106 protein-coding genes and 1 pseudogene (1 of these 107 only partly in view) are annotated in these 110,916 nt (G+C 69.6%); 50 read left to right on the top strand and 57 right to left on the bottom strand.

Annotation, left to right across the window (positions count from 1 at the left end):
* Window positions 1-58 precede the first annotated feature (58 nt).
* The 3 genes from plsY to E3U26_RS09575 are packed head-to-tail and all read right to left on the bottom strand — an operon-like array spanning window position 59 to window position 2,867.
* Window positions 59-643, bottom strand: a complete 585-nt coding sequence (gene plsY, locus E3U26_RS09585) for a glycerol-3-phosphate 1-O-acyltransferase PlsY (RefSeq protein ID WP_036760315.1) — start codon at window positions 641-643, stop codon at window positions 59-61.
* Window positions 640-1,911, bottom strand: a complete 1,272-nt coding sequence (pyrC, locus tag E3U26_RS09580) for an amidohydrolase family protein (RefSeq protein ID WP_499104762.1) — start codon at window positions 1,909-1,911, stop codon at window positions 640-642. Before pyrC ends, plsY begins: the two co-directional genes overlap by 4 nt.
* Window positions 1,908-2,867 carry an aspartate carbamoyltransferase catalytic subunit gene (locus E3U26_RS09575; RefSeq protein ID WP_116223289.1) on the bottom strand — a complete coding sequence of 320 codons (960 nt, stop codon included), beginning with the start codon at window positions 2,865-2,867 and terminating at the stop codon, window positions 1,908-1,910. The genes pyrC and E3U26_RS09575 overlap by 4 nt, the downstream gene beginning before the upstream one ends.
* Before the next feature lie 102 nt (window positions 2,868-2,969).
* On the opposite strand from E3U26_RS09575, the gene cobA reads away from it, so the two are divergent.
* From cobA to E3U26_RS09545, 6 genes are all read left to right on the top strand, one after another.
* Entirely contained in the window at window positions 2,970-3,704 is a 735-nt protein-coding gene (gene cobA / locus E3U26_RS09570) for a uroporphyrinogen-III C-methyltransferase (RefSeq protein WP_072461159.1), read from the top strand.
* Window positions 3,705-3,784: 80 nt separating this feature from the next.
* The gene (locus E3U26_RS09565; RefSeq protein ID WP_036760312.1) at window positions 3,785-4,300 is read left to right on the top strand and encodes a DUF2478 domain-containing protein; all 516 of its coding nucleotides are present in this window, start codon (window positions 3,785-3,787) and stop codon (window positions 4,298-4,300) included.
* Window positions 4,297-4,545 (top strand): sulfurtransferase TusA family protein, encoded by a 249-nt coding sequence (locus tag E3U26_RS09560; protein ID WP_072461131.1) that lies wholly within the window; start codon window positions 4,297-4,299, stop codon window positions 4,543-4,545. Before E3U26_RS09565 ends, E3U26_RS09560 begins: the two co-directional genes overlap by 4 nt.
* Window positions 4,545-5,477: an AEC family transporter gene (locus E3U26_RS09555; RefSeq protein WP_114535906.1), complete on the top strand. Its 933-nt coding sequence runs from the start codon at window positions 4,545-4,547 to the stop codon at window positions 5,475-5,477. The genes E3U26_RS09560 and E3U26_RS09555 overlap by 1 nt, the downstream gene beginning before the upstream one ends.
* 3 nt (window positions 5,478-5,480) lie before the next feature.
* Window positions 5,481-6,278, top strand: a complete 798-nt coding sequence (locus tag E3U26_RS09550; protein ID WP_072461133.1) for a crotonase/enoyl-CoA hydratase family protein — start codon at window positions 5,481-5,483, stop codon at window positions 6,276-6,278.
* Between the two features lie 99 nt (window positions 6,279-6,377).
* Window positions 6,378-7,316, top strand: a complete 939-nt coding sequence (locus tag E3U26_RS09545) for a DMT family transporter (protein WP_276242716.1) — start codon at window positions 6,378-6,380, stop codon at window positions 7,314-7,316.
* 11 nt (window positions 7,317-7,327) lie between these two features.
* Here E3U26_RS09545 and E3U26_RS09540 read toward each other — a convergent pair whose 3' ends face one another.
* Window positions 7,328-8,695: an SLC13 family permease gene (locus E3U26_RS09540; protein WP_036760308.1), complete on the bottom strand. Its 1,368-nt coding sequence runs from the start codon at window positions 8,693-8,695 to the stop codon at window positions 7,328-7,330.
* A 67-nt stretch (window positions 8,696-8,762) separates the two neighbouring features.
* On the opposite strand from E3U26_RS09540, the gene E3U26_RS09535 reads away from it, so the two are divergent.
* Entirely contained in the window at window positions 8,763-9,602 is an 840-nt protein-coding gene (locus tag E3U26_RS09535) for an AraC family transcriptional regulator (protein WP_214273363.1), read from the top strand.
* A 24-nt stretch (window positions 9,603-9,626) separates the two neighbouring features.
* Here the strand turns inward: E3U26_RS09535 and E3U26_RS09530 are convergent, their stop codons facing one another.
* Together E3U26_RS09530 and E3U26_RS09525 are read right to left on the bottom strand one after the other, a co-directional pair.
* On the bottom strand, window positions 9,627-9,959 hold the full coding sequence (locus tag E3U26_RS09530) for a DUF2794 domain-containing protein (protein WP_036760319.1): 333 nt from the start codon (window positions 9,957-9,959) through the stop codon (window positions 9,627-9,629).
* Window positions 9,960-10,212: 253 nt separating this feature from the next.
* Window positions 10,213-10,761: a cytochrome b gene (locus E3U26_RS09525; protein ID WP_240540283.1), complete on the bottom strand. Its 549-nt coding sequence runs from the start codon at window positions 10,759-10,761 to the stop codon at window positions 10,213-10,215.
* Between the two features lie 173 nt (window positions 10,762-10,934).
* Between E3U26_RS09525 and E3U26_RS09520 the strand changes: the two genes are divergently transcribed.
* Window positions 10,935-14,792: a non-ribosomal peptide synthetase gene (locus E3U26_RS09520; protein ID WP_276242711.1), complete on the top strand. Its 3,858-nt coding sequence runs from the start codon at window positions 10,935-10,937 to the stop codon at window positions 14,790-14,792.
* Here E3U26_RS09520 and E3U26_RS09515 read toward each other — a convergent pair.
* Both E3U26_RS09515 and E3U26_RS09510 read right to left on the bottom strand, forming a co-directional pair.
* Window positions 14,678-15,067 (bottom strand): hypothetical protein, encoded by a 390-nt coding sequence (locus E3U26_RS09515; RefSeq protein WP_243784784.1) that lies wholly within the window; start codon window positions 15,065-15,067, stop codon window positions 14,678-14,680. The two genes, E3U26_RS09520 and E3U26_RS09515, sit on opposite strands and share 115 nt — an antisense overlap.
* A gap of 54 nt (window positions 15,068-15,121) precedes the next feature.
* Window positions 15,122-15,955 carry an alpha/beta hydrolase gene (locus E3U26_RS09510; RefSeq protein WP_243784783.1) on the bottom strand — a complete coding sequence of 278 codons (834 nt, stop codon included), beginning with the start codon at window positions 15,953-15,955 and terminating at the stop codon, window positions 15,122-15,124.
* 151 nt (window positions 15,956-16,106) lie between these two features.
* On the opposite strand from E3U26_RS09510, the gene E3U26_RS09505 reads away from it, so the two are divergent.
* The 4 genes from E3U26_RS09505 to E3U26_RS09490 all read left to right on the top strand — a co-directional run bounded on the left by E3U26_RS09505 (window position 16,107) and on the right by E3U26_RS09490 (window position 20,483).
* A complete protein-coding gene (locus E3U26_RS09505) occupies window positions 16,107-17,513 on the top strand; it encodes a Vgb family protein (RefSeq protein ID WP_243784782.1) in 1,407 nt (468 codons plus the stop codon).
* A 65-nt stretch (window positions 17,514-17,578) separates the two neighbouring features.
* Entirely contained in the window at window positions 17,579-18,676 is a 1,098-nt protein-coding gene (locus E3U26_RS09500) for an ABC transporter substrate-binding protein (protein ID WP_243784781.1), read from the top strand.
* Window positions 18,673-19,707: a FecCD family ABC transporter permease gene (locus E3U26_RS09495; RefSeq protein ID WP_036758161.1), complete on the top strand. Its 1,035-nt coding sequence runs from the start codon at window positions 18,673-18,675 to the stop codon at window positions 19,705-19,707. The genes E3U26_RS09500 and E3U26_RS09495 overlap by 4 nt, the downstream gene beginning before the upstream one ends.
* Window positions 19,707-20,483, top strand: a complete 777-nt coding sequence (locus tag E3U26_RS09490) for an ABC transporter ATP-binding protein (protein ID WP_243784780.1) — start codon at window positions 19,707-19,709, stop codon at window positions 20,481-20,483. Before E3U26_RS09495 ends, E3U26_RS09490 begins: the two co-directional genes overlap by 1 nt.
* A gap of 3 nt (window positions 20,484-20,486) precedes the next feature.
* On the opposite strand, the gene E3U26_RS09485 is transcribed toward E3U26_RS09490, so the two are convergent.
* Genes E3U26_RS09485 through rpe form a run of 3 tightly spaced genes read right to left on the bottom strand, consistent with a single transcriptional unit; the run spans window position 20,487 to window position 22,835 of the window.
* Entirely contained in the window at window positions 20,487-20,906 is a 420-nt protein-coding gene (locus tag E3U26_RS09485) for a DUF1178 family protein (RefSeq protein WP_243784779.1), read from the bottom strand.
* Window positions 20,907-20,946: 40 nt separating this feature from the next.
* On the bottom strand, window positions 20,947-22,146 hold the full coding sequence (locus E3U26_RS09480; RefSeq protein WP_243784778.1) for a 3-deoxy-D-manno-octulosonic acid transferase: 1,200 nt from the start codon (window positions 22,144-22,146) through the stop codon (window positions 20,947-20,949).
* A complete protein-coding gene (rpe, locus tag E3U26_RS09475) occupies window positions 22,143-22,835 on the bottom strand; it encodes a ribulose-phosphate 3-epimerase (protein ID WP_072461142.1) in 693 nt (230 codons plus the stop codon). The genes E3U26_RS09480 and rpe overlap by 4 nt, the downstream gene beginning before the upstream one ends.
* Before the next feature lie 222 nt (window positions 22,836-23,057).
* On the opposite strand from rpe, the gene hslO reads away from it, so the two are divergent.
* The 7 genes from hslO to E3U26_RS09440 all read left to right on the top strand — a co-directional run bounded on the left by hslO (window position 23,058) and on the right by E3U26_RS09440 (window position 30,045).
* Window positions 23,058-24,080, top strand: coding sequence for an Hsp33 family molecular chaperone HslO (gene hslO, locus E3U26_RS09470; RefSeq protein WP_243784777.1), 1,023 nt, complete (start codon window positions 23,058-23,060; stop codon window positions 24,078-24,080).
* Window positions 24,080-24,664: an NUDIX hydrolase gene (locus E3U26_RS09465; protein WP_036758173.1), complete on the top strand. Its 585-nt coding sequence runs from the start codon at window positions 24,080-24,082 to the stop codon at window positions 24,662-24,664. Before hslO ends, E3U26_RS09465 begins: the two co-directional genes overlap by 1 nt.
* Window positions 24,661-25,827 (top strand): CCA tRNA nucleotidyltransferase, encoded by a 1,167-nt coding sequence (locus tag E3U26_RS09460; RefSeq protein ID WP_243784776.1) that lies wholly within the window; start codon window positions 24,661-24,663, stop codon window positions 25,825-25,827. Before E3U26_RS09465 ends, E3U26_RS09460 begins: the two co-directional genes overlap by 4 nt.
* Entirely contained in the window at window positions 25,827-27,677 is a 1,851-nt protein-coding gene (locus tag E3U26_RS09455; RefSeq protein WP_243784775.1) for an ABC transporter ATP-binding protein, read from the top strand. Before E3U26_RS09460 ends, E3U26_RS09455 begins: the two co-directional genes overlap by 1 nt.
* Complete coding sequence (locus tag E3U26_RS09450; RefSeq protein WP_499104760.1) at window positions 27,674-28,894, top strand: class I SAM-dependent RNA methyltransferase; 1,221 nt, start codon at window positions 27,674-27,676, stop codon at window positions 28,892-28,894. The genes E3U26_RS09455 and E3U26_RS09450 overlap by 4 nt, the downstream gene beginning before the upstream one ends.
* A gap of 65 nt (window positions 28,895-28,959) precedes the next feature.
* Window positions 28,960-29,475: a L,D-transpeptidase family protein gene (locus E3U26_RS09445; protein ID WP_036758180.1), complete on the top strand. Its 516-nt coding sequence runs from the start codon at window positions 28,960-28,962 to the stop codon at window positions 29,473-29,475.
* A 297-nt stretch (window positions 29,476-29,772) separates the two neighbouring features.
* Window positions 29,773-30,045, top strand: coding sequence for a hypothetical protein (locus E3U26_RS09440; protein WP_243784773.1), 273 nt, complete (start codon window positions 29,773-29,775; stop codon window positions 30,043-30,045).
* 629 nt (window positions 30,046-30,674) lie between these two features.
* On the opposite strand, the gene dalA is transcribed toward E3U26_RS09440, so the two are convergent.
* Entirely contained in the window at window positions 30,675-31,238 is a 564-nt protein-coding gene (dalA, locus tag E3U26_RS09435; RefSeq protein WP_036758184.1) for a divisome-associated lipoprotein DalA, read from the bottom strand.
* 229 nt (window positions 31,239-31,467) lie between these two features.
* Between dalA and E3U26_RS09430 the strand changes: the two genes are divergently transcribed.
* Window positions 31,468-32,121, top strand: a complete 654-nt coding sequence (locus tag E3U26_RS09430; protein WP_499104759.1) for a L,D-transpeptidase — start codon at window positions 31,468-31,470, stop codon at window positions 32,119-32,121.
* A 488-nt stretch (window positions 32,122-32,609) separates the two neighbouring features.
* Here E3U26_RS09430 and E3U26_RS09425 read toward each other — a convergent pair whose 3' ends face one another.
* The 4 genes from E3U26_RS09425 to E3U26_RS09410 all read right to left on the bottom strand — a co-directional run bounded on the left by E3U26_RS09425 (window position 32,610) and on the right by E3U26_RS09410 (window position 35,522).
* Window positions 32,610-33,110 (bottom strand): GNAT family N-acetyltransferase, encoded by a 501-nt coding sequence (locus E3U26_RS09425; RefSeq protein ID WP_243784772.1) that lies wholly within the window; start codon window positions 33,108-33,110, stop codon window positions 32,610-32,612.
* 1 nt (window position 33,111) lies between these two features.
* Window positions 33,112-33,375, bottom strand: a complete 264-nt coding sequence (locus E3U26_RS09420; RefSeq protein ID WP_036758189.1) for a YjhX family toxin — start codon at window positions 33,373-33,375, stop codon at window positions 33,112-33,114.
* 279 nt (window positions 33,376-33,654) lie between these two features.
* Window positions 33,655-34,686 (bottom strand): ferrochelatase, encoded by a 1,032-nt coding sequence (gene hemH, locus E3U26_RS09415; RefSeq protein WP_243784771.1) that lies wholly within the window; start codon window positions 34,684-34,686, stop codon window positions 33,655-33,657.
* Window positions 34,683-35,522, bottom strand: coding sequence for a methyltransferase domain-containing protein (locus E3U26_RS09410; protein ID WP_243784770.1), 840 nt, complete (start codon window positions 35,520-35,522; stop codon window positions 34,683-34,685). The genes hemH and E3U26_RS09410 overlap by 4 nt, the downstream gene beginning before the upstream one ends.
* Before the next feature lie 31 nt (window positions 35,523-35,553).
* Here E3U26_RS09410 and E3U26_RS09405 point away from each other — a divergent pair, with 31 nt between their 5' ends.
* From E3U26_RS09405 to E3U26_RS09390, 4 genes are read left to right on the top strand one after another with little or no spacing between them, the layout of a single operon-like run.
* Window positions 35,554-36,291 carry a double zinc ribbon domain-containing protein gene (locus E3U26_RS09405; RefSeq protein ID WP_499104758.1) on the top strand — a complete coding sequence of 246 codons (738 nt, stop codon included), beginning with the start codon at window positions 35,554-35,556 and terminating at the stop codon, window positions 36,289-36,291.
* Between the two features lie 33 nt (window positions 36,292-36,324).
* Window positions 36,325-36,588, top strand: a complete 264-nt coding sequence (grxC, locus tag E3U26_RS09400; protein WP_036758195.1) for a glutaredoxin 3 — start codon at window positions 36,325-36,327, stop codon at window positions 36,586-36,588.
* A complete protein-coding gene (locus E3U26_RS09395; RefSeq protein ID WP_243784767.1) occupies window positions 36,585-37,436 on the top strand; it encodes a carbon-nitrogen hydrolase family protein in 852 nt (283 codons plus the stop codon). Before grxC ends, E3U26_RS09395 begins: the two co-directional genes overlap by 4 nt.
* Window positions 37,433-37,936 (top strand): MarR family winged helix-turn-helix transcriptional regulator, encoded by a 504-nt coding sequence (locus tag E3U26_RS09390; RefSeq protein ID WP_052096129.1) that lies wholly within the window; start codon window positions 37,433-37,435, stop codon window positions 37,934-37,936. Before E3U26_RS09395 ends, E3U26_RS09390 begins: the two co-directional genes overlap by 4 nt.
* Window positions 37,937-38,044: 108 nt before the next feature.
* Here the strand turns inward: E3U26_RS09390 and ubiG are convergent, their stop codons facing one another.
* Window positions 38,045-38,812, bottom strand: coding sequence for a bifunctional 2-polyprenyl-6-hydroxyphenol methylase/3-demethylubiquinol 3-O-methyltransferase UbiG (gene ubiG, locus E3U26_RS09385; RefSeq protein ID WP_243784766.1), 768 nt, complete (start codon window positions 38,810-38,812; stop codon window positions 38,045-38,047).
* A gap of 51 nt (window positions 38,813-38,863) precedes the next feature.
* On the opposite strand from ubiG, the gene pip reads away from it, so the two are divergent.
* The 5 genes from pip to infB all read left to right on the top strand — a co-directional run bounded on the left by pip (window position 38,864) and on the right by infB (window position 45,533).
* Window positions 38,864-39,850 (top strand): alpha/beta hydrolase family protein, encoded by a 987-nt coding sequence (gene pip, locus E3U26_RS09380; RefSeq protein WP_499104756.1) that lies wholly within the window; start codon window positions 38,864-38,866, stop codon window positions 39,848-39,850.
* A gap of 195 nt (window positions 39,851-40,045) precedes the next feature.
* Entirely contained in the window at window positions 40,046-40,666 is a 621-nt protein-coding gene (gene rimP, locus E3U26_RS09375; protein WP_243784764.1) for a ribosome maturation factor RimP, read from the top strand.
* 3 nt (window positions 40,667-40,669) lie between these two features.
* Window positions 40,670-42,349: a transcription termination factor NusA gene (gene nusA / locus E3U26_RS09370; RefSeq protein ID WP_036758199.1), complete on the top strand. Its 1,680-nt coding sequence runs from the start codon at window positions 40,670-40,672 to the stop codon at window positions 42,347-42,349.
* Between the two features lie 15 nt (window positions 42,350-42,364).
* Entirely contained in the window at window positions 42,365-42,982 is a 618-nt protein-coding gene (locus tag E3U26_RS09365; protein ID WP_243784763.1) for an RNA-binding protein, read from the top strand.
* 7 nt (window positions 42,983-42,989) lie between these two features.
* Window positions 42,990-45,533, top strand: coding sequence for a translation initiation factor IF-2 (gene infB, locus E3U26_RS09360; protein ID WP_072463859.1), 2,544 nt, complete (start codon window positions 42,990-42,992; stop codon window positions 45,531-45,533).
* A gap of 235 nt (window positions 45,534-45,768) precedes the next feature.
* Here the strand turns inward: infB and E3U26_RS09355 are convergent, their stop codons facing one another.
* From E3U26_RS09355 to E3U26_RS09340, 4 genes are all read right to left on the bottom strand, one after another.
* Entirely contained in the window at window positions 45,769-45,897 is a 129-nt protein-coding gene (locus E3U26_RS09355; RefSeq protein ID WP_036758202.1) for a hypothetical protein, read from the bottom strand.
* A gap of 119 nt (window positions 45,898-46,016) precedes the next feature.
* On the bottom strand, window positions 46,017-46,415 hold the full coding sequence (locus E3U26_RS09350; RefSeq protein ID WP_036758203.1) for a (deoxy)nucleoside triphosphate pyrophosphohydrolase: 399 nt from the start codon (window positions 46,413-46,415) through the stop codon (window positions 46,017-46,019).
* Window positions 46,412-47,809: a bifunctional glutamate N-acetyltransferase/amino-acid acetyltransferase ArgJ gene (argJ, locus tag E3U26_RS09345; protein WP_214273379.1), complete on the bottom strand. Its 1,398-nt coding sequence runs from the start codon at window positions 47,807-47,809 to the stop codon at window positions 46,412-46,414. Before argJ ends, E3U26_RS09350 begins: the two co-directional genes overlap by 4 nt.
* Window positions 47,810-47,813: 4 nt before the next feature.
* Complete coding sequence (locus tag E3U26_RS09340; protein ID WP_116223121.1) at window positions 47,814-48,653, bottom strand: peptidylprolyl isomerase; 840 nt, start codon at window positions 48,651-48,653, stop codon at window positions 47,814-47,816.
* A gap of 208 nt (window positions 48,654-48,861) precedes the next feature.
* Here E3U26_RS09340 and secA point away from each other — a divergent pair, with 208 nt between their 5' ends.
* Entirely contained in the window at window positions 48,862-51,567 is a 2,706-nt protein-coding gene (gene secA / locus E3U26_RS09335; RefSeq protein WP_072463857.1) for a preprotein translocase subunit SecA, read from the top strand.
* A gap of 150 nt (window positions 51,568-51,717) precedes the next feature.
* Here secA and E3U26_RS09330 read toward each other — a convergent pair whose 3' ends face one another.
* A complete protein-coding gene (locus tag E3U26_RS09330; RefSeq protein ID WP_499104755.1) occupies window positions 51,718-52,449 on the bottom strand; it encodes a response regulator transcription factor family protein in 732 nt (243 codons plus the stop codon).
* Window positions 52,446-52,964: a MarR family winged helix-turn-helix transcriptional regulator gene (locus E3U26_RS09325; RefSeq protein WP_036758206.1), complete on the bottom strand. Its 519-nt coding sequence runs from the start codon at window positions 52,962-52,964 to the stop codon at window positions 52,446-52,448. Before E3U26_RS09325 ends, E3U26_RS09330 begins: the two co-directional genes overlap by 4 nt.
* A 152-nt stretch (window positions 52,965-53,116) precedes the next feature.
* Between E3U26_RS09325 and E3U26_RS09320 the strand changes: the two genes are divergently transcribed.
* Entirely contained in the window at window positions 53,117-53,986 is an 870-nt protein-coding gene (locus E3U26_RS09320) for a branched-chain amino acid aminotransferase (RefSeq protein ID WP_036758207.1), read from the top strand.
* Window positions 53,987-54,064: 78 nt separating this feature from the next.
* On the opposite strand, the gene E3U26_RS09315 is transcribed toward E3U26_RS09320, so the two are convergent.
* The 8 genes from E3U26_RS09315 to E3U26_RS09280 all read right to left on the bottom strand — a co-directional run bounded on the left by E3U26_RS09315 (window position 54,065) and on the right by E3U26_RS09280 (window position 59,056).
* Window positions 54,065-54,259 (bottom strand): hypothetical protein, encoded by a 195-nt coding sequence (locus E3U26_RS09315; RefSeq protein WP_036758208.1) that lies wholly within the window; start codon window positions 54,257-54,259, stop codon window positions 54,065-54,067.
* Window positions 54,260-54,333: 74 nt separating this feature from the next.
* The gene (locus E3U26_RS09310; protein WP_011748883.1) at window positions 54,334-54,798 is read right to left on the bottom strand and encodes a PTS sugar transporter subunit IIA; all 465 of its coding nucleotides are present in this window, start codon (window positions 54,796-54,798) and stop codon (window positions 54,334-54,336) included.
* 83 nt (window positions 54,799-54,881) lie between these two features.
* Window positions 54,882-55,460 (bottom strand): ribosome hibernation-promoting factor, HPF/YfiA family, encoded by a 579-nt coding sequence (hpf, locus tag E3U26_RS09305; protein WP_036758230.1) that lies wholly within the window; start codon window positions 55,458-55,460, stop codon window positions 54,882-54,884.
* A 162-nt stretch (window positions 55,461-55,622) separates the two neighbouring features.
* Window positions 55,623-56,357 (bottom strand): LPS export ABC transporter ATP-binding protein, encoded by a 735-nt coding sequence (lptB, locus tag E3U26_RS09300; protein WP_036758209.1) that lies wholly within the window; start codon window positions 56,355-56,357, stop codon window positions 55,623-55,625.
* Between the two features lie 4 nt (window positions 56,358-56,361).
* Entirely contained in the window at window positions 56,362-56,847 is a 486-nt protein-coding gene (gene lptA, locus E3U26_RS09295) for an LptA/OstA family protein (RefSeq protein WP_499104754.1), read from the bottom strand.
* Between the two features lie 52 nt (window positions 56,848-56,899).
* Complete coding sequence (locus E3U26_RS09290; RefSeq protein ID WP_036758211.1) at window positions 56,900-57,481, bottom strand: hypothetical protein; 582 nt, start codon at window positions 57,479-57,481, stop codon at window positions 56,900-56,902.
* A 2-nt stretch (window positions 57,482-57,483) separates the two neighbouring features.
* Window positions 57,484-58,431 carry a KpsF/GutQ family sugar-phosphate isomerase gene (locus E3U26_RS09285; RefSeq protein WP_243784760.1) on the bottom strand — a complete coding sequence of 316 codons (948 nt, stop codon included), beginning with the start codon at window positions 58,429-58,431 and terminating at the stop codon, window positions 57,484-57,486.
* A 10-nt stretch (window positions 58,432-58,441) separates the two neighbouring features.
* On the bottom strand, window positions 58,442-59,056 hold the full coding sequence (locus E3U26_RS09280; protein WP_036758213.1) for a ribonuclease D: 615 nt from the start codon (window positions 59,054-59,056) through the stop codon (window positions 58,442-58,444).
* A 238-nt stretch (window positions 59,057-59,294) separates the two neighbouring features.
* Here E3U26_RS09280 and E3U26_RS09275 point away from each other — a divergent pair, with 238 nt between their 5' ends.
* From E3U26_RS09275 to E3U26_RS09265, 3 genes are all read left to right on the top strand, one after another.
* Window positions 59,295-61,310: a TonB-dependent receptor domain-containing protein gene (locus E3U26_RS09275; RefSeq protein WP_499104753.1), complete on the top strand. Its 2,016-nt coding sequence runs from the start codon at window positions 59,295-59,297 to the stop codon at window positions 61,308-61,310.
* A gap of 141 nt (window positions 61,311-61,451) precedes the next feature.
* On the top strand, window positions 61,452-61,709 hold the full coding sequence (locus tag E3U26_RS09270) for a helix-turn-helix domain-containing protein (RefSeq protein WP_072463851.1): 258 nt from the start codon (window positions 61,452-61,454) through the stop codon (window positions 61,707-61,709).
* Window positions 61,710-61,775: 66 nt separating this feature from the next.
* Complete coding sequence (locus E3U26_RS09265) at window positions 61,776-63,443, top strand: SulP family inorganic anion transporter (RefSeq protein WP_114535928.1); 1,668 nt, start codon at window positions 61,776-61,778, stop codon at window positions 63,441-63,443.
* Between the two features lie 101 nt (window positions 63,444-63,544).
* Here the strand turns inward: E3U26_RS09265 and purU are convergent, their stop codons facing one another.
* The 5 genes from purU to glpK all read right to left on the bottom strand — a co-directional run bounded on the left by purU (window position 63,545) and on the right by glpK (window position 71,255).
* Entirely contained in the window at window positions 63,545-64,429 is an 885-nt protein-coding gene (gene purU, locus E3U26_RS09260; protein ID WP_499104688.1) for a formyltetrahydrofolate deformylase, read from the bottom strand.
* A gap of 106 nt (window positions 64,430-64,535) precedes the next feature.
* Window positions 64,536-65,441, bottom strand: coding sequence for a bifunctional methylenetetrahydrofolate dehydrogenase/methenyltetrahydrofolate cyclohydrolase FolD (gene folD / locus E3U26_RS09255; RefSeq protein WP_275600358.1), 906 nt, complete (start codon window positions 65,439-65,441; stop codon window positions 64,536-64,538).
* Between the two features lie 230 nt (window positions 65,442-65,671).
* On the bottom strand, window positions 65,672-68,452 hold the full coding sequence (locus tag E3U26_RS09250) for a patatin-like protein (protein WP_243786307.1): 2,781 nt from the start codon (window positions 68,450-68,452) through the stop codon (window positions 65,672-65,674).
* A 188-nt stretch (window positions 68,453-68,640) separates the two neighbouring features.
* Entirely contained in the window at window positions 68,641-69,774 is a 1,134-nt protein-coding gene (locus E3U26_RS09245; RefSeq protein WP_276243198.1) for an iron-containing alcohol dehydrogenase, read from the bottom strand.
* Window positions 69,771-71,255 (bottom strand): glycerol kinase GlpK, encoded by a 1,485-nt coding sequence (glpK, locus tag E3U26_RS09240; RefSeq protein WP_275600383.1) that lies wholly within the window; start codon window positions 71,253-71,255, stop codon window positions 69,771-69,773. Before glpK ends, E3U26_RS09245 begins: the two co-directional genes overlap by 4 nt.
* A gap of 186 nt (window positions 71,256-71,441) precedes the next feature.
* Here glpK and E3U26_RS09235 point away from each other — a divergent pair, with 186 nt between their 5' ends.
* Complete coding sequence (locus E3U26_RS09235; protein ID WP_072461456.1) at window positions 71,442-72,227, top strand: DeoR/GlpR family DNA-binding transcription regulator; 786 nt, start codon at window positions 71,442-71,444, stop codon at window positions 72,225-72,227.
* Window positions 72,228-72,503: 276 nt separating this feature from the next.
* Here E3U26_RS09235 and E3U26_RS09230 read toward each other — a convergent pair whose 3' ends face one another.
* Genes E3U26_RS09230 through E3U26_RS09220 form a run of 3 tightly spaced genes read right to left on the bottom strand, consistent with a single transcriptional unit; the run spans window position 72,504 to window position 75,348 of the window.
* Window positions 72,504-73,244 (bottom strand): hypothetical protein, encoded by a 741-nt coding sequence (locus tag E3U26_RS09230; protein ID WP_116223131.1) that lies wholly within the window; start codon window positions 73,242-73,244, stop codon window positions 72,504-72,506.
* A gap of 30 nt (window positions 73,245-73,274) precedes the next feature.
* Window positions 73,275-74,672, bottom strand: a complete 1,398-nt coding sequence (locus tag E3U26_RS09225) for a TolC family outer membrane protein (RefSeq protein WP_116223132.1) — start codon at window positions 74,670-74,672, stop codon at window positions 73,275-73,277.
* Window positions 74,673-74,694: 22 nt separating this feature from the next.
* A complete protein-coding gene (locus tag E3U26_RS09220; protein WP_072461349.1) occupies window positions 74,695-75,348 on the bottom strand; it encodes a protein-L-isoaspartate O-methyltransferase family protein in 654 nt (217 codons plus the stop codon).
* 113 nt (window positions 75,349-75,461) lie between these two features.
* Here E3U26_RS09220 and E3U26_RS09215 point away from each other — a divergent pair, with 113 nt between their 5' ends.
* The gene (locus E3U26_RS09215) at window positions 75,462-76,157 is read left to right on the top strand and encodes a fumarylacetoacetate hydrolase family protein (RefSeq protein WP_243786206.1); all 696 of its coding nucleotides are present in this window, start codon (window positions 75,462-75,464) and stop codon (window positions 76,155-76,157) included.
* 1 nt (window position 76,158) lies between these two features.
* Here E3U26_RS09215 and E3U26_RS09210 read toward each other — a convergent pair whose 3' ends face one another.
* From E3U26_RS09210 to E3U26_RS09185, 6 genes are all read right to left on the bottom strand, one after another.
* Window positions 76,159-76,578, bottom strand: coding sequence for a PaaI family thioesterase (locus tag E3U26_RS09210; protein WP_214273390.1), 420 nt, complete (start codon window positions 76,576-76,578; stop codon window positions 76,159-76,161).
* 64 nt (window positions 76,579-76,642) lie between these two features.
* Entirely contained in the window at window positions 76,643-76,996 is a 354-nt protein-coding gene (locus E3U26_RS09205; protein WP_214273391.1) for a hypothetical protein, read from the bottom strand.
* Window positions 76,997-77,091: 95 nt separating this feature from the next.
* Complete coding sequence (gene selD / locus E3U26_RS09200) at window positions 77,092-78,135, bottom strand: selenide, water dikinase SelD (RefSeq protein WP_243786205.1); 1,044 nt, start codon at window positions 78,133-78,135, stop codon at window positions 77,092-77,094.
* Window positions 78,132-81,230: an efflux RND transporter permease subunit gene (locus E3U26_RS09195; protein ID WP_243786204.1), complete on the bottom strand. Its 3,099-nt coding sequence runs from the start codon at window positions 81,228-81,230 to the stop codon at window positions 78,132-78,134. Before E3U26_RS09195 ends, selD begins: the two co-directional genes overlap by 4 nt.
* Before the next feature lie 3 nt (window positions 81,231-81,233).
* Window positions 81,234-82,403, bottom strand: coding sequence for an efflux RND transporter periplasmic adaptor subunit (locus E3U26_RS09190; protein WP_036751456.1), 1,170 nt, complete (start codon window positions 82,401-82,403; stop codon window positions 81,234-81,236).
* A 160-nt stretch (window positions 82,404-82,563) separates the two neighbouring features.
* Window positions 82,564-82,782 (bottom strand): DUF1674 domain-containing protein, encoded by a 219-nt coding sequence (locus E3U26_RS09185; RefSeq protein WP_243786203.1) that lies wholly within the window; start codon window positions 82,780-82,782, stop codon window positions 82,564-82,566.
* Window positions 82,783-82,836: 54 nt separating this feature from the next.
* Between E3U26_RS09185 and E3U26_RS09180 the strand changes: the two genes are divergently transcribed.
* The 9 genes from E3U26_RS09180 to E3U26_RS09140 all read left to right on the top strand — a co-directional run bounded on the left by E3U26_RS09180 (window position 82,837) and on the right by E3U26_RS09140 (window position 93,968).
* Window positions 82,837-84,108, top strand: a complete 1,272-nt coding sequence (locus E3U26_RS09180) for an RsmB/NOP family class I SAM-dependent RNA methyltransferase (protein ID WP_276242983.1) — start codon at window positions 82,837-82,839, stop codon at window positions 84,106-84,108.
* A 30-nt stretch (window positions 84,109-84,138) separates the two neighbouring features.
* Window positions 84,139-85,788, top strand: a complete 1,650-nt coding sequence (locus E3U26_RS09175) for a heparinase II/III family protein (protein ID WP_276242984.1) — start codon at window positions 84,139-84,141, stop codon at window positions 85,786-85,788.
* Window positions 85,789-85,828: 40 nt separating this feature from the next.
* Window positions 85,829-87,418: a bifunctional phosphoribosylaminoimidazolecarboxamide formyltransferase/IMP cyclohydrolase gene (purH, locus tag E3U26_RS09170; protein WP_036751464.1), complete on the top strand. Its 1,590-nt coding sequence runs from the start codon at window positions 85,829-85,831 to the stop codon at window positions 87,416-87,418.
* Window positions 87,418-88,110 (top strand): signal peptidase II, encoded by a 693-nt coding sequence (gene lspA, locus E3U26_RS09165; RefSeq protein WP_072461359.1) that lies wholly within the window; start codon window positions 87,418-87,420, stop codon window positions 88,108-88,110. The genes purH and lspA overlap by 1 nt, the downstream gene beginning before the upstream one ends.
* A gap of 31 nt (window positions 88,111-88,141) precedes the next feature.
* On the top strand, window positions 88,142-88,714 hold the full coding sequence (locus E3U26_RS09160) for a DUF3035 domain-containing protein (RefSeq protein WP_036751466.1): 573 nt from the start codon (window positions 88,142-88,144) through the stop codon (window positions 88,712-88,714).
* 95 nt (window positions 88,715-88,809) lie between these two features.
* A complete protein-coding gene (locus E3U26_RS09155; protein WP_243785931.1) occupies window positions 88,810-90,192 on the top strand; it encodes a M16 family metallopeptidase in 1,383 nt (460 codons plus the stop codon).
* Window positions 90,189-91,502 carry a M16 family metallopeptidase gene (locus E3U26_RS09150; protein WP_114536266.1) on the top strand — a complete coding sequence of 438 codons (1,314 nt, stop codon included), beginning with the start codon at window positions 90,189-90,191 and terminating at the stop codon, window positions 91,500-91,502. The genes E3U26_RS09155 and E3U26_RS09150 overlap by 4 nt, the downstream gene beginning before the upstream one ends.
* Window positions 91,503-91,545: 43 nt before the next feature.
* Complete coding sequence (gene mutL / locus E3U26_RS09145) at window positions 91,546-93,363, top strand: DNA mismatch repair endonuclease MutL (RefSeq protein ID WP_243785932.1); 1,818 nt, start codon at window positions 91,546-91,548, stop codon at window positions 93,361-93,363.
* A 233-nt stretch (window positions 93,364-93,596) separates the two neighbouring features.
* Complete coding sequence (locus E3U26_RS09140) at window positions 93,597-93,968, top strand: DUF3775 domain-containing protein (protein ID WP_036751474.1); 372 nt, start codon at window positions 93,597-93,599, stop codon at window positions 93,966-93,968.
* Between the two features lie 200 nt (window positions 93,969-94,168).
* Here the strand turns inward: E3U26_RS09140 and E3U26_RS09135 are convergent, their stop codons facing one another.
* The 5 genes from E3U26_RS09135 to E3U26_RS09115 all read right to left on the bottom strand — a co-directional run bounded on the left by E3U26_RS09135 (window position 94,169) and on the right by E3U26_RS09115 (window position 99,198).
* Complete coding sequence (locus E3U26_RS09135; protein WP_243785933.1) at window positions 94,169-95,356, bottom strand: PQQ-dependent sugar dehydrogenase; 1,188 nt, start codon at window positions 95,354-95,356, stop codon at window positions 94,169-94,171.
* A 67-nt stretch (window positions 95,357-95,423) separates the two neighbouring features.
* The gene (locus E3U26_RS09130) at window positions 95,424-96,479 is read right to left on the bottom strand and encodes a saccharopine dehydrogenase (protein ID WP_499104752.1); all 1,056 of its coding nucleotides are present in this window, start codon (window positions 96,477-96,479) and stop codon (window positions 95,424-95,426) included.
* Window positions 96,480-96,502: 23 nt separating this feature from the next.
* The gene (locus tag E3U26_RS09125) at window positions 96,503-97,354 is read right to left on the bottom strand and encodes a C40 family peptidase (RefSeq protein ID WP_243785935.1); all 852 of its coding nucleotides are present in this window, start codon (window positions 97,352-97,354) and stop codon (window positions 96,503-96,505) included.
* A complete protein-coding gene (locus tag E3U26_RS09120) occupies window positions 97,351-98,748 on the bottom strand; it encodes a leucyl aminopeptidase family protein (protein ID WP_243785936.1) in 1,398 nt (465 codons plus the stop codon). Before E3U26_RS09120 ends, E3U26_RS09125 begins: the two co-directional genes overlap by 4 nt.
* 72 nt (window positions 98,749-98,820) lie before the next feature.
* Complete coding sequence (locus E3U26_RS09115; RefSeq protein ID WP_181820476.1) at window positions 98,821-99,198, bottom strand: hypothetical protein; 378 nt, start codon at window positions 99,196-99,198, stop codon at window positions 98,821-98,823.
* A gap of 145 nt (window positions 99,199-99,343) precedes the next feature.
* Here E3U26_RS09115 and E3U26_RS09110 point away from each other — a divergent pair, with 145 nt between their 5' ends.
* Complete coding sequence (locus E3U26_RS09110; RefSeq protein WP_036751485.1) at window positions 99,344-99,994, top strand: carbonic anhydrase; 651 nt, start codon at window positions 99,344-99,346, stop codon at window positions 99,992-99,994.
* A 99-nt stretch (window positions 99,995-100,093) separates the two neighbouring features.
* Here the strand turns inward: E3U26_RS09110 and E3U26_RS09105 are convergent.
* The 5 genes and pseudogenes from E3U26_RS09105 to E3U26_RS09085 all read right to left on the bottom strand — a co-directional run bounded on the left by E3U26_RS09105 (window position 100,094) and on the right by E3U26_RS09085 (window position 105,946).
* A pseudogene (locus tag E3U26_RS09105) lies at window positions 100,094-101,195 on the bottom strand (flagellar basal body P-ring protein FlgI).
* Window positions 101,192-102,211 carry a flagellin family protein gene (locus E3U26_RS09100; protein WP_499104750.1) on the bottom strand — a complete coding sequence of 340 codons (1,020 nt, stop codon included), beginning with the start codon at window positions 102,209-102,211 and terminating at the stop codon, window positions 101,192-101,194. Before E3U26_RS09100 ends, E3U26_RS09105 begins: the two are co-directional and overlap by 4 nt.
* Entirely contained in the window at window positions 102,208-103,665 is a 1,458-nt protein-coding gene (flgK, locus tag E3U26_RS09095) for a flagellar hook-associated protein FlgK (protein WP_499104749.1), read from the bottom strand. Before flgK ends, E3U26_RS09100 begins: the two co-directional genes overlap by 4 nt.
* A 53-nt stretch (window positions 103,666-103,718) precedes the next feature.
* Window positions 103,719-105,059 carry a flagellar hook protein FlgE gene (locus tag E3U26_RS09090; protein ID WP_140846487.1) on the bottom strand — a complete coding sequence of 447 codons (1,341 nt, stop codon included), beginning with the start codon at window positions 105,057-105,059 and terminating at the stop codon, window positions 103,719-103,721.
* A gap of 86 nt (window positions 105,060-105,145) precedes the next feature.
* Window positions 105,146-105,946, bottom strand: a complete 801-nt coding sequence (locus tag E3U26_RS09085; RefSeq protein ID WP_036751495.1) for a flagellar motor protein MotB — start codon at window positions 105,944-105,946, stop codon at window positions 105,146-105,148.
* Window positions 105,947-106,157: 211 nt separating this feature from the next.
* On the opposite strand from E3U26_RS09085, the gene E3U26_RS09080 reads away from it, so the two are divergent.
* From E3U26_RS09080 to E3U26_RS09065, 4 genes are read left to right on the top strand one after another with little or no spacing between them, the layout of a single operon-like run.
* A complete protein-coding gene (locus tag E3U26_RS09080; protein ID WP_036751497.1) occupies window positions 106,158-106,838 on the top strand; it encodes a paraquat-inducible protein A in 681 nt (226 codons plus the stop codon).
* A complete protein-coding gene (locus E3U26_RS09075; RefSeq protein ID WP_243784715.1) occupies window positions 106,835-107,494 on the top strand; it encodes a paraquat-inducible protein A in 660 nt (219 codons plus the stop codon). The genes E3U26_RS09080 and E3U26_RS09075 overlap by 4 nt, the downstream gene beginning before the upstream one ends.
* Entirely contained in the window at window positions 107,491-109,557 is a 2,067-nt protein-coding gene (locus E3U26_RS09070) for a PqiB family protein (RefSeq protein WP_243784714.1), read from the top strand. Before E3U26_RS09075 ends, E3U26_RS09070 begins: the two co-directional genes overlap by 4 nt.
* Window position 109,558: 1 nt before the next feature.
* Complete coding sequence (locus E3U26_RS09065) at window positions 109,559-110,209, top strand: PqiC family protein (RefSeq protein ID WP_036751501.1); 651 nt, start codon at window positions 109,559-109,561, stop codon at window positions 110,207-110,209.
* Window positions 110,210-110,298: 89 nt separating this feature from the next.
* On the opposite strand, the gene ferA is transcribed toward E3U26_RS09065, so the two are convergent.
* Together ferA and E3U26_RS09055 are read right to left on the bottom strand one after the other, a co-directional pair.
* Window positions 110,299-110,847, bottom strand: a complete 549-nt coding sequence (gene ferA / locus E3U26_RS09060) for a flavin reductase FerA (RefSeq protein WP_036751503.1) — start codon at window positions 110,845-110,847, stop codon at window positions 110,299-110,301.
* Window positions 110,848-110,904: 57 nt separating this feature from the next.
* A protein-coding gene (locus E3U26_RS09055) for a 3'(2'),5'-bisphosphate nucleotidase CysQ (RefSeq protein WP_072461376.1) crosses the window boundary here: on the bottom strand, window positions 110,905-110,916 show its 3' portion. Its footprint extends 810 nt past the window's final position; the window shows 12 of its 822 coding nt (coding positions 811-822); its start codon lies beyond the right edge, outside the window; the stop codon is at window positions 110,905-110,907.

Below are 110,916 nucleotides of genomic sequence, written 5' to 3'. Positions count from 1 at the left end.
GCGCCCCTTGATGGGGCGCATGAGGCGTTCCCCCAGGATATTTCCACACGGAAGAAATTCAGGGTTTCCGGCCGATCCTGGGCTCGGTTCCGGCAAGGATGCGGGCGATGTTGGCATGGTGGCGGATGAAGATCAGCACCGCCATGAAAGCCGTCACCGCCGCCATGCGCGTCCCGTCCAGCCCCAGGGCAACGAAGGGCGTCAGCGCCGCCGCGACCAGCGCCGAGAGCGACGAGATCCGGCCGGCCAGCGCCGTCAGCAGCCAGATGCCGCAGGCCGCGAGGCCCAGCCGCCAGTCCAGCGCCAGCAGCGTGCCGAGGAAGGTGGCGACGCCCTTGCCGCCGCGAAAGCCCAGCCAGACCGGGAACAGATGGCCCAGGAAGGCCGCAGCACCCGCGACCAGCGCCGCGTCGGGACCGGCCAGCCAGCGCGCCAGCAGCACGGCGATCGCGCCCTTGCCGCTGTCCAGGAGCAGCGTGGCCAGCGCCGCCGGCTTGTTGCCGGTGCGCAGCACATTGGTCGCGCCGATATTGCCCGAGCCGATCCGGCGCAGGTCGCCCAGCCCCAGCGCGCGGGTGATGACGATGCCGAAGGGCACCGAGCCCAGCAGGTAGCCGATGACGGCCCAGAGGATCAGGCTCATGCGTCCTCTCCGAAGACGCGGCGGCCGGCGACCCAGGTGCCCAGCACCCTGCCCTCCATCCGCGCCCCGTCGAAGGGGGTGTTCTTCGACTTGGACAGCAGCGTGAAGCGGTCCAGAACGAAGGGCGCGTCCGGGTCGAACAGCACCAGGTCGGCCGGCGCGCCCGCCGCGAGCCGCCCGCCCGGCAGGCCCAGCCGCCGCGCCGGATTGAGCGACATCGCCCGCCACAGCTGCGGCAGGCTCAGCCCGCCCTGGTGGTAGAGCCGCATCGCCGCCGGCAGCAGCGTCTGCAGCCCCACCGCGCCGGGCGCCGCCTCGGCAAAGGGCAGGCGCTTGCTTTCCTCGTCCTGCGGCGTGTGGAAGCTGGCGATTACGTCGATCAGCCCCTCGGCCACCGCCTCGACCATGGCCAGCCGGTCGTCCTCGGCACGCAGGGGCGGGGTGAAGCGAAAGAAGGTGCGGTAGCCGCCCACGTCGTATTCGTTGAGCGTCAGGTGGTGGATCGAGATGCCGGCACTGACGTCCAGCCCGCCTTCGCGCGCGCGCCGCAGCGCCGGCAGGCTGGCCGCGACGGTGATCTGGTCGGCGTGATAGCGGGCGCCGGTCATCGCCACCAGCGCCAGGTCGCGGTCCAGCCCCATCACCTCGGCCATGGGCGAGACCGCGGGCAGGCCGTAGAGCGAGGCGAACTTGCCGCCGGTCGCCGCGGCGCCTTTCGACAGGCCCGGATCCTGCGGATGGCCGACGATCAGCGCGCCGAGGCCGCGGGCATAGGTCATGCAGCGCGACAGGAGCCGGGTGTCCGCGACCACCCGCACCCCGTCGGTGAAGGCGACGGCGCCCGCATCCTGCAGAAAGCCCATCTCGACCATCTCGCGCCCCTCGCGGGCGCGGGTCAGCGCCGCCATGTGGCGGATGTTCACTGGCGCGTCGGCGGCGCGGCGGGTGGCGAATTCCAGCGATTCCGGCGCGTCGATCGGCGGCAGCGTGTCGGGGCGGGCGATCACCGTGGTCACGCCGCCCGCCGCCGCCGCCCGGCCGGCGCTGCGGAAGCTTTCCTTGTGCCGCTCGCCCGGCTCGCCGATCTTGACGCCCCAGTCGATCAAGCCGGGGGCAAGGCACCTGCCGCCGCAGTCGATCAGCTCGGCGCCCTGCGGGGCATCGGCGCCCAGAGCCTCGATCCGGCCGTCGCGAACGGTCAGCGAGCCCTCGCCGACCGATTGCGCCTCGGGGTCGACCAGGCGGGCATTGTGGAAGTGCAGGATCATGCCATCATCTCCGCCGCCTTGGCGCCGCGCTCGGCGCGCAGGTTGCGCGCCAGAAGGTCCATCGCCGCCATGCGCACCGCGACGCCCATCTCGACCTGGTCCTGGATCACCGAGCGGTTGATGTCGTCGGCGATGGTGCCGTCGATCTCGACCCCGCGGTTCATCGGGCCGGGATGCATGACGATGGCATCGGGCGCCGCCAAGGCCAGCTTTTCGGCATCCAGGCCCCAGCGGTGGTAATATTCCCGTTCCGAAGGGATGAAGCCGCCGTCCATCCGCTCTTTTTGCAGGCGCAGCATCATCACCACATCGGCGCCCTTCAGCCCCTCGCGCATGTCCTCGTGGACCTCGCAGCCCCAGTCCCGCGCGCCCGAGGGCATCAGCGTCTCCGGGCCGACCAGCCGCAGCCGGTTCTCCATCTTGCCCAGCAGGATCAGGTTCGAGCGCGCCACCCGGCTATGGGCGATGTCGCCGCAGATCGCCACGGTCAGCCGGTGCAGCCGGCCCTTGGCGCGGCGGATGGTCAGCGCGTCCAGCAGCGCCTGGGTCGGATGCTCGTGCCGCCCGTCGCCGGCGTTCAGCACCGCGCAATTCACCTTCTGCGCCAGCAGGTCCACCGCGCCCGATTGCGGATGGCGCACCACCAGCAGGTCGGGATGCATGGCGTTCAGCGTCAGCGCGGTGTCGATCAGCGTCTCGCCCTTCTTCACGCTGGACAAGGCCACCGCCATGTTCATCACGTCGGCGCCCAGCCGCTTGCCGGCCAGCTCGAAGCTGGATTGCGTGCGGGTCGAGGCCTCGAAGAACATGTTGATCTGCGTCATCCCCGCCAGCGCATCGGAATGCTTCACCGTGCGGCGGTTCAGGTCGACATAGGTCTCGGCAAGGTCGAGAAGCGTGGTGATCTCGGGGGGGGCGAGCGGCTCGATCCCCAGAAGGTGGCGGGCACGGAACATGGCTTGGTCCCCAAGGTCGCGGTCGCGCCTTCTATGGCAAATGGCGGGCCGGGCGGCAAGCAGCCCCTTGCCTTGGCGCGGATTTTGCCGCATCGCGAAAACATGCGTGAACAGATCGGCCTTGTCAGCTTCGTCTCCTCGGGTCCGGGCGACCCCGAACTCCTGACCCTGCGCGCCGCGCGGCTGCTGGCCCAGGCGGACGTGGTGCTTTACGACGACCTCGCCTCGGGGCCGGTGCTGGAGCAGGCCGGCCCGCAGGCCGAGCGCATCCCGGTCGGCAAGCGCGCCGGCCGCCCCTCGGCCAAGCAGGAACATGTCAACGCCCTGCTGGTCGAACATGCGCAGGCGGGCAAGCATGTGGTGCGGCTGAAATCCGGCGATTCGGGCATCTTCGGCCGGCTGGAAGAGGAGCTGGCGGCGCTGCGCAGCCACGGCATCCCGTTCCAGATCGTGCCGGGCGTGCCCTCGGCCATGGCCGCGGCCGCCGTGGCCGGCCTGCCGCTGACCCGCCGCCAGACCGCGCGCCGGCTGCAATTCGTCACCGGCGCCGACGTGACCGGCGGCCTGCCCGAGAACCAGAACTGGGCCGCCCTGGCCGATCCGCGCGCCACCACCGTCGTCTTCATGGGCCAGCGCACCTTCCCGAAGATGGCGGCGCTGCTGGTCGAAAACGGCCTGCCCGCGGACACCCCGGCCCTGCTGGCCGAGGCGGTGGGCCATCCGCACCAGCGCCTGGTTCGCACGACCGTGGCGGCCCTTGCCGAGCAACTGGCAACCGAAGGCCCCAGCCCGCATCCGGCGCTGATCCTCTACGGCCCCTTGGCCGAGGGGAACTAAGGCCCTTCTCCGTTGCCCAAATACCCAATATTGCACCCGCGCCGCCAAGAGCTATTCTGGCCGCTGAAAGAGGGGCCGCCATGCTGGGTTTCGTCACCATCCAGGACCAGACGCCGGGCGCCGGCGACCGGCTGCTGACCGCCACGGCCGAACGGCTGGCCGCGGCCGGGATGCGGCTGGCCGGCGCGGTGCAGATCAATACCGAAATCAGCCCCGGCTGCGATTGCGACATGGACCTGCGCATCCTGGGCGACGACGGCCCGCTGGTGCGCATCACCCAGTCGCTGGGCATGGGCTCGCAGGCCTGCCGGCTGGATAGCGGGGCGCTGGCCCAGGCCGTCGCCCGCACCGAATCGGTGCTGGACCGCGGGGCCGAGCTGATGATCGTCAACAAGTTCGGCAAGCAGGAATGCTTCGGCCGCGGCTTTCGCGACACCATCGCCCGCGCCTTGGCCGCGGGCATCCCGGTGCTGGTGCATGTGCCCGACGAACAGCTGCCGGGCTTTCGCGACTTCGCCGGCGACCTGGCCGAAGAGTTGCGGCCGGACCAGATCGACGACTGGTGCCGCGCCCGGCTGGCGGATTCCGCCGCATGACCGTGCAGATCGACGCGCGCGGCCTTCTGTGCCCGCTGCCGGTGCTGCGGCTGCGCAAGCGGCTGATGGCGCTGCCCAGGGGCACGCGGGTCACGCTGCTGGCCACCGATCCCGCCGCGGTGATCGACGTGCCGCATTTCTGCGCCGAATCCGGCCACCGGCTGATCGCCCGGCGTGAACTCGCCCCCGGCGAGACCGAATATATCGTCGAGCGCGGCCCCGCCTGCGCCATCGCCGCGGACTGATGCTGGCGATCTTCCTGAAGACCCTGCCGTTCTTTCTGGTCATCGGCACGGGCTGGCTGGCCGGGCGCACCCGCTTCTTCCCGGCCGAGGCCACCGGCTGGCTGACGAAATTCGTCTTCTACTTCGCGCTGTCGGCCATGCTGTTCCGCTTTGCCGCGACGCTGGACGTGGCGAGCCTCTTCGACCCGGCCTTCGTGCTGGCCTATCTTTGCGGCTCGGCCGCGCTTTGGGCGCTGGGGTTTGCCGTGGCGCGCTGGCGGCGCCAGCCGCTCGTCGCCGCGGCGATGGAGGCGCATACGGCGATGACCGGCAACACCGGCTTTCTGGGCGTGCCGATGCTGGTCGTGCTGCTGGGCGAGCGCGCCATCGGCCCGGTGCTGATGGTGCTGACCATCGACATGGTGGTGTTCTCGACGCTGATCACCCTGATCGTCACGGCGGCAAGGCAGGGGCGGGTGCGGCTTTCGACGCTGTGGCCCTTGCTGCGCGGCATCGTCTCGAACCCGATGATCGTCTCGATGCTGGCGGGGCTGGCCTGGGCCGGGCTGCACCTGCCGATGCCGGGGCCGCTGGACGAGTTCCTGGCGCTCTTGGGCGCCTCGGCCACGCCGGGGGCGCTTTTCGCCATCGGCGCCAGCCTGGCCGGCCGCGGTGCGGCCGAGCGCATGGGCCCGGCGGCCTGGCTCAGCTTCGCCAAGCTGGTGCTGCATCCCCTGGCGGTGGGCATCGCCGCGCTGGCGGTCTTCGGGGTCGAGCCCTATGCGGCGGGGGTGATGATCGCCGCCGCGGCGCTGCCGGTGGCGGGCAACGTCTATATCCTCGCGCAATATTTCGGCACCGCGGTCCAGCGCGTCTCGGCCGCCATCCTGATCTCGACCGCGGCCAGCATCGCCACGGTTCCCGTCGTCATTCACTGGATCACGAAAGGCTAGACCATGCAGGATCTGCGGCTGAACAACCTGCTTTGCGCCATGGACGGGGACGGCATCGCCACCGTCACCCTGAACCGCGCCGCCAAGCGCAACGCGCTGAACGCCGAGACCATCGAGGAACTGGTCGCGGTGTTTTCCGCCCTGCCCGCCTGGGGCGCCCGCGCGGTGGTGCTGCGCGCCGAGGGGCCGCATTTCTGCGCCGGGCTGGACCTGGTCGAACATGGGCGCGAAGACCGCAGCCCCGCCGAGTTCATGCGCATCTGCCTGCGCTGGCACGAGGCCTTCAACAAGATCGAATATGGCGGCGTGCCGGTCATCGCCGCGCTCAGGGGCGCGGTGGTCGGCGGCGGGCTGGAGCTGGCCTCCTCGGTCCATATCCGGGTGATGGACGAGACCACCTATTTCGGCCTGCCCGAGGGGCAGCGCGGGTTGTTCACCGGCGGCGGCGCCACCATCCGCGTGCCGCGGCTGATCGGGCAGGCGCGCATGGTGGACATGATGCTGACTGGCCGGCTCTATTCCGGGGACGAGGCGGTGCAGGTCGGGCTGGCGCAATACCGCGTGGCAGACAGCGAGGCCATGGCCTACGACCTCGCCCGCCGGGTGGCGCAGAACACGCCCTTGTCGAATTTCGCCGCCTGCTCGGCCATCTCGCACATGCAGAACATGTCGGGGCTGGACGCCGCCTATGCCGAGGCCATGGTCGCCGGCATCGTCAACACCCAGGACGCGGCGCGCGGCCGGCTGGACAGCTTTGCCCAGGGCACGGCGCAAAAGATCAAGCCGGGCGAGGAAGGCTGATCCCGCGGGGTTTCGGCCGCAAGAAACGGATCGCGGCCGGGCGGTGACGGCGCCATGGCTTTCCGAAACCGGCCGAAGGGGCCGGAAGGAAGGAAACCCATGCCCGCACCGCCCGCCGCCAACCGCCCGATGACGCCCGTGGAATGGGGCCTGCTGCTGGCCCTGGCCGCGGTCTGGGGCGGGTCGTTCTTTTTCAACGCCGTCGCAGTGCGGGAATTGCCGGTGCTGACCGTGGTCGCCGCACGGGTGGCGCTGGCCGCGCTGATCCTGCTGGCCGTCCTGCGCCTGCGGGGCGAGCGGATGCCGCGCGGCCGCGCAGCCTGGACGGCCTTCCTGGGCATGGGGCTGCTGAACAACGCCATTCCGTTTTTGCTGATCGTCTGGGGGCAGCAGCACGTCGCCTCGGGCGTGGCCTCGATCCTGAACGCCGCGACGCCGCTTTTCACCGTGATCCTCGCCCATGTCCTGACCCGCGACGAACGCATGAGCGGCGGCAAGCTGGCCGGGGTGCTGGTCGGCTTTGCCGGCGTGGCGGCGCTGATCGGCGCCGATGCCCTGCACGCCTTCGGCACGCAGGTCGCGGCGCAGCTTGCCTGCCTGGCCGGGGCGCTGTCCTATGCCCTGGCCGGCATCCATGGGCGCAGGTTCCGCGCGATGGGCATTGCCCCGATGACCGCCGCCGCCGGGCAGGTGATCGCGTCCAGCCTGGTCCTGCTGCCGCTGGCGGCGGCCGTCGACCGGCCATGGACGCTGGCGGCGCCCAGCCCGGCGGCCGCCCTGGCGCTGCTGGGCGTGGCGGCGATTTCGACGGCCCTGGCCTATGTGCTGTATTTCCGCATCCTCGCCACGGCGGGGGCGACCAACCTGCTGCTGGTGACGTTCCTGATCCCGGTCAGCGCCATCCTGCTGGGCACGCTGTTTCTGGGCGAAGCCCTGCAAGCGCGCCATTTCGCCGGCATGGCGCTGATCGGCCTGGGGCTGGCGGCGATCGACGGGCGGCCGTGGCGGGCCGCTGCCCGGCGCAGGCGGGCCGGCTGAACCCGCCCCGATTACAGCCAGCCCAGCAGGCGCCACCACAGCCAGTCCAGCGGCATCAGCACCAGGAAGGTCAGCACCGCCAGCGGCACGGTGATACGCAGCACATGGCCCAGCTTCTCGCCCGAAAGCTGCATGGCCAGCACCAGCGGCCCGACCTGATAGGGAAAGATCACCGTGGCAAAGCCGACCACCTGGGTCATCAGCACCGCCTTGAGCGACAGCCCCGTCGCGGCGGCCAGGTCCGGTGCCATGGGCGTCAGCACGGTGGGCACGCCGGGATTGGTCGTGACCAGCCCCATCAGCCCCGACATCGAGGTCAGCGACAGGAAGTTGACGAAGCTCGCGCCCTGGTGCAGCGGCAGCCAGTCCTGCAAGACCCCGCCCAGCACGCTGCCCAGCCCCGAGGCATTGACCACCGCCCCCAAGGCCAGCGCCCCGGCGACGAACAGCACCATGCCGAAATCGACCGAGGCGTTGAACTGCTTGGGCGGCACCGCGCCCAGCCCCGGCATCAAGAGCAGCGCCGCCGTGGCGATCCCGATCCAGGCCGGGCCGACGCCGTGCAGCCGGTCCGTCATCCACAGGGCCAGCGTGGCGGCCAGGATCAGCGCCACCCTCCGCTCCTGCGGCGAAAGCGGGGCCCGCGGGGTGGCCTCGGCGCTGCCGGCCTCGATCCGGTCGGGGAACAGCGCGACGATCAGCGCCACGGTCAGCGCCGATTTCGCGATCCCCAGCACCGGGTAATGCAGCAGCAGATAGGACATGTAGCCGAAGGTGACGCCGTGCTGCCCCTCGGCCGCGCCGGCCAGGATCATGTTGGGAATGTTCGAGGGCAGGATGGCAAAGCTGGGCATGTTGCAGGCCAGGGTCAGCGCCACCGCCAGGCCGATGCGCCCGTTCGAGCCCTTGTGCAGCCCCAGCCGTTCCGCCAGCGCCATGCCGACCGGCACCAGCACCACCGCCCGCCCGACCGACGAGGGCATGACGAAACCCAGCGCCATCGCCGCCAGCGTCATCACCGCCACCAGCCGCAGGTAGCTGCCGCCCGCCAGCGGCGCCAGCACCCCGGCGATCCGCCCGCCCAGCCCCGAGCCGGTGATCGCCGCCCCGATCACGAATCCCGACACGATCAGCCAGACCGCGGCCGAGCCGAAGCCGGCAAAGACCAGCTCGGGCGGCGCAAGGCCGGGGATCAGCACCGCGGCAAAGAAGATCAGCGAGGTCAGGAAGGGCGGCACCAGCCCGGTGCTCCACAAGGCCAGCGTGACCAGCACCACGGCGGCATTGCGGCCCAGCGGCTGCGGCACCGGCCCGACGGCCAGCAGGACGGCCAGGACCAGGCTGGCAAGAAAGACAAGGGGACGGGTGGAAAGCTTCATGGCGGCGCCTGAACAGGGGAACGGCGCAGCCTAGACAGAAGCGGGCCCCCTGCGTAAGTTCGCCATCATGACAAAAGATGTCGATGATCCGCCAATCCTGCGCTTCGACCCCAGCGGCACCGCCTTTGTCCTCGATCCCGCGCGCCCGGTGCTGGCGCATGGGCGCGACCTTGCGGCGGGCGCGCATGTCGCCCCCCATGCCCATCCGCGCGGCCAGCTTTTGTGGGCGGCCGAGGGGCTGTTGCGGCTTGGCGCCGAGGACGGGGTCTGGCTGGTGCCGCCCGGCTTCGGCATCTGGATCCCCGGCGGCACCCGGCATGAGATGCGCGTGGTCTCGCGTCCCGGCACCGGGGCGCGGACGCGCAACCTTTACGTCGATCCCTCCTGCCCGGTGCGGCCCGAGGGGCGGGGCTGTGAAGTGCTGCCGATCTCGGCCCTGCTGCGCGAGGTGATCCTGCGCATGGCGGCCGAAGGGGACGCCGGTCGCCTGGCCCGGCTGGGCGCGGTGGCGCTGGACGAGATCGCGGCGGCGGCGCCCGCGCCGCTCGACCTGCCGGGCGGGCAGGATCCGCGGCTACGGCGGCTGACGGCGCATCTGGGGCGCCATCCCTCGGACCCGCGGCCGCTGCCGCTGCTGGCGGCCGAGGCCGGGGCCAGCCCCCGCACCCTGGAACGACTGTTCCGGGCCGAGACGGGCCTGTCCTTTCGCGACTGGCGCAGCCGGGTGCGGCTGCTGGCTGCCGTAGGCCGGCTGGAGCGCGGCGAAAGCAGCACCACCATCGCCCATTCGCTGGGCTATCGCAGCGCCAGCGCCTTCGTCGCGGCCTTTCGCAGCCATTTCGGCGTCCCGCCGCAAAGCTACCTGCGCAACCGCGCTAGCCGCCCGCCGGAGGGCGCGCAGGCCTGACTGCCCGCCCAGCGGCCGCGCCGGTCAGTCCACCGGGCGGATCAGCTTTCGTTCCAGCACGCGCAGCACGGTGGGCAGGTCATGCCCGCGCTTGAGGATGCGCCCGTCCATGCCGATCACCGCATATTGTCCCTGCGCCTGGCGCAGCCGGGGGCGCTTTTCGATGCGATAGAGCGGATGCTCGGCCGCGCGGCGAAAGATCGAAAAGACCGCCATGTCGCGCAGGAAGGACATGGCATAGTCGCGCCATTCGCCCGCCGCGACCATCCGGCCGTAAAGGGACAGGATGACGCCCAGTTCGGCCCGGTCGAAGGCCACGCGATCATGCTCGGACGGGAAACCGAAGGGCGCATTCATCATGAAGGAATGGTGACACCGCCCCGGCGCGCAAGCAACGAAAAAGGGCGGCCCCGCGCCGCCCCTTGCCGATCTGCCCGCGATTGTGGCCTAACAGGCTGCTGAAAAAGTCCTTTCGACAGGACAGCGCGGGCGGGGAACCGGGAAATCCGCCTCAACTTTGCCGAAAACACCCCATTTTCGGGCCGATATCAGCTGGCTCCGGAACGATTTCCGCTGCGTCGCCCTCTCAAAGTCCTTTTTCCGCAGCCTGCTAAAGGCCCGCCCGCCGGCGCCCGGCCATGCGCGCCAGCGTGCCGTCGCGCCACATGCCCTCATGCACGCCGACCATGACGACATGGCCAGCGATCAGCGCCAGAAGCAGCCAGGCCATCTCGCCATGCAGCGCCTCGCCCAGGCCGACCATCCAGCCGACCGGCGGCTGCTGGGCCGGGAAGATCTGGAAGCCGAAGGGGGCAAAGGCCCGCTCGCCGCCATAGGCGCGCAGCAGGGCCGCGACCGGCACCAGGACCATGACCAGATACAGCGCCAGATGGCCCAGCCGCGCCGCCAGCCCCCAAAGGCCGGGGCCGTGATCCGGCCGGCGGCCGCGGTTCGCCACGGCCCAGACCACCCGCAGGACGATCAGCAGGAACAGCACCGTGCCCACCGGCTGGTGCGAGCCGACGAAAAAGGACACCAGCGGCGTGCGGCCCAAAGCCGCCCGCAGCCCCATGCCCAGGAACTGCCACAGCATCAGCGCGGCAATGCTCCAATGCAGCAGGCGCGTCACCTGGCCATAGAGCTGCTCGGTATCGCGCAAGGGCAAGGATCTGGGGGGCATGGTTCCGGGTGCAAAGTTGACTAAATTCCTTAGTGACATTATGGCCATGACCGCAGACGGGCAAGGCCCGCAATCCGGTGCCTGGGGTAACATGGTTGTCAGCTCTTCCTTTTTCTTGCGAATTTCCCCGTTCCGGCCGCGGCGCGCCTGACATGGATACGCATCACGACATCCCGACCGAGACCAGCTGCCCCTTGACCGAGGCGCAGGAGGGGCTGTGGTATGTCCAGGCGCTGGACCCCGGCAACCCGATCCTGAACACCGGGCAATATCTGGAACTGACCGGCCCGCTGGACCGCGACGCGCTGGCCCAGGCCGTGCAGCGCACCATCGCCGAGACCCCGGCCCTGGCGCTGCGCTTCGGCGCCGGGCCCCAGGGGCCGCGGCAATGGGTCGGCCTGCCGCCGATGCTGGGCTTTGCCGATCTCTCGGCCCAGCCCGACGCCGAGGCGCAGGCCCTGGCGCAGATGCGCGCCGACAGCCGGCGCCCGCTGGACCTGGGCCGCGCGCCGGCCGGGGCGCTGACGCTGTTCGTCCTGGGCCCCGAGCGGCATCTGCTTTACGAACGCATCCACCACCTGGCCATCGACGGCTATGGCATGGTGCTGGTGACGAACCGCATTGCCGCGCATTACGCCGCGCTGGTGGCCGGGGCGCCGGCGCCCGAGCCCTTTGGCCCGCTGTCGCTGGCGACCGAAGAGGACGCGGCCTGGCGCGCCTCGCCCCGCCGGCTGGCCGACCGCGACTGGTGGCACGCGGAACTGGCCGGCCTGCCCGAGGTCGCGGGGCTGGCGCCGGGCCGCGCGGTCAGCGGGGCCGAATTCCTGCGCGATTCCCGCCTGCTGCCGCAGGCGCTGCTGGACCGGCTGGCGGGCTATGCCGCCCGGCACCGGCTGGGCTGGCCCGATGTGCTGAATGCGCTGACCGGCGCCTACCTGGCGCGCTGGACCGGGGGCGAGGCGGTGATCGGCCTGCCCTTCATGGCGCGGATGGGCCGCAAGATCGCGCAGGTGCCCTGCATGGCGATGAACGTGCTGCCGCACCGGCTGCGGCTGGACGAGGACGCACCCCTGCCCGAATGGCTGGCCGCGCAGTCGAAACGCATGGCGCAGGGCCGCCGCCGCGGCCTTTACCGCAGCGAGCTTCTGCGCCGCGAGCTGGGACTGGTCGGCGGCACCAGGCGGCTCTATGGCCCGCTGGTGAACGTGCAGCCCTTTGACAAGGCACCGGAATTTCCGGGGCTGCAAACCCGGCTGCATATCCTGGGGGCGGGCGCGGTCGACGACCTGACGCTGACCTTCCGCGGCGATCCGGCCTCGGGCATGATCTTCGAGGTGGACGCGAACCCCGCGCTTTATGCGCCCGATGAGGTGCGCGGCCATGGCGACCGGCTGGTCGCCTTCCTGGAGGCGGCGCTTGCGGCCGAAACCCTGGCCGAGGTGCCGACCGCCAGCCCGGCCGAGATCGCCGCGGCGAAGGCGCGCGCCCAGGCCACCCGCCATCCCCTGCCCGACACCACCCTGACGGCGCTGATCGAGGCGCAGCTTGCCGCCACGCCCAAGGCCCCGGCCGTCAGCTTTGGCGCCGAGAGCCTGAGCTTTGCCGATCTCGACCGCCGCAGCGCCGCCCTGGCCGCGCGGCTGCAAGACCTTGGCGCCGGCCCCGACCGCATCGTCGCCGTGGCGCTGGAGCGATCACTGGAACTGCCCGTGGCGCTGCTGGCGATCCTGCGCGCCGGCGCGGCCTATCTGCCCCTGGACCCCGCCCATCCGCCCGAACGCATCGCCCGCATCCTGGCGCAGGCCCGGCCGGTGGCGGTGCTGGCCACGGCGGATCTGGCCGGGCTGTTCCCCCTGGGCGCCGACCTGCTGCTGCCAGCCGACTGGCCGGCCGAGGGTCGCCCCGCGGAGGGGCCGCAGCCGGGCGACCTGGCCTATGTCATCTTCACCTCGGGCTCGACCGGCGAGCCCAAGGGCGTCGCCGTCGAACATCGCGCCATCGTCAACCGCCTGATGTGGATGCAGGCGCATTACGGCATCGCGGCCCAGGACCGCATCCTGCAAAAGACCCCGGCGACCTTCGACGTCTCGGTCTGGGAATTCTTCCTGCCGATGATGGCCGGGGCGGAACTGGTCATGGCGCCGCCCGGCGCGCATCGCGACCCCGCCGCCATCGCCCGCCTGATCCGCGAACGCGCCATCACCACCTGTCATTTCGTGCCGTCGATGCTGTCCGCCTTCCTGGCCTCGCCCGCCTCGCAGGGGCTGGCGATGCGCCGGGTGTTCTGCTCGGGCGAAGAGCTGACGGCGGACCAGCGCGACCGCTTCCACGCCCGGATCACGGCCGAGCTGCACAACCTCTATGGCCCGACCGAGGCGGCGGTGGACGTGAGCTACTGGCCCGCCGGACCCGAGGATCGCGCGAACCCGATCCCGATCGGCTGGCCGGTCTGGAACACGGCGCTGGAGGTGCTGGACGAGCGCATGCGCCCGGTGCCGCCGGGCCTGGCCGGGCATCTTTACCTGGGCGGCGTGCAGCTGGCGCGCGGCTATCTGGGCCGGCCCGACCTGACCGCGGAACGGTTCATCGACGCGCCCCAGGGGCGGCTTTACGCCACCGGCGACCTGGCCCGGCTGCGGCCGGACGGGGCGGTGGTCTATCTCGGCCGCTCGGACCACCAGGTCAAGATCCGCGGGCTGCGGGTCGAGCTGGGCGAGATCGAGGCGGCGATCATGGCATCTGGCCTGGCCCGCGAATGCGTGGTCATCGCGCGCGAGGATCATGCCGGCGAGAAGCGCCTCGTCGCCTATCTGGTGCCGACGGCGGATTGGCGGCCGGGCCTTTTGGCCGAGCGGCTGGCGGCCGGGCTGCCCGCCTACATGATCCCCTCGGCCGAGGTGGCGCTCAAGGCGCTGCCGGTCACGTCGAATGGCAAGCTCGACCGCAAGGCGCTGCCCGCGCCGGAATTCGCCGCCTCGGGCCGCGCGGCGGAAACCGCGACCGAACAGCTGCTGGCCCGGCTTTTCGCCGAGGTCCTGCACCTGCCCGAACCCGCCCCGGCCGAGGCGGATTTCTTTGCGCTCGGGGGCGATTCGCTTTCCGCGGTGCGGCTGGCGCAGGCGCTGGAGGCCGAGACCGGCCGCGACCCCGGCCTGGGCACGATCTTCGAGCATCCGGTCCTGGCGGTGCTGGCCGCCGCGCTGGACGCGCAGGCGCCGCATGACGACGGGCTGGGCCCCTTGATCCTGCTGGCCGAGGGCGATGCGCAGGCCGCGCCGCTGTTCCTGATCCATCCGGCCGGCGGCCTTGCCTGGGGCTATCGCGGGCTGGCGCGGCGCATCGCGCCGGCGCGGCGGGTCTGGGGGCTGCAACATCCGGGCCTGGACCCGGCGGTGGCGATGCCGGAAAGCCTGGCCGAACTGGCGCGGGATTATGCGCAGCGCATCGCCGCACTGGCGCCGCGGGGCAAGGTCCATCTGGCCGGCTGGTCGGTCGGCGGCATCCTGGCGCAGGAAATCGCCGTGATCCTGTCCGCAATGGGCCGCGAGCCCGGCCTGGTCGCCATGCTGGACAGCTATCCCTGCGACGCCTGGCGCAACGAGCCCGAGCCGGACCCCGTCGCCGCCCTGCGCGCGCTGCTGGCCATCGCCGGCTACGACCCCGAGGCGCATCGCGAGCTGGACACGCGCGAGGCGGTGGTGGCCTTCCTGCGCCGGGGCGACAGCGCGCTGGGGGCGCTGCCCGCGCAGGTGCTGGACGGGGTGGTGCGCACGGTGACGGGCACCAACCGGCTGATCCGCGGCCATCATCATCGCCGCCTTGCCGGCACGATCACGCATTTCCGCGCCGCCCGCGACCACAAGGACCGGGCGCTGACGCCCCGGATGTGGGAACCCTATGCCGAGGGGCTGGAGGTGATCGACCTGCCCTTCCTGCATGCCGAGATGACCTCGGCCGAGGCCACGGCCCTGATCGCGCCCGGTCTGGTCAAAAGGCTGGGCGGGGGCTGACCGGCCGGCGCCGTCCCGGTCGCGCCCTTGGGCGGCGCGCGGGCCGGCGGCGGCTGCGGACCGGCCAGGGCCAGCGCGATGAGGCCGCAGACCAGCCCACCGATCAGCCCGCCCAGGCCCAGCAGGATGTCAGCCGCATCCGGTCCCGGCACTGCCATGGCCGGGGGCGGGGACGGGGGCGGGAAAAGACCCGGCACCCCCGGCTGCACCTGCGCGACGCCCAGCCCGCACAGCACCAGGCCCAGCAGAACAAGCGCATATCTGGCGAAAACCATCCCGATCTCCGTTCTTGCCTGCCGCCACAGCAGCACAAGAGGATTGAGATCCGGTTAATCCGCGCAGGCAAAAGGCAGGACCAGCGGGAACGACCCCGCCAGCGTCTGGATATGGATCAGCCCCGGCAGGACATGCAGCTGCGCCCGGTGGCCGGGATGGCGGGCCAGGTCGGCGACGAATTGCATCGTGGCAGGCGCCGGCCCGTCCGGCGGCGGGCCGGCGCTGCCCGAGCGCTTCTCGCGATCCCCCAGCGCCACCAGCAGCGGCAGGGATGCGGGCGCGGCTTCCCGGGCCACGCGACGAATCAGCGCCTCGTCCCACCAGATCGAGGGGCTGATCGCGGCATGGCGGGCAAAGCCCTGCGGCCGCGCCAGCAGCGCGTAAAGCGTGAAGAGCCCGCCGAAACTGTGGCCCCAAAGCGTGCGGCGGGCGGGATCGACGGGCAGGCCGGCCTCGGCCGCCGCACGCAGCGGCCCGGTCAGCCGGTCGTGAAAGATCGCGGCGCCGCCGGCCGTGCGGCCTTCGTGGACATGGTCGGGGCGCAGGCCGTCGCCCGGCCCGTCGGGCGCGGTGAAGTCCAGCGTCCGCAGCTCGCGCGCGAATTGGCGGTCGGTGTCATAGCCGATGCCGACGATCATCAGTCCGGGGGCCAGCGCCAGATGCTCGGGCGCCAGGAAATCGAAGGCGGCGTTGCCGTCCAGCATGTAAAGCACCGGCCAGCCCCCGGCCGGCGCCGGCGCCCTGGGCACCGCCAGGAACAGCCGGTAGCCGGGGCCGACCGCCACCACCTTCTGCGACAGCGCATGCGTCGGCGCCCCGGTCTGAAAGATGCGCAGTTCGGCCTGCTTCCTGGCGTGATCCGGCCCGACCTGTCCAAGCTGCGACATGATGCGACAATTCCCCCCGTTCACAAAGCCCTGCATCCTTGCCGGCGTTAGTTGACAAGGACGGTCAGGAATATAGGTTGCCCGCTGACCGAAGCCAGCCCTGATCGGGGTCAGCCAAAGCGAGTCCTGTTCTGTTTTCAAGGAGTTTCTCATGGCATATCCATCGCGCCCCGCCCTTCGCGCCCTGCTGGGGGCCTCGGCGCTTGCGCTTTCGGTGATCGCGGGCCCCGTTCTGGCCGAAACCGTCTTTACCAAGCCACTGGTCGATTTCGCCGGCCGCGTCAGCGCCGGCGGCGTCGATCGCGCCCCGGTGTTCAAGGGCGGCAAGGCGGTGATCGAGGGCCAGAACCTGATCCCCGGCCAGACCGTGACGCTGATGCGCGGCACCAAGGCGCTGAACGCCGAGCCGATCACCGTCGATGCCGAGGGCGGGTTCAGCTTTGCGCTCGACATCGACGCCGAGGCCGAGACGGGCCTGCAGCCCATCGTCGTCATCACCGAGAACCCGGCCTCGGCCGAAGTGGTCGAGCTGAAGATCTCGCCCGAGGTGCCGGTCGCGGGGGCCGAGAAATTCGCCGTCGCCAGCGAGCCGGTGGTGCGCGGGCTCTACCAGGTGAAGTTCAGCGAGGCCGCGAATGCCGCCTTCGTGACCAGCGCCGTCGGCCGCCCGCCGGTCAAGGAAGCCAAGCTGGTCAAGATCAACCCCGAGACGCTGAAGATCGAGGCCGAGGCCACCCCCGGCGCCGCGCCCGCCCGTCCCGACGGCAGCGACGGCGGCCTGTTCGCGGTCTATGGCGTCGATGTGGACGAGGCGAACGGCAATGTCTGGGTGACGAATACCCGCCAGGACACGGCCGCGGTCTACAAGCAGTCCGACCTGTCGCTGGTCAAGCAGTTCGAGCCGGGCGCCGTCCCCCATGCCCGCGACGTGGTGGTGGACGAGGCCAACGGCCGCGCCTATGCCAGCGCCACCGGCACGCCCGAGATCAAGGTCTTCGACACCAAGACCCTGGAGCCCTTGGAGCCGATCACCATCAAGTCGCAGATCCGGGGCGAGGAATTCTCGACCATGGCGCTGGACATCGACGAGCCGGGCGGCAAGCTGGTGACGGTCAGCCTGTCCACCCCCGAGGCGGCGGTGGTCGACCTGGCCTCGGGCGAGGTCAAGGTGATCGCGCTGCCGGGCGCCAAGGCGGCCTCGGGCGTGGCCTACGACCCGCAGGAGGGGCTGATCTTCGTCGCCTCGCAGGCCACCGACAACCTGCTGATCGTCAAGGCCGAGACCGGCGAAGTCCTGCATGACGTCGCCGTGGGCGCCGGCCCGCTGAACGTCGCCTTCGAGCCGGTGGGCCGCCTGGCCTATGTCGCCAACCGCGGCGCCGGCACCATCACCGTGGTCAGCCCCGAGGGCGAGATCGTGGCGAACCTGGACGCCGGCAGCCTGCCCAACCAGCTGCGCGCCGACGGCAAGGGCAATGTCTGGGCGGTCAACAAGTCGCGCGGCGAAAACGACGAGGCGGGCGACCGCATCTGGCGCATCACCCCCGCCACGGAGTAAGAGGGGCGCTGACCCTGCCGGGGCGCCCGCATGCGCGCCCCGGCGCATGAGCCAACGGACCCGCCATGACCCTGACCCGCCCGCTGCTTGCCGCATTCGCCCTGATCGCCTGGCTTGGCCCTGCCGCGGCGGATGTGATGGCCACCGACATCCTGGGGCGCGAGGTGCATCTGCCCGAGCCCGCCCGCCACATCGTGCTGGGCGAGGGGCGGCACCTGTCGGTTCTGGGGCTGATCCACGACGATCCGGTGGCGCTGGTTTCCGGCTGGCGGCTGGACAAGGCGCTGGACGAGCCGACCATGCAGGCCTACCGCGAGAAATTCCCCGACATCGACCAGATCCGCCCGGTCGGCTCGGGCAATCGCGACATCTCGGCCGAGGCGATCATCGCGCTGCATCCCGACCTGGTGGTGCTGACGCTGATCGACCGGAACGACCCCGGCATGGAGGTCGCCCGCCAGCAGATCGAGGCGGCGGGCATCCCGGTCGCCTATGTCGATTTCTTCTCGCATCCGCAGGAAAACTCGATCCCCAGCCTGCGCATCCTGGGCAAGCTGACCGGCGCCGAGGAACGCGCCGAGGAATTCGCCGAGTTCTACGACAGCCGGCTGGCCCGCATCCGCGACCGGCTGGCCGACCCCGAGATCGCCCGGCCGCGCGTGTTCTTCCACGTCCATGCGGCGCCGCAGAACTGCTGCTCGACCGTGGGCAGCGGGGTGTTTCACGACTTCATCACCACGGCCGGCGGGCAGAACATCGGCCATGACACCGTCAAGGGCGTGCTGGGCAACGTCAGCCTGGAATACCTGATCGGCGCCGACCCGGACGTCTATATCGCCACCGGCGGCACGCATATGGCGGCGCGGGGCGGGCTGGTTCTGGGCTCGGGCGTGGATGCCGAGACCGCGCAGGCCAGCTTTCAGCGGCTGATCGCGGCGCCGGGCTTTGCCTCGCTGCGCGCGGTAGAGCAGGGGCGCACGGCCGGCGTCTGGCACCTGTTCAACGATTCGCCCGTGCATATCGCGCTGATCGAATACCTGGCCAAGACCTTTCATCCCGACCTGTTCCAGGACGTCGATCCCGCCAAGACCCTGGCCGAGATCAACGCCCGCTTCTCGCCCGTCATCGTGCCGGGAACATGGTGGGTGACGCCGGAACAATGAGCGACGCGACGCTGCAACGCTATCACCGGCAAGGCCGGCGCAACGCCCTTCTGGTGGCGGTGCTGGGCCTTGCCGCACTGGCGGCGCTGCTGCTGGACCTGGTCACGGGCCCGGCCGGCCTGCCCCTGGCCGATACGCTGCGGGCGCTGACCGGCGGCGAGGTGGCGCGCGGCACCCAGGTCATCGTCTGGGACGTGCGCCTGCCCGTGGCCTGCATGGCGCTGCTGGTCGGCGCGGCGCTGGCGCTGGCCGGGGCCGAGATGCAGACCGTGCTGGAAAACCCCCTGGCCGAGCCCTTCACGCTGGGCGTGTCCTCCTCGGCCGCGCTTGGCGCCGCGGTGGCGATCGTGCTGGGCCTGACCCTGCCCGGCCTGCCCGCGGTCTGGAGCGTCTCGGGCAACGCCTTCCTGTTCGCGCTTGGCGCGCTGGGGCTGTTGCAACTGTTGGGCCGCATCCGCGGCGGCGGCCCCGAGGTGCTGATCCTGTTCGGCGTGGCGCTGAACTTCACCGCCGCCGCGCTGCTGTCCTTGCTGCAATTCGTCGCCTCGGCCGATGCGCTGCAACAGCTGGTGTTCTGGACCATGGGCAGCCTGGCTTCGGCACAATGGCCGGGCGTGGTGCTGATCGGCGTGGTGCTGGCGGTGGCGGTGCCGTTTTCCTTTCGCGCGGCGTGGAAGCTGACCGCGCTGCGGCTGGGCGAGGACCAGGCGAAAAGCTTCGGCGTCGATGTGGCCGGTCTCAGGCGCTGGACGCTGCTGCGGGTCAGCCTGCTTGCCGCCTCGGCCGTGTCCATGGTCGGCGTCATCGGCTTCGTCGGCCTGGCCGGGCCGCATATCGCCCGCATGCTGGTCGGAGAGAACCACCGCGTCTTCCTGCCCGCCAGCATCCTGACCGGGGCGCTGGTCATGTCGCTGGCCTCGACGCTCAGCAAGACGCTGGTGCCGGGGGTGCTGCTGCCGGTCGGCCTCGTCACCTCGCTGATCGGGCTGCCGATCTTTTTCGCGCTGATCCTGCGCGGCAGGCGGCGCTGATGCAGGGGCTGCTGGCGCAGGGCATCTCGGTGCGCTACGGCGCGCGCAGCGTGCTTGCGGGGCTGGACCTGCCCCTGCTGCGGCCGGGCGAGGTCACGGTGCTGGCCGGGCCGAACGCGGCCGGGAAATCCACGCTTCTGCGCGCCATCGCCCAGTTGCAGCCCCATGGCGGGCAGGTGCTGCTGGACGGGCAGGACCTGGCCCATGTGCCGATGCGCGACCGCGCCCGGCTGATCGGCTTCATGCCGCAAAGCCTGCCGTCAAGCTCGTCGCTGGTGGCGCTGGAAAGCGTGATCGCGGCGCTGCGGGCGGGCGAGACCCTGGGCGCGCGCCAAGCCGATGCGGCCGCCATGGCGGTGCTGGACAAGCTGGGCATCGGCGCGCTGGCGCTCGAGCCGCTGTCGGCGCTCTCGGGCGGGCAGCGGCAGATGGTCAGCCTGGCGCAGGCCATCGTGCGCGACCCCCGGCTGCTGCTTCTGGACGAGCCGACCAGCGCGCTGGACCTGGCGCGGCAGGTGCGGCTGCTTTCCGAACTGCGGCGCCTGGCGGGCGAGGGGCGCATCGTCGTCGCCGTGCTGCACGACCTGGCGCTGGCGGCGCAATGGGCCGACCGCATCGTGCTGATCCACGGCGGCCATACCCATGCCGCAGGCGCGCCGGAACAGGTGCTGACCCCGCAGCTGCTGGCCCAGGTCTATGGCGTCGAGGCGCGGGTCGAGCGCTGCTCGCGCGGGCGGATCATGGTGCTGATCGACGGCGAACACGCGCCGGGCTGACCCCTAGTTCGCCCGCTGCCGCGAACGAAAGGGCAAGGGCGCGACGGGAATGCCGTCCTCCAGCAGCTTGCGGGCCTCTTCCAGCTTCGCCTCGCCATGGATCGCGCGTTCGGGCGCCAGGCCCTCGTGCATGGCGCGGGCCTCGGCGGCAAAGGACATGCCGACGTAATCCGAGGTTTCCTCGACATGGCGGCGCAGCTTTTCCAGCGCCGCCTCATGGTCGTTGCGGGGGTTGTGCAGGTCGGGGGCCTCGTCGCGGCCATGCGCCACGCGCGGCGCCATCAGCGCCTTGTCCACCTGGGCCGAGCCGCAATGCGTGCAAGTGACCTGCCCCGCGGCGCGCAGGGCGTCGAACCCGTCCGAGGACCGGAACCAGCCATCGAAATCATGGCCTTTTTCACAGCGCAGGGCATAGCGGATCATCGCGACTCCTTTCCCCTTGAATATCGGGCCGGGCAAGGGCTTATGCAAGGCCGCGCCGCGCCAGCGCCTTGATCCGCGCGACCAGCGTGGCGGGATCGCCAGCCCGTGCCAAAAGCAGCGCCCGCGCCGCCTGGCCCATGCGGCGCTGGCCCGCGCCGTCCTGCGCCAGGGCGGCCAGCAGCTGCGGCAGCGCCTCGGCCGTGCAGCCCCGCGCCGCGCCCGCCGCCGCCAGGTCGGCATAGTCGCCGGCATGGTTGGCGACATGCGGCCCGTGCAGGATGGCACAGCGCCAGGCCGCCGGCTCCCATGGCGTATGGCCGCCGTGATCGGCAAAGGAGCCGCCGGTGATGCAGATGCCGGCGGCGCGATACCATGTCGCCATCTCGCCCAGCGTATCGGCCAGCAGCACCGGCGCGCCAAGCCCGCCGCCCTGGCTGCGGCGGACGAAATCCAGGCCACGCGCCGCGATCAGCGCCGCCACCGCATCGCCGCGCCGGGGATGGCGCGGCGCCAGGATCAGCCGCAGGTCCGGCACCGCCGCGCGCGCCGCGGCCCAGGCGTCCAGCATCGGCGCATCCTCGCCCTCATGGGTCGAGGCCGCCAGCACGGTGCGCGCGCGCTCCGGCCCGTCCTCGCCCGGCTCGACCTGGGCGGGGGCCAGCAGCTTCAGGTTCAGCCGCGGCGTCAGCGCGCCCGCCCGCAGCCCCAGCGCCAGAAGCCGCGCCTCGCTGTCCGCATCCTGCGCCGACAGCGCGTCGATGCGGGCCAGCATCGGCCCGATCAGCCCCGGCAGCCGGCCCCAGCGCGCCGCCGAGCGGGCCGAGATGCGCGCGCCCACCACCACCTGCGCCACGCCCCGCGCCGCCGCCATGGCCGAACGGTTGGGCCAAAGCTCGTTCTCGACCGTGACCAGCACCGCGGGCCGCAGCCGGTCCAGGAAGCGCCCGACGGCCTGCGGCACGTCCAGCGGCGCCAGCGCGCAAGGATAACCCAGCCGCCGCGCCAGCACGCGCCCGGTCAGGCTGTTGGTCGTCACCACCAGGGGAAAGTCCCGCGCCAGCGCCTCGGCCAGCACCTGAACCGAATTCAGCTCGCCCACGCTGGCCGCATGCAGCCAGATCCCGCCCGGCGCGGCCTCGGGGCCGGACAGCGCCAGCCGCTCGCGCCAATCCGCCCCGGCGAGCGGCGCGGCCAGGCCCAGCGCCCCGCCGGCCAGCGCCGTGGCGCCGCGCCAGATCAACGCAGGGCGGCCTCGGCAGCCTCGCGGATGGCACGGATGTTCTCGCCATAGGGCGCGCTGTTCGACACCGAACCGCCGCGGAACACGGCCGAGCCGGCGACCAGCACATCCGCCCCCGCCGCCGCGACCAGCGGCGCGGTCACGGGATCGACGCCGCCGTCGATCTCGATATGCACCGGGCGGTCGCCGATCATGGCGCGCAATTCGCGCACCTTCTCGACCTGGCTGTGGATGAACTTCTGCCCGCCGAAGCCGGGGTTCACCGTCATCACGCAGATCAAGTCGACATCGTCCAGCAGCGGCCGCGCGGCTTGCGCCGGGGTGCCGGGGTTCAGCGCCAGCCCGGCCCTGGCGCCGGCGCCGCGAATGGCCTGAAGCGTGCGGTGGACATGCGCCCCGGCCTCGACATGGGCGGTGATGATGTCGCTGCCCGCCTCGGCGAAGGCCTCGATATAGGGATCGACCGGGGCGATCATCAGGTGCACGTCCATCACGCCGCGGATATGCGGCCGGATCGCCTTGCACATGGCGGGGCCGAAGGTCAGGTTCGGCACGAAATGCCCGTCCATCACATCGACATGGACCCAGTCGGCGCCCTGGTCCTCGACGGCGCGGCATTCCTGGCCGAAATTGGCGAAATCCGCGGAAAGGATGGAAGGCGCGATCTTGATGCGGCGGTCGAACGTCATGTCTGGCTCCCTGCAATGCCCCTGGTCCCGGTTATCGTCCCGGCCGGCCGGCCGTCAACAGGCCTGAAGGTCGCATTTCTCCGTTTTCCAAATACCCCGCGGGGGTCCGGGGGCGCGAAGCCCCCGGCTTCCCCCTTGGGCTTTCCGCCGCATGGCCTATATTGGGGCCAAGGCGCCAGGCCGCAGCCGGCCCCCGCGCATCCCTATTCCGAAGGACTTGTGATGACCGAAACGAAGGAAATTTCCTGGGACGACAGCATGCTGCCCTTCCAGCTGGAGCGCTCGGACATGCGCGGCCGCGTCGCGCGCCTCGGGCCCCTGCTCGAACACATCCTGTCGCGCCACGACTACCCGGTCCCGGTCAGCGCCATGGTGGCGGAACTCACCACCCTGGCCGCGCTGATCGGCCAGACCATCAAGCTGCGCTGGAAGCTGTCGCTGCAGGTGCGCGGCCACGGTGCCATCCGCACCATCGCCACCGACTACTACGCCCCCGAGACCGAGGGCGCCCCCGCCCGCATGCGCGCCTGGGCCAGCTTCGACGCCGAGCGCCTGCAAGACGGCCTGCCCGGCTTCGACCAGCTGGGCCAGGGCTATTTCGCGGTGCTGATCGACCAGGGCGAGGGCACGACCCCCTACCAGGGCCTGACCCCGCTGGCCGGCGGCTCGCTTGCCAGCTGCGCCCAGACCTATTTCGAACAGTCCGAGCAGCTGCCGACCCGGTTCGAGCTGACGGTGGGCCGCGCGCGCCTGCCCGGCCAGCACCAGGACCATTGGCGCGCCGGCGGCATCATGCTGCAGACCCTGCCGGCCGGCAGCCATGCCGGGCCCGAGGGCGACCTGCAATCCGCCGACATCCTGCAGGGCGCGCAATCCGAGGACTGGAACCGCGCCACCACGCTGATGGCCACGGTCGAGGCGATGGAGCTGGTCGACCCGGCCCTGCCGCTGCCGAACCTGGTCTTCCGCCTGTTCCACGAGGAAGAGCCGACCGCCTTCGCCGCGCAGCCGCTGGTCTTCGGCTGCTCCTGCAATGCCGAGCGGGTGCGCAGCACGCTGTCGATCTATTCGGCCAAGGACATCGGCCACATGACCAATGACGACGGCATCGTCACCGCCGATTGCCAGTTCTGCGGCGCGCATTACGAATTCGACCCGAAAAGCCTGGGCTTCGAGGCGGTGATCGACGCCGAGGGCAATCCCCTGCCCAAGGGCGGGGCCGGGGAAAGCCGGGCCGCGCTTTGATGGGAACGATCCGCGAGACATTGACGCGGGCCCTGTCGGGAACGACGGGGCCCTCGTCGGATTTCGACTTCGGCGGCGCCCCGCCGGGCGAGGTGGCGCTGCGCCCGGCCGGCGTGCTGGCCGCCTTCGACGCGGTGGACGGGCGGCTGATCCTGACCAAGCGCGCCAGCAGTCTGCGCCACCATCCCGGCCAGATCGCCCTGCCCGGCGGCAAGGTCGATCCCGGCGATGCCGACGAGATCGCCGCCGCCCTGCGCGAGGCGCATGAGGAGGTGGGCCTCGACCCCGCCCGCGTCGAGGTGCTGGGCACCATGCCGGCGCATCGCACCATCACCGGCTTTGCCATGACCCCGGTGCTGGCGCTGGTCCACGGTCCCTTCGCCCCCGTCCCCGAGATGGGCGAGGTCGAGGAGGTGTTCACCGTCCCCTTCGCCCATGTATCCGACCCGGCGAACTACCATGTCGAGGGCCGGATCTGGCGCGGGGCGCGGCGCGACTATTACGTCGCCCCCTGGGGGCCCTATTATATCTGGGGCGCCACCGCCCGCGTTCTGCATTCCCTTGCGACAAGGATTGCCCGATGACCCGGCTGACCGCGCCCTTCCTCGACGACCCGGCCCTGGGGCAGGTGCTGGCCGCGCTGGCGGCCCAGGGCGCGCAGGCGCTGATCGTCGGCGGCGCGGTCCGAAACGCGCTTCTGGGCGAGCCGGTGGCGGATGTGGACATCTCGACCTCGGCCCGGCCCGAGGAGACCGTGCGGCTGGCCGAGGCGGCCGGCTTGCGCAGCGTGCCCACCGGCATCGAGCATGGCACCGTCACCGTCATCGCCGATGGCCGCGGCTTCGAAGTCACCAGTTTCCGCCGCGACGTGGAAACGGATGGCCGCCGCGCGGTCGTGGCCTATTCCGACCGCATCGAGGATGACGCGCAGCGCCGCGACTTCACCATGAACGCGCTTTACGCCACCGCCTCGGGCGAGGTGCTGGACCCGGTGGGCGGCCTGCCCGACCTGGCGGCGCGCCGGCTGCGCTTCGTCGGCGACCCGCGCGCGCGCATCGCCGAGGACTATCTGCGCATCCTGCGCTTCTTTCGCCTGCTGGCCTGGTATGGGCGCGAGGCCGACCTGCACGCGCTGGCCGCCTGCAGCGAATTGCGCCAGGGGCTTGCCGGCATCTCGAAGGAACGCATCGGCCACGAGATGCGCAAGCTGCTCGACGCCCCCGACCCTTCCCCCGCCATGGCGCTGATGGCCGAGGCGGGCGTGCTGCCGCTGGTCCTGCCCGGTGCGGATGCCAGCGACCTGCCCGACCTGGTCGAGGTCGAGCGGGAATACGGCACTGGCGCCCTGCCCTGCTGGCCGCGCCGGCTGGCGCTCTTGGGCGCGCCGAACCCGGCCGGGGCGCTGCGCCTGTCGCGGGACGAGGCCCGCACCCAGGACCGGATCGCGCAGGCGCTGGCCATGCCCGCGCCGGCCGCCGCCTATCGCCTGGGCCGCGCGAACGCCGCGCAATCGGTGCTGATCCGTGCCGCCCGCGGCGACCGGCCGGCCTTTGGCTGGTGCCACGAACTGGCGCGCGGCGCCGCGGCGAAATTCCCGCTGACCGCCCGCGACCTGATGCCCGAACTGTCCGGCCCCGCCCTGGGCGAGGCGCTGCGCCGGGCCGAGGACGCCTTTGTCGAAAGCGATTTCACCCTGCCGCCCGAGGCGCTGCTGCGGATCGCCCTGCAACAAGAGGCCCGCGCCTGATGCATGATTTCTTCGCCCGCATGATCGACGCCTTCCGCCCGGCCGAGGGTCCGCCGCCGCGCAGCCTGCTGGCGTTCTTCCGCTGGTGCCTGTCGGGCGCCTGGCCGGGGCTGACGCTGGCGGCGGTGGCCTCGGCGCTGGGGGGCATCGCCGACGTGGTCTCGGCCGTGCTGCTGGGCTGGGTGGTGGATGCGGTGGTCTCGACCCCCGCGGATCGGATCTGGGCGGACCAGGGCGGGCTGATCCTGGGCTTTGCCGCCTTCTTCCTGCTGATCCGCCCGGCGATCTTCGGGCTTTCCACCGCCAGCTCCAGCGTCATCATCGGGCCGAACATCCTGCCGCTGGTGCTGTCGCGGCTGCATCGCTGGACCATGGGCCATGCGGTGACCTTCTTTGACAACGACTTTGCCGGCCGCATCGCGCAAAAGCAGATGCAGACCGCCCGCGCCGTGACCGACGTGGCGACCGAATTCGTCAACGTGGTGGCCTTTGCGCTGGCATCGGTGATCGGCTCTGCCGCCTTCCTGGTCTCGGTCGATGGCTGGGGCGCGCTGGCGCTGATGGTCTGGCTGGGCTCATACGTGCTGCTGATCCGCTTCTTCCTGCCGCGCATCCGCACGCGCTCGGCCAGCCGGGCCTCGGCGCGGGCGATGGTCACGGGGCAGGTCGTGGACACGATCACCAACATCAAGACCGTCAAGCTTTTCGCCCATGCCGAGCACGAGGACCGCGCCGCGCTTGGCGCCATGGCCGGTTTCCGCGAACGCGCGCTGGACTTCGGCCGGGTCAGCACCTGGTTTCGCCTGTCGCTGATGACCATCGCCGGCGCGCTGCCGGTGATCCTGGTCGGCGGCACCATCCTGTTGTGGCGACAGGGCATGGCCACGGCGGGCGACATCGCCGCCGCCGGCGCCATCGCCATGCGGCTGGCGCAGATGACCGGCTGGGTCAGCATGGCGCTGATGGGGGTCTGGGGCAGCATCGGCGAGGTCGAGGACGGCATGAAGACCCTGGCCCCGCCCCATGCCCTGACCGATGCGCCCGACGCCATCGGCCTGGGCCGGGTCGCGGGGCGGATCGACTTCGACCATGTGGATTTCGCCTATGGCCGCGGTGAAGGCGGCATCAGCGACCTGGACCTGCATGTCGCGCCCGGCGAAAAGCTGGGCATCGTCGGCGCCTCGGGGGCGGGGAAATCGACCATGGTCTCGCTGCTTTTGCGGCTCTACGACGTGGAAAGCGGCGCGGTGCGGGTGGACGGCCACGACGTGCGCGCGGTGACGCAGGAAAGCCTGCGCCGCAACATCGCCATGGTCACGCAGGAAACCGCGATGTTCAACCGCTCGGCGCGCGAGAACATCCTGTATGGCCGCCCCGATGCGACCGAGGAGGAAATCGTCGCCGCCGCCACGGCCGCCGAGGCGCATGAGTTCATCCTGAAGCTGCGCGACCACATGGGCCGCACCGGCTATGACGCGCATCTGGGCGAACGCGGCGTCAAGCTGTCTGGCGGCCAGCGCCAGCGCATCGCATTGGCCCGCGCGCTGCTGAAGGACGCGCCGATCCTGGTCCTGGACGAGGCGACCAGCGCGCTGGACAGCGAGGTCGAGGCGCAGGTCCAAGACGCGCTGCACCGCGCCATGCGGGGCAAGACGGTGCTGGCCATCGCCCACCGGCTCTCGACCATCGCCGAGCTGGACCGCATCGTCGTGCTGGAGGCCGGGCGCATCGTCGAACAGGACGCTCATGCCGAGCTGCTGGCGCTGGACGGCACCTATGCGCGCTACTGGAACCGCCAGTCGGGCGGCTTCCTGGGCACCGAGGACGATGCGGCGGAGGCCGCCGAGTGACGCTCTGGACCGTCGAGCGGCTGGGCCGCAAGGGCGACGGCGTCGCCATCAGCGGCGATCAGCGCGCGCTGGCCGCACTGGTGCTGCCCGGCGAACAGATCGAGGGCGAGGCCGAGGCCGGCCGCATCGCCGCACCGCGCATCGTCACGCCTTCGGCCGAGCGGGTGCGGCCGCCCTGCCAGCATTACCGCGCCTGCGGCGGCTGTTCGCTGATGCATGGCTCGGACGATTTCGTGAAGGCATGGAAGGTCGGCGTGGTGGCCGAGGCGTTGCGGGCGCAGGGGCTTTCGGCGCCGGTCGCGGGGGTGCATGTCTCGCCGCCGCGCTCGCGCCGGCGGGCGGTGCTGTCGGGGCGGCGCACGAAGAAGGGCGCGCTCGTGGGCTTTCACGCCCGCGCCTCGGACGTGATCGTGGACATCGCCGATTGCCATGTGCTGCGGCCGGCGATCCAGTCCGCGCTGCCGCTGCTGCGGCAGCTGGTGACGGCCGGCGCCTCGCGTTCGGCCGAGCTGTCGCTGACCGTGACCGAGACTCCGGCGGGGCTGGACCTGGCCGTCTCCGGCGGCAAGCCGATGGAGCCGGCGCTGTTCCAGGCCCTCGCGGCGCTGGCCGACCAGGGCGACCTGGCACGGCTCGGCTGGGACGGGCAGGCGATCACCCGCCGCCCGCCGGCGCTGGCCATGGGCCGGGCGCGGGTGGTGCCGCCGCCGGGCGCTTTCCTGCAAGCCACCGCCGAGGGCGAGGCCGCGCTGCTGGCTGCCGTGCGCGGCATGGTGGGGAACGCCGGGCGGGTGCTGGACCTGTTCGCGGGCTGCGGCACCTTCTCGCTGCCCCTGGCCGAGACGGCCGAGGTCCATGCCGTCGAGGGGCTGGCCGCGCCGTTGCAGGCGCTGGATGCCGCGGCCCGGCAGGCACCGGGCCTGCGCCGAATCACGACCGAGATTCGCGACCTGGCGCGCCGCCCGCTGATGCCCGACGAGCTGGCCTATGACGCAATCGTGATCGATCCGCCCCGCGCCGGGGCCGAGGCGCAGGCGCGCGAGATCGCCCGCGCGCAGGTGCCGCGGCTCGCCTGGGTCAGCTGCGACCCCGTCACTTTCGCAAGGGATGCGCGGATTCTCGCCGAGGGAGGCTATGGGTTGTGCCGGCTGTTCATGGTCGACCAATTCCGCTGGTCGCCGCATGTCGAGACCGTGGCGGAGTTTCGCCGACGCTAGCGAAATTTTAATCTCTGTGGTATTTCATAACAAAACGAAGCGCATAGCGCACACAGAGGGCAGTGATGATTCGGGCAATACGCGCATTTTTCGCGGTTGTCGCAGTAGCCGTTTTGGCAAGCTGCGGCGGGGGCGACAGCCTGCAACCCAGCAAGACCTATCAGGGGCCGCCGATCACGCAGATCGTGGTCAAGAAGGCCGATCGCAAGATGTATCTGGTCAGCGGCAAGGAGGTCGTCAAAAGCTACAAGATCGACCTGGGCAACCAGCCGTTTGGCCACAAGCAATTCGAAGGCGACGGCCGCACGCCCGAGGGCCTGTATTTCATCGACCGCTTCAACCCGCGCAGCCGTTACCACCTGTCGGTCGGCATCTCCTATCCTTCGGCGCAGGACGTGGCCAATGCGGCGGCGCGCGGCCAGCGGCCGGGCGGCGACATCTTCATCCACGGCCTCGGCCCCGAAGGGCGGGCGCTGAACCGGCCGGACTGGACCGCCGGCTGCATCGCCGTCACCGACCAGGAGATCGAGGAGATCTTCACCATGCTGCGGCCGGGCGTGCCGATCTTCATCTATCCCTGACGCCGCCCGAGGACGAGACAGGCCCCGCGCATCAGCGCGGGGCCTTGCCATGTCCGAAGGCCGGGAAGGCGGCAAGCCCCGGCCGGCGCGGCTGACGCATCGGCCATGAACAACGCCCGTGGTCTTCGCGCCGCCTGCACCGGCAGAGCGATCCGGCCGGGCGGGCGGGTCGGTTGAACCGAGGCTTCGCGGCAAAATAACGAGTTGCACAAGGGCGATGCCTGCCTGTAGGTAAAAAATTGACTGAATCACTTGGGTATTATCAGTCGCTTCTTCACCTATTCGCGGAGATCATCCATGAGATCGCTACTTGCCCCCGCCCTTCTGGCCGCCACCTTCGCCGACGCCGGCGCCCAGGCCCAGGATTTCGGCTATGAAGCATTCGAGCCTTCGGTGAACCATATCGACCTCGAGACCTGTCCCGCCCGCGTGACGGCCAAGGAGGTCTTCTGCCGCGCCACGCTTCTGAACGACACCGTCTATGTCTATGTCTTCGAGGACACCGACGAGATGAAATACGTCGAAATGCTGACCTTCGAGGCAGGCGAATACGAGATCACCTTCAAATAACGATCCGGGGCGCGGGGTCCGGCGGACCGAAGCGGCCAACGTGCTGCGCCCTGCAGGATCGGTCCCACGACGGCATTTTCCGGCCAGCCTCGGCCGGCCGGACATGACGGCACCTGGCACCGAATGCCGCATCCTTGCTTCGGCTCTCTTCGTGAACCGGCATGCGCCACCGACGGGGCGCGGCGCGGCAATGGCCCTGACCGGACGCCGCTTGCAGGCCGGGCGGGAAGCTGGAACCCGGCACCGGATGCCGCATCATGCTCCGGCCCTCTTCGTGAACCGGCATGCGCCGCCGACGGGGCGCGGCGCGGCAATGGCCCTGACCGGGCGCCGCTTGCAGGCCGGGCGGGAAGGCGGAACCCGGCACCGAATGCCGCATCCTTGCTCCGGCTCTCTTCGCGAACCGGCATGCGCCGCCGACGGGGCGCGGGGCGGCAGCGGTCCTGACCGGATGCCGCTTGCAGGCCGGGCGGGAAGCTGGAACCCGGCACCGAATGCCGCATCCTTGCTTCGGCCTCTTCGCGAACCGGCATGCGCCGCCGACGGGGCGCGGGGCGGCAATGGCCCTGACCGGGCGCCGCGCAGGCCGGGCGGACATGACGCGGCCCGCAGAGGGCCGCGCCGCGCGGTCAGATGCCGGCGCCGGGGGCAAAGCCGCCGGCCATGGCCACCGGCGCGCCGGCCGCGCCGCCGGTGATCAGCACCCACCAGATCTTGCCCGAAGGCTCCTGATACCAGCCGATGCCGAATTCCGTGGCGCGCGGGTCCATGATCACGTCGCGGGTGTCGCGGGTCTGCATCCAGGCGTTCAGGGTGGTGATCTCGTTCTCGTAGGTCTCGGAGATGTTCTCGCCGACCAGATGGCCCATGTAGCCCTGGCGCCGCACCCGCTCGAGCGGCGAAGAGCCGTCCGAGCCGAAATGCCAGGCCCGGTTCTGCGCCGCCATGTCGCGGGCATGGACCTTGGCGGCCGCATCCAGCGCGGGGCTCTGCATCATGGCGGGGGCCGCGACATTGGCGCGCAGCGCGTTGATCTGGCCCAGGACGCGGCCGGGGATCTGCGCCTCTTCGCGCGGGGTGATGCGATAGGCCGTCGGCAGCGGCTGCCCGTCGGGGCCCAGTTGCGGCTGAGGCTGCTGGCAGGCCGCGAGCGCCAGCACCGACACAAGCGCCAGGGTGGAAAGTTTCAGCATGATGTCCTGTCCCCAAGGATGTTTGCGCCAGCCATACAAAAGCGCAACCGCCGCTTCAAACCCAAGATTGCGTGAGCGCAACAGGCTGCGACTGTGTTGCGACAATGACGCTTGTTTGAATTGCAAGGCGCCCACGGCGGGCGTAAATCCCCGTTCCAGCAAGACCTCTTTCGCACATTCGGGCAGAGAAGGCCGCAGGAAGCGGTCCGTCACATATCAGGAGCGACACATGATCACGCCGAAGAAACCGGTCTCGCGCCGGAAATTTCTGACCGCCTCGGTGGCGATGGGCGCGGCAGGGCTGGCGGGCCCGGCTATTGCGCAATCCTTCGACCCCTATACCGGCCAGCCCCTGCAGGGCACGGCGGGCGGCGCCACCCCGGATGCGGGCATGGTGCAATACGACGCCGCGCAGGATTCGCGCCGCAACATCTCCAGCTTCCGCATGCAGGACTGGCAGCCCTATTTCAGCAGCCTGACCAATGGCGCGATCCTGGTCGACCTGACCTCGCGCGCGCTGCATTACTGGTCCGAGGACCAGTCGGTCTACAAGCTGTTCCCGACCTCGGTCCCGGTCAGCGCCGACCTGACCCGCACCGGCCGCACCGAGATCATCAAGAAGGTCGAGGGCCCCAGCTGGGCGCCCACCCCCGAGATGAAGAAGCGCAACCCCGAATGGCCGGATTTCGTGCCGCCGGGGCCGGACAACCCGCTGGGCACCCATGCGCTGTGGCTGAGCTGGCAGTATTACCGCATCCATGGCACGCATGACACGCGCAAGATCGGCCGCAAGTCCTCGAACGGCTGCATCGGCCTTTACAACGAGCATATCAAGCAGCTCTACGACCTGACCAAGATCGGCACCCAGGTTCTGCTGATCTGACCCGGCCGAACAGGAACGACAGCAAGGGGGCCGCGAGGCCCCTTTTTCGTTTCGACCCTTTGGATCGGAAAAGGGTCGGGCTGCACCATCGGAGGATGCAGCCCGACCCCCTGGTCACTCCTGCGGGTCCAAGCCAAATGCCGGATGATGGATCGGCTCTCCGCGAGGCGAGATGCAGTCGATCTGACCCGGCCACGACAAGAGCGACCGCAAAGGGGTCGCGAGGCCCCCTTTTCGTTTCGACCGCCTGGATCGGCGAAGGGTCTGGCTGCACCGCCGCAGGAAGCAACCCGTCCCCCGGTCACTCCTGCGCACCCAGGTCGAATGGCGGATGGTGGATCGGCTCTCCGCGAGGCGAGATGCCGTCGATCTGACCCGGCCGGGACAGAGGTGACAGCAAGGGGCCGCGAGGCCCCTTTTTCGTTTCGACCCTTTGGATCGGAAAAGGGTCGGGCTGCACCATCGGAGGATGCAGCCCGTCCCCCTGGTCACTCCTGCGGGCCGAGGCCGAATGCCGGATGATGGATCAGCTCTCCGCAAGGCGCGGTGCCGTCGAAAGGCAGGGCCAGGACCACCTCGGGCGGGCAGCCCGCTACGCGCAGGCTGGGGAAGGCACGGAAACCGAACCGGCCATAATAGGCCGGGTCGCCCACCAGCGCCGCGCCGCGGCCGGTCGCTCGCAATCGGCGGAGGGCCTCTGCCATCAGGGCCGTGCCGATCCCCTGGCCGTGCCTTGAGGGCAAGACGGCAAGCGGGCCGATCAGGCCCCAGCCGTCCTGCGTCCCGATCCGTGCCGCCGAGGCGGCCAGGTAGCCGACCACCGCACCCTCGTCCTCGGCCACAAGAGAAAGGGCAAGCGCGCCCTGCGCCCGCAGCGCCTCGGCGATGCCGGCCTCGGTTCCGGTGGATTGCGCCAGCATCAGCAAGGCTTCGGTGACAAGCCGGCCGATCGCCGGAATGTCGCCGGTGGTTTCATCGCGGATCAGCATGTCAGGCCCCCTGATTGTCGAGTTGCGCGCGCACCGACAAGCGGCCACGCTTCGATATCCGATACGGGCTGCCTGACCGCGATTCGATCAGCCGTTTCCGCCGCAACCGGCTGAAGACGGCCAGATCGAAGCCGGCAAGGATCATCCCCTCGCGCGTGACGCATGTCACGGAGGTGATCCTGGCGCTGTCGCCGCGCTCGTGCAGGATGCGGCCACCCAAGGCCAGGACGTGCAGCGCACGTTGTTCATTTCGTGAAATGTTCATGGAAGTCTCGCATGACGGACGTGAAAGACACCCCGAGCGCACATGCGCCCGGCGGCTTTGAATTCACGCGGCTCTCCGAGATTCAGAGAGCCTTGTCACACAAGCTCTGACATCCAGTCTCCATAGGCAGCGGGGATTGTCGCTGCTCGCGCCACCAATCTAGGAAGCGGGCGCCGTTGGAACAACCCCCGTAGAATGACGGGCCGTGGCGGCCCGCCCCGTGATCGGCGCCAGCAGCGGCTGCGTCCCGCATGACGGGCATGGCGGCCGCTCGGGCCGTCAGACCCAGCCCGCCAGGTTCTCGTCGATGACCGCCGCCAGCACGTCGATATGCGCGGGCTCGGCGTTCAGGCAGGGGATATAGGTGAACTCCTTGCCGCCGGCATGTTCGAACGCCTCGCGGATCTCGCCCTGGATCTCTTCCAGCGTCTCGATGCAATCGGCCGAGAAGGCGGGCGAGATCACCGCGATCTCGGTGATGCCCTGCTGCGCCAGTTCGGCCACATGCTCGACCGTATAGGGGCGCAGCCATTCCTCGGTCCCGAAGACCGACTGGAAGGTGGTGTCGATCACGCCCTCGTCCCAGCCCAGCCGTTCCCGGAGCAGGCGCGAGGTCTTCTGGCATTGGCAATGATAGGGGTCGCCCTCCATCAGATAGCGCTTGGGCATGCCGTGGTAGCTGGCGACCAGCTTGCGGGGCTGGCGGCCGCCCAGGGCGCGCTCGACCGAGGCGGCCAGCGCCTCGATATAGTCGGGCCGGTCGAAATAGGGCGGCACGGTGCGCGAGGCCGGCTGCCATTTCTGCGTCATCAGCGCGCGGAAGAACTGGTCGTTCGCCGTCGCCGTGGTCGCCCCGGCATATTGCGGATAAAGCGGGAAGAACAGGATGCGGTCGCAGCCCGCCTTGACCATCCGGTCCACCACGTCCGCGGTCGAGGGATTGCCGTAGCGCATGCAGAAATCGACCATGACCCGGTCGCCCCACAGCGCCGCCGCCCGTTCGCGCAGCGCCGCCACCTGCTGCTTGGTGATGGTCATCAGCGGGCTTTCGTCCGCCTCGTTGTTCCAGATCAGCCGGTAGTTCGCGCCCGAGGTAAAGGGCCGCTTGGACAGGATGACGGTCTGCAGCAGCGGCTGCCACTTCCAGGCGGGATAGTCGATCACCCGCTTGTCCGACAGGAACTCGTTCAGGTAGCGCCGCATCGGCCAGTAGTCGGGCGAATCGGGCGTGCCCAGGTTGGCGACCAGCACGCCGATCTTGCGGGCTGGGATGTTCGGATGATCGGCTGGAGCATACTCGGTAAAGGTCATTCGGACTTTCTCGTGCTGGCAAGAGCTTCGGCAAGCGACATCCGGGCCGAGCCGGGCCGAAGCGGTTTCTGCTGACTGGCATCGGGCGCCCATCCGGTCAGGAAAACCAGATCGAAGGTGGCCCGGATGCGCGTCCCGTCCTGCGGGTCGGGATGGTTTTCGGCATAAAGCGCGGCGGCGCGCAACAGGACATCTCGTCGCGTCGGGCGCCGCAGCCGCTGGGCCAGCGCGTTGCCCTCGCCCATGGCGCGCAGGTCGCGGCCCAGGTGGAACAGGCTGCGATAGCTGGCGATCTGGGTGATCTGGTCGGCGACCGGCAGTGCCAGGCCCGCGCGCGGCAGCAGCCCGCCCAGGTCGCGGATCTCGCCCATGGGCAGGACGCGGGGCGACAGGCCGCCCGTCACCTCGGCCTCGGCGCGGGTCAGGGCGTCGCGCAGCTCGTGCAGGGTGCGCCCGCCGGGACAGGCGGCGATGAACAGCCCGTCGGGACGCAGCGCGCGCGCCGCCTGGGCGATCTGGCCCACCGGATCCTCGGCCCAGTGCAGCGCCATGGCATGGATCACCAGGTCATGCGCGCCGGGCTCCAGCGCCAGCGCGGGCGTATCGGCGACGACCGTGGCGCCGGGCATGGCGTCGCGCCAGAGCTGCGGCCGGCCGGTGACGACGGCGACGGCGCTAAACCGTCTGTTAACCTCTGCCAGCCTATCCTCGATCTCGTCGGCGACGATTCGATGCAGGAAATCGACCGGCCCCAGGCGCAGGGCGCGGGCGCGGTTGCGGTCCAGCGCGCGGCGGTCGGTCAGGCCGGGAACGGAAGAGGTGGGATCGGGCATCATGGGGGCTGAACATAGGGGGCTTCGCGGCTTGATGAAAGGCGCATTGCGGCTGGTCTATCCGCCGCAATGCCTGTGCTGCGGCGCGCCCGTCGCCGACGAGGGCGGGCTGTGCCCCGCCTGCTGGCGCGAGGCCGATTTCATCACCGGCACCTGCTGCGCGCGCTGCGGCACGCCGCTGCCGGGCGACGGGGCCGGCGACGCCGGGGATGCGGCGGCGGGGCTGCTGGTCTGCGACGATTGCCTGGGGCTGCAGCGGCCCTGGCAGCAGGGCCGCGCGGCGCTGGTCTATCGCGGCAGCGGGCGCAGGCTGGCGCTGATGCTGAAGCATGGCGACCGGCTGGACCTGGCGCCCGCGCTTGGCGGCTGGGTGGCGCGGGCGGCGCTGCCGCTGCTGCGGCCGGACGCGGTGGTGGTGCCGGTGCCGGTGCATCTGCGCCGGCTGCTGAAGCGCAAATACAACCAGGCCGAGATGCTGTCGCAGCATGTCGCCCGCGCGCATGGGCTGGCGCATCTGCCCGGCGCCCTGCGGCGGCTGCGGCATACGCTGATGCAGGACCATGGCAGCGTCGGCGACCGTTTCGCGAATGTGGACGGGGCGATCGGCGTGCCCGCGCGCATGGTCCCGCGGCTGCGGGGCCGCGCGGTGCTGCTGGTCGACGACGTGATGGCCTCGGGGGCGACGCTGGCGGCCTCGGCTCAGGCGCTGGCGGCGGCGGGCGCGGGGCCGATCTCGGTCGTGGTTCTGGCGCGGGCGGTCAAGGATGCCTAGATATGGGGGCGAACATCAATCCGGGACGCGCATATGCCCAAGGTCGAACTGTATACCACCCCCACCTGCCCCTATTGCATCGCCGCGAAATCGCTGCTGCGCAAGAAGGGCATCGCCTATCACGACACCGATGTCAGCCGCGATCCGCAGCTGCGCGCGGCAATGACCCAGCGCGCCGGCGGCCGCCGGACCGTGCCGCAGATCTTCATCGACGGCCGCCATGTCGGCGGCTGCGACGACCTGCATGCGCTGGACCGCCAGGGCAAGCTGGACGCCCTGCTGGGCCTGACGGCATGAGCGAGGCGCTGACCGCGGGGCTGGTGCAGCTGAGCGTCTCGGACGATCCCGAGCGCAACCTGCCGGTCACGCGGGCGCTGGTGCGCGAGGCGGCGCAGGGCGGGGCCGGCTGGGTGCTGACGCCCGAGGCGACCAACCTGCTGGGCGCCAGCCGCGAGCGGCAGGAGCATGTCCTGCGCACCGAGGCCGAGGACCAGACCCTGGCCGCGCTGCGCGAGGATGCGCGCGAGCTGGGCATCTGGCTGCTGATCGGTTCGCTGTCGCTGAAGACCGGCGATCCGGGTGAGAGCCGCTTTGCCAATCGCAGCTTCCTGATCGCGCCGGACGGCAGCATCCGGGCGCGCTATGACAAGCTGCACATGTTCGACGTGACCGTGTCCGAAAGCGAATCCTATCGCGAATCGGCGGCCTTCCGGCCGGGCGGGCGGGCGGTGCTGGCCCAGGGACCCCTGCCCGTCGGCATGACCGTCTGCTACGACCTGCGCTTTCCCGCGCTTTACCGCGCGCTGGCCCAGGCGGGGGCCGAGGTGCTGACCGTGCCCGCCGCCTTCAACGACACCACCGGCGCCGCGCATTGGGAGGTGCTTCTGCGCGCCCGCGCCATCGAGACCGGCTGCTTCGTGCTGGCGCCCGCGCAATGCGGCACCCATGCCAGCCATGCCGAGCCGGACCGCCGGCCGCGCCGCAGCCACGGGCATTCCCTGGCCGTCGGACCCTGGGGAGAGGTGCTGGCCGATGGCGGCACCGAGCCCGGCGTGACCTTCGTGACGCTTGACCCGGCGGCGGTTCTCGGGGCACGGTCCCGCATCCCATCCCTGACGCATGACCGGAACTTCGCGGGCCCATGATCCACAAGACGCAAGACAGCCCGCACGGACATGCCGAAGCCTCGGCCGACGCCCTGGCTGCCAGCCTGTTTTCCGAGGTGTTCATCGCCGACCAGCTGGCGCGCGACCTGATCGGCAAGGCGCTGCCCAAGGGCATGCAGATCTCGCATTTCTCGGTGCTGAACCTGCTGGCGCACCTGAATGTCGAGCGCACGCCGGCCGAACTGGCCGAGGCGTTCCACGTCACCCGCGGCGCCATGACCAACACGCTGTCGCGGCTGGAATGGGCGGGGCATATCCATATCCGCCCGGACTGGGACGACGCGCGGCGCAAGTTCATCGCCATCAGCCCGGCCGGCCGGGCGGCGCGGGACGCGGCGCTGGCCGCCTTCATGCCGCGAATCGCCGACGTGGTGCGCGATGTCGGCGCCGACCGGGTGCGCGCGGCGCTGCCGGTCCTGCGCATGCTGCGCAAGCAGCTGGAAGAGACGTTGCGTCACGAAACGCGCGGCGGGCGCTGACCCCGCCGGTCGCCCGGTCGCATGAGTATTTTCGGAACGGTGAAGGCCGGCGCGGGCTCGCCCCGCCCCGCCGCGCCGCTGCCGTCGGGTATTTGCGGAACGAAGAAGTCAGGCGTCGCGCAGGGCGGTCATCGCATAGTTCACCGACAGGTCCCGATGCGACAGCGACCAGCTCCAGCCCAGCGGGTTGAAGACCATGCCGCAGCGGTCCACCACCCGCAGCCCCGCCGCCTCGGTCATCCGCGCCAGCTCGTCGGGGGTGATGAAGCGGCGCCAGTCATGCGTGCCCTTGGGCAGCCAGCGCATGATCCATTCCGCCCCGACGATGGCGGCGCCGAAGCTGCGGGCGGTGCGGTTCAGCGTGGATTGGATCAGCATGCCGCCCGGCGCCACCAGCTCGCGGCAGGTGGCGACGAACTGCGCGGGGTCGGCGACATGCTCGACGATCTCCAGCGCCATGACCACGTCGAAGCGGAGGCCCTCGGCCGCCAGCGCCTCGGCCGTGGTGGCGCGGTAGTCGATGGCGAGGCCCTGTTCCTCGGCATGCAGGCCGGCGATGGCGATATTGCCCTCGGCCGCGTCGGCGCCGGTGACGGCCGCGCCCAGCCGGGCCATCGGCTCGGCCATCAGCCCGCCGCCGCAGCCGATGTCGAGCAGGCTCAGCCCCTGGAAGGGCGCGGGCGCGGCAAGGTCGCGGCCGAACTGCCCGGCGATCTGCGCGGTGACATAGTCCAGCCGCGTCGGGTTCAGCATGTGCAGCGGCTTAAACTTGCCGTTGGGATCCCACCATTCCCGCGCCATGGCCTGGAACTTGGCGACCTCGGCCGGGTCGATGCTGCTGGGGGCCGGGCTGCTGGGGGTTGGTCTTTCGGTCATCTGGCCGTCCTTCATGTGGCGGGCGCGCGCGACGCGTTATATAGTGGTGCCATGGACAGATTGGCAGGGCAAATCGGCGGCACGGCGTCGCATGGCAGGCTGCATCCGATAGTCGAGCCCTTCGACCGCCGGGTGATCGAGGTCGGCGACGGGCACCGGCTGCATGTCGAGCAGAGCGGCAATCCCGAGGGCGTGCCGGTGATCGTGCTGCATGGCGGGCCGGGCGGCGGCTGCAGCCCCTACATGCGGCGCTTCTTCGACCCCGCCCATTACCGGGCCGTGCTGTTCGACCAGCGCGGCTGCGGCCGCTCTCAGCCCCATGCCGCGGTCCTTGCCAACACCACGCAGCACCTGATCGCCGACATCGAGGTGATCCGCCGCAGCCTGGGGATCGAGCGGGCGATCCTGTTCGGCGGCAGCTGGGGCGCGACCCTGGCGCTGGCCTATGCCCAGGCCCATCCCGAGCCGGTCGAGGCGCTGGTGCTGCGCGGCGTCTTCCTGGGCCGGCGGGCCGAGCTGGACTGGTTCTATGGCGGCGGCGTCGCGCGCTTTTTCCCCGACCGCTGGGCCGAGTTCCAGGCCCCGATCCCCGAGGCCGAGCGCGGCGACATGATCGCCGCCTATCACCGGCGCCTGTTCAGCGGCGACCGCGGGCAGGAGACGCGCTTCGCCCTGCCCTGGCTGGTGTGGGAAAACGCCCTGGCGGGCCTGGAGATCAACGGGCCGGGCCATGCGCCCCCCGACTATGCCCGCACCTTCGCCCGGCTGGAGAATCACTATTTCGCCCATGACTGCTTCCTGGCCGAGGGCCAGCTTTTGCGCGATCGCCACCGCATCGAGCATATCCCCGCCGTGATCGTGCAGGGCCGCTACGACATGGTCTGCCCGCCGGCGACCGCCTGGGAACTGGCCCAGGGCTGGAACAGGGCGGATCTGCGGCTGGTCCCCGCCTCGGGCCATGCGCTGAGCGAGCCGCGAATCGCCGCCGAGCTGGTGCGGGTCATGGACAGTTTCCGGGATGTGGCAAGGCGGGCCTGACCTCTTGGCGAAAGGGCACGCGGCGGCCGGCTTGCGGCCCCTGCGAGGCAGGCGGCAGGTGCCGCGCCGGTTTTCCTTGCAATCCCTGGCGCGGGGCCCTATATGCGGCTCAACAGCGGCGCAGGCGTCCACAACCTGCCCACCGGTAAGACGCACGGGCCGCCAAGGCCCGTTTTTTGTATTTGGGGGATCAGCATGAGCGACCTCATCGCCAAGACCGCCATCGACCGGCGTCTGGCCGAGATCATCGCCCCGGTCATCGAGGATCTGGGTTTCGAACTGGTGCGCATCCGCCTGCAAGGCGGCAAGACCGCCACGCTTCAGATCATGGCCGACCGGCCCGAGGGCGGCATCAACGTCGACGACTGCGCCGACATATCCACCGCCGTCAGCGCGGTTCTGGATGTCGAGGATCCGCTGGAGGATGCCTATCACCTGGAGGTCTCGAGCCCCGGCATCGACCGGCCCCTGACCCGGCTGAAGGATTTCGAGACCTTCGAGGGCTACGAGGCGCGGCTGGAGACGAACCAGCCCATCGACGGCCGCAAGCGCTTCAAGGGCGTGCTGGCGGGGGTCGAAAAGGGCGAAGGCGGCGACGAGGTGCTGCTGAACATCGAGGAAGGCGGAGAGACCCAGACCATCGGGCTGAACTTCGACTGGCTTTCCGATGCGAAGCTGGTTCTGACCGACGAGCTGATCGCCGAGATGCTGCGGCAGAAAAAGGACGCGGGCGTGCAGATCGACAATCTGGACGAGACCGCCTTTGACGAGATCGAAACGGAAGCCGGCGAAGACAACGCCGCCGCGAAGGAGTGAGGAATGGCCATCACCTCTGCCAACCAGCTTGAACTGCTGCAAACCGCCGAGGCCGTTGCACGGGAAAAGATGATCGACCCCGATCTGGTGATCGAGGCGATGGAGGACAGCCTGGCCCGCGCGGCGAAGTCGCGCTACGGCTCGGAAATGGACATCCGCGTCCATATCGACCGCAAGACCGGCAATGCCACCTTCACCCGCGCCCGCACCGTGGTCGAGGATGACGCGGTCGAGAACTATCAGGCCCAGTTCACCGCCGACCAGGCCCGCGCCTATTTCGAACCGTCTAAGGACGGCCGCGCCCATTGGCTGCGCGACGGCCAGCGGCTGACCGATTTCTCGGGCAAGCCGCAGCCCGGCGACGTGTTCGAAGAGCAGGTGCCGCCGGTCGACCTGGGCCGCATCGCCGCGCAATCGGCCAAGCAGGTCATCCTGCAAAAGGTCCGCGAGGCCGAGCGCGACCGCCAATACGAAGAGTTCAAGGACCGCGCCGGCACCATCATCAACGGCGTCGTCAAGCGCGAGGAATACGGCAACATCATCGTCGATGTCGGCCGGGGCGAGGCCATCCTGCGCCGCAACGAAAAGATCGGCCGCGAAAGCTATCGCCCGAACGACCGCATCCGCGCCTATGTCAAGGACGTGCGCCGCGAGGCCCGCGGCCCGCAGATCTTCCTGTCGCGCACCGATCCGCAATTCATGGCCGAGCTGTTCAAGATGGAAGTGCCGGAAATCTATGACGGCGTGATCGAGATCAAGGCCGTGGCCCGCGATCCCGGCTCGCGCGCCAAGATCGCGGTGATCTCCTATGACAACTCGATCGACCCGGTCGGCGCCTGCGTCGGCATGCGCGGCAGTCGCGTGCAGGCCGTGGTGGGCGAGCTCCAGGGCGAGAAGATCGACATCATCCCGTGGTCCGAGGACCAGGCGACTTTCCTGGTCAACGCGCTGCAACCGGCCGAGGTGGCGAAGGTCGTCTTCGACGAGGACGCGACCCGCATCGAGGTGGTGGTCCCGGACGAGCAGCTGAGCCTCGCCATCGGCCGCCGCGGCCAGAACGTGCGGCTGGCAAGCCAGCTGACCGGCCTCGACATCGACATCCTGACCGAGGAAGAGGAATCCAAGCGCCGGCAGGCCGAGTTCAACGCCCGCACCAAGCTGTTCATGGACACGCTGGACCTGGACGAGTTCTTTGCCCAGCTTCTGGTCGCCGAGGGCTTCACCAACCTCGAAGAGGTGGCCTATGTCGACCTGGACGAGTTGCTGTCGATCGAGGGCGTGGACGAAGGCACTGCCGAGGAATTGCAGACCCGCGCCCGCGAGCATCTGGAGGCCGCGAACAAGGCCGCGCTGGAAAACGCCCGCGCCCTTGGCGTCGAGGACAGCCTGATCGAGTTCGAGGGGCTGACCCCGCAGATGGTCGAGGCCCTGGCCAAGGACGGCGTCAAGACGCTGGAGGATTTCGCCACCTGCGCCGACTGGGAACTGGCCGGCGGCTGGACCACGCAGAACGGCCAGCGTGTCAAGGACGACGGCATCCTGGAGCCCTTCGGCATCAGCCTGGAAGAGGCGCAGACCATGGTGATGACCGCCCGCGTGATGCTGGGCTGGGTCGATCCGACCGAGTTCGAATCGGCCGAGGAAACCGAGGCCGAGGGCGACGAACAGGAGGCCGGGGTGTAACGCCCCGGAAACCGGATGACACGCGGGGGCCGTATCAAGGACCGCGAGACGCCCGAACGGCGCTGCATCGTCACGGGCGAAGTCCAGCCCAAGGCTGGGCTTATCCGCTTTGTCGCGGGCCCCGATGGCCAGGTGGTGCCGGATCTGGCCGAGAAACTGCCCGGACGCGGCTTCTGGGTCGTGGCCGACCGGCAGGCTTTGGACAAGGCCGCCGCCAAGGGCTTGTTTTCGCGAGGCGCCAAGGCGCGGGTGACCGCCCCGCCCGAGCTGCTGGCGATCATCGAATCCGGGCTGGCGCGGCGGGTGACGGACACGCTGTCGCTTGCGCGCAAGGCGGGGCTGGCGGTGGCCGGCTTCGAAAAGGTCAAGGACTGGCTGGCGGCCGGCAAGGCCAGGGTGCTCTTGCAGGCCAGCGACGGGTCGGAACGCGGCAAGGGCAAGCTCTGGACCCCTCCGGGGGGCCGGTGGTTCGGCTGCCTGACCGCATCAGAATTGGGTTTGTCCTTTGGGCGCGATCATGTCATACACAGCGCGCTTGCGCCGGGGGGCCTGACCGACCAGTTGATCAGGGACGCGAGCAGACTGACGGGTCTGCGCGGGCATGACGGCGGTGCGCCCGCCGGGAAGGAATGAAGATCGGATGAGCGATACTGACGGAAAGAAACCCCTGGGTCTTGGTGGCGGCCGTTCGGGCCATGTGAAGCAAAGCTTCAGCCACGGCCGGACCCATAACGTGGTCGTCGAGACCAAGCGCAAGCGCGTGGTCGTGCCCGGCAAGACCGGCGCGGCGGCCGGCGGTGGGCGCTCGGGCTCGCCCTCGGCCGTGTCGGGCGACCCGTCGAAACGTCCCGCCGGCATCTCGGATGCCGAGATGGAGCGGCGCCTGGCCGCGCTGAAGGCCGCCAAGGCCCGCGAGGTCGAGGAAGCCGCGCAGCGCGTCGCCGAGGAAAAGGCCCGCGAGGAAGAACGCGAACGCCGCCGCCTTGAACTGGAAGCCAAGGAGCGCGAGGAACGCGAGCGCGAGGAAGCCCTGCGGCTGAAGGCCGAAGAGGACGCGCGCCGCGCCCGCGAAGCCGAGCTGCGCGAGAAGAAGAAGGCCGAGATCGCCAAGCCCAAGACGGAAGCGCGCCCGGCAACCCCCGCCGACCGCGCCGCCGCCGAGGCCGCCGCCGTGCGCGCCGAGACCAAGGGCGTCAGCGCCGCCGGCCCGCGCAAGACCGACCGCGACCGCGATACCCGCAGCCCGGCCGACGACCGCGACAGCCGCAACAAGGGCCGCGACGACAGCCGCCGCACCGGCAAGCTGTCGCTGTCCCAGGCCCTGGACGGCGAGGGCGGGCGCCAGCGCAGCCTGGCCGCGATGAAGCGCAAGCAGGAAAAGGCCCGGCAGAAAGCCATGGGCGGCAACCAGCGCGCCGAAAAGCAGGTGCGCGACGTGCAGCTGCCGGAAACCATCCTGGTGTCCGAGCTGGCGAACCGCATGGCCGAGCGCACGCCGGACGTCATCAAGTCGCTGATGCGCATGGGCATGATGGTCACCGCCAACCAGGCGGTCGATGCCGATACCGCCGAGCTGGTGATCGACGAATTCGGCCACCGCGCCGTCCGGGTCTCGGATGCCGACGTGGAACAGGTCATCGACCAGGTCGAGGACAAGCCCGAGGATCTGAAGCCGCGCGCGCCGATCATCACCATCATGGGCCACGTGGACCACGGCAAGACCTCGCTCCTGGACGCGATCCGCCATGCCAATGTCGTCTCGGGCGAAGCGGGCGGCATCACCCAGCATATCGGCGCCTATCAGGTGAAGGCGTCGAACGGGGCGCTGCTGACCTTCCTCGACACGCCCGGCCACGCGGCCTTCACCTCGATGCGGGCCCGCGGCGCGCAGGTGACGGACATCGTCGTGCTGGTGGTCGCCGCCGATGACGCGGTGATGCCGCAGACGGTCGAGGCGATCAACCACGCCAAGGCCGCGGGCGTGCCGATGATCGTGGCGATCAACAAGGTCGACAAGCCGGATGCGAACCCGCAGAAGGTGCGCACCGACCTGCTGCAGCACGAGGTGGTCGTCGAGGCCATGTCGGGCGAGGTGCAGGACGTCGAAGTCTCGGCCAAGACCGGCAAGGGGCTCGATGAGCTGCTGGAGGCCATCGCGCTGCAGGCCGAGATCCTGGAGCTGAAGGCCAATCCCGAGCGCCCGGCCCAGGGCGCGGTGATCGAGGCCAAGCTGGACGTGGGCCGCGGCCCGGTCGCGACCGTGCTGGTGCAGAACGGCACGCTGAAGCGCGGCGACATCTTCGTCGTCGGCGAACAGTGGGGCAAGGTCCGCGCGCTGATCAACGACAAGGGCGACCGCATCGACACCGCCGGCCCCTCGGTCCCGGTCGAGGTGCTGGGCCTGAACGGCACCCCCGAGGCCGGCGACGTGCTGAACGTGGTCGAGACCGAGGCCCAGGCGCGCGAGATCGCGGATTACCGCATCCAGGCCGCCAAGGACAAGCGCGCCGCCGCCGGTGCCGCGATCACGCTGGACCAGATGCTGGCCAAGGCCAAGGCGGACGAGAACGTCGCCGAACTGCCGGTGGTCATCAAGGCCGACGTGCAGGGCTCGGCCGAAGCCATCGTCCAGGCGCTGGAAAAGATCGGCAACGACGAGGTGCGCGTCCGCGTGCTGCATTACGGCGTCGGCGCGATCACCGAATCGGATGTCGGCCTGGCCGAGGCCAGCCAGGCGCCGGTCATCGGCTTCAACGTCCGGGCCAATGCCCCGGCGCGGAACGCCGCCAACCAGAAGGGGGTCGAGATCCGCTATTACTCGATCATCTACGACCTGGTGGACGACATCAAGGCGGCGGCCTCGGGCCTGCTCTCGGCCGAGGTGCGCGAGAACTTCATCGGCTATGCCGAGATCAAGGAAGTCTTCCGCGTCTCGGGCGTCGGCAATGTCGCCGGCTGCCTGGTGACCGAGGGCGTGGCGCGGCGTTCCGCCGGCGTGCGCCTGCTGCGCGACAACGTGGTGATCCATGAAGGCACGCTGAAGACGCTCAAGCGCTTCAAGGACGAGGTCAAGGAAGTGCAGTCCGGCCAGGAATGCGGCATGGCCTTCGAAAACTACGACGATATCCGCAAGGGCGACGTCATCGAGATCTTCGAGCGCGAGGAAGTGCAGCGCCAGCTGTGATCCCCGCGGATAGGAACAGAAGGGGCGGGCCTGCGGGTCCGCCCTTTTTCATACCCGGATCCCGGCAGGAGCCTCCGCCCGCCCCTGCCGGCATGGCGGCGCCGCCGCCTGGCGCGCCCCGGCTTTCTCCGTTGTCCAAATACCCCCGCCGGAGGCCGGCAACAGGGCAAGCGAAAAGAAGAACGGGGCCCCGCGAAGGGCCCCGTTCAACGATCTGGGCACGTTGGCTTTTGCTTCAGGCTAGGACGGGCTTGCCCTCATAGGTCTTGCTGCCTACTCGGACCACGATATTCCCGTTCGCCTGCTGCCTTTCAAAGATCCCCTGGACCGAAATGCAACTGCCGATCGTGATCGTGCGAATCATGTCCGATCTCCTCCTCTACAGGATTTCAGGATTGTCGCAAAATCGTCAAATGTTAACTGGGAATGTCGCAGAGTCAGGCAGATGGACGATAAAGCCGGGACCGGCGTGACCGATATGTCTCATATCCAGTCGCGCAGGATGGGAATCAGCGGCAAGTCCGCCGGCGGCATGGGGTATTTGCTCAATTCGGCGGCACGGGCCCAAGCCAGCTTCTGCCCCTCCTGCGGCACCGGCACGCCCTGCCAGCGCCGGCAGGCGAACAGCGGCATCAGCAGATGGAAGTCCTCATAGGCATGGCTGGCAAAGGTCAGCGGCGCCAGGCACGAGCGCCAGGTTTCGATCCCCAGCTCCTCGTGCAGCTCGCGGATCAGCGCGGCCTCGGGGGTCTCGCCCGGCTCGACCTTGCCGCCCGGAAACTCCCACAGGCCCGCGAGGGACTTGCCCTCGGGGCGCTGTGCCAGCAGCACGCGGCCGTCCGCGTCGATCAGCGCGACGGCCGCGACAAGCACCGTCTTCATGAGCGGTAATCGGCGTTGATGTCGATGTAGCGATGCGTCAGGTCGCAGGTCCAGACCGTGCGCCGGCCCTTGCCCAGCCCCAGGTCGACGCCGATGACCAGGTGGTCGCGCTTCATGTAGGCGCTGGCCTGCCCCTCGTCATAAGCCGGTGCGCGCCAGCCGTTCTCGGCCAGCACCAAGTCGCCGAAGCGGATGGTCAGCCGGTCGCGGTCGGCCTCGGCCCCGGACTTGCCGACGGCCATGACCACGCGGCCCCAGTTCGCATCCTCGCCGGCGATGGCGGTCTTGACCAGCGGCGAATTGGCGATGGCCATGGCCACGCGATGCGCATCGGCATCGCTGGCGGCGCCCGTCACCTGCACCTCGACGAATTTCGTCGCCCCCTCGCCGTCCTTGACCACCTGCTGCGCCAGGTCCAGCATCACCTGCTCCAGCGCCCTACCGAAGGCCCGCGCCGGGCCCGAGCGCAGGTCGGTGATCGGCGCCGCTTTGGACTTGCCGGTCGCCGCCAGGATCAGCGCATCCGAGGTCGAGGTGTCGCTGTCCACGGTGATGGCGTTGAAGGTCTGGTCCAGCCGCGCCGACAGCATGCGCTGCAGCAGGGCGGGCGCGATCTGCGCATCGGTAAAGACATAGACCAGCATCGTCGCCATGTCGGGCGCGATCATGCCCGAACCCTTCGCGATGCCGACGATGTTGATGGTGCCGCCATCGCCCTCGAAACTGGCCGCCGCGCCTTTGGGGAAGGTGTCGGTGGTCATGATCGCCCGCGCCGCGCCGGCCGCGCCGGCCGCATCCAGGTTGGCGGCCAGATCGCCGATCACCGCGGTGATGCGCTCGGCCGGCAGCGGCTCGCCGATCACCCCGGTGGAGGACGAGAATACCCGCTCGCGCGGCACGCCCAGCGCCTTGGCGACGCCGCCGGTGACGGCATCCACCGCCTCTTGCCCGTTCCTGCCGGTGAAGGCATTGGCATTGCCCGAGTTCACGATGATCGCCGCGCCGGCGCCGGTGTCCTGCTTCAGCGCCAGCTTGGCCTGGCAGTCCAGCACGCTGGCCGCGCGGGTCGAGGACTTGGTGAAGGCCCCGGCGATGGCGGTGCCCGGCGCCAGCCTGACCAGCATCACATCGGTGCGGCCCTGGTATTTCACCCCGGCCGCGCCCGAGGCGAACTCGGCCCCTTCGATCACCGGCAGGTCGGGAAAGCGCGCCGGCGCCAGCGGCGAGACCGGATTTTTCGGCTTCACCGCGGCCTCGACCACCGCCTCCGCCCGCGCCTCGAGGCCGGCGGCGGTTTCCTTCAGCGCCGCCTTCAGCTTTTTCAGCTTCTTCTTCAGCGTCTTCAGCTTTTCGGCATCGGAAAGCCTGGACTTCTTGTCGTCGGTCTTGGCCATCGGCTCACTCTCCCAGGATGTCGGTCTTGTTCAGCAGGTCGGGGGCAAGCCCCTCGGTCTTTTCGACCTTGGCCTCGGCCACGCGCTTTTCGATCTCGGCCTGCACCTTGTCGCGGCGCACCTGCACGGCCAGCTGTTCCTTGACCTCTTCGAAGGCGGGGGGTGTCACCTCGCGGGTGTCGTTCAGCTTGATGACATGCCAGCCGAACTGGGTCTCGACCGGCTGGGAAACCTGGCCCTTTTCCAGTGCCTTCACCGCCTCGGCAAAGGGCTCGACCATCTGCTCGGGCTGGAACCAGCCCAGGTCGCCCTTGTTCGGGCCGGAATTGTCGGTCGATTTCTCCGCGGCCAAAGCGCCGAAATCGGCGCCTTCGGCCAGTTGCTTGGCGATGGCCTCGGCCTCCTCCTTGGTCTTCACCAGGATATGGGCGGCATTGTATTCGATGGCCGGCTCGCCCTGGCCGCCGAAGGCCTGGTCATAGGCGGCTTTCAGCTCGGCCTCGTCCGGCTCGGCCGAAGCCACCTTTTCCAGCACCGAGCCGGCCAGATAGGCGCGCTTCTCGATCTCCAGCGCCACGGTGTCGCGCTTGCTCAGCGGCTCGGCCGCCTGGGCCACGGCGGTCTGGCGGATCATCTGGTCCAGCATCAGGTCCCACAGCGCCGTATCCGGCAGGCCCTGGGTCGCCTGCGCGTCCAGCCCCTGCCGCATGGCGACCATCTGGCCCAGCGTGATCGCCTCGCCATTGACGGTGGCGACGACCGTATCGGCATCCTGCGCCAGCACGGGCAGGGCCGAGACGGTCCCCGAAAGCAGCACGGAGACGGCAAGAAGCGGTTTCAGCATAGGTTTCCCCTTCATGGGACGGCGCGTCCACGCATAGGTGAACGGGCGCAAGCGTTGACAGTGGGCCGGCCGGGGCATACATCCGGCGCAACCGAAAATGCGCGCCCGTCGCCGTTTTTCCGGCCCAAGTGATAGGGCAAGGCGAATGGTGCCGGCAAGTGGGCGGAACGTCCCGCGCACCCCCAGATACGCGATTTTGAAGGTTCATATGCTCGGCATCGGAAACTTGGCGAAACTGGTCTTTGGCACGCCCAACGACCGCAAGGTGAAATCGGTCCGCCCGCTGGTGGCCCAGATCAACGCGCTGGAGGAGAAGTTCCGCCCCCTCTCGGACGCGGAGCTGATCGACAAGACCCGCGAATTGCAGGGCCGCGCCCAATCGGGCGAGGATCTGGACAAGCTTCTGCCCGAGGCATTTGCCAATTGCCGCGAGGCGGCGCGCCGCGCCCTGGGCCTACGCGCCTTCGACACCCAGTTGATGGGCGGCGTCTTCCTGCACCAGGGCAATATCGCCGAGATGAAGACCGGCGAGGGCAAGACCCTGGTCGCGACCTTCCCGGCCTATCTGAACGCGCTGGCCGGCAAGGGCGTGCATGTCGTCACCGTCAACGACTACCTGGCGAAACGCGACGCGCATTGGATGGGCAAGGTCTTTGCGCAGCTGGGCATGACCACCGGCGTGGTCTACCCGTTCCAGGACGATGCCGAAAAGCGCGAAGCCTACCGGGCCGACGTGACCTATGCCACCAACAACGAGCTGGGCTTCGACTACCTGCGCGACAACATGAAGGGCTCGATCGAGCAGATGACCCAGCGCGGGCATTTCTTCGCCATCGTGGACGAGGTCGACTCGATCCTGATCGACGAGGCGCGCACGCCGCTGATCATCTCGGGGCCCAGCCAGGACCGCAGCGAACTTTACAAGACGCTGGACCGCTTCATGCCGGAACTGGCACCCGAGCATTACAAGCTGGACGAAAAGACCCGCAACGCCACCTTTACCGAGGAAGGCAACGAGTTCCTGGAAAAGCGGCTGCAGGCGGCGGGCATCCTGCCCGAGGGGCAGACGCTCTACGACCCGGAATCGACCACCATCGTGCATCACGTCAACCAGGCGATGCGCGCGCACAAGCTGTTCCAGCGCGACCAGCACTATATCGTGCGCGACGACGAGGTGGTGCTGATCGACGAATTCACCGGCCGGATGATGAAGGGCCGCCGGCTGTCGGACGGGCTGCACCAGGCCATCGAGGCCAAGGAAGGCGTCGCCATCCAGCCGGAAAACGTCACGCTGGCCTCGGTCACGTTCCAGAACTATTTCCGCCTCTACGACAAGCTCTCGGGCATGACCGGCACCGCCGCCACCGAGGCCGAGGAATTCGCCGAGATCTACAAGCTGGGCGTGGTCGAGGTGCCGACCAACCGTCCGGTGCAGCGCATCGACGAACACGACCGCGTCTATCGCACCGCTGCCGAGAAATATGCCGCCGTGATCGCCGCGATCAAGGAAGCCCATGAAAAGGGCCAGCCGATCCTGGTCGGTACCACCTCGATCGAGAAATCCGAGATGCTGTCGCAGATGCTGGCCAAGGAGGGCATCCAGCACAACGTGCTGAACGCCCGCCAGCACGAGCAGGAGGCCAAGATCGTCGCCGATGCCGGCAAGCTGGGCGCCGTGACCATCGCCACCAACATGGCCGGCCGCGGCACCGACATCCAGCTGGGCGGCAATGTCGAGATGAAGGTGATGGAGGCGCTGGCCGCCGACCCCGAGGCGAACCCCGACGAGGTCCGCGCCCGCATCGAGGCCGAACATGCCGCCGAGAAACAGGCGGTGCTGGACGCCGGCGGCCTCTTCGTGCTGGCGACCGAACGCCACGAAAGCCGCCGCATCGACAACCAGCTGCGCGGCCGCTCGGGCCGGCAGGGCGATCCCGGCCGCTCGCTGTTCTTCCTGTCGCTGGAAGACGACCTGATGCGCATCTTCGGCTCGGAACGGCTGGACAAGGTGCTGTCCACGCTCGGCATGAAAGAGGGCGAGGCCATCGTCCACCCCTGGGTCAACAAGTCCTTGGAACGCGCACAGGCCAAGGTCGAGGGCCGCAACTTCGACATCCGCAAGCAATTGCTGAAATTCGACGACGTGATGAACGACCAGCGCAAGGCGATCTTCAGCCAGCGGCTGGAGATCATGCATACCGAGGAGGTCGAAGAGGTCGCCGCCGACATGCGCGCCCAGGTGATCGACGACCTGGTCGAGCGCCACCTGCCGCCCCGTGCCTATGCCGAGCAATGGGACGTCCAGGGCCTGCACGACGCGGTGATCGACAGGCTGAACATGGACCTGCCCATCGCCGACTGGGCCGCCGAGGACGGCGTGGACCAGGAGGCGATCCGCGAACGCATCCAGCAGGCCACCGACGCCTATATGGCGCAGAAGGCCGAGCAGTTCGGCCCGGAAAACATGCGCCAGATCGAAAAGCAGGTGCTGCTGCAACAGATCGACAGCAAATGGCGCGAGCATCTGGTGACGCTGGAACACCTGCGCTCGGTCGTGGGCTTCCGCGGCTATGCGCAGCGCGACCCGCTGTCGGAATACAAGACCGAAGGGTTCCAGCTGTTCGAGACCATGCTGGACGGGCTGCGCTTCGACGTGACCCAGCAACTGGCCCGCATCCGCCCGCTGACCGATGCCGAGCGCGAGCAGATGCTGCGCGAATACCAGCAGAGCCAGGCGGCGGTCGAGGCGCAGATGCATCCCGAGCACGAGGAGGCCGAGGGCGGCGAGGTCTCGGGCCGGGTCGCCGGCTTCGACGAGACCGACCCCACCACCTGGGGCAACCCCTCGCGCAACGATCCTTGTCCCTGCGGCTCGGGCAAGAAGTTCAAGCACTGCCACGGCGCGCTGGCGTGATTTGGGGGCCTTCGGGCCCCTTTCTCATGCGCCGCGCCTCTTGCACGCTCGGCATGGGTATTTGGACAACGAAGAAGTCCTGGGCCCGCGCCGCGATCTTCTCTGTTGTCCAAATACCCATTGCAGCCGTGCAGGCGGGCGCGGCGTGGCCTAGTCGGGCACCAGCATGTAGCCGGTGCCGCGCACGGTTTGCAGATAGCGCGGCTCCTTGGGGTCCGGCTCGATCTTGCGGCGCAGGCGGGTGATCTGCACATCGATGGCGCGCTCGGAGTTCTCGCCCGCCTCCTCGGCCGGGCTGCGGCCCAGATCCTCGATCAGCGCGCTGCGGCTGACCGGCTGGCGCGGCGTGTCGGCAAGGCGCCTGAGCAGCGCCTGCTCGGTTCCCGTCAGGCGCAGCGGCGCATCGCCCTGCCACAGCTCGCCCTTGTCGGCATCGTAGCGCAGATGGCCCAGCGACAGGAATTTCGGCCCCTTCGCCTCGGCCGCCGGGATGCGGCGCAGGATGGCGGCGATGCGCAGAAGCAGTTCGCGCGGCTCGAAGGGCTTGGGCAGGTAGTCGTCAGCACCGCTTTCGAAACCCTCGATGCGGTCCCCCGTCTCGCCCTTGGCGGTCAGCAGCAGGATCGGCGTGGTCATGCACTTGCGCAGGTCGCGGGTCAGCGAGAACCCGTCCTCGCCCGGCATCATCACGTCGAGCACGATCAGGTCGAAATCCAGCCCGTCGAGCAGGCGCCGGGCATGGGCGGCGTCGCGCGCCGTCGTCACCAGGAAATCGTTGCGCATCAGGAAGCGGCGCAGCAGGCTGCGGATGCGTTCGTCGTCGTCCACGACCAGGATATGGGCCGCAGGCTGGGGATCGGGGGCGAGGGAGGGGGCGGTCATGGCGTCTCGGGCAGTTCTTTCAGCGCGCGATACTGGCGCAGCGTGTCGCGGTCCATCATCGCCTCCAGCACCTGCCGAAAGCCCGCCACCGCCTGGGGCCCGGCGGCGCGATAGGCGGCGCGCATCCGGGCGCGCTGCGCCTCGGACAGCCGCCGCTCCAGCGCCGCGCCCTTGTCGGTCAGGTAGAGCTGCCGCTCGCGCCGGTCGCGGCGGCCGATGCGGCTTTCGACCAGCCCTTCCTCGATCAGCGTGCGCAGCACCCGGTTCAGCGATTGCTTGGTCACGCCCAGCACGTCCAGAAGCGCCGTCACCGTCAGGCCCGGCTCGCGGTTGATGAAGTGAATCGCCCGGTGATGGGCGCGGCCGTAATCCAGCTCGGCCAGGATCAGGTCGGGATCGGCGGTAAAGGCGCGATAGGCGAAGAACATCGCCTCGATCCCGCGGCGAAGCTGATCATCCGTCAGAAACAGCAGGCTTTCCCCGCCTGCCGGCGCGACATTCACCTTGTTCTGCATGGCCTTCCCTTCACTGCATGGCCCTTATTACGTCAGACTTGTTGACTTTCCAACCATGAATGGATAGCCCAGACCTCAAGTTGCGCAACTTTCTTTGCCAGACATGCTCTGACGGCGCAACATTCCGCAAACCGAACCGGCCGGAGGGAAAAATGGCGGGCGCATATGACGATCGTGACGGCAAGATCTGGATGGATGGCAAGCTGGTGGAGTGGCGCGAGGCGAACGTCCACATCCTGACCCATGCGCTGCACTATGCCAGCTCGGTGTTCGAGGGCGAGCGGTGCTACAGCGGCAAGATCTTCAAGGGCCACGAGCATTCGCTGCGGCTGATCGAATCGGCGCGGCTGCTGGACATGCAATCGCCCTATAGCGCAGAAGAGATCGACGCGGCGAAAACCGCCGTGCTGGAGGCGAACGGCTTCAAGGACGCCTATGTCCGCGCGGTGATGTGGCGCGGCTCGGGTGAGGACATGGGGGTTTCGGCGCGCCGCAACCCGGTGCGCATGGCCGTCGCCGCCTGGGAATGGGGCAGCTATTACGGCGACGCGAAATGGCAGGGCGCGAAGCTCGACATCGCCAAGTGGAAGCGGCCCAGCCCCGAGACCATCCCCACCGCCGCCAAGGCCGCCGGGCTTTACATGATCTGCACCATGTCCAAGCACGCGGCCGAGGAGAAGGGCTGCTCGGACGCGCTGTTCATGGACTGGGAGGGCTATGTCGCCGAGGCCACCGGCGCCAACATCTTCTTCGTCAAGGACGGCGAGGTGCATACGCCCCTGGCCGACCGCTTCCTGAACGGCATCACCCGGCAGACCGTCATCCAGATGCTCAAGGACAACGGCACCGCCGTGCATGAACGCCGCATCAAGCCCGAGGAGCTGGACAGCTTCCAGGAATGCTTCCTGACCGGCACCGCGGCCGAAGTGACCCCGGTCGGGCAGATCGGCGACTGGCATTTCCAGGTCGGCGACACCACCCGCAAGATCGCCGAGGAATACGAAAATCTGGTCCGCGCCTGACCGCCGTCCCAGGCCAAGGCCGAAATGAAAACCGGCCGGGCGGCAGCGCCCGGCCGGTTCGCATTGCTGGGCCAGGGATCAGACCCGATGGCCGCGCTCGATCCGGGCAAATTCGGCGGCGCGGCGATTCGCCTCTTCGCTGCTGCGGACGCGGGGCCGCATGCGCAGGGCGGCGATGGCCGGATGAAGGCCGGATTCGCGTTCCTGCCGCGTATAATATTGGGTGCGGCCGGAACTGTTTTCGTGACTGCGGTCTGCGATATGTCTGGTCATTTCGGTCTTCCTCCCGCGCGGGAGTATAGCGCGGATGCGGGCGCATTTCACCCCTTGCGGGCGGCCCTGCGACCTCAGGCCGCCTTGATGCCCGGCGCGGCGGCCAGCATGGCGTGCAGCGCCACCGGATCCTCGTTCGCGCGCAGCTTGGCGCGCAGGTCCTGGTCGCGCAGCGTGCGCGAGACCAGCGCCAGCGCCTTGAGGTGATCGACGCCCGAGTTCTTGGGCGCGAGCAGCGCAAAGATCAGGTCAACCGGCTGGCGGTCCACCGCGTCGAAATCCAGCGGCTTTTCCAGCCGCAGGAACAGGCCGACCACGTGGTCGAGCCCATGCAGCCGCGCATGGGGCAGCGCGACGCCATGGCCGACCCCGGTGGGGCCCAGGCTTTCGCGCTCTTGCAGCGCGTCCAGCGTCTGGGCGGCATCCACGCCATAGACCGCCCGCGCCTGTTCGGCGATTTCCTGGAACAACCGTTTCTTGCTGGTGGTCTGGCTCATCGTCCGCACGGCGGCGGGGGAGAGTATGTCGCTGATCTGCATGTCGCCCAAAAAATTGTCAAGGCCCGGCCGCGGGCTGCGCGGCCGGGACGTTGGTTCAACAAGACTGCCCTTCTTGCGTCAGTCTAGCCCAGATTGCGGGGGTCGATCCAGCCCACGTTGCCGTCGTCGCGGCGGTGAACCACGTTCACGCCCCCATGTTTCTCGTTGCGGAAGACCAGCAGCGGGCTGCCGGCCAGTTCCATCTGCATCACCGCCTCGCCGACCGACAGGGTGGGCACGCGGGTCTCCATCTCGGCGATGATCATGGGTTGCACGCCGTCGGCCTGCGTTTCCCATTCGTCATCTTCACCAGCGGCCAGCACATACATCCCCGCCTGTTCGAATTCAACCGGCTGGGTCCGGTCCTTGTAATGATCCTTGAGCCGGCGCTTGTAGCGGCGCAATTGCTTGTCCATCCGCTCGCGGCACTGTTCGAAGGCCGCATAGATGTCGGTGGCCCCGCCCTTGGCCTGGGCGGTCAGCCCGGTCGAGAGATGCACCACGGCATCGCAGATGAATTCATGCGCGTTGCGGGAAAAGATGACCGTCGCATCCGTCGGGCGTTGCGAATATTTCTCAACGGTGGCACCGAGTTCGGTCTTGACATGAGTCGAAAGCGCATCGCCCACATCGATCTGTTTTCCGCTGATCTGATAGCGCATGGTGGTCCGTCCTTTCGGTTGCCCGGCCTGGTCGTCGCAGCCCTCGCGGCGGCACCGTCCGGGTTTCTTTGGCCCGGCGTCCTGCCCGGCCATATCCTCATTTGGTGACAGCCATGCCGCCGTGTCAACGGCTGCGCGCACGGGATCGTCACGTCCTCGCGTTCAGTTCATGCGGAAGGTTTCGCCCAGGTAGACGCGGCGGACCTGCGGATCGGCGACGATCTCGGCCGTGGTGCCGGATTTCAGCACATGGCCGTCGTGCAGGATATAGGCGCGGTCCACGATCTCCAGCGTTTCGCGGACGTTGTGATCGGTGATCAGCACGCCGATGCCGCGGCTTTTCAGGTCGTGGACCAGGGCGCGGATCTCGCCCACGGCGATGGGATCGACGCCGGCGAATGGTTCGTCCAGAAGCAGATAGGCCGGATCGGCCGCCAGGCAGCGGGCGATCTCGACCCGGCGCCGCTCGCCCCCCGACAGCGCCATGGCCGAGGCACCGCGCAGATGGCCGATCGAGAAATCGCCCAGCAGTTCCTCCAGCCGCTCGCGGCGCTGGTGGACATGCGGCTCGACCAGTTCCAGGACGGCCATGATGTTCTGCTCGACCGTGAGGCCGCGAAAGATCGACATCTCCTGCGGCAGGTAGCCGATGCCCATCTGGGCGCGGCGATACATCGGCAGCCGCGTCGCGTCCTGCCCGTCGATCAGCACCTGGCCCGAATCAGGCGCGACCAGCCCGGCCACGCAATAGAAGCAGGTGGTCTTGCCCGAGCCGTTCGGCCCCAGAAGCGCCACCACCTCGCCCCGGTCCAGGTCCAGCGCCACGTCGCGGATCACCGGGCGGTTGCGATAGGATTTGCGCAGGCCGCGGACGCGCAGCCCCTGCTTTTCGGCCATGGCGTCAGTTCTCCGGCTGCAGGACGCTGCGCACCCGGCCCGAGGCGTCGGCGGTGCCGCTTTCCAGGTTCACCGTCACCTTGTCGCCCGCCAGCAGGTTGCCGCCCTGGCTCAGCAGCACGTCGCCGGTCAGCACGATGGTCCCGGTCTCGACATCGTAATCCGCCGCCTGGGCCTCGGCCGCGTCCTCGCCGCTGGCCAGGGTGACGTTGCCCTGCGCGTGCAGCGCGCTGATGCGGCGCTGGTCGCCCTGGGCATAGGTCACGGTCACGCTGTCCGCCGACAGCCGCATGGCGCCCTGGCCGATCAGCACATTGCCGGAAAAGGTCGCCTGGCCGGTCTTCTGGTCCACGGTCAGCGAATCGGCCGTGACCTCGACCGGCTCCTTGATGTCCTGCGCCCGGCCGAAGCCGGCGGCCTGTCCCAGCGTCGGGCCCGCCGCCAGCATCAGCGACAGGATCACGGGCAAAAGCGGTCCGGGCCGGATCATCGGATTTCCTTTCTGGCGCCCGCAGGCCCCCTATGCGGCCGGCGGCGCCGGGTCATGGCCGGTATATCAAGCGGACTCCGCCGCTCAAATCAAGAACGTGATCGCCGCTGCCCTCGCCCGAGGGCCGAAACTCCATCCGCCCCGCCGTCAGCCGGCCGAAAGGGGCAAGCACATTGACCTCGTCCTCCGAGAGCAGCGTGCCCTCGGTGGTCGAGGCCAGCAGTTCGGGCGCGGTTAGCACCCAGCCGTCGGCGGTGGTCATGCGCACCCCCTCGCCCAGCCGGACCTGCTGGTCCGCCATCGAGGCGGCGCCGGCGCTGACATCCGCCGCCCGCCCGTCGCTGGCGCGCAGGGTCATGCGCACCGCCTGCGCCTGGGCGCCGCTGGTGCGATCGCCGGGCAGCGCCTCGGCGGCCGAGATGCTCAGCTGCGCGCCGTCGCGGGTCACGCCGGCATAGGTCGGGCTCGTCACCGCCTGCCGCTCGGCCAGCTCGCGCGGGTCCACGTCGGCATAGGGGATGCTCGCCTCGGGGTCGGGCTTGCGGCCCAGCAGGAACAACACCGACAGGATCGCCAGCGCCGTCAGCGGCAGGAGCACCCGCAGCCAGGCCACGATGCGCGAGCGGGTGCCCACCGTCAGACAAGCCCCGTGCGCAGGAAGTCGTGGATATGGATCAGCCCCGCCGGCATCCCTTCGAGCGTGACCACGAACAGGCAGGTGATGCGGCGTGCCTGCATCTCGGCCAAGGCCGCCTCGGCCAGCGCGTCGGGGCCGATGGTGCGCGGGTTGCGGGTCATCACCTCGGCGGCGCTATGGTCCAGAAGGCCCTGCATGTGCCGCCGCAGGTCGCCGTCGGTGATGATGCCGGTCAGCCGCCCCGCGGCATCCGTCACCCCGGTCACGCCGAAGCTTTTCTGGCTGATGGTCAGCAGCGCCTCGGCCATGGGCGCGGTCTCGGCCACCAGCGGCATGTCCCGGTGCATCAGGTCAGCCACCTTGGACAGTTTCGCGCCCAGCTTGCCGCCGGGGTGGAAGGTGCGGAAATGCTCGGGCGTGAACTGGCGATGCTCCATCAGCGCCACGGCCAGCGCATCGCCCAGCGCGATGGTCATGGTGGTCGAGGTGGTGGGCACGATGCCGGTGCCGCAGGCCTCGGGCGCCGCGGGCAGGACCAGCGCCACGTCGGCCTGGCGCAGCAGCGTCGATTGCGGCCGGCCGGCGACGCCGATCAGCGGGATCTGGAAGCGCCGGGTATGGGCGATCAGGTCGGCCAGCTCCGGCGTCTCGCCGGAATTGGACAGCACCAGCGCCACGTCGCCCTGCGTCACCATGCCCAGGTCGCCATGGCTCGCCTCGGCCGGATGGACGAACTGCGCCGGCGTCCCGGTCGAGGCCAGCGTTGCGGCGATCTTGCGCCCGACATGGCCGGACTTGCCCATGCCGGACACGACCACCCGGCCGCGCGCGGCCAGGACGGTCTCGACCGCGCGGTCGAAGCTGTCGCCAAGGCCGTCGGCCAGCAGGGCCAGCCCCTCGGCCTCGGTGCGGATCACCCTGCGGGCGGTATCGAGATATGCGCTCATGGCCCGCTACCTAGTGATGGAAGATGTCGTTTTCATCCCCCCAGCCCAGCAGGTCCAGATGGGCACGGGTGGGAAGAAAGTCGAAACAGGCCTGCGCCAGGCCCAGCCGCCCCTCGCGCGCCAGTCGCTTTTCCAGCTCGGCCTTGAGCGCGTGCAGGTGCAGCACGTCCGAGGCGGCATATTCCCGCTGCGCCTCGGACAGTTCCGCCGCGCCCCAGTCGCTGGTCTGCTGCTGCTTGGAGATGTCGACGCCGACCAGGTCCGAAAGCAGGTATTTCAGCCCGTGCCGGTCGGTATAGGTGCGCACCATCTTGCTGGCGATCTTGGTGCACCAGACCGGCTTCGTCGCCACGCCGAAGGCCGCCTCCAGCGCGGCGATGTCGAAACGCCCGAAGTGGAAAAGCTTCAGCACCTGGGGATCTGCCAGCATCCGCACCAGGTTCGGCGCCGCGCGCTGGCCCTGGGCGATCTGCACCAGATGCGCATTGCCGTCGCCCGAGGACAGCTGCACCAGGCACAGCCGGTCGCGGCGCGGGTCCAGCCCCATCGTCTCGGTGTCGATGGCCACGACCGGGCCCAGGTCCAGGTCGTCCGGCAGGTCGTTGCGGTAAAGGGTAATCGTCATCTGTGGCTTCTCGGGCTGCGGCTTTGGGCTGCTGTAACCCCATTGCCCCCGCCTGCGCCAGCCCCGGCGTTGGCTGTCGGCATCCTGCGGCCCATCGTCGCGGCCCGATCCGGAAGTGACGCAGAAGCGCAACAATCCCGACTATTTCAGTCGAAACCAGATCGAATATCCGAGTAAAATACTTGTGCATCCTGGGACCGGCCATATAACTCGCGCCAGTTTCGAACGAATCAAGGCAATGACCATGAAATTGCGCCGTATTATCCCGCTGGCGGGCGTGTCCTCGCTTGCCCTGGCGACAGCCCTTTACGCACAGGACAACCAGAACGCCGAGACCGTGGTCCTGAACCCGATCACCCTGGTCGCCGACGGCCAGGAGAATGTCGAGGCGACCGGCGGCGTCTCCGTCACCGCCGAGGACATCGAGGCGATGCAGCCCGCCGATGTCTCGGAGCTGTTCTCGCGTGAATCCTCCATCACCGTTTCCGGTGGCGGCGGACCGGCCAAGAAGGTCAGCGTCTTCGGTATCGAGCAATCGCTGCTTGCCGTTACCGTGGACGGCGTGCCGCAAGCGCAGACCAGTTGGCACCACACCGGCTCGAACGTGATCGACCCGGCCTTCCTGAAATCGGTCGAGGTCGAGGCCGGGGCGGCAGCAGCTGATTCCGGCTTTGCCGCCGCAGCGGGTGCCCTGCGCTACGAGACGGTGGGCGCGCTGGATCTGCTGGAAGCGGGGCAGAACGTCGGCGGCCGTGCAGCACTTTCCTATGGCTCGAATGGTCGCGGCTTCTCGGGCAGCCTGGCCGGCTATGGCCGGAGCGGCGGGTTCGACTGGTTCATCATGGCCCACGGCTCGAACGGCGACAATTACGACAACGGCGACGGCAAGGAGATTCTGGGCACCGAGCCTGCGGCGCGCAATGTCTTGGCCAAACTGGGCTATGAGTTCGAAGGCCACCGGATCGAGCTTGGCCTGGAGCGCAGCCGTGACGAGGCCGATCGCCTGATCAAGGCGAACATGGGCTTGGCCGGCGACGAGGTCCATCCGCTGAAGGTCAGCCGTGACACGGTCAAGCTGACCTATACCTCGACCGAGCCGACCGACATGTGGGATCCCGAGGTTTCGCTTTACTTCAGCCAATATGAATACTGGCGGCCGAACTACGCCTCCGGCGCGCGCGGCAACAACGGTGACGCGATCTTCAATGAGGACCAGTTCGGCGGCAAGGTGCAGAATACCTTCACGGTTAGCGGCGGCAAGATCACCGCGGGGGTCGACTTCAACGAACACGACTACTCCACCGACAACTATGGTGACGGCCAGGCTGCTGATCGGCAATATCGCAACTTCTCGACCAGTCAGATCGGCGTCTTCGCCCAGGGCCGGTTCGAGTTCCAGAACGGCTTCAGCCTTTCGACCGGCGCCCGCTACGACGCGCACCGCTTTACCGATTGGAACGGCGAGCGGTTCAGCGATTCCGGTGCCAGCGTGAACGGCACTCTCGCCTATCGCGTCAACGACAATATCGAAGTCTTCGCCGGCGCTTCGCGCACCTGGCTGGGCTACGTCATCGGCGATTACGGCTATGTCCATGCCCGCAGCAACGCCTTTGTCACCGACCCGGACTTGGACACGGGCACAGCCAAGAACCTCAAGGTCGGAGCGAACTTTAACGGCGACGCCTGGCAGGCCGGCATCACGGTCTTCGACACGAAGATCGACGGACTGCTGAGCTACGAATCCTCGACCCTGCTGACCAACCGCACCGAGGAATACCGCAGCAAGGGTGTCACCCTGCATGGCACCTATGATTTCGGCAATACCCGGATCGGCGCCTCCTTCACCAAGGCGGACGTGACCGGCGATGGTGACGATGTCCTGCCCAACAACGGCGTCTATTTCATGCCGGTGGGCGAAACCGCCACGCTCTGGGTCGATCACGAACTGCCGGCATGGAACACGGTCCTGGGCGCCTCGGTGGAATGGGCAGGCTCGATCGACGAGCGGGTCGTCGTAGGCCCGACCTCCACGACGACTTACTACAAGCAGCCGTCCTATACTGTGGTCAACGCCTATGCCGAGTGGACGCCCCAGGCATATGAGAACGTGGCGGTTCGGCTCAGCGTCGATAACCTGTTCGACAAGAACTATTACGAGCGGTCGGGCTTTGGTGCGAATCACAGCCGCGGTGGGATCGAGCCGGTCTGGGCGCCCGGTCGCACGATCACGCTGGGCACGACAATGAAGTTCTGACCTATCGCCTACTCGGGCAAATGGACCGGAAAGGCCCCCTTCGCGGGGGCCTTTTTCTTATGCCTGAACCGGCAAAGATGATGTTTGAAATATCATGATAGCCATGCTAGACATCCATCATCAAGGATTGGAAATCAGCGCATGATGACCTCGGCCCAGATGCGTGCGGCGCGCGCCCTTCTTGGCATCGACCAGAAGCGGCTCGCCGAACTCTCGGGCCTGTCGGTTCCCACCATCCAGCGCATGGAGGCCAGCGACGGCAATGTGCGCGGCGTGGTCGAAAGCCTGACCCGCGTGGTCGAGGCGCTGGAGGCCGCCGGGATCGAGCTGATCGGCGAAGGCGCCGCCAGCACCTCGGGCGGGCGCGGCGTGCGGCTGAAATCCGGTCCGCAGACGTAATCGCGACGGCGACCGCCGACGAAAGCCGACGATCCCGCCGCCTCCTTGACCAAGGTGCGGCCCCAGATGAACCAGCAGGCAATCGCAGCGCCCGGATTTGCGCCGCTGTTCACCCCGAAACTGATCACCGTCCTGCGCGAGGGCTATGGCGCGGCCGAGCTGCGCGCCGATGCCCTGGCCGGGCTGACCGTCGCCATCGTGGCGCTGCCCCTGTCGATGGCCATCGCCATCGCCTCCGGCGCCTCGCCGGCGCAGGGGCTCTATACCGCCATCATCGGCGGCTTCCTGGTCTCGGCGCTGGGCGGCTCGCGCTACCAGATCGGCGGGCCGGCGGGGGCCTTCATCGTGCTGGTCGCCGGGATCGTGGCGCAGCACGGCATGTCGGGGCTGATCCTTGCGACCTTCATGTCGGGGCTGATGCTGGTCGCGATCGGGTTCTTGCGGCTGGGCACCTTCATCAAGTTCATCCCCTTCCCGGTGACGGTCGGCTTCACCGCCGGCATCGCCGTCATCATCTTCACCAGCCAGCTGAAGGAAATCTTCGGCCTGGCGCTGACCCATGAACCGGGCGAGCTGGTCGAGAAGATCCCGGCGCTGTGGCAGGCCCGCGCCAGCCTGACGCCTGCCGCGCTGGGGATCGCGCTGGGAACCGTCGCGGTGATCCTGGGGCTGAAGCGCGCCCGCCCACACTGGCCCGGCATGCTGATCGCCGTGACGCTGGCCGCGGGCATCACCGCGGCAACGGGGGCGGATGTCGCGACCATCGGCAGCCGCTTCGGCGGCATCCCCTCGACCTTGCCCGCCCCGGCGCTGCCGGAGTTTTCGCTGGAGAAGGCCCTGGCGCTTCTGCCCGCGGCGGTATCGCTGACGCTGCTGGGCGCCATCGAATCGCTGCTCTCGGCGGTGGTCGCCGACGGCATGACCGGTCGCCGGCACCGCTCGAATTGCGAACTGGTGGCGCAGGGGGTGGCGAACATGGGTTCGGCGCTGTTCGGCGGCATCTGCGTCACCGGCACCATCGCGCGGACCGCGACCAACGTGCGCTCGGGCGCGCATGGGCCGGTGGCGGGGATGCTGCATGCGCTGTTCCTGCTGGGCTTCATGCTGCTGGCGGCGCCATTGGCATCCTATATCCCCCTGGCAGCACTGGCCGGCGTGCTGGCGGTCGTCGCCTGGAACATGATCGAGAAACCCGCCATCGCCATCCTGCTGCGCTCGGGCTGGGGCGAGGCGGCGGTGCTGCTGGTCACCTTCGGGCTGACGATCTTCCGCGACCTGACCGAGGCCATCGTCACGGGCCTGGCGCTCGGCTCGGTGCTGTTCATCCAGCGCATGAGCCAGGCGGTAGGGGTCGAGGCGCTGGTCGGCGCCGACATGGCCGACAGCAGCCGGCCGCGCCCGGACCAGCCGCAGCCGCGCGACGTGGTGGTCTATCGCATCTCGGGGGCGCTGTTCTTCGGCGCCACGGCCTCGATCGGCTCGGTGCTGGACCGCATCCAGGACGGGTTCCGGGTGCTGGTGGTGGATTTCAGCGCCGTACCCTTCCTGGATTCCACCGGCGCCAACATGATCGAGGGGCTGGCGCACAAGGCGCAGCGCCGCGGCATCGCGCTGTGGCTGACCGGCACCAGCCGCGACATCCGCCGGGTGCTGCTGACGCATGGGCTGCGCCGCCCGCTGGTGCATTACGCACCCACGGTCGACGAGGCGCTGCGCCGGCGTCACGGGTCATAGCGGTCCTGCACGCGGGGCGCCGGTTTCCCCGCTGCTTGCCTCCGGCGGGGATATTTGTCCACGGAAGACCGGGGCTAGGGGTGGGGGTGGGGGGCGCTGTTTCACCCCATTCTTTCGGATGCGTAGCTTCCTGGCGAGGCGGGGAAGACCACGGTCTTGTTGCCGTTGAGGAACACCCGGCGGTGGATATGGGCGTGGATGGCGCGGGCCAGGACCTGGCTTTCGACGTCGCGGCCGAGGCTGACATAGTCCTCGGGCGATTGCGCATGGGTGACCCGGACGGTGTCCTGCTCGATGATCGGGCCCTCGTCGAGGTCGGCGGTCACGTAATGGCTGGTCGCCCCGATCAGCTTCACCCCGCGCTCGAAGGCCTGCTTGTAGGGGTTGGCGCCCTTGAAGCTCGGCAGGAAGGAATGGTGGATGTTGATGATCCGCCCCGACATCTTCTTGCACAAGGCGTCCGACAGCACCTGCATGTAGCGCGCCAGAACCACCAGCTCGGCCCCCGAATCCTCGACCACCGCCATCAGCTGCGCCTCGGCCTGCGGCTTGTTCTCGCGCGTGACCTTGATGCAGTGGAAGGGGATGTCGTGGTTCACCACCACCTTCTGGTAGTCCATGTGGTTCGAGATCACCGCCACGATCTCGATCGGCAGCGCGCCGATGCGCCAGCGATAGAGCAGGTCGTTCAGGCAATGGCCGAAGCGGCTGACCATGATCACCACCTTCATCTTCTCGGCCTCGTCATGGATGGCGTAGTCCATGCCGAAGGGCTCGGCCGGGCCGGCCAGGCCCGCGCGCAGCGCCTCCAGCCCCACGCCCTCCTCCGAGACGAAGCTCACCCGCATGAAGAAGCGCCCGGTCTCGGTATCGTCGAACTGCGAACTGTCGGTGATGTTGCAGCCGTGCTCGGCCAGAAAGCCGGCCACGGTGGCGACGATGCCGCGCGTCGAGGGGCAGGCGACCGTCAGCGTGTATTTCTTCATCTGGCTCTCCACTGAAAGGGCAAGCGCCCTGGTTTCTTCCGTGTGCAAATATCCCGGGGGGCCGCAGGAGCGGGGGGCAGCGCCCCCCGCCGTCCCGCGCCATCCCTCAGGCCGCCGCGCCTTCGGCCCGGCCCGGATCCGGCTCGGGCAGGCCATGCGCCCGGCAGCAGGCCACCAGCGTATTGGCCAGCAGGCAGGCGATGGTCATCGGCCCCACGCCCCCCGGCACCGGGGTGATCGCGCCCGCCACCTGCGCCGCGCCCGCGAAGTCCACGTCGCCGACCAGCCGCGACCGGCCCTCCTCCTCGATGCGGTTGATGCCCACGTCGATCACCGTGGCGCCGGGCTTGATCCACTCGCCCCGGATCATCCGCGCCCGGCCCACCGCCGCCACCAGGATGTCCGCCCGCCGGCAGACCGCCGCCAGCTCGCGGGTGCGGCTGTGGGCGATGGTCACCGTGCAGTTCTCGGCCAGCAAGAGCTGCGCCATCGGCTTGCCCACGATGTTCGAGCGCCCCACCACCACCGCCTCCAGCCCCGACAGATCCCCGAGCGTCTCGCGCAAGAGCATCAGGCAGCCCGAGGGCGTGCAGGGCACCAGCGCCTTCTGCCCGGTCCCCAGCAGCCCCACGTTCAGCGCATGGAACCCGTCCACGTCCTTTCGCGGGTCGATGGCGGCGATCACCGCCCCGGCGTCCATATGCGCGGGCAGCGGCAGCTGCACCAGGATGCCGTGCACGGCCGGGTCGGCATTGAGCCGCGCGACCAGCGCCAGCAGCGCCGCCTGCGGCGTCTCGGCCGCAAGCCGGTGCTCGAAGCTCGCCATCCCCGCCTCGCGCGTCTGGACCGCCTTGTTCCTGACATAGACCTGGCTCGCAGGATCCTCGCCCACCAGAACAACCGCAAGCCCGGGCACCAACCCGTGCCCAGACCGCAGCCGGCCCACAGCCTCGGCAACACGCGCCCGCACCCCGGCCGCAAAGCCCCGCCCGTCGATGATCCTTGCACCCATAAGCCATTCTCCTTCAATGTCCGCAGCCCGCCCCAAGGCAAAAGCCCGGCGCCCACACGCGCGCGGATAGCGCAGGCGCCGACATGCGCAAGCCCGGTTCATGGCGGACCTGCCCGTCCCGGTTTCGCCTCTATCCCCCTTGACGCCTTTTTCCAACCGCGCGACGCAAAGCCTGGGCGTTATTGCGACAAGGCGAGGTCGGTTTGCGACGGGGGCCGTCGCGGGCCGCGTCAGCCGAACAGGCGATCTGCGACAGTCGCCAGCCCCACCCCCATCAGCGCCAGCGCGACGAGGATCGCCGGCCAGCGCAGCGCCCGCGGCAGGCTGTCGCGGCCGCGCAGCCAGCGGCCGAAGCCGTAGAGCAGAAGCCAGGCCGCGACCGCGACCGCCAGCAGCAGCCAGCCGATCCGGGCCGCCGCCGGCCCCAGCCAGGGCGAAAGCAGCACCACCAGACCCCCCGCCAGCACGGCCAGGAACAGCATCTTGTCCGCCAGCATCCGCCAGTAACTGCCGGGCATGGCGAAACGCGCAAAGCCCGAGATCAGCCCGCCCCCGGCCCGCAGCGCCGTGGCCGCCCGGCTGCCGAAAAGACGCAGGATGCCGTCGTCGGGCAGGTCGTCGATCATGCGCGACAGGATCGCCATGCTGCGGCTGCTCCAGCCCGCGATCTCGGGCGGGCGCGGGCCGAGGGGCTTGAGATCCTTGTAATGTGCGCCGAAACGCCGCAGGTCCAGCTCGGCCGCGTCCTTGACCCCCAGCGCCTGGGCGGCCGTCTCCTCGAAGGCGTCCTCGTCGATGCGGGCATCGCGCAGCTTGGCCTTGAGCAGCGCCAGCCGCCGGGCCTGGCCCGCCTCTTCGCCATATTCCTCGCGCAGGATCTGGTTCTGCATCTCTTGCACCCAGGCGCTGCGCTCGGCCTCGGGGCGGTCGGACATCAGCGCGGCGACGATGCGCTCGGCCCCGTCCAGCCGGCCCCAGAGGATGTCATGCTCGCGCCAGTCGCGGTTCAGGAAACCGCCGAAGGCACCAACGGCGATGCCCGCCAGCTTGCCGGGCCGCGGGTTCAGCCCGCTGTCGGCGGGGCTGACGCGGAATACCTCGACCTGCGAATGCTCCTGAAGCTCGGACCCTTCGAGGAAGGGATAGGTCATCACGTCATGCCAGTGGAAATCGTCATAGACATCCAGCAGCGGCTGCAATTCGGGCGCGGCCAGCTCGGCGCGGATGCGGGCGCTGCTGGCGTCGAAGGCGGCGCGCATGTCCTGCCCCAGCCGCGCCAGCGCCTTGTCCACCAGCGCCCTGATCTCCGTGCTGCGATAGATCTCGCGCGCCTTGCGATAGCGCTGGTCGAGCGTGGCAAGCTTCATCACCGCGCTGTATTCGGCCGAGATCAGCCCATCCAGCCGGCCGATCTCGGCGCCGGCCAGCAGGGCCTGGGCCTGGCTGCTGGCGGGGCGGGCCAGGCGGCGCAATTCGGCCAGCTCCTGCTCGATCCGGTCACGCAGGGACGCCAGAAGGTCGGGCGGCAGGTGCAGCGCCACCTCCTCGCCCTGGATGCGTTCGCGCCGGTCCAGCGCCTCGTCGAGATGGGCGCGCAGGTGGATCAGCCGCCGCAGCCGGAAATCCAGGTCATGGCGGGACAGGAAGGCGTTCTCGGTCTCGCGCCCCTCGGCGTGATAGGCGCTGAAATTGTCGTCGCGCCAGGCACGCAGGATCTGGCGCAGATACAGCGCCACGTCCGAATCCGGCGGGTGCCCCGCCAGCCCCGCCACGATCCCCGACAGCCCGTCGGTGGTGCCATAGACCCGCAGGTGGTGATAAAGCGGGTAGTTCTGCGGGTATTGATAGGCGCCAGTCATCAGGTCGGCCAGGTCCATGCGATCCAGATCGGCCGGCTTGCGCCTTTGGCGCATCTCGCGCCCGGCGGCCTCGACCCGGTTCTGGTCCTCGCGCCAGCGGACCTGCAAGGCGCCCAGCCGTTCCAGCCGCCGGTTCATGCGGGCGATGGCGCGGATGTCGTCGCGGATCACCTCGTAGCGCGGCAGGCCGGTCAGCGCCAGCTGGGCGTTTTGCAGGAAATCCACCGGCCGGGGCGGCTGGCCGGGCGGGGGCGCCGCCTCGGGGAAGGGGTCGATGAACAGAAGCTTGCGCTCGCCCGGCAGGGTGGTCGGGCGCGAGGGGATCAGCCCGGTCGCATAGCTGAAGGGCCGGTTGTCCAGATAGCCGCCATCGGCGAACAGCCGGCCGGCATAATCCGGGTCGTGGTCGAAGAACCGGGCAAAGCCCGCATCCTGCGCCGCGGCCGGCATGTCGGCAAAGCGCATCGGCGGAAAGGCCACAGGAAAGGACGAGGTGCAGCGCGCGGCAAAGGCCAGCATGGCCTCGTTTCCGGGGCCGAAATCGTTGCGCCCCGCCCCGTCATAGGCAAAGTGGAACACCTTGCGGTGGACCCTTTCGTCCAGCCGCGCGCCGGTCAGGTGGATCGGCGCCTGGCGGCCGTGCAGGTCGGTGGCGGTGACGAACAGGTCCACCGTCTCGGCCAGCGGCCTGCCGTCGCCGGTCAGCCGGGCCAGCGTGTCGTGCAGCACCCGGAACATATGGCCGCCGTCCAGCAGCGATTCGGTCGGGCGCAGGCGGCCGGCGATGCCCTGGCGGTCGTTGAGCAACTGGCCGATGTCGGCCTTTTCCGTCCATGCCTCGCGCAGGATGTCGATGTCGCGCGCGCCCGCGACCAGCGCCTTGGCCAGCGCCACGCCGTTGATCCCGCCCGCCGAGGTGCCCGAGATGATGTCGATCACGAAGCGCTTGCGTCCGCCGCGCGGGCCGGCCAGCTCGCGCGACAGCCGGCGATAGATCAGCTCGCCCGGCGACAGCGCCTCGTCCGGCAGGTCCGAGCTGCCGCGCACCATGCGCAGCAGTTCCTGCGCGATGCCGTTCATGTAGATCGCCAGCGAGACGCCGCCGTAAAGGACGACCGCGAAGCGCACCTCACCCGTAGCCCGTTCGACCATTCCGCCCCCCAATACCGCCCGGCTGGCAGGTGACAAGAACCGTTCCGTTTCAGAACGGTAAGCGCAATCGCCCGAATTGTCTCGCGGGAATTGCAACCGTCAGTCGAGCGGCGGATCGCAAGGCGTCGCGGGCGGCATCATGCGCGGGTCCATGCCAGGCGCGCCGGAACCGGCCCATGGCCCGCCCCTCAGCCTGCCTCGCGCAAGACCTCGCACAGCTGCGGCACCGAGGGGGCGAAGGGATTGCCCTTCATCGAGGAGCTGCTGAGCGAGGCTTCGGCCACCGCCCGATGCCGGGCCGCATCCAGCCCCTGCGCGCCCAGCCCCGGCAGGCCGGCATCGCGCGCCCAGCGGGCCAGCCCCTGCGGCGCCTCGGCCGCATCGCCGCCGAATGCGCCGGCAATCTCGGTGCAGACCTCGTGGATGCGGGCGGGATCGGGGCTGTGGGCGCGGTTCATCGCCAGCACCGGCCCCAGCAGCGCGCCGCAGATCGCGCCATGCGCGGCGGGCGTCACGCCGCCGATCACGCCGGCAAGGCCGTGGACCGCGCCCAGCCCGCCATTCGCCAGCGCCATCCCGCCGCAAAGGCTGACCCAGGCCATGATGTCGCGCGCCGCCGCATCCTCGGCCTCCATCAGCCGCTTCAGGGCGCGCAGGCCCGGCAGGATCGCGGGGCGCACCAGCGCATCGGTGAAGGGCGTGGCCTTGCAGGACAGGTAGGGCTCGATCACCTGCGCCAGCGCGTCGAGGCCCGAAGCCAGCGTCACCGCGCGCGGGCAATGGTCGGTCAGCGCCGGATCGACGATGGCCAGGCGCGGCAACATGCGCTCGTCCCGGATCGAGACCTTGCGGCCATGTTCCGGCAGGCCGATCACCGCGTTCCGCGTCGCCTCGGCCCCGGTGCCGGCGGTGGTCGGCAGCGCGACAAAGGGCAAGGGCGGCGCGGCCAGCGGCAGGCCGCGGCCCACGACCTCCAGGTGATCCATGATCCCGCCCGGCGCCGGGATCAGCGCCGCCAGCGCCTTGCCCAGGTCCAGCGCCGCACCCCCGCCCAGTGCCGCGACCCAATCGGCTTGGTGGCCCTTGGCCCCGGCCAGCGCCGCCTCCAGCATCGGCAGGGTCGGCTCGGCACCGCAGGCGACGGCCATGACCTCGGCGCCCTCGGCACGCAGCGCGTCGAGCAGCCAGGCGGCACGGGCGGGGTTCGCGCCATGCACCAGCACGCCGCGCGACCCATGGGCGCGGATCAGCGCCGGGGCCTTCCGCGCCTCGCCGCGGCCAAAGACCACCCGGCCCGGCAGGGCAAAGGAAAACGCGCTCATGCCACCTCCATCGTCGCCCTGACGGCGGTTTTCCACCTTGCGTATCGGGCCTCGCGTTCGGGCGCGGGCATGGCGGGGGCGAAGCGGCGCTCCAGCGACCAGGCGCGGGCGAAAGCCTCGGGCGGCGGGCACAGCCCCGCCTGCAACCCCGCCAGGTAGCCCGCGCCAAGCGCCGTCGTCTCGGTCACCGCCGGACGGTCCACCGGCGCCCCCAGGATGTCCGAGAGAAACTGCATCGTCCAGCCGCTCGACGCCATGCCGCCGTCCACCCGCAACACCCCGCCCGCATCCGGCCAGTCCGCCCGCATCGCCTCCAGAAGGTCGCGGGTCTGGAAACCCACGCTCTCCAGCGCCGCACGCGCCAGCTCCGCCGGGCCCGAGTTCCGCGTCAGCCCGAAGACCGCCCCCCGGCACTCCGGCCGCCAATAGGGCGCCCCGAGCCCGGTGAAGGCCGGCACCAGCACCAGGTCCTGGCCGGGATCGGCCGCCTCGGCCAGCGCCTGCGTCTCGGACGCGTGCCGGATCAGCCCCAGGCCGTCGCGCAGCCATTGCACCACCGCCCCGGCGATGAAGATCGAGCCCTCCAGCGCATAGGTCGTCCGGCCCCCCAGCCGGTAGGCGATGGTCGTCAGCAGGCGGTTGCTCGAGGCCACCCGGTCCGCGCCGGTGTTCAGCAGCGCAAAGCAGCCGGTGCCATAGGTCGATTTCATCATGCCGGGCGAAAAGCAGGCCTGGCCCACCGTCGCCGCCTGCTGGTCGCCGGCCACGCCCAGGATCGGGATCTCGCGCCCGAACAGGTCGGCCCGCGTGGCGCCGTAATCGGCGGCGCAGTCCCTGACCTCGGGCAGAAGCTGCATCGGGATGTCGAAAAGCGCGCAGATATCCTCGTCCCAGCGGTTCTCGGCGATGTTGAAAAGCAGCGTGCGCGCGGCGTTGGTGGCGTCGGTGGCATGCACCCGGCCGCCGGTCAGGTTCCAGATCAGCCAGCTGTCGACGGTGCCGAAGGCCAGCTCGCCGCGCCGGGCGCGGGCGCGGGCGCCGTCGACATGGTCGAGCAGCCATTGCAGCTTGGAGCCCGAGAAATACGGGTCGAGCAGCAGCCCGGTGCGGGCGGCGACCATCGGCTCGTGCCCCTCGGCCCTGAGCCGGGCGCAGAGGTCGGCGGTGCGGCGGTCCTGCCAGACGATGGCGCGGTGCAGCGGCTGGCCGGTCCTGCGGTCCCAAAGCAGCGTGGTCTCGCGCTGGTTGGTGATGCCGATGCCGGCGATGTCGCGGGCAGGGATCCCGGCCTTCTCGACCGCGGCCCGCGCCACGCCGGCCACGCTGACCCACAGGTCCGAGGGGTCGTGCTCGACCCAGCCCGAGGCCGGGTAGTGCTGCGGGAATTCGTGCTGCGCCGAGGCGATCGGACGCAAACCAGCGTCGAAGACCATCGCCCGAGACGACGTCGTCCCCTGGTCGATCGAAAGAAGATGGGGCATCGGCGGCCTGCTGTCGTCGGGGTGATGCACAGGCTGCACCGCGGCACCCGGCCGGTCAAGCGGCTTTCGTTTCCGGGCGGATCGCCGCGATCCGAACATCGACGCCGGTTCCCCGCCCTGCAAGGAACGCTTGCGCGCGAAGCCGGATCGCATAGAGTGATCGCCATCCAGCCGATGGAGAGCCCGGTGGCGCTCAGCATACGCCAGAACGAGATCCTCGAACTTGCCCGCGCCGAGGGGCGGGTGCTGGTCGAGGACCTGGCGCAACGCTTCGACGTGACCTTGCAGACCATCCGCCGCGACCTGGGCGAGATGGCGGGGGCGGGCCTTCTGGACCGCGTGCATGGCGGGGCGGTGCCGCGCGCCGGCGCGGTCAACCTGGGCTATGAGGCCCGGCGGCGCATGAATGCCGAGGCCAAGGCCGCCATCGGCGCGGCCTGCGCGGCGGAAATTCCCGACAATTGCAGCCTGATCCTGAACCTGGGCACCACGACCGAGGCGGTGGCCCGCGCCCTGATCCATCATTCCAACATCACCGTCATCACCAACAACATGAATGTCGCCAATATCCTGCTGGCCAATCCGGGCTGCGAGATCATGGTGACGGGCGGCACGCTGCGGCGCTCGGACGGCGGGCTGGTGGGGGAACTCACCACCCAGTTCTTCGAGCAGTTCAAGGTGGATTACGCGGTCATCGGCACCTCGGCGCTGGACCATGACGGCGACCTGCTGGACTTCGACCTGGCCGAGGTGCGGGTCAGCCGCGCCATCCTGCGCCAGGCGCGCCGCGCCTTCCTGGTCACCGACCATTCCAAGATCGGCCGCCCCGCGCCGGCCCGCATCGCCAGCCTGTCCGAACTGGATGCGATCTTCACCGACCAGCCCCTGCCCCAGGACCTGCACCGGCGCTGCACGGAATGGCACACCGAAGTGCGGCTCTGCCCCCCGGCCGGCCAGATCGCGGACACCTGACCCCCTTGGGCCAGCCCGGCACGAATGGCCGACCAGCGCCGCGGATGACCGGAGTCGCCGATCCGAACCGGACCCTCCGGCGGTTGCGCGTGGCGATGAACCGGCCTCGCAGCCCGGATGATGCCCTAGCGGCCGCCCCTTCCGCCGGGTTCGGGCGAAAGGGCCGGCATCCTTCGAAACCGGCCGGATCGAAGCGCAAGGCCCAGGTGCAGGTCGGGACAGGCCCCTTTCTGCACTACGGCCCGGCCGCGGGAACCTGTCGGCGGGACGGCCGGCTCAATCCTCTTCGCACATCTGCCGCAGCGCCAGTTCGATCTCGTGACGGATCATCTGTTGCAGGTTGCGGCTGAGACGGTTGCCGATCTCGCCCTGAAGCTCCTGCCGGATCGCCTCGCGGATCATGCCGCGCAGGTGGGTGCCCTTTTGCGCATCCTTGTCCTGGGGCGCGAAAAGATGCGGCTCGCCGGTGTCGCGGGCCAAGGCTTCGGCCGCCTGCGCCTCGGCAGCCGGGTTGATAGGGGTCACGGAAGCATTCGCATGCAGCATGGTTTCCTCCATTTGCAGGATGGTGGTGGTCGGCGCCTCGGGCGAAGGGCCGGGGGGTTGGATGGTGGCTTCGATGTCGGCATGATCCGCCGCGGCTTCGGCGGCATCCACCCGCCCTGCCCGTGCCTCGGGCGCGGCAGGTTCCTCGGCCGGCGGCATGCGCAGCCAGTCGCCGAATATCCGCGGCTCCGGCGGAACGCCGGCTTGCGGGTCATTCACGGGCTCGGCCGCGACCAGGATACTGCTGTCCAGCACCAAGGGGGTGATTCGCGCCGAGGATGCCGGTCGGGGCAGCGGCGCAGTCTGCGCCGGCGGCGCCTCGTCCTGGGCCGGCGGCGCGTTCAGCGCCTGGTCCGGGATGCGGCAGCCCGCCCCATCCTGGGCGATGAGCCGGCGGATCGAGGCCAGCACGTCGCCGACATTGTCCGAGCCGGGGCCCGGCGCCGGTTGGCGCATCACCTCATGCTGCATGATGCGCCCCCCGGATCGAGGGCGGCGGCGTCAGTCCCTGCCGAGCGCGCGCAAGACGCGGTCGAGGCTTTCGCCCTGCCTGCTGGTAAAGGGTGCGTCCTGCACCGCATTATAATAGGCTGATGGGTCATAGGTCGGTATCCCCAGTTTCAGGTTTTCCACCGTCAACAGACCCATAGCAGCCAGAAGTTGATAATGTGCTAATTGCAGATTGGCCTCGGCCGAGATTTTGTTCGCCCGCGCCTCGAGCAGCAATTGTTCGGCGTCCAGCACGTCCAGCGTCGTGCGCGCGCCCAGCGTCGCCTCTTCGCGCACGCCTTCGTAGGCCTGCTGCGCGGCGACGATCTGCTCGTCGATGGCACCGATCTGCGCCCGTGCCACGTCGATTCCCGCCCAGGACCGGCCGACCGCCTCGTCGACCTGGCGCGAAACCTGAAGCAGCCCGGCCCGCGCCTCGTCCCGCCGCGCCATCGCCTTGCGATGGGCCGAGGGCAGCCGCCCGCCGGAATAGATCGTCTGCGACAGGCTGAGCGAGGCGCCCAGCGTGTTGCGGGTCGATTCCTGCTGGCTTTGAAGCGACAGTTCGCGCGACCGGCCGATGCTGGCCTGGCCGGTCAGCGTCGGGTTGCGCTCGGCCGCGGCGGCGGCGACGCCCAGCTCGGCGGCGGCGGCCAGGCGCTGCGCCTGCAGGATCGCCGGGTGGCTGCGCTGGCCGATCTGCCGCGCCGCCTCGAGCGAGGCGGGCAGCGCCGGGGTGGGCGGCGGCGGCGCAAGCTGGCCCGGCGCCCGGCCGGTCGCGGCGCGATAGACCTCGCGCGCGACCTCCAGGTTGCCGCGGGCGGCCGCAAGGCTGGCGCGCGCCGCGGCCAGGGCGGCATCGGCCTGCGAGACGTCGGTCTGGGTGATCTCGCCCACTTCGAAACGGTCCGAGGCGGCCTGCTGTTCCTGCCCGATCACGCGCACGGAATTGGCTTGCAGATCAACCTGTTCGGTGGCGCTGCGCACATCCAGATAGGCCTGGACCGCGCCCAGCAGAACGTCCTGTTCGACGCCGACCAGCGCGGCGCGGGTGGCCAGCACGGTTTCCTTGGCGGCGTCGATGGCGATGGCGTTGCGGCCCCAATCGTAAAGCGTGATCTGGGCCTGCAGCCCGATGCCGGTCGAGCGGCCGATGGCCAGGCCGTTGATCTTCTGGAAACTATGCTCGGCGATCCATTGCACGACCGGGCGCAGCTGGGCCAGGGCGGTGGCCGCGTCCTCATCGGCGGCGCGCAGCACGGCGCGGTTCTGTTCCAGAAGCGCCGAGTGGCGATAGGCCGCGACCATGGCATCGGCCAGCGATTCGGCCCCGGCGGGGGCGGCCGTCGCGCCCGCAAGCAGGGCTGCGATCAGCGGACGCCGCAGGTTTTTCAGCGTTTTGCGAAACATGCCATGGCCTTTCCTGTCGGCATCACAAGACGAAACCCCGCGGACGCGCAAAGCCCGGCAGCAGCGGAGCGGTGGCATGGAAGCCGAAGCGCCAGTTCAACCGCCCATCCAGCTTGTGGCCGATGCGGACGGTGCCCAGGTTGCCCTCGCGGAACATGGCGACGATGCGGCCGCCCTCGCGCAATTGATCGGCCAGCGCCTCGGGCACCTGCTCGACCGCGCCCTCGATCAGGATGGCGTCATAGGGGGCCTGGCTGGCGCAGCCCTCGGCCAGCGCGCCCTGGACCACGGCGACGTTGAACACGTCCTGCGCGGCAAGCCGGCTTTCCGCCTCGGCGGCCATGGCGGCGTCCTCCTCGAGCGCGACGACGGCCTCGGCGATGCGGGCCATGACGGCGGCGGAATAGCCGTAGCCGCAGCCGACATCCAGCACCAGGTCGCCGTTCTGCAGGTCCAGCACATCCATCATCTTGCCCAGCGTCCGCGGCTCCAGCAGCACGCGGCCGGGGGCAAGGTCGATATTGTTGCCGACATAGGCCACGTCTCGGCGCGATTCGGGAACGAACTGCTCGCGCGGGACGTTCAGCATCGCCTCGATCACGGGATAGCTGGTCACTTCGTTCGGACGCACCTGAGTGTCGACCATCATGGTGCGGCGCTGCGCGAAATCGGTCATGTATGCGAACCCTGCATTCGGTTGGCTTTACGCTCTCTTGCCACGAAAATCCGGTGCGGGCAACGGCGCCGGCGTTCTTGCCGCGACGCCGCCGCCGTGGCAGGGTCGCGGGCATGAGCGAATATCTGTTTCCCCCGCCGCCGCCCGCCGCGCTGTCGGTCCTGGGGCAGGACGTGCGATTCCCCGTGAACCGCATTTTCTGCGTCGGGCGCAACTATGCCGCCCATGCCGCCGAGATGGGGGCCGAGGTGGACCGCGAGGCGCCGTTCTATTTCCTGAAATCCGCCCATGCGGTGCGACAAAGTGGCGCGACCCTGCCCTATCCGCCCGGCACGCGCGACCTGCATCACGAAGTCGAGCTGGTCGTGGCCATCGGCGCCCCCGCCTTCCGCATCGCGCCGGCGCAGGCGATGGCGGCGGTCTGGGGCTATGGCACCGGCCTCGACATGACGCGGCGGGACTTGCAGGGCCGGGCCAAGGACAAGCGCCATCCCTGGGATCTGGGCAAGAATTTCGAGGGCGCGGCCGTATTCTCGGCCCTGACCCCGGCGCGGGACTTCGCCCCGGCGGCGCAGCGCATCCGGCTGGAGGTGAACGGCACGCTGCGGCAAGATGCGCCGATCTGCGACATGGTCTGGTCCATCCCGGAACTGGTCGCGGACCTGTCGCAATACTATCACCTCGCGCCGGGCGACCTGATCATGACCGGCACCCCGGCCGGGGTCGGCGCCGTCGCGGAAGGCGACCGGCTGGCCGGCAGGGTCGAGGGGCTGGCCGAGGTCGAGCTGACCATCGGCGCGGCGGAATAGCTCAGCCGGGCTCCTTCCATGCCAGCACCAGCTGGGTCTGGATCACCACGGCGGCCAGCTTGCCGTCGCCGCGCCGGATGTCGGTCTGCCAGATCATCGTGGTCCGGCCCAGGTGCAGCGGCCGGGGCCGGGCCTCGGCCACGTCGCCCAGGCGAATCGGGCGCAGGAAATTCGTCTTGCTTTCCAGCGTGGTGGTGGCGGCGCCCTCGGCCAGGCGCAACTGGGTGGCGGTGCCGGCGGCGTGATCGGCCAGGCTCATGATCGCGCCGCCATGCAGCACGCCGTTGCGATTGGTCAGGGTCCGCGTCACCGGCATGCGCAGCACGACCTCGTCGAGCGTGGCGGCCACGACCTCCATCTCCAGCGATTCGGAATAGGGCGAATGCGCCTCGATGGTGGCAGAACTCCGGTCGTCGGTCATCGCGGTCCCCCTTTTTTGCCCGCATCTTCCGCGGCAAGGGGGGCAGCGTCAATCGCCCGCCGTATCAGCAGGCCGGCACCGGCTCGGGCCGGCCGGCAAGGTCGAGGCCGCGGGCGGTGGGCGGCTGCCAGGTCCGGGTGGCGGCATCCGCACCCGAAGGATTGGTGCCGATCATCGACCCGCCGGTGCCGCCCGTCCAGCCGGTCGAGCCCGAGTTCTCGGGCGCGGTGCCGTCGGCCGAGGCGGTCTCGGGCGTCGCCGGCTCGGCCTGGGCCGCGGCGGGCGGGCATTCGCCGGCAGCGGCGGTCTGTGCCGGCTTTTGCGCCTCGGCAGGGGCGGTCTGGGCCGAAAGCGGCGCGGCCAGGCAGGCCAGCGCCACGCTCAGCACGGCGATACGGGACAGGGAAATCTGCGACATGGGCTGCATCCTCCTGCGCCCCAACGCCGGCCACGGCACCGGGTTCCCCGCCGCCCGCCGCTTCTTCGTTGTCCAAATACCCAAGAATCCCGGCGCTATTCGACCGAGATGCCGGCGACCCCCTGCTCGGCATGCCCGACCACGGCCGCCAGCGGGAAGCCCGCGCCGCGGATGAAATCCAGCACCTGGCCAGCGGCCCCAGGCGCGCAGGCGACCAAGAGCCCGCCCGAGGTCTGCGGATCGGTCAGCAGCGCCCGCTGCCAGGGGGCAAGGCCCTCGGGCAATTCGACCTCGGCGCCATAGGCAGCCCAGTTCCGGGTCGAGGCGCCGGTGACGAAACCCGCCTCGGCCAGTTCCGCCGCCCGCGACAACAGCGGCAATTCCGCCAGCCTCAGCCGCAGCCGCAGCCCGGCGCCCCGCGCGATCTCCAGCCCGTGGCCGAGGATGCCGAAGCCGGTCACGTCGGTGATGGCATGGACATCGCCGCGCTTGGCCAGGTCGGCGCCGATGCGGTTCAGCGTGGTGGCCGAGGCGACCATCTCGGCCACGCCGGCCTCGTCCAGCGCGCCCTTCTTGATCGCGGCGGAATAGATGCCGACGCCCAGCCCCTTGGTCAGGATCAGCGCGTCGCCCGGCCGCGCATCGGCATTGCGCCGCAGCTCGGAGGGATGGCAGAGCCCGACCACCGCCAGACCATAGATCGGCTCGGGCGCGTCGATGGAATGGCCGCCCGCCACCGGAATCCCGGCCTGGTGGCAGATCTCGCGCCCGCCTTCCAGGATCTCGCGGATCTGCGACGGCGCCAGCTTGTCGATGGGCATGCCCAGGATGGCCAGCGCCATGATCGGCCGCCCGCCCATGGCATAGATGTCGGAAATCGCATTGGTCGCGGCGATGCGGCCGAAGGCGTGCGGATCGTCCACCATGGGCATGAAGAAATCGGTGGTGGCGATGACGCAGGTATCGTCGTCCACCTGCCAGACCGCGGCGTCGTCCGAGGTCTCGGTCCCGACCAGCAGCTGCGGGAACGCCTGCGCCATCGGCTGGTCGGCCAGCAATTCGCGCAGGACCGAGGGCGCCAGCTTGCAGCCGCAGCCGCCGCCATGCGCCAGCGAGGTCAGTCGGGGAAGGTCGTTCATGTCCGGGCTCTCCTGTCGGTCAGCCGGCGCACGGTAACGTAGAACGCCGGCACCATGAAGATGCCAAGGAAGGTCGCCGCGATCATCCCGCCCATAACCCCGATGCCGATCGAGTTCTGCGCCGCCGCCCCCGCGCCGGTGGCGATGGCCAGGGGCAGAACGCCCAGGATGAAGGCCAGCGAGGTCATCAGGATCGGCCGCAGCCGCAGCCGCGCGGCCTCGATGGCGGCCGCGACGGTGGCGCGGCCGGATTGTTCCAGGTCGCGGGCGAATTCGACGATCAGGATGGCGTTCTTGGCCGCCAGGCCGATGGTGGTCAGGATGCCGACCTTGAAATAGACGTCGTTGGCCTGGCCGAAGGTCAGCGCCGCCACCACCGCGCCCAGAACCCCCACCGGCACCGCCAGCATGACCGAGAACGGCACCGACCAGCTTTCGTAAAGCGCCGCCAGCGACAGGAACACCACCAGCGCCGACAGCGCGAACAGCCAAGGCGCCTGGTTGCCCGATTGCCGCTCCTGATAGGACAGGCCCGTCCATGCGGCGGCATAGTTGCCGGGCAGGCCGGCGATCAGTTCCTCCATCGCCGCCATGGCCTGGCCGGAACTGGCGCCCGGCGCCGGCTCGCCCTCCATCTCGATGGCGTCGATGCCGTCGATCCGCGCCAGCGAGGGCTCGACCGGCTCCCAGCGGGTCGACATGAAGGCGGTGAAGGGCACCATCTCGCCGCCCGCGTTGCGGGCATACCAGCTGTCCACGTCCTCGGGCTGCATCCGGTTCGCCGCCGCGCCCTGCACGATGACCGGCCTGAGCTGCGCCCCCAGGGCAAAGTCGTTGACCTCGGTCCCGGCGAAGATGGTCGAAAGCATGGCGTTCACGCCCGACAGGCTGACGCCCAGGCTTTCCGCCTTCTGCTGGTCGATGTCGATGCGCAACGCCGCCTCGTCCTCGGTGCCCGAGCTTTCGACATTGGTCAGCCGCGGGTCTTCGTTCGCCCGCTGCTCAAGCAGCTCGGCCGCCTCTGTCCGCGCCTCGATGCCGCCGCCCGCCTGGTCGGTCAGATACATGGTGAAGCCGGCCGAGTTGCCCAGCCGCGGGATCGCCGGCGGCTGCATGAAGAAGATGCGCCCGGCCCGGTGCCCCGAGAAATGCGCGTTCGCGCGCCGCGCCACCGCCGAGGCGGACAGCTCGGCCTTCTGCCGCAGGTCGAAGTCGCGCAGCTTGACGAAGATCATCGCCCGGTTCTGCGAGGTGCCGCCGAAGCCGAAGCCCATGGCGACAAAGACCGATTCCACCGCGTCCTTTTCCTCGGTCCGCATGTATTCCTCGATCTCCTGCACCACGGCGGCGGTCTGCTGCGCGGTCGAGCCCTGGGTCAGGGTGATGCGCGATTGCAGCACGCCCTGGTCCTCGCCGGGGATGAAGGTCGTGTCCAGGCGGCCGAACAGGTCGATGGCGCCATAGCTGATCGCACCCAGCACCAGCATGACCAGCATCGGCCGGCGCAGGGTGCGGCGCACGCTGGCGGAATAGCCGCGCGTCACCCGGTCGAAGCCGGCGTTGAACCAGCGCGCGGGCGCAAAGCGCGCCGGGCCGTGGCTTTGCCGCAGAAGGCTCGCGCACATCGCCGGCGTCAGGATCAGCGCCACCAGCAGCGACAGCACCATGGCGGTGATGATCGTGACCGAGAACTGGCGATAGATCACCCCGGTCGAACCGGGCATGAACCCCATGGGCAGGAACACCGCCGACAGCACCAGCGCGATGCCGATCAGCGCGCCGCTGATCTGGCCCATGCTCTTTTCCGTGGCCTCGACGGGGCCCAGCCCCTCCTCCTCCATCACCCGCTCGACGTTCTCGACCACGACGATGGCGTCGTCGACCAGAAGGCCGATGGCCAGCACCATCGCGAACATGGTCAGCGTGTTCACCGAATATCCCAGCGCCCCCAGCATGCCGAAGGTGCCCAGCAGCACGACGGGGATGGCGATGATCGGGATCAGCGTCGCCCGCCAGTTCTGCAGGAAGACCAGGATGACCAGGAACACCAGCCCGATGGCCTCGATCAGCGTGTGATAGACCTTCTCGATCGACAGCTCGACGAAGGGCGCGGTGTCATAGGCGATATGCACCTCGACCCCTTCGGGCAGGGCGTTCTTCAGCCCCTCCAGCGTGGCACGCACCGCGCTCGCCGTCTCGACCGCATTGGCGCCGGTGGCCAGGTTCACCGCAAAGCCCGAGGCGTTCATGCCGTTGAAGCGCGAATCGCGCCCATAGCGGGTCTGGCCGATCTCGACCTCGGCCACGTCGCCCAGCCGCACGGTGGCGCCGTCCTCGCCGGTCTTCAGCAGGATGTTGCGGAAATCCTCGACCGAGGTCAGCTGGCTCTGCGCGGTGATGTTGGCGGTGAACTGCTGGCCCGCCACCACCGGCTGCTCCCCCAGCGCGCCGACCGAGACGGTGCTGTTCTGCTGCGCGACGGCGGTGGTCAGGTCCGTGGGCGTCAGCTGGAACTGCGCCAGCCGCAGCGGGTCCATCCAGATCCGCATGGCATAGCCCGAGCCGAAGACATTGACCCCGCCCACCCCCTCGGTGCGCTTGACCGGCCCCTCGACCACCTGCTCCAGCAGGTTGCCCAGCTCGATGGTGGAATGCTGCCCGGTGGTCGAGACCAGCGAGCCGACCATCAGGATCGACGAGGACGAGCGCGTGACCGAGACGCCGTCGTTCTGCACCGGCGTCGGCAGCCGGCTTTCGACCGAGCGGACCTTGGACTGCACCTCGTTCAGCGCATCGACCGGGTCCACGCTGTCGTCGAAGACCATCTCGATCACGCTGCGCCCGGTCGAGGCCGAGGAGATGGTATAGAGCAGCCCGTCGAGCCCGGTCAGCGCGTCCTCGATCGGCGTCGTGACCGAGTTCTGCACCGCCCGCGCCGTCGCCCCGGAATAGTTGGCGGTGATGCGGATCGTGGTCGGCGCGATGTCGGGATATTGCGAGACCGGCAGGTTGATCAGCGACCAGGTGCCGATCAGCATGGTCACGATGGCCAGCACCCAGGCAAAGACCGGGCGGTGAATGAAGAAACGTGCCATGCCCTAGCCTTCCCCGCGCTCGTCCATCTCGCGCACGACGCCCTGGGCGTCGATGGTGACGGGGACGGTGGCGATCTCGGCGCCGGCGCGCAGGTTTTCCAGCCCGTCCACGATCAGCTGCTCGCCCGGATTGATGCCCTGGGTGACGATCCAGCTGTTGCGATAGCTGCCCTGCTCGCTCAGCGTGACCTGCTGGGCCTTGCCGTCGCGGGCGACGAAGGCGGTCAGCGTGCCGTCCGAGGCGCGGCTGGTCGCGCGCTGCGGCACCAGCACGGCGCGGGTGGTGCCCAGCGTCAGCTTCACCCGCAGGAACTGGCCGGGCAGGATCATCCGGTCGGGATTGTCGAATTGCAGCCGGATCGGCACCGTGCCGGTGGTGGGCGAAACCGCGATGCCGGGGCTGACGATCCGCCCCTCGCCCTGGTATTCCTCGCCGGTCTCCAGGATCAGCTGGGTCGTCACCCCGCTGTTGACGACCAGCTGGCCGGCGCTGATGCGCGCCCGGTTGCGCAGCATGCGGGCGCTGGATTCCGAGACGTCGACATAGATCGGGTCGAGCTGGGTGATGGTGGTCAGCGATTCGGACTGGCTCGCCGTCACCAGGTCGCCGACCGAGACCGCCGCCACATCCGCCACGCCGTCCAGCGGGCTCTTGATCTCGGTGCGCTGCAGGGCCAGCCGCGCCGCATCCCGCGCGGCCTCGGCCGATTTCAGGTCTGCCTCGGCCTGTTTCAACGACACCTCGGCATTGGCGCGGTCCACGGCCGAAACGCCCGAACCCTCCAGCCGGCGATAGCGGGTGACGGTGTTCTGCGCCTGGGTCAGGCTGGCCTCGGCCCCGGCGACGGCGGCCTCGGCGGCGGCCAGCGCCGCGGCCAGCGTCTCGGGGTCCAGGCGGAACAGCACGTCGCCGGCCTTCACCGGCCTGCCGGGATCATAAGAGATTTCAAGCACTTCCCCGCCAACCTGCGGCCGGATGCCGGTCTGCTGATAGGCGATGGCGCGGCCGGGCAGGGTGACGGTATAGGGCACGTCCTCCTCGGCGGTGGCCACCACGCCGACCTCGGTCGGGCCCTGCGCCCCGCCCCCACCCGGACCCTGCTGCGCGAAAGCCTGCCCCGCCAGCATGATCGCCAGCGCCGCCCATCTCATCATCCCCTGCCCAGAGGCCATCTGCCGTTCCTTGCGGTTTTGGTGGTTGGCGCATTGTTTAGACGCCGAACCCCAATGGCAAGTAAACGGCCGGCTCACCGCCGATCACGGATTCGCCAGCGGCACCGGCCTTCACCGTTTCCCAAATACTCATGCGACCGCATGCGCAGGCGCGGCGGCATCAGAAATCGACGCAGAGGCCCTTCTTTTCGTAATCGCCATAGCGCACCGGCTCGGGCCCGTCGCGCCCGCCCAGCTCGACCGGCAGGTCCAGCGGCTTCGCCTTGCGGCGGCGCTCTTCGGCCTCGGCCAGCGCGCGTTGCGCGGCGGGCGGAAGATCGGCGGGCGGAAGATCGGCGGGCGGAAGATCGGCGGGCGGCAGATCCTTGCGGTCGGTCATGGCGGTTTCCCCTGCTTCACGCTAGACGGGATCAATCTAGGCAAGGGGCAGGCTTTGGACAAGTCACAGGGCAAGACGGTCAGGGACGGGGCACGCAAGGGCGCGCTGCGCCTGCTGGCCGCGGTGGACGAGGGCGCGACGCTGGACGAGGCGGCGGCGCTGACCGAGCGCCTGTCGCCGCCCGACCGCGCCCGCGCCCGCCGCTTGGCGCTCGAGGTGCTGCGCCGCGCCGACCGCGCCGACCTGCTGCTGGCGCCGCTGCTGGCCCGCCGCCCGCGCCCCGAGATCATGCGCATCCTGCGGCTGGCCACCGTCGAGATGCTGGCCCTGGACGAGGCGCCGCATGGCGCGGTCAACGCCGCCGTGGCGCTGGCGCGGTCCTCGGGGCCAAAGGGGCAGGCGGCGGCCGGCATGGTGAACGCGGTGCTGCGCAAGATCGCCGGCGCCGCCCCGGCCTGGGCCGCGCTTTCGCCGCAGAAGATGCCGCCCTGGCTGCGCGCGCCCGTCGTCGCCGCCTGGGGCGAGGATACCGCCCGCGCCATCGAGGCCGCGCATGAGGCCGGCGCGGCCCTGGACCTGACGCCCAAGGGCGCGGATTGCCCCGGCGAGGCGCTGCCCACCGGCTCGCACCGGCTGCCTGCCGCCGCGCAGATCTCGGCCCTGCCCGGCTATGCCGAGGGCGACTGGTGGGTGCAGGACGCGGCCGCCGCGCTGGCGGTGCGGTTGCTTGATCCGCAGCCCGGCGAGGCGATCGCCGATCTTTGCGCCGCGCCGGGCGGCAAGACGCTGCAGCTCGCCGCCGCCGGGGCCGAGGTGACGGCGGTGGACATTTCCGAGCCGCGCCTGGCCCGCGTGGCCGAGAACCTGGCGCGCTGCCGGCTTTCCGCCCGGCTGGTCGCGGCGGATGCGCTGGACTGGCGGCCGGACGCGGCCCTGGACGCGGTGCTGCTGGATGCGCCCTGCTCGGCCACCGGCACCATCCGCCGCCATCCCGAACTGCCGCGCATCCGCGACGGCGAGGGGCTGGCCGAACTGACCGGCTTGCAGGCGCGGCTGATCGACCACGCGCTGTCCTTGCTCAAGCCCGGCGGACGGCTGGTCTATGCCACCTGCTCGCTCCTGCCCGCCGAGGGCGAGGCGCAGCTGGCCGCCGCCCTGGCCCGCCATCCCGGCCTGGCGGTCGAGCCGCCCCGCGCCCCCGGCATCGAGCCGGGCTGGATCACGCCCCAGGGCGGCTTGCGGCTGCGCCCGGACCTGTGGCCGGAACGCGGCGGCATGGACGGGTTCTTCATCGCGCGCTTGCGGAAATCCGCCGAGCGGACCTAAGGTTGCGCCGTCCTAGTGAATGCGTTGCCCATGACCGATAGCACCGTCGCGCCCAGGGGATTCCTGCGCCGTCCCGAACCCAAGGCCATCGGCCATCCCGGCCGCGGCGAACAGATCGCCGCGGGCACCCTGCACCTGGGCGGCATCACCCTGTCGGGCGATTTCTTCGCCGCCGACCTGCCCGCCAGCGTCGCGGCCGAACTGGCCGGCTTCGGCTGGCTCGACGACCTTGCCGCCGTGGGCACGCCCCGCGCCCGTGCCATCGCCCAGGACCATGTGCTGCGCTGGCTGCGCCGGCACCGCCAGCCGCAGCCCGAGGCGCCGGAATGGGCGCCGCAGGTCGCCGGGCGGCGGGTGCTGCGCTGGATCTTCCATGCCGGGATGATCCTGCCGGGGCTGGACCGCGACGGGGCCGAGCCCTATTTCCGCGCCCTCGACCAGCACCTGCTCCACCTGCGGGACAAATGGTTCGACAGCACCGACGGGCTGTGCCGGATCGAGGCGCTGGCAGGGCTTGCCATCGGCGCCATGTCGCTGCGCGACCGCCAGGCCCTGGCGCAGCCGGCGCTGATCGCCCTGGCCGAAGAGGCGGACGCCATGGGCGTCGCCACCCTGTCCGAGGCCCGCGCGCCCGAATCGCTGCTGGAGGCGATGGCGCTTCTGGTCTGGGCGCAGGAGGTCGCCGAAGAGGTGGGGCTGGAATGCCCGCCCGAGCTGCGCGCCATCATCGCCGAGATCGCGCCGATCCTGCGGGCGCTGCGCCATGCCGACGGCGCGCTGCCCAGCTTTCACGGCGGCGGGCGCGGCGCGGCCGGGCGGCTCGACCGCTGCCTGCGCGCGGCCGAAGGCCCGGCCCTGCCGGTCAGCGGGCTCGCCATGGGCTTTGCCCGCATGGCGCGAGCCCGCACCACGCTGATCCTGGATGCCGCGCCGCCGCCCGGCGGTCCGGCGGCGATCCGCGCCCATGCCTCGACCCTGGCCTTCGAGCTGACCGTGGCGCGCCAGCCGCTGATCGTGAATTGCGGCCCCGGCGACGGCTTCGGCCCGCTGTGGGCCAGGGCCAGCCGCGCCACGCCCTGCCATTCGGCGCTGTGCCTGGCCGGCCTGTCCTCGTCGCGGCTGAACCCGAACCGGCAAGAGGGCGAGCCCGACATCCTGACCGAGCGTCCCGACCTGGTCTGGGCCGGCGATTGCGACGCGCTGGGCAACCTGACCGCCCCGGATTGCGGCCCGGCGCATTCGCCGGAACCCGCGCATCTGCTGGCCGGCCATGACGGCTGGCTGGCCAGCCACGGGCTGACGCATCTGCGCGAGCTTTGGCTCGATCCCGACGGCATGGGCCTGCGCGGCGAGGATTCGCTGGCGGCGCTGGACGCCAGCGCCCAGGCCCGGCTGGACCAGGTCCGCCCCGAGGAAGGTCTGGCCTTCGACATCCGCTTCCACCTGCATCCCGAGGTCCAGGCCCGCCAGCAGGGGCAGGAAATCCACCTGACCCTGCCGAGCGGCGAGGAATGGCTGTTCAGCCATGACGGCGTGGGCCAGCTGCGGCTGGAGGCGTCCTGCCTGCTCGACCGCGCCATGGCCGAGCCGCGCCCCTCGCGGCAGATGGTGATTTCCGCGCATCTGCTGGGCCGGGCGATCCAGATCGGCTGGACCTTGGCGCGTTCCGGGGGTAGGTGACGGGCCAAATCCGCCATCCACCGCACGGGGCCTCCGACCGATGACCGACCGCATTCCGCTGAAGCGCGCGCTGATTTCCGTTTCCGACAAGACCGGGCTGATCGACTTTGCGCGGGCGCTTTCGGCGCGGGGCGTCGAGATCCTGTCCACCGGCGGCACCGCCAAGGCGCTGCGCGAGGCGGGGCTGAGCGTGGTGGACGTGGCCGAAGTGACCGGCTTTCCCGAGATGATGGACGGCCGCGTCAAGACGCTGCACCCGGTGGTCCACGGCGGCCTGCTGGCGCTGCGCGACAACGAGGAACACATGGCCGCCGCCCGGTCGCACCGGATCGGCATGATCGACCTGCTGGTCGTCAACCTCTATCCGTTCGAGGCGACGGTGGCCAAGGGCGCCGCCCATGACGATTGCATCGAGAACATCGACATCGGCGGCCCGGCGATGATCCGCGCCGCCGCCAAGAACCACGCCTTCGTGACGGTGGTGGTCGATGTCGAGGACTATGCCGCCGTGCTGGCCGAGCTTGACGCCAACGACGACCGCACCAGCCTGGCCTTTCGCCAGCGGCAGGCGCAGATCGCCTATGCCAGAACGGCCGCCTATGACGCCGCCGTCTCGACCTGGATGGCCGGGGCCATCGGCGAGGAAACCCCGCGCCGGCGCAGCTTTTCGGGCCAGCTGGCGCAGACCCTGCGCTATGGCGAGAACCCGCACCAGTCCGCCGCCTTCTACAAGGACGGCTCGGACCGGCCGGGCGTCGCCACCGCGCGGCAATGGCAGGGCAAGGAACTCAGCTACAACAACATCAACGACACCGACGCGGCCTTCGAGCTGGTGGCCGAGTTCGACCCGGCCCAAGGCCCGGCGGTGGCGATCATCAAGCACGCCAACCCCTGCGGCGTGGCCCGCGGCGACAGCGCCGTCGATGCCTACCGGCGCGCCTTCGACTGCGACCGCACCTCGGCCTTCGGCGGCATCATCGCGCTGAACACCACGCTCGACGGCGAAACCGCGCAGGCGATCACCGAGATCTTTACCGAGGTGGTCATCGCCCCCGACGCCACCGACGAGGCGAAAGAGATCTTCGCCGCCAAGAAGAACCTGCGGCTCTTGACCACCGGCGGGCTGCCCGACCCGGCGGCGCCTGGGCTGGCCTTCCGCCAGGTCGCCGGCGGCTTCCTGGTGCAGGGCCGCGACAACGGCCGCATCCTGCGCGCCGACCTGAAGGTGGTGACGAAGCGCCAGCCGACCGACCAGGAACTGGCCGACCTGCTGTTCGCCTGGACCGTGGCCAAGCATGTGAAATCGAACGCCATCGTCTATGCCCGCGACCTGGCCACCGTCGGCATCGGCGCCGGCCAGATGAGCCGCGTCGATTCGACCCGCATCGGCAAGCGCAAGTCCGAGGACATGGCCGAGGCGCTGGGCCTGGCGCAGGCGCTGACCATCGGCTCCTCGGTCGCCTCGGACGCCTTCTTCCCCTTCGCCGACGGGGTCGAGGCGCTGGCGGCGGCGGGCGCGCGGGCGGTGATCCAGCCCGGCGGCTCGATGCGCGACGCCGAGGTGATCGAGGCCGCCGACCGGCTGGGCCTGGCCATGGTCTTTACCGGCCAGCGGCATTTCCGTCACTGATGGCCGAGACCGCGACCCCCAAGCCGCGGAAAAGCCCGGCGGCCCGCAAGCGGCGCGGCAAGAAGCCGCCGCCGCGCGTCGGGCGCAACGTGGCGCTGGTGGCGGGGCTGGTCTTTGTGCTGGACCAGGCGCTGAAATACCTGGTCGTGCATGTGCTGCGGCTGGACCAGCTGCGCGAGATCGACGTGATCGACCCCTGGCTGAACCTGCGCATGGCCTGGAACCAGGGCATGAACTTCGGCCTGTTCGCCAGCGATGTCGAGGTGATGCGCTGGGTGCTGATCGCCATCGCGCTGGCCGTCTGCCTGTGGGTCGGGATCTGGGTCGGGCGGGCCAAGCCGTCGCGCTTTGCGCAAGCCTCGGCTGGGCTGCTGATCGGCGGGGCGCTGGGCAATGTCGTGGACCGGCTGACCTATGGCGCGGTCGCGGATTTCCTGAACATGTCGCTGCCGGGCTGGCGCAACCCCTACAGCTTCAACGTGGCCGACATCGCCATCTTCCTGGGCGCGATGGGGCTGGTGCTGCTGCCGCCCGAGCGCAAACCCGAGCCGAAGAAGCGCCGCGCCCCGGCCAAGCCGCGGGCGCCCAAGCCCCGCCCCGCGAACGGCGAACGGCCCTTGGCCGGCGACGAGGCGCAGGCGGAACTGGCGCTGGACGACAAGACCCGTGACGAGGCCGGGAATACACGCTAAGAACGGGCCGGACGAACAAGAGGGACGCAAGATGCGGGCGATCGCGCTGACCATGACCACGCTGCTGCTGGCCGCTTGCAGCAGCGATCCGCGTCTGATGAACACCAACGCCGGCCGCACCAGCCCGGACGAATTCTCGATCCTGCCGACCAAGCCCTTGCAGATGCCGGCCGACCTGAACGTGCTGCCGCCGCCGACGCCGGGGGGCGGCAACATCACCGATCCGACGCCCCATGCCGATGCCGTGGCGGCGCTGGGCGGCAATCCGGGCCAGCTTGCCGCGCAGGGCGTCGGCGTCGCGGATGCCGCGCTGATCGCCCATGCCTCGCGCCTGGGCCGCGACCCGGCGATCCGCCAGACCACCGCGCAAGAGGATCTGGCCTGGCGCAGCCGCCATTCCCGCCGCGCGCTCGAGGTGCTGGCGCGGACCAATGTCTATTACCGCGCCTATGAATCGATGACGCTGGACAGCTGGTCGGAACTGGAACGCTGGCGCCCGACCGGCGTGCAGCTGCCCGCCGCGCCGCCTCGCGGCATGAGCAACGGCGACGTCGCCGCCCGGCCCAGCGTGGTGGACCGGGTGCCGATCCTGCGCGAGGACTGATCGCGCCCCGATCACGCCGAGATGAGGGGCGGCAGGCTTGCGCGCGACCCCGCGCAAGGGCAGGTTCGTGGCGCGACCCCGAACCGGAGCCTGCCATGACCATCCTGACCCGACTTGCGCCCCTTGCGCTGCTGCTGGCCGCATCCCCCGCGCTGGCCGAAATGCCCAAGGGAATCAGCCATTTCACCCTGGAAAACGGCCTGGAAGCCGTGGTGATCGAGGATCACCGCGCCCCGGTCGTGGTGCAGATGCTGTGGTATCGCATCGGCTCGGCCGACGAGCAGCCCGGCAAGTCCGGCATCGCGCATTACCTGGAACACCTGATGTTCAAGGGCACCGACAAGCTGGGACCGGGGGATCTCAGCAAGACCGTGACCGCCAATGGCGGCATGGACAACGCCTTCACCAGCTACGACTTCACCACCTATTTCCAGCGCATCGCCAGCGACCGCCTGCCGCTGATCATGGAGATGGAGGCCGACCGCATGGCCAATCTCAAGATCGGCGAGGACGACTGGCAGGCCGAGCGGCAGGTGGTGCTGGAGGAACGCTCGCAGCGCACCGACAGCGACCCCGGCGCGCAATTCTCGGAAGAGCGCAGCGCGGTGCAGTTCTACAACCACCCCTATGGCCGCCCGGTGATCGGCTGGCGGCAGGAGATGGAGGGGCTGACGCGCGAGGATGCCATCGCCTGGTATGACGCGCATTACGCCCCGAACGTCGCGGTGCTGGTCATCGCCGGCGACGTGACCCCCGAAGAGGTGCGCGAACTGGCCGAGAAATATTACGGCCCCGTCCCGCCCAAGCCCGACGCCGCCCGCCAGCCGCGCCCGCAAGAGCCGATCCAGCGCTCGCCCCGGCGGATGGAGCGGGTCGACCCCCGCGTCGCCCAGCCGGTGATGATCCGCACCGTGATCGCGCCCGAACGCAACCGGGGCGAGCAGCAGCAGGCCGCCGCGCTGACCGTGCTGGCCAACCTGCTGGCGGGTTCCAGCCAGACCTCGGTCCTGGCCCGCGACCTGGTGCTGACCGGCAAGGCGCTTTACGTGAATGCCTCCTACGACGGGTTCGCGGTCGATCCGACCACCTTCGGCATCTCGATGGTGCCGGCGCCGGGGGTGGAGAATGCCGAGGCCGAGGCGGCGCTGGACGCGGCGCTGGCGCAATTCCTGGCCGAGGGCCCCGACCCGGCGCAGCTGGAACGGGTCAAGACCCGGATCCGCGCCGCCCGCATCTATTCCCAGGATTCGGCGCATGGCCGGGCCTATGACTATGGCCAGGGCCTGGCCACCGGCCTGACCATCGAGGACGTGAACGACTGGCCCGACATCCTGGCCGCCGTCACCACCGAGGACATCCGCGCCGCCGCCAGGCTGGTGCTGGAAAGCAAGGCCAGCGTCACCGGCTGGCTGCTGCCGCCGCCCGAGGAGCCGCAACCCGTCGCTGCCGAAGCCGCCAATCCGGGAGAAGCCGAATGATCCGCGCCCTTGCCACCCTTGTCTTCGTCGCCCTGGCCAGCCTGCCTGCGCGCGCCATCGAGATCCAGGAGATCACCTCGCCCGGCGGCATCAAGGCCTGGCTGGTCGAGGATCACTCGATCCCCTTCACCGCGCTGTCGCTGATGTTTCGGGGCGGCGCCAGCCTGGACGCGCCGGGCAAGCGCGGCCAGATGAGCCTGATGACCGCCCTGCTGGAGGAGGGCGCGGGCGAGATGGACTCGGTGCAATATGCCGAGGCGGTCGAGGGGCTGGGCGCGCAGAACCGCTTCGATGTCGGCGACGATGCGCTGACCGTCAACGCCCGCATGCTGACCGAGAACCGCGACCAGGCGGCCGAATTGCTGCGCCAGGCGCTGGCCGAGCCGCGCTTCGACCCCGATGCGGTCGAGCGGGTGCGGGCGCAGTTGCAGGCGGTCATCCGGTCCGAGGCGACCAGCCCGAACGCTATCGCCAGCAAGGAACTGGCGCGGCTGGCCTGGGGCGAGCATCCCTATGCCACCTCGATCAACGGTACGCGCGAAACCGTGGCCGCGCTGACCCGCGACGACCTGGTCGCGGCCAAGGACCGCATCCTGGCCCGCGACCGCGTGGTGGTGGCCGCGGCCGGCGACATCACCGCCGAGGAACTGGGCAAGCTGATCGACGCCGTGCTGGGCGGGCTGCCCGAACAGGGCTCGGCCCCGCTGCCGGACAGGGCCCGGCTGCAACTGACCGGCGGGGTGACGGTGATCGACTGGGACAGCCCGCAGACCGTGGTCAGCTTTGCCCAGCCCGGCCTGCCCATGTCCGACCCGGATTACTTCGCCGCCTTCGTCGCCGATCACATCCTGGGCGGCGGCGGCTTTTCCTCGCGCCTGATGGACGAGATCCGCGAAAAGCGCGGGCTGACCTATGGCGTCAGCACCGGCCTTGCCAACGGCGTTTATGGCGAGACCTGGCAGGGCGGCATGGCCAGCGCGAACGACAAGGTGGCCGAGGCGGTCGGCCTGATCCGCCAGGAATGGGACCGTTTCGCCAAGGGCGGCGTCACGGAAAAGGAACTGGCCGATGCCAAGACCTACCTGACCGGCGAATATGCGCTGCGCTTCGACGGCAACGGCAAGATCGCCGGCATCCTGGCCGGCATGCAGCTGATCGGCCTGCCGGCGGATTACGTCAACACCCGTAACGGCAAGATCGAGGCGGTGACGGCCGCGGACGTGCAGCGCGTGGCGCAGCGCCTGCTGCATTCCGACCAGATCCGCTTCGTGCTGGTCGGCCGGCCGGAAGGCATCGACGCGACCAACTGACGAATCCTTTCCCGCCGCGCCGGGAAATGCTAGATCTGGGGGCATGAACACCCACGCCCCCAAGATGCGTCCCGTCATCCGGCAATTGGACGAGGCCGCGGCCAACCGCATCGCCGCCGGCGAGGTGGTCGAACGCCCGGCCTCGGCCGTCAAGGAACTGGTCGAGAACGCGCTGGACGCCGGCGCGACGCGGGTGGACGTGGCCATCGCCAAGGGTGGCAAGGCGCTGATCCGCGTCAGCGACGACGGCTGCGGCATGACGGCCGAGGATCTGCCGCTGGCGCTGGCCCGGCACGCGACCAGCAAGATCGACGGCAGCGACCTTCTGGACATCCGCAGCTTCGGCTTTCGCGGCGAGGCGCTGCCCAGCCTCGGCGCCGTGGGCCGGCTGTCGATCACCAGCCGCGCCGCCGGCCATGACGGCGCGCAGATCGCCGTCACCGGCGGGCGCATCGGCCCGGTCAAGCCGGCGGCGGGCAATCGCGGCACGGTGGTCGAGTTGCGCGACCTGTTCTTTGCTACGCCGGCGCGGCTGAAATTCCTGCGCACGGACCGGGCCGAGACCCAGGCCGTGGCCGAGGCGATCCGCCGCCTGGCCATGGCCGAGCCCTATGTCGGCTTCACGCTGACCGACGAGGACGAGGGCCGGGTGCTGTTTCGCGCCGATGCCGAGCAGGGCGAGCTGTTCGGCGCCCTGCAGACCCGGCTGGCCCGCGTCATGGGCCGCGATTTCATCGACAACGCGCTTGCCATCGACGCGACGCGGGACGGCATCACCCTGACCGGCTTTGCCGCCCTGCCGACCTACTCGCGCGGCGCGGCGGTGGCGCAGCATCTTTACGTCAACGGCCGCCCGGTGCGCGACAAGCTGCTGACCGGGGCGCTGCGGGCGGGCTATATGGACGTGCTGGCCTCGGGCCGGTATCCGGCGGCGGTGCTGTTTCTGACCTGCGATCCGCACCAGGTCGACGTGAACGTGCATCCTGCCAAGGCCGAGGTCCGCTTTCGCGAACCGGGCATCGCCCGCGGGCTGGTGGTCAGCGCGCTGCGCCATGCGCTGGCGGGGGCGGGGCATCGCGCCTCGTCCACCGTGGCCGCGGCGGCGCTGGGGGTGGCGCGGCCCGAGTCGGAGCAGCCGCGCCGCTATCAGGCCAGCTACGCGCCCGCCCGCCCCTCGGGCCCGGCCATCGCCGCCAGCCTGGCCTTTCAGGCGCCGGGCTTTGCCGAGGCGCCGACCGCGCGGGTCGAGCCCGAACCCGAAGCCCAGCCCGAGCCTGCGGCCGAGGCGCCGCTGGGCGCCGCCCGCGCGCAGCTGCACGAGAACTGGATCGTCGCCCAGACCGCCGACGGCATCGTCATCGTCGATCAGCATGCCGCGCATGAACGGCTGGTCTATGAGCGGCTGAAGGCGCAGCTTGATGCCAGCGGCATCGCCAGCCAGGCCCTGCTGATCCCCGAGATCGTCGAGCTGTCCGAAGCCGACGCCCAAAGCATCCTTGCCATCGCCGATGAGCTGGCCGCGCTGGGACTGGTGATCGAGCCCTTCGGCGGCGGCGCCATCGCGGTGCGCGAGGTGCCGGCGCTGATCCAGCGCCTGGACGCCCGGCGGCTGATCCGCGACATCCTGGACGACCTGGACGACCAGGGCACGTCCGAGCGGCTGCGGGCGCGGGTCGATGCGGTGCTGTCCTCGATGGCCTGCCACGGCTCGGTCCGCTCGGGCCGGCGCATGTCGGCGGACGAGATGAACGCGCTTTTGCGCGAGATGGAGCGGGTGCCGAAATCCGGCCAGTGCAACCACGGCCGCCCGACCTGGATCGAGCTGAAGCTGTCGGACATCGAGCGGCTTTTCGGCCGCTGAGCGATCCCGCCCGGCCGCGACCCGATGACGCAGGCGCGGCCGATGCCCGGCACCTTGGCCCGCCCCCCTGCCCCCGCTTGCAGCCGGGCCGGGCTTTTGCCCGCGCCTGCCGTCCTGCGCGGACCGCTCGGGGGGCCATGGCCGGCGCGCGGTCCATCATCGCGCCCGCTTCGATCCCGATTGACCCCGGCGCCGGTCGGGGCGACAAATGGACAGATCCCGGAGGTGCCGCCATGCTGGAAATCAGTCCCGAAAAGATCGCCCATGTCATCATCCGCGCCCGCGAATACGAAAGCGGCGTGAACCCCTGGGCGCATAGCGGGCATCGCAAGGGCCATGGCACCCAGACCGAACTGGCCGAGTTCATCGCCAGCCTGAACGAGGACGAGCAGGCCAGCCTGGTCGCGGTGATGTGGATCGGCCGCGACACCTTCGGCCCCGAGGATCTGGACGAGGCGATCGAGACCGCCAAGGCCGAGCGCAGCACCCCCACCCAGGATTACCTGATGGGCGAGCCGCAGCTGGCCGATTACCTGGAAGCGGGGATGGAGGCGCTTGGCATCTCGCCCGAGGATGCCGAGGACGCGTTGCAGCGCCCGGTCTAGGGTCCGGATCGTCGACAATCCTGTTCGGAAGCCGAGAGCCTGCGGAGGCAAGTGCAGGTTCCCGGTTCTCAGCCGATTGTGGCTGCCGTCTTGGTAGCGATCCCAGGCTTTTGGTCCAGTGTCGTGATCGGGACCGGCAATCGGCACCTTGCCCTACAGTGCGGCGACCGGGCCTTCTCCCGCGAAGGCGCACCCGGCCCTCAGCCGCGCGCCAGCCGGATCAGCTCGCCCCCATCGGTCAGGATCAGCAGCGCCCCGTCCGGCGCCAGTTCGATGTCGCGCACGCGGCCGATGCCCTCCAGCAGGCGCTGCTCTCCGCTCACGCGGTCGCCCTCGATGCGCAGCCGCACCACCGCCCCGGCCTGCAGGCCGCCGATCAGCGCATCGCCCTCCAGTTCCGGGAACATGGCGCCGCGATAGAACACCAACCCGCTGGGCGCGATCACCGGATCCCAGTAATAGACCGGCTGCTCCATCCCCTCGCGCTGGGTGATGCCCTGGCCGATGGGGCCGCCGCTGTAGTCCTGGCCATAGGTGATGACCGGCCAGCCATAGTTGCGCCCGGCCTGCGGCAGGTTGAGTTCGTCGCCGCCCTGCGGGCCGTGCTCGACCGTCCAGAGCCGGCCCTGCGGGTCCAGCGCCGCCGCCTGGATGTTGCGATGGCCCCAGGACCAGATCTCGGGCCGGGCCTGCCCCTCGGTGAAGGGATTGCCGGGCGCGGCGGCGCCGGTGGCGGGGTCGATGCGCAGCACCTTGCCCAGATGCGTGCCCAGGTCCTGCGCCAGCTGCCGCGGCTCGGGGCGCGAGCGCTCGCCGGTGGTGACGAACAGCTGCCCCTGCCGGTCGAAGACCAGGCGCGAGCCGAAATGCAGGGTCGAGGCCCAGGCCGGCTCCTGCCGGAAGATCACCCGCATCTCTTCCAGCGCGGTGCCCTCGGCCGACAGCCGCCCGGTGCCGACCGCGGTGGCGTTGCGGCCATTGCCGCGCGGCTCGGAAAAGCTGAACCAGACCTGCCGCGTGCCGGCGAAATCCGGCGCCACCGCCACGTCCAGAAGCCCGCCCTGGCCGCGGGCATCGACCTCGGGCATGCCCTGGATCGGCTGGGACAGCTGGCCGTCGCGGTAAAGCCGCAGCGTGCCGGTGCGTTCGGTGATCAGTAAGCCGCCATCGGGCAAAAGCGCCATGCCCCAGGGATCGCTGAGCCCCCGGATCAGCGGAACCCGGCTGATCGGGATCTGCTCGCGGATCTCGGGGGCGCGGGTCTGGCCGGGAAAGGCCGGGCTCTGCCCGCTGGCGTTCGGGGGACGGTCGTTCAACTCGGCCAGCGCCGGTGGGGCGGCAAGGCACAGGACAAGGCTGGCGGCAATGGCAGCGGGTCGCGTCATCATGGTCGCATCCGTCTGACTGGGGTTCGCGGCCCAACGTCCCGGCCGCCGCTTGCGTTCCCGGCCGACGTCAAGACGCGGCCAGATGGTCCCGGAACAACGCCCCTGCCCTGCCCCAGGCCCCCTCGTCGATGCGGTCCAGGCGCTTCAGCACCGGCAGCAGCTGCGCGGCATAATCCAGCGCGCTTTCGCGCGGCAACAGCGAGGGCAGGTTGTCGATCGCCATCACGTCCAGCGGCGGGCGCTCGGCCAGGCGGATCGCCGGCCGGTCCCAGTCGGTCGCGCGATCATAGACCTTGACCGGGTTGAAATCGCTGGAGGGATCGCAGGCAACATCGCCGATCACCGTCAGCGCCCGGCCGGGCCCGACCGCCTCGGGCGGCACCAGAACCGGGGTCTGCAGCCCGGCCAGGATGCAGTTGACGAACAGCTCATGCGCCAGGATCTCGGGGAAGGGGCCGCCCCCGGCCGTCTCGGCCATGTCCCATTTCGTGACCCGCACCCCCATGCGGGCCAGCAGGTCCGACGCGCCGCTGCCCACCCGCCCCAGCGCGCCGACGACGATGGCATGCGGCCGCGGCGCGCCGGTCGCGTCCAGTTCGGCACGCAGCTCGTCCTGCATCGCCTCTTGCGAGGGCCAGGCGGCGACCGGCCCGCAGAGGCTGCCGCGCCGCTGCGCCGCCCAGGCCTTCAGCGAGACGGCGGCCCCGGCAAAACCGGCCCAATAGCCGAAGGCCGCCAGCCGCCGGCCGCTCTCGTCGGTCAGGTATTCCAGGTCATACAGCACGCCGCCGCCGTCGCGAAACCGGCGCAGCAGCGCCAGCCCGGCCGGCTGGCCCTTGTAGGCATGGCCGAACATGATGTGGCGATGCGCCAGGGGCGTGCCATCCTCGGGCAGTTCCTTGAGGCCAAAGACGATGGCCTCGGCCGGGGCGCCGGGCCAGGAAGCCGCGGGCGCGATTTCGGCCCCGGCCGCGGCGTAACCGGCGATGGGCAGGATGCGATGCGGGCTTTCCTCGACCGTGACGCGGAAGCCCTGCGCAATCAACTCGCCCACGCCGGCGGGGGTGATGCCGACCCGCTGTTCATTGGCGCGGCTTTCCGCGCGGACCCAAAGATGAACCATGCGCGCCTCCTTTGCGGCCAAGGCTAGGGGAACGGCGCCTGCACGGCAAGCGAGGGCCGTCTTGCGCCGCGGAACGGTCCCTGCCCGGCCGCGTCGATGCGCGCGATGGCCTGGGCGATGGGCTCGACGATCACCGCCATGGCGAAGGCGGTGGCATGGATCATGCGCTCGCCGTCCAGCGCCAGGGCGACATGGCCGGGCCAGAACAGCAGGTCGTTGCGGCGGATCGGGCCGTCCGCCGGGGAAAAGGCCGCCTCTTGCAGGTCGCTGTCGCCGGGACAGGGCACGGCGCAGGCCGCCAGCGCAGCCTGCGCCAGGCCCGAACAGTCGATGCCGCAGCGGCTGTTGCCGCCCCACAGATAGGGCGTGCCCAGGAAACGCTCGGCCACCGTGGCGGGGTCGCGCTCGGCGCGGTCCGAGATATGCTGCGCCGGCACCCAGCCGCCCTGCGCCAGCCGGGCGAAACCGTCCCGCATGGCGATGACCGACAGCCGCGCACCCAGCGACAGCCGCATCGACTCGGGGGTTTTCATGTTCGGCTCGGCATAGACATGGGTGGCCGGGGCACTGACGCGATGGGTGATGGCCGGCATCTGCCGGCTCAGCCCCTCGGCCCGGACCCAGCCGCAATAGCCGTCCGCCCCCGCCTGCACGAAGGCCCAGCCCCCGGCCTGCTCCAGCTGCACCAGGTCGGCGCCGAAGTTCAGCTGGCGGTCGCGGGCGCCGCCGGGTGCGCGGCACAGATCGGCCAGCGGCGCGGCCAGCCGCATCGGCTGACCGGGCGTATAGGCCGGACGCTCCAGGATGCCGCGCAGGGTTTCCAGCGCGACCCGCTCGGTCGCCGGGGTCAGCCGGCGGTCGGCGGGCGCGGTCATCGCAGGATTTCCGGCAGGGCGTGCAGGATGGCGCGCATGGCCTGGCCCGCGCCGCCCTTGGGCCGGCCGGGCGCGGCACTGGGCTGCCAGCCATAGATGTCGAAATGCGCATAGGCCCGCGCCTCGCCGGCAAAGCGGCGCAGGAACAGCGCCGCAGTGATCGCCCCGGCAAATCCGCCCGCGGGCGCATTGTCCAGATCGGCGATGGCCGGCTCGATCATCGCCTCATAGGGTTCCCAGAAGGGCAGGCGCCAGACCGGGTCGCCATGGGCCCGACCGGCGCCCTGGATCGCGGCCGCCAGCGCGTCGTCGTCGCAGAAGAAGGGCGGCAGTTCGGGACCAAGCGCCACGCGGGCGGCGCCGGTCAGCGTCGCCATCGACACCAGCAACTCCGGCGCCTCCTCCTCCGCCAGCGCCAGCGCATCAGCCAGCACCAGCCGGCCCTCGGCATCGGTATTGTTGACCTCGACCGTCAGGCCCTTGCGGCTGGTCAGGATGTCGCCGGGGCGGAAGGCATTGGCGGAAATGGCGTTTTCCACCGCCGGGATCAGGATGCGCAGCCGCATGTCGCGATGCAGGCCCAGCCGGGCCAGGGTCTCGGCCAGGCCCAGCACATTGGCCGCGCCCCCCATGTCCTTCTTCATCAGCGCCATTGAGGCGGCCGGCTTGATGTCCAGCCCGCCGGTGTCGAAACAGACCCCCTTGCCGACCAGCGTCAGCCGCGGCCCCTCGCCCGGAAAGCGAATGTCGATCAGCCGAGGCGCTTGTGCCCCAGCCCGGCCGACGGCGTGGATCATCGGGAAGTTGCGGGCGATGAGGTCGTCGCCGCAGACCACCTCGATCCCGGCGCCATGCCGCCCGGCCAGGTCGCGCGCGGCCTGCTCCAGCTCGCCCGGACCCATGTCCGAGGCGGGGGTGTTGATCAGGTCGCGCGCCAGGTATTCGCCCGCGGCCATGGCGATCAGCCGGTCGCGGTCCAGCCCCTCGGGACAGACAAGCCGGGCGCCCGGCGCCTCGACCCGCTTGTAGCGGTCAAAGCGATACTGCGCGAAAAGCCAGCCCAGGGCGCCCAGGGCCAGATCGAACCCCTGCGGCCGATTCGCCAGGCGCCAGTTGCCGGCCGGCAGCGCCTCGGCCGCCCGCGCCAGCGCAAAGCGGTCCCGCGCCGGGCGATCCGTGGGCTGGGGACCGAGGCCGAACAGCGCGCCGCCAAGCCCGCCATCCGGCAGGGGAAGCAGGCAGACCTGCCCCGCCTTGGCCGCAAAGCCCTGCGCCCGGGCCCAATTCGCAGCCAGGGGGTCGATGTCGGAGGGCAGGTCGGGCCCTGCCTCGCCCGGCCGGACCAGCCAAAGCGGAAGCGAAGGGGCATCGGAATCGGCAAACTGGGGTATCATCGGCATGCTCGTGACCTTCTGTCCTTTGCGGCACCCTAGCGCCCAGGCCAAGGGCTGCAAGGGCGCGTTCGTTCAAGAGGTTTCCGGCGGATCCCACAGCTCGGTCAGCGACCGGTTGCCGATCCGTTCAAGCCTGCAGGTCGTGGCGGCCAGCGCCGGTTCGTCCTGGCGTTCCGCGCAAGCGCCGACATCGATGGCGACCCCCGCCAGGGTGACGAGCCCGACCTGCCAGGCCAGCCGCGAAAGCTGGTCGGCATTGGCAACGATGGCCCCCAGGTCGCCCCGCCGCGAAGCGGCCACCGTGCGGCCCAGCGCCAGCGCAAGCTGTTCCAGTGCCGCGCCGATGATCTGGCCGGCCGCGGGCTCGCCCAGTTCACGAACGATCTGTTCAAGCCTTTGCACGTCGATCCGAACCGTCTCGTCCATGCTCAGAACTGCAATCTTCGTCATTCCCGCTCCCATGTGGGCTTCCTGTCGCGCTGAGCCGCAAGCTGGCATCAATCCATCAAGAAAAGGTTATGAGGCGCGCGCTAAACCACTCGAACTTTATCGGTCCAGCCGCTATCACTCGTGCGATCGGTAGATGAGGATAGGAATGAAAGAAGCACGTCCACTGCCGCTGTATCTGGTCCAGCGCTACCACGGCTGGCGCGCCACAGCCTTTGTCGAAAATCGCGTCTGGTTTCGCCGTCTGGCCGAGGACGGCCAGCATCCCCGCGCCATGGTCATCGCCTGTTGCGATTCGCGCGTCCACGTGACCTCGATCTTCGGGGCGGATACTGGTGAATTCTTCATTCACCGCAACATCGCCAACCTGGTCCCGCCCTATGCCCCCGACGGCGAGCAGCACGGCACCTCGGCTGCGGTCGAATATGCGGTGAATACGCTCAAGGTCGCCCATGTGGTGGTGGTGGGGCATACCAATTGCGGCGGCGTTCAGGGATGCCATGCCATGTGTTCCGGCCATGCGCCCGAGCTTGAAGAGAAATCCAGCTTCGTCGGCCGCTGGATGGACATCCTGCGTCCGGGATACGAGCGCGTGGCGACACTGCCCCCTGAACAGCAGATCCGCGGACTCGAGCGGCAAGCCGTTCTCGTTTCGCTTGAAAACCTGATGACCTTTCCCTTCGTGAAAACCGCGGTGGAATCGGGGAACCTGTCCTTGCACGGGGTCTTGCACGACATCGCCGAGGGAACGCTGGAGCAATACGATCATCAGGCCGGGGGCTTCACGCCGGTCATCTGAACCGCCGCCCGCCGCCCCTGACTGGGCCAGCTGCAGGTGCGGACAGGGATCGCCAAGTGCCCGAAGCGCGGTCGCCCGCGATGGGCGGCTGTTCCGTTTTCAGTTCACGATGAATTCGGCGTGCAGCGCCCCGGCGGCATGGACCGCCTTCAGTATGTCGATCATGTCGCGGGGCCTGATCCCCAATGCGTTGAGCCCCGCAACCACCTCGGACAAGGATGATTCGCCGGATACTTCAGCAAAGCCGATCCCCGGCTCCTGGGTGATTTCGGCCTGCGTTCGGGGCAGAACCACGGTTTCTCCCGGAGAGAAGGGGTTCGGCTGCGACACGACGGGGGTTTCCCGCACCCGCAGGGTCAGGTTGCCCTGGGAAACCGCCACCCGCGAGATGCGCACATCCTCGCCCATGACGATAGTGCCGGACTTGTGGTCAATGACGACGCGAGCCGCTGTCTCGGGCTCGACGGTGATATTCTCGATCTGCCCCATCAGCCGCGCCGGGTTGACCCGACCCAAAACGGTCGAGTCGATCACGATGGTTCCCGAATCCACCAGTTCGGCCAGCCCACGTCCCAGCGTGCGATTGATCGCGGCCTCGACACGGGCGGCGGTGGTGAAATCGGGGTTTCTCAGCGCCAGGCGCAGGTTCGTCATTTGCGAGAAGTCGAAGGCCACTTCCCGCTCCACCCTGGCGCCCGAAGGGAGAGTGCCCGTCGTAGGCACGCCCTGGACGACCGAGGCGGCCGCGCCGGAAGCCTCGGCCCCCCCCTGCCAGGACCGAGCCTTGCGCGACGGCATATATCTCGCCGTCTGCCGCGTTCAGCGGCGTCATGACCAATGTGCCGCCAAGCAGGCTTTTCGCATCGCCTATCGCGGCCACGCTGACATCGATCTGCGAACCGGCGCGCGCGAACGGCGGCAGGGTGGCGGTAACGATCACCGCCGCCACGTTCTTGGGACGGAATGCTTCGTCAGTGACATTGACGCCCAGCCGCTCAAGCAAGCCGGCCATGATCTCTTCGGTAAAGGGCGAGTTTCGCAGGCTGTCGCCCGAACCGTTCAGGCCGACGACCAGGCCATAACCGACCAGGTCGTTGCCGCGGACGCCGTCGATATTGGCCAGATCCTTGATCCGAACCGGCGCAGCAAGGCCCGGAGCTGCAAGGCCGAACAGAATCAGCAGAAGATATAAGAACCTCATGACAGGTAATCCGTGAGGCTGAGCCGGGAAAGCCGGACCGTGATGGCATAGAGGCTTTGAATCTTCGCTTCGGTCTCTTCCAAAGCGGTGACGGCTTCCGCTGGGTCGGCGCCGATCATGTTCGTGCGCGCAATGGAAAGCGTTGTCGTTTCAGCCGAGTTTCTGGCCTGCGCCTGGGTGACGGCCGCCTGCTGTCGGCCCAGATCGGCGCGGGCGGTGGTCAACCCGAGCGTTGCCTTGGCCAGCCGGCCCCCCGCTTCGGAGAAGAGATCCCGCAAGGTCGCATCGTCGATTGCCGACCCGGCTTCGGACGCATAGGCCATCACGGCCATTCCCTTGAGCGTATCGCGCAGCTCCGCGGAATTGGCCGACAGATTGCTGTCGATCCGATGTTCGGGCGAGATCGAAAACCGGGTGCTGCCGTCATCGTCCCCCTGATAGACCGTGTCGGAAAAGCCCCCGGTTCCCTGGGGTGCGTCAAACCATGCGTCGATGCGGCTTGCGATAGTTGCCGCGGTGGTGGCACCAGCAACCGCGGTATTCAGTTCCGCGAGCATCGTTTCAAAACTGCCCAGCGCTGGACTGTCGGTTCGGTTGCCCCCAAACAAATATTGCCCGGCGGTGGTGGTGTTCAGGGTTTCGAACATCGACTGGAAATCCCGCTTGATGCTGTCGGCGCGCGCCCTAAGGTCTTGCTCTTCCAGAATATTACGTTCGGTCAGCACGCTGGGCCCCAGGTCGTCTACGACGGCTTGGATCTGCCCAAGCGCGGCCTGCATGCCCGCTAGCCTGTTTTGCGCCTCGGATGTGTTTTGCTGGAACGTGGTCAGCAGCTTCAGCCGGGATTCGATATGCGAAATCCCTGACAAATCGCCTGCCAGCGCTTTGGGAATATCCGCTTTGACCCCGGTCATCATTTCTTGGGTCAGCCGGTCCAGCCTGGCTTTCAGCCCCTGCTGCCCAAGCCGGAGTTGATAGGAACGGGAAAGGTCGCCGATGGAATGAAAAGGGGTCATGTCAGCCTCAGGATAGCATCCAGCATGTCATTTGCGGTCTGAAAGACCTTGGCATTTGCGGCATAGGCACGCTCCAGCGCGAGCAGGCCTTCCATTTCCTTGTCGCTGTCGACCCCTTCAGCCAGAAGGGCCGCCTGGAGGCCGGACTGGCGCGCGCTGCTTTGCATGGCGCCAGCTTCGGTTCGGATGCGATTCGTCGCCGCAACCGAGGTCAGGTCCGCCGAAAGGCCCTGCAGACTGCGCGGCACCGCGGACAAGCTGGTCGAAGCCGGCGAACGCGAGGCCGAGAGGGCCGATCCGAGCCGGTCAAGCAGCGTGCTTTCGCCAGAACTACCGGGGCCGGTCGCATTGATTCCGGCGCGAATCCGCCACAGTTGCCCGCCCGTCTCGGGGTTCACCGCCCAGGCAACGGCAATGCGGCCGGCGAAGCCGGTTTCATCGGCCGAACTGAAAGCGCCCTGGGAATCGGTGAACAGCCCTGGGTCGCCTGTGGCCAGAGAGGGGTCGATCGCGGGATCGGACAGCCTGTCGTATAAATCGCGGGCGAAAGCGTCGATCTGCTGCTGATAGGCCGGGGCAATCTGGTCGCGAATGGCAAAGTTCGCCTCCAGGCTGCCGCCGTTAAACATGGTGTGCTGCATATCGCCGAGCGGCTTTCCGTTCAGCGTCAGCCCGGAAAGCGCACCGCTGGCCTTGGACATATCGGCGGTGATGCTGGAGACGGCGCTGAAACCGATCCGGGCCGGCTCGGTCCCGTCCAAGAGAATGGCGCCACCGGAGGTGAACAAGGCGACCCGGCCATTCTCGCGCGGCACTTCCTTGATAGGCACGATATCCGATACGCTGTCTATGAGCGCCTGGCGCGCATCCAACTGCGACGAAGCGTCTTTGCCTTGTGCCGACAGGGTGACGATCTGCGCATTCAATTTCGCCACTTGCTCAAGCGCCGTATTCAGCCGCGCAACGTCATTTCCGATGGCCTTTTCCGCCTTGCTGCGCTCGGCCTGGATGGTGGCGGAGATGTCGTTGACCTTTTTTGCCAGAGCCGTGGCCGTATCCAGCACCACTGCCAGGCGCGTCTCGCTGTCGGGCCTTGCGGCCGCGCTGGCCAGGGCGGATTCGAAATCTGTCAGAGTTTGCACCAGCGAGGACGCCTCTGTTCCCGTGCCGAAGGCTTTCTCCATCGCGGCGTGATAGGTCGTCACGGTCCGGGATGAACCGACATCCGCCTGGGCCAAGCGATTATCGGCGATCAGCCCCGCCGTGACCATTCGGGTAACGCCGTTGATGCTGACGCCGCCACCCCGCTCGGCCAGGCGCGAGGACAGGTCGAGTTCCCTGCGCGCATAGCCCGGCGTCAGCGCGTTCGCGATGTTGGAGGACACGATTTCCGTGCCCCGCGAGGCCGCGGTCAGGCCCGAAACGGCATTGGAGATGGCGGACGAAAGGCTCATATGCAAGCTCCGGTTTCCGAGCGCGGGACGGCAGGAAGCCGTCCCGGTCAATGTCAGCGTTTGAGATTGGCGGTTTCCTGCAGCATCTCATCGACGGTCTGGATGACCTTGGCGTTCGAGGTATAGGCGCGCTGGGTCTGGATCAGGTCGGTCAACTCGGCCGCGACATCGGTCGTCGATGCCTCGCGCGCATAGCCGGCGATTGCGCCGGTCGGACCGTCACCGGCGTCCCACAGGTAGAACGCGCCGGATTCAGGCGAAATCTTGTAGGTCTGGTTGTCCATTGCGATCAGACCGTTCGGATTGGGAACATCCACCAGCGGCACCTGATACAGGGTCCGCGTGAAGCCGGTGTCATAGGTTGCGCGAAGATAGCCGCTTTCATCGATTTCGAGCGCCGTCAGGTTGCCGACGGGCGAGCCGTTCTTGGTCACATTGGCCGGCGAGAAGCTGGTGCTGAGCTGGGTGATGCCCTGGCTGTCGCCATATCGCCCCAGGTTGATGGTCATCGGCCCGTTCGCGCCGGGGACGGTAAGAAGCCCGGTCGCCGCGCTATAGGCGCCGCCGGCCACCGTGGTGACTGCCGCAAGCGTACCGCCGCCGGGCTGGCCGTCCTGGAATTCCAGCGTGTAGACGCCGATCAGCGATTCGTCGGCGGGGGTGGCCGGATCGTTGATGATGGCCGAATCGCGGATCTCCATCGTCCAGCGGTTCGTGCGCGTCCCGGCCGCGCCCGTCACCTCGGGCGTGAAGCTGACCGTCATCCTTTCGGAATTGCCGAGGTTGCCGAAATATTCGACCTCCATGTCCCAGGCGTCGCCGGCCGCGCCGGCAACCGCGTCGTCGGCGGGCAGGTTCACGCGCAGGTTGATCCGCGTCGTCGGGTCGGCCGCGGTCTGGCTGGGATTGATCAGGATCGGTTGCAGGCCGGTCGCGGAATCGCGCGGCTGGCTGGAAATCGTGCCGTCGGCATTGGCCGGCCAGCCCATCAGCACCAGACCCGAGCTGGTGCGAAGATACCCCTCGTCGTCGGTGCGGAAGGACCCTGTCGTCGTCATCACCAGTTCGCGCTGCGTGCCCGGTCCCGAGGCCAGGGATGCCGAGTGGATCACGGGCAGCATGCCCCGCCCCGAAATCGCGATGTCCATCGGATGCGATGTGGGAACCAGGTTGCCGCGCTGATCGACCAGCCGGCTGGTCGAGGCGCGGACCCCGCCGGCGGTATAAAGCCCCCCGCCGCGTCCCTGGTTGATCACCATGCTTTCGAAACTGGTGTCCACCCGCTTGTAGCCATAGGTGCCGGAATTCGCGATATTGTCGGAAATATTGGCCAGGCGCGTGGAATTGGCGGCAAGCCCGGACACCCCGGCACTGAGGGCAGATGAAATCGACATTCTGATATTACCCTGTGTGAGTCGTTCTGCGTGAAGTTTGCCGGCCGGGGGTTAACATGCCGCTAACGGCGCCCCGCCCAGGCCGGTCATCTCAGTAAAATCACTTCGATCCGGTTGTTGTCGGGGTCCATCGGGTTCACCGACCGATTGCGCCGGTCGGCGAAGGCGGTGACGCGCTGGATGCGCGCGCTGTCGAAGCCCGAGCCCTCCAGCAGGTTGCGCAGGGCATGGGCGCGGGCGTCCGAGAGCGCCCAGACCGGCGACTGGATCAGCATCTCGGGATAGGCGCGGACATGGCCGGTCAGCGCCACCTCGTTCCTGATGCGCCCCAGGACGCCCGCGAGAATGCCGGCCAGTTCCTTCATGGCCGGGGTCGGCTGGGCGCTGTCGCCGACGAAAAGCGGCTCGTCCATCAGGTCGGTCAGTTCGATCACCAGCCCCTCGTCCGTCATGCGGGTCACGACATGGCGCAACAGGTTGACCTTTTGCATGGATTCCGCGCCGCTGCCGGTCAGCTGGTCCTGGACATGGCGGGCCATCTCCTCGAAACCCGATTCCCGGCCTTCGCGCGCCTGCGCGGCCAGCGTGTCGCGCGAAGCGCCGGCGCCCTTGCCCGAATCGGTTTCGGCATCCTGCACCTCGCCCCCGAAGGGGCCGTCTTGGCCGCTGCGGGTCGAATGGATCAGCGTCGGGTTGAAATACTCCGCCAGCCCCTGCCGCTGCTTTTCGGTGGTGGCGTTCAGCAGCCACATGAGCAGGAAAAAGGCCATCATCGCCGTGACGAAATCGGCATAGGCGACCTTCCAGGCGCCGCCGTGATGCCCGGCTTCGCACGCGCCCTGAACCTTCTTGATGATGATCGGGGCGCCGCCACCGTTCCCGGCCATGAACCATTCCTTTCGTTGCCTGCCCGGAAGGTCTAGCGTCGCGCGGCCAAATACCAGTTAACCGCTCAAATGCCGCCTATTTCCCTTGGGCGACGCCTACCGCGGCGCCGCGTTGCCGGGGCATATCGGCGCCCCTGCCGGCCAGCGCGGCCGGTTAACCGGACCAGCCGCGGCATCTTGCGCCGGCCCCGCGCGCGGATATTCTGTGCCGATGCAGACCGAAGGCGAATATGATCTGTCCACCGGCGCCGGGCTGACCGCCTGTCCGCGCTGCGACGCGCTGCATGTCGAGCGCGAGCTGGAGCCGGGCGAGACCGCGCGCTGCCTGCGCTGCAACACCCTGCTGGCCAGCCCGCGCGCCGGCGCCTTCACCCGGATCATCGCGCTGTCCTTTGCCTCGCTGGTGCTGATGGTGGGGGCGGTGTTCTTCCCGTTCCTGGAAATCTCGCGCATGGGATTCGGCAACGAGACCTCGCTGTTCGGCGTGGCGCTGGCCTTTTCGCACGGCGCCCTGATGCCCCTGACCGTGGCGGTGCTGGGCATGATCGTCGGGCTGCCGGTGCTGCGGGCGCTGCTTCTGGTCTATACGCTGCTGCCGCTGGCGCGGAAACGCCGGCCCTTTGCCCATGCCGTGCCGGCCTTTCGCCTGTCCGAGACGCTGCGGCCCTGGTCGATGGCCGAGATCTTCGTCATCGGCACCGCCATCGCGCTGGTCAAGGTGGGGGGCTTGGCCAACATCAGCTTCGGCCCGGCCTTCTGGGCCTTTTGCGGGCTGATCCTGGTCAACGCCGCCAGCAACGCCTTTACCAGCGCCGCGACGATCTGGGACGCCATCGAGGATGCCGGCATGGCCACCGACGGGCGCGAGATCGTGCCGGAGCCGCGGGCATGAGCGCGCCCGTCCATGACGCGCCGGTGCTGACCGCGCATCGCGCCGGGCTGGTCGGCTGCCGCAGCTGCGGCCGGGCCTGGCCGGAAGCCGAGACCATCTGCCGCCGCTGCGGCAGCGCGCTGGTGCCGCCGGACCGGCGCTGCCTGAACGCGGTCTGGGCCTGGCTGGCGGCGGGGCTCATCTTCTACATCCCGGCGAACCTGTTCCCGATGCTCAAGACCTCGACCTTCGGCGGGCTGCGCGGCAACAGCGAATCCACCATCCTCGGCGGCGTGGTCGAGCTGATGCATTACGGCAACTACGGCATCGCGGCGGTGATCTTTGCCGCCTCGGTCATGGTGCCGGTGGGCAAGTTCGTCGCCATCGCCTGGCTGGCGACGGTCGCGGGGCGGCCGGCGACGGTCGAGGCCGCGCACAAGCGGCTGGTGCTTTACGAGGTGGTCGAGTTCATCGGCCGCTGGTCGATGATCGACGTCTTCGTCGTGGCGATCCTGTCGGCGCTGGTGCAGCTGGGCTTCGTCGCCTCGATCCATCCCGGCCCTGCCGCGGTGTCCTTTGCGCTGTCGGTTGCCTTCACCATGCTTTCCGCGCAAAGCTTCGACCCGAGATTGATCTGGCGCGGCCTTCCGCTGCGCAGCCGCAAGGACCATGAATGACCGACAGGCCCTCGCCCGAGCGCAGCGACGCCCCCCTGAAACCCGCCGAACCCGTCCGCAAGCCCGCCGCCCGTGCCGTGCGGGCCGGGCTGCCGCTGATCTGGCTGGTGCCGATCGCGGCGCTGATCGTGACGCTGGGCGTGGGCTGGAACATGATCGCCGGGCGCGGCACGCTGGTCTCGGTCGCCTTCAAGGACGCGACCGGGATCACGCCGGGCGAGACGGCGCTGAAATTCCGCGAGATCACCGTGGGCAAGGTCGAATCGGTGCGCTTCACCGAGGATCTGCAACAGGTTCTGGTGAACATGCGCGTGGACAAGGATCTGGCCCCCTATATCGACAGCGAATCGCAGTTCTGGATCGTGCGGCCCCAGGTCTCGGCCCAGGGCATCTCGCGGCTGGACACGGTGCTGACCGGCGCCTTCGTCGAGGGTTTCTGGGACGACAAGCCGGACGAGCCGCAGACCCACTTCCAGGGGCTCGACCGGCCGCCGCTGACCAGCTTCGGCGAAAAGGGCACCTGGATCGTGCTTGCGACCGAACGCTCGCGCGGCATGACCGAGGGCGCGCCGGTGATGTTCCGCGGGCTGCCGGTCGGGCAGATGCAGAACCTGCGCCTGGCCGAGGACGACGAAAGCGTGCTGGCCGACGTCTTCATCGCCGCGCCGCATGACGCGCGGCTGACCACCAGCACGGTGTTCTGGGACACCTCGGGCTTTTCGGTGTCGCTGGGGGCGCAGGGCCTGTCGCTGAACGTGAACTCGCTGGCCTCGGTGCTGCAGGGGGGTGCGGAATTCGCCACCCTGACCTCGGGCGGGCGGCCGGTCGAGGACGGCCATGTCTTCGCCCTGCAGACCGACGAGGCGACGGCGCGCACCAACCTGTTCTCGGACGAGGCGCAGGCGCTGCGGCTGACCATGCGCATCGGCGAATCGGTCAAGGGGCTGGAGACCGGCGCCAATGTGCAGTTCATGGGCCTGACCGTCGGCCGCGTCACCGACCTGGCCGCCCGCGTGATCGCCGATGACGAGGGGCGCGAGCATATCGAGCAAGAGGTGACGCTGGCCCTGACCCCCGCCCGCCTGGGCCTGCCCGGCGACACCACGCCCGACCAGGCGCTGGATTTCCTGGCCGGCCAGGTCCGGGCCGGCCTGCGGGCGCGGGTGGCCAGCGCCGGCTTCTTCGGCACCTCGCTGCAGGTCGAGCTGGTCGAGCTGCCCGATGCCGCGCCGGCCGAACTGGACCGCGCCGGCGATCCCTATCCGCTCATCCCCTCGGTCCCCGGCGAAATCTCCGATTTCACCGAGACGGCGCAGGGCTTCCTGACCCGCGTCGGCAACCTGCCGATCGAGGAGGCGCTGAAATCCGTCACCGACATGATGAACAGCGTCACCGCCATCGCCAGCAGCGAGGACACCCGCGCCATCCCCGGCGCCCTGCGCGGCACGCTGGAGGATGCCCAGGCCGCCGCGGGCGAGATCCGGCAAGTCACCACCGAGCTGCGCGAATCCGGCGCCGTGGGCCAGCTGCGCCGCATGGTGGACGAGGCGGCGGCCGCGGCCGAGGCGGTCAAGCTCGCCGCCGCCGACGTGCCGGCCATGGTCGACCAGATCGACGCCGCCGCGGTCAAGATCGAGGCGGTGGACTATGCCGCCATCGGCACCGAGGCCGAGGGCATCCTCAGGGACGTGCGCGCGCTTCTGGGCACCGAGGATGCCGAGCGGCTGCCCAGGGATCTGTCCGAGACGCTGAAGGCCGCATCGGGCCTGCTCAACGACCTGCGCGACGGCAATGCCGCGGGCAGCCTGAACGATGCGCTGGCCTCGGCCAGCACGGCGGCGCAGGATGTCTCGGACGCGGCGAAACGCCTGCCGCAGCTTTCGGCGCGGCTCGAGGCGCTGGCGGCGCGGGCCGATGCGGTGATCGCCGCCTATGGCGACCGCTCGAGCTTCAACAACGAGACCATCAACCTGATGCGCGAGATGCGCCGCGCCGCCAACGCCTTCGGCAGCCTGGCGCGAACCATCGAACGCAACCCGCAAGCCTTCATCCTGGGACGATAAGATGCGCCTGATCCTTGCCTCCGCCGCCTGCCTCGCCCTGCTCGGCGCCTGCTCGAACGGCGAAAAGACCGCGCGCTACCTGATCGACCCGCCCACGACGGGCGAACGGGTGCCCGACCGGCTGGGCACGGCCGAGTTGAAGGACGTGTCGCTGCCCGAATATGCCGCGGGCGACGAGGTCAGCTGGCAGAGCGGCGACGGCGCCGTGCGCTCGAACACCAGGCAGCTCTGGGCGGACAACCCGCAACGCGCCTTCACCCTGGCGCTGGCGCGCAGCATCTCGGACCTCTCGGGCGCCACGGTGATCGCCGAGCCTTGGCCGCTGGCCGAACCGCCCCGGCGCCGGCTGGAGGTGCGGGTCGAAAAGGCGCTGGCGCAGGCCGACGGCAGCTATCGCCTGTCCGGGCGCTATTTCGTCGCCGACGAGGGCGCGGGCGGCGCCAACCAGGCGCGCGGCTTCGACATCTCCGTGCCGCTCGCCGACCAAGGCCCCGCCGCCATCGCCCACGCGCAATCCCAGGCCATCGCCCGGCTTGCCCGCCAGATCGCCACGCTTTCCGGGCCGGGCCGGTCGATCCGCACCAGCACCGCGCCGATGCCGCGCATGGACGACATCTTCTCGCAGCCGCTGCCGCCGCTGGAAGGCAGCTGAGCCGGCTTTCTCCGTTTTCCAAATACTCCGGGGGAACGCCTTGCGTGCCCCATCAAGGGGCGCGCAAGGCGTGGGGGCAGAGCCCCCCGCTAGGCTCCATCGTCGGGCTCGAACTGGCCGAAGCGGCCGGCGGCGAAGACCAGCGGATGATCTCCCGGCCCCGCCACGGTCACGCGCAGCACCCGCCCGATCAGCACCGAATGGTCCCCCGCCTCATGCACGGCATGGGCGGCGCAGTCGAACCGCGCCGCGACGCCGGGGATGACCGGTACGCCCTCGGGGGTCGGCACCGTGTCCAGCCCCTCGAACTGGCGGCCGCCGCGGGTAAAGCGCAGGCAGGTCTCCAGCTGCTCCGAACCCAGCACATGCACCGACCAGGCCGCCGCCCCGGCAAAGGCCGCGTGCCGTGCCGAGGCGCGGGCCGGGCACCACAGCACCAGCGGCGGCTCCAGCGAGACGCTGGAGAAGCTGTTCACCGTCATGCCCAGCGGCCCCTGCGGCCCGGCGGTCGTCACCACGGTCACGCCGGTGGCGAAACGCCCCAGCGCCTCGCGCAGCAGCCGCGCCTCGGCCGTGGCGGGATGAAAGGTGATCTCGTCGGCCAGCCGGTCGCGGGTCGCGGGGGGAAGTCGGCTCATGTTCGCGCCCTGTCATCTGCGGGACATGGCCAGAACAGCTCCGGCCTTTTCCCCTTCTTAGTCGGCAGG

Origin of the sequence: Paracoccus ferrooxidans (assembly GCF_029909815.1) — a bacterium.
Classification (GTDB): domain Bacteria; phylum Pseudomonadota; class Alphaproteobacteria; order Rhodobacterales; family Rhodobacteraceae; genus Paracoccus; species Paracoccus versutus.
This window is presented reverse-complemented; position numbering and strand designations above follow the sequence as displayed.

Bases quoted from the DNA above. Each gene is read 5' to 3' on its own strand.
- ubiG (WP_243784766.1), bottom strand. From the start codon at position 38,812: ATGACCGAAAGACCAACCCCCAGCAGCCCGGCCCCCAGCAGCATCGAC.
- E3U26_RS09130 (WP_499104752.1), bottom strand. From the start codon at position 96,479: ATGGTTCATCTTTGGGTCCGCGCGGAAAGCCGCGCCAATGAACAGCGG.
- E3U26_RS09390 (WP_052096129.1), top strand. From the start codon at position 37,433: ATGATCCACAAGACGCAAGACAGCCCGCACGGACATGCCGAAGCCTCG.
- glpK (WP_275600383.1), bottom strand. From the start codon at position 71,255: ATGCCCCATCTTCTTTCGATCGACCAGGGGACGACGTCGTCTCGGGCG.
- E3U26_RS09545 (WP_276242716.1), top strand. From the start codon at position 6,378: ATGCCCGCACCGCCCGCCGCCAACCGCCCGATGACGCCCGTGGAATGG.
- E3U26_RS09270 (WP_072463851.1), top strand. From the start codon at position 61,452: ATGATGACCTCGGCCCAGATGCGTGCGGCGCGCGCCCTTCTTGGCATC.
- E3U26_RS09405 (WP_499104758.1), top strand. From the start codon at position 35,554: ATGAAAGGCGCATTGCGGCTGGTCTATCCGCCGCAATGCCTGTGCTGC.
- infB (WP_072463859.1), top strand. From the start codon at position 42,990: ATGAGCGATACTGACGGAAAGAAACCCCTGGGTCTTGGTGGCGGCCGT.
- lptB (WP_036758209.1), bottom strand. From the start codon at position 56,357: ATGGCCGAAAAGCAGGGGCTGCGCGTCCGCGGCCTGCGCAAATCCTAT.
- E3U26_RS09500 (WP_243784781.1), top strand. From the start codon at position 17,579: ATGACCCTGACCCGCCCGCTGCTTGCCGCATTCGCCCTGATCGCCTGG.
- E3U26_RS09540 (WP_036760308.1), bottom strand. From the start codon at position 8,695: ATGAAGCTTTCCACCCGTCCCCTTGTCTTTCTTGCCAGCCTGGTCCTG.
- lptA (WP_499104754.1), bottom strand. From the start codon at position 56,847: ATGATCCGGCCCGGACCGCTTTTGCCCGTGATCCTGTCGCTGATGCTG.
- E3U26_RS09395 (WP_243784767.1), top strand. From the start codon at position 36,585: ATGAGCGAGGCGCTGACCGCGGGGCTGGTGCAGCTGAGCGTCTCGGAC.
- E3U26_RS09125 (WP_243785935.1), bottom strand. From the start codon at position 97,354: ATGACCGCGCCCGCCGACCGCCGGCTGACCCCGGCGACCGAGCGGGTC.
- E3U26_RS09355 (WP_036758202.1), bottom strand. From the start codon at position 45,897: ATGATTCGCACGATCACGATCGGCAGTTGCATTTCGGTCCAGGGGATC.
- E3U26_RS09325 (WP_036758206.1), bottom strand. From the start codon at position 52,964: ATGCAGAACAAGGTGAATGTCGCGCCGGCAGGCGGGGAAAGCCTGCTG.
- selD (WP_243786205.1), bottom strand. From the start codon at position 78,135: ATGAACGACCTTCCCCGACTGACCTCGCTGGCGCATGGCGGCGGCTGC.
- E3U26_RS09135 (WP_243785933.1), bottom strand. From the start codon at position 95,356: ATGATGACGCGACCCGCTGCCATTGCCGCCAGCCTTGTCCTGTGCCTT.
- E3U26_RS09330 (WP_499104755.1), bottom strand. From the start codon at position 52,449: ATGACCGCCCCCTCCCTCGCCCCCGATCCCCAGCCTGCGGCCCATATC.
- E3U26_RS09440 (WP_243784773.1), top strand. From the start codon at position 29,773: ATGAGATCGCTACTTGCCCCCGCCCTTCTGGCCGCCACCTTCGCCGAC.
- E3U26_RS09495 (WP_036758161.1), top strand. From the start codon at position 18,673: ATGAGCGACGCGACGCTGCAACGCTATCACCGGCAAGGCCGGCGCAAC.
- E3U26_RS09560 (WP_072461131.1), top strand. From the start codon at position 4,297: ATGACCGTGCAGATCGACGCGCGCGGCCTTCTGTGCCCGCTGCCGGTG.
- E3U26_RS09120 (WP_243785936.1), bottom strand. From the start codon at position 98,748: ATGATACCCCAGTTTGCCGATTCCGATGCCCCTTCGCTTCCGCTTTGG.
- E3U26_RS09285 (WP_243784760.1), bottom strand. From the start codon at position 58,431: ATGAGCGCATATCTCGATACCGCCCGCAGGGTGATCCGCACCGAGGCC.
- purU (WP_499104688.1), bottom strand. From the start codon at position 64,429: ATGAAGAAATACACGCTGACGGTCGCCTGCCCCTCGACGCGCGGCATC.
- E3U26_RS09550 (WP_072461133.1), top strand. From the start codon at position 5,481: ATGCAGGATCTGCGGCTGAACAACCTGCTTTGCGCCATGGACGGGGAC.
- E3U26_RS09430 (WP_499104759.1), top strand. From the start codon at position 31,468: ATGATCACGCCGAAGAAACCGGTCTCGCGCCGGAAATTTCTGACCGCC.
- E3U26_RS09425 (WP_243784772.1), bottom strand. From the start codon at position 33,110: ATGCTGATCCGCGATGAAACCACCGGCGACATTCCGGCGATCGGCCGG.
- E3U26_RS09185 (WP_243786203.1), bottom strand. From the start codon at position 82,782: ATGACCGACCGCAAGGATCTGCCGCCCGCCGATCTTCCGCCCGCCGAT.
- E3U26_RS09220 (WP_072461349.1), bottom strand. From the start codon at position 75,348: ATGACCGATTTCGCGCAGCGCCGCACCATGATGGTCGACACTCAGGTG.
- pyrC (WP_499104762.1), bottom strand. From the start codon at position 1,911: ATGATCCTGCACTTCCACAATGCCCGCCTGGTCGACCCCGAGGCGCAA.
- E3U26_RS09555 (WP_114535906.1), top strand. From the start codon at position 4,545: ATGCTGGCGATCTTCCTGAAGACCCTGCCGTTCTTTCTGGTCATCGGC.
- E3U26_RS09485 (WP_243784779.1), bottom strand. From the start codon at position 20,906: ATGATCCGCTATGCCCTGCGCTGTGAAAAAGGCCATGATTTCGATGGC.
- E3U26_RS09140 (WP_036751474.1), top strand. From the start codon at position 93,597: ATGCTGGAAATCAGTCCCGAAAAGATCGCCCATGTCATCATCCGCGCC.
- hslO (WP_243784777.1), top strand. From the start codon at position 23,058: ATGACCGAAACGAAGGAAATTTCCTGGGACGACAGCATGCTGCCCTTC.
- hpf (WP_036758230.1), bottom strand. From the start codon at position 55,460: ATGCGCTATCAGATCAGCGGAAAACAGATCGATGTGGGCGATGCGCTT.
- E3U26_RS09340 (WP_116223121.1), bottom strand. From the start codon at position 48,653: ATGCTGAAACCGCTTCTTGCCGTCTCCGTGCTGCTTTCGGGGACCGTC.
- rpe (WP_072461142.1), bottom strand. From the start codon at position 22,835: ATGACGTTCGACCGCCGCATCAAGATCGCGCCTTCCATCCTTTCCGCG.
- E3U26_RS09575 (WP_116223289.1), bottom strand. From the start codon at position 2,867: ATGTTCCGTGCCCGCCACCTTCTGGGGATCGAGCCGCTCGCCCCCCCC.
- E3U26_RS09515 (WP_243784784.1), bottom strand. From the start codon at position 15,067: ATGGTTTTCGCCAGATATGCGCTTGTTCTGCTGGGCCTGGTGCTGTGC.
- E3U26_RS09510 (WP_243784783.1), bottom strand. From the start codon at position 15,955: ATGTCGCAGCTTGGACAGGTCGGGCCGGATCACGCCAGGAAGCAGGCC.
- E3U26_RS09085 (WP_036751495.1), bottom strand. From the start codon at position 105,946: ATGGCCGGGAACGGTGGCGGCGCCCCGATCATCATCAAGAAGGTTCAG.
- secA (WP_072463857.1), top strand. From the start codon at position 48,862: ATGCTCGGCATCGGAAACTTGGCGAAACTGGTCTTTGGCACGCCCAAC.
- E3U26_RS09225 (WP_116223132.1), bottom strand. From the start codon at position 74,672: ATGTTTCGCAAAACGCTGAAAAACCTGCGGCGTCCGCTGATCGCAGCC.
- pip (WP_499104756.1), top strand. From the start codon at position 38,864: ATGGACAGATTGGCAGGGCAAATCGGCGGCACGGCGTCGCATGGCAGG.
- E3U26_RS09505 (WP_243784782.1), top strand. From the start codon at position 16,107: ATGGCATATCCATCGCGCCCCGCCCTTCGCGCCCTGCTGGGGGCCTCG.
- E3U26_RS09150 (WP_114536266.1), top strand. From the start codon at position 90,189: ATGATCCGCGCCCTTGCCACCCTTGTCTTCGTCGCCCTGGCCAGCCTG.
- E3U26_RS09250 (WP_243786307.1), bottom strand. From the start codon at position 68,452: ATGGTCGAACGGGCTACGGGTGAGGTGCGCTTCGCGGTCGTCCTTTAC.
- E3U26_RS09530 (WP_036760319.1), bottom strand. From the start codon at position 9,959: ATGAATGCGCCCTTCGGTTTCCCGTCCGAGCATGATCGCGTGGCCTTC.
- E3U26_RS09420 (WP_036758189.1), bottom strand. From the start codon at position 33,375: ATGAACATTTCACGAAATGAACAACGTGCGCTGCACGTCCTGGCCTTG.
- E3U26_RS09160 (WP_036751466.1), top strand. From the start codon at position 88,142: ATGCGGGCGATCGCGCTGACCATGACCACGCTGCTGCTGGCCGCTTGC.
- E3U26_RS09190 (WP_036751456.1), bottom strand. From the start codon at position 82,403: ATGGCCTCTGGGCAGGGGATGATGAGATGGGCGGCGCTGGCGATCATG.
- E3U26_RS09215 (WP_243786206.1), top strand. From the start codon at position 75,462: ATGAGCGAATATCTGTTTCCCCCGCCGCCGCCCGCCGCGCTGTCGGTC.
- E3U26_RS09115 (WP_181820476.1), bottom strand. From the start codon at position 99,198: ATGACGAAGATTGCAGTTCTGAGCATGGACGAGACGGTTCGGATCGAC.
- nusA (WP_036758199.1), top strand. From the start codon at position 40,670: ATGGCCATCACCTCTGCCAACCAGCTTGAACTGCTGCAAACCGCCGAG.
- ferA (WP_036751503.1), bottom strand. From the start codon at position 110,847: ATGAGCCGACTTCCCCCCGCGACCCGCGACCGGCTGGCCGACGAGATC.
- E3U26_RS09090 (WP_140846487.1), bottom strand. From the start codon at position 105,059: ATGTCGATTTCATCTGCCCTCAGTGCCGGGGTGTCCGGGCTTGCCGCC.
- E3U26_RS09490 (WP_243784780.1), top strand. From the start codon at position 19,707: ATGCAGGGGCTGCTGGCGCAGGGCATCTCGGTGCGCTACGGCGCGCGC.
- E3U26_RS09265 (WP_114535928.1), top strand. From the start codon at position 61,776: ATGAACCAGCAGGCAATCGCAGCGCCCGGATTTGCGCCGCTGTTCACC.
- flgK (WP_499104749.1), bottom strand. From the start codon at position 103,665: ATGAGCCTTTCGTCCGCCATCTCCAATGCCGTTTCGGGCCTGACCGCG.
- rimP (WP_243784764.1), top strand. From the start codon at position 40,046: ATGAGCGACCTCATCGCCAAGACCGCCATCGACCGGCGTCTGGCCGAG.
- purH (WP_036751464.1), top strand. From the start codon at position 85,829: ATGACCGACCGCATTCCGCTGAAGCGCGCGCTGATTTCCGTTTCCGAC.
- E3U26_RS09230 (WP_116223131.1), bottom strand. From the start codon at position 73,244: ATGCAGCATGAGGTGATGCGCCAACCGGCGCCGGGCCCCGGCTCGGAC.
- E3U26_RS09195 (WP_243786204.1), bottom strand. From the start codon at position 81,230: ATGGCACGTTTCTTCATTCACCGCCCGGTCTTTGCCTGGGTGCTGGCC.
- E3U26_RS09460 (WP_243784776.1), top strand. From the start codon at position 24,661: ATGACCCGGCTGACCGCGCCCTTCCTCGACGACCCGGCCCTGGGGCAG.
- E3U26_RS09070 (WP_243784714.1), top strand. From the start codon at position 107,491: ATGACCGACAGGCCCTCGCCCGAGCGCAGCGACGCCCCCCTGAAACCC.
- E3U26_RS09245 (WP_276243198.1), bottom strand. From the start codon at position 69,774: ATGAGCGCGTTTTCCTTTGCCCTGCCGGGCCGGGTGGTCTTTGGCCGC.
- dalA (WP_036758184.1), bottom strand. From the start codon at position 31,238: ATGCTGAAACTTTCCACCCTGGCGCTTGTGTCGGTGCTGGCGCTCGCG.
- cobA (WP_072461159.1), top strand. From the start codon at position 2,970: ATGCGTGAACAGATCGGCCTTGTCAGCTTCGTCTCCTCGGGTCCGGGC.
- hemH (WP_243784771.1), bottom strand. From the start codon at position 34,686: ATGACCTTTACCGAGTATGCTCCAGCCGATCATCCGAACATCCCAGCC.
- E3U26_RS09075 (WP_243784715.1), top strand. From the start codon at position 106,835: ATGAGCGCGCCCGTCCATGACGCGCCGGTGCTGACCGCGCATCGCGCC.
- E3U26_RS09350 (WP_036758203.1), bottom strand. From the start codon at position 46,415: ATGAAGACGGTGCTTGTCGCGGCCGTCGCGCTGATCGACGCGGACGGC.
- E3U26_RS09210 (WP_214273390.1), bottom strand. From the start codon at position 76,578: ATGACCGACGACCGGAGTTCTGCCACCATCGAGGCGCATTCGCCCTAT.
- E3U26_RS09565 (WP_036760312.1), top strand. From the start codon at position 3,785: ATGCTGGGTTTCGTCACCATCCAGGACCAGACGCCGGGCGCCGGCGAC.
- E3U26_RS09315 (WP_036758208.1), bottom strand. From the start codon at position 54,259: ATGACCAGACATATCGCAGACCGCAGTCACGAAAACAGTTCCGGCCGC.
- E3U26_RS09080 (WP_036751497.1), top strand. From the start codon at position 106,158: ATGCAGACCGAAGGCGAATATGATCTGTCCACCGGCGCCGGGCTGACC.
- E3U26_RS09320 (WP_036758207.1), top strand. From the start codon at position 53,117: ATGGCGGGCGCATATGACGATCGTGACGGCAAGATCTGGATGGATGGC.
- argJ (WP_214273379.1), bottom strand. From the start codon at position 47,809: ATGGCCAAGACCGACGACAAGAAGTCCAGGCTTTCCGATGCCGAAAAG.
- E3U26_RS09310 (WP_011748883.1), bottom strand. From the start codon at position 54,798: ATGCAGATCAGCGACATACTCTCCCCCGCCGCCGTGCGGACGATGAGC.
- E3U26_RS09410 (WP_243784770.1), bottom strand. From the start codon at position 35,522: ATGATGCCCGATCCCACCTCTTCCGTTCCCGGCCTGACCGACCGCCGC.
- plsY (WP_036760315.1), bottom strand. From the start codon at position 643: ATGAGCCTGATCCTCTGGGCCGTCATCGGCTACCTGCTGGGCTCGGTG.
- E3U26_RS09205 (WP_214273391.1), bottom strand. From the start codon at position 76,996: ATGTCGCAGATTTCCCTGTCCCGTATCGCCGTGCTGAGCGTGGCGCTG.
- E3U26_RS09175 (WP_276242984.1), top strand. From the start codon at position 84,139: ATGACCGATAGCACCGTCGCGCCCAGGGGATTCCTGCGCCGTCCCGAA.
- E3U26_RS09110 (WP_036751485.1), top strand. From the start codon at position 99,344: ATGAAAGAAGCACGTCCACTGCCGCTGTATCTGGTCCAGCGCTACCAC.
- E3U26_RS09465 (WP_036758173.1), top strand. From the start codon at position 24,080: ATGGGAACGATCCGCGAGACATTGACGCGGGCCCTGTCGGGAACGACG.
- E3U26_RS09275 (WP_499104753.1), top strand. From the start codon at position 59,295: ATGACCATGAAATTGCGCCGTATTATCCCGCTGGCGGGCGTGTCCTCG.
- mutL (WP_243785932.1), top strand. From the start codon at position 91,546: ATGAACACCCACGCCCCCAAGATGCGTCCCGTCATCCGGCAATTGGAC.
- E3U26_RS09520 (WP_276242711.1), top strand. From the start codon at position 10,935: ATGGATACGCATCACGACATCCCGACCGAGACCAGCTGCCCCTTGACC.
- E3U26_RS09455 (WP_243784775.1), top strand. From the start codon at position 25,827: ATGCATGATTTCTTCGCCCGCATGATCGACGCCTTCCGCCCGGCCGAG.
- E3U26_RS09365 (WP_243784763.1), top strand. From the start codon at position 42,365: ATGACACGCGGGGGCCGTATCAAGGACCGCGAGACGCCCGAACGGCGC.
- E3U26_RS09535 (WP_214273363.1), top strand. From the start codon at position 8,763: ATGACAAAAGATGTCGATGATCCGCCAATCCTGCGCTTCGACCCCAGC.
- E3U26_RS09100 (WP_499104750.1), bottom strand. From the start codon at position 102,211: ATGACCCCTTTTCATTCCATCGGCGACCTTTCCCGTTCCTATCAACTC.
- E3U26_RS09280 (WP_036758213.1), bottom strand. From the start codon at position 59,056: ATGACGATTACCCTTTACCGCAACGACCTGCCGGACGACCTGGACCTG.
- E3U26_RS09445 (WP_036758180.1), top strand. From the start codon at position 28,960: ATGATTCGGGCAATACGCGCATTTTTCGCGGTTGTCGCAGTAGCCGTT.
- folD (WP_275600358.1), bottom strand. From the start codon at position 65,441: ATGGGTGCAAGGATCATCGACGGGCGGGGCTTTGCGGCCGGGGTGCGG.
- lspA (WP_072461359.1), top strand. From the start codon at position 87,418: ATGGCCGAGACCGCGACCCCCAAGCCGCGGAAAAGCCCGGCGGCCCGC.
- E3U26_RS09065 (WP_036751501.1), top strand. From the start codon at position 109,559: ATGCGCCTGATCCTTGCCTCCGCCGCCTGCCTCGCCCTGCTCGGCGCC.
- E3U26_RS09155 (WP_243785931.1), top strand. From the start codon at position 88,810: ATGACCATCCTGACCCGACTTGCGCCCCTTGCGCTGCTGCTGGCCGCA.
- grxC (WP_036758195.1), top strand. From the start codon at position 36,325: ATGCCCAAGGTCGAACTGTATACCACCCCCACCTGCCCCTATTGCATC.